The organism is Mesorhizobium sp. B2-6-2 (genome assembly GCF_006440615.1).
Classification (GTDB): domain Bacteria; phylum Pseudomonadota; class Alphaproteobacteria; order Rhizobiales; family Rhizobiaceae; genus Mesorhizobium.
In genome coordinates this window covers 1-113882 of sequence record NZ_VFUG01000006.1, presented here as the reverse complement: position 1 = coordinate 113882, position 113882 = coordinate 1, and the positions used below count along the sequence as shown (strand labels likewise).

108 protein-coding genes (1 of these 108 running past the window's edge) are annotated in these 113882 nt (G+C 64.1%); 58 read left to right on the top strand and 50 right to left on the bottom strand.

Annotation, left to right across the window (positions count from 1 at the left end; all coding sequences use genetic code 11):
• A protein-coding gene (locus tag FJ419_RS14975) for a glycoside hydrolase family 25 protein (protein WP_140694076.1) crosses the window boundary here: on the top strand, positions 1-347 show its 3' portion. 817 nt of this gene lie to the left of the window's left edge; only the last 347 of its 1164 coding nucleotides appear in the window; the start codon falls outside the window, past its left edge; its stop codon occupies positions 345-347.
• A gap of 39 nt (positions 348-386) precedes the next feature.
• Here the strand turns inward: FJ419_RS14975 and FJ419_RS14970 are convergent, their stop codons facing one another.
• Entirely contained in the window at positions 387-1424 is a 1038-nt protein-coding gene (locus FJ419_RS14970; protein WP_348642816.1) for an AraC family transcriptional regulator, read from the bottom strand.
• A gap of 51 nt (positions 1425-1475) precedes the next feature.
• On the opposite strand from FJ419_RS14970, the gene FJ419_RS14965 reads away from it, so the two are divergent.
• From FJ419_RS14965 to FJ419_RS14940, 6 genes are all read left to right on the top strand, one after another.
• Positions 1476-2942 carry an alpha-glucosidase/alpha-galactosidase gene (locus FJ419_RS14965; RefSeq protein WP_140694073.1) on the top strand — a complete coding sequence of 489 codons (1467 nt, stop codon included), beginning with the start codon at positions 1476-1478 and terminating at the stop codon, positions 2940-2942.
• 105 nt (positions 2943-3047) lie between these two features.
• A complete protein-coding gene (locus tag FJ419_RS14960; RefSeq protein WP_140694070.1) occupies positions 3048-5129 on the top strand; it encodes an ABC transporter substrate-binding protein in 2082 nt (693 codons plus the stop codon).
• A 111-nt stretch (positions 5130-5240) separates the two neighbouring features.
• Positions 5241-6248 carry an ABC transporter permease gene (locus tag FJ419_RS14955; RefSeq protein WP_140694067.1) on the top strand — a complete coding sequence of 336 codons (1008 nt, stop codon included), beginning with the start codon at positions 5241-5243 and terminating at the stop codon, positions 6246-6248.
• Complete coding sequence (locus FJ419_RS14950; protein ID WP_140694064.1) at positions 6249-7403, top strand: ABC transporter permease; 1155 nt, start codon at positions 6249-6251, stop codon at positions 7401-7403. It abuts the gene before it with no gap.
• A 9-nt stretch (positions 7404-7412) separates the two neighbouring features.
• Positions 7413-9083: an ABC transporter ATP-binding protein gene (locus FJ419_RS14945; RefSeq protein ID WP_140694061.1), complete on the top strand. Its 1671-nt coding sequence runs from the start codon at positions 7413-7415 to the stop codon at positions 9081-9083.
• A 20-nt stretch (positions 9084-9103) separates the two neighbouring features.
• The gene (locus FJ419_RS14940) at positions 9104-10474 is read left to right on the top strand and encodes an alpha-glucosidase/alpha-galactosidase (RefSeq protein WP_140694058.1); all 1371 of its coding nucleotides are present in this window, start codon (positions 9104-9106) and stop codon (positions 10472-10474) included.
• Positions 10475-10483: 9 nt separating this feature from the next.
• Here FJ419_RS14940 and purD read toward each other — a convergent pair whose 3' ends face one another.
• Both purD and FJ419_RS14930 read right to left on the bottom strand, forming a co-directional pair.
• Complete coding sequence (gene purD, locus FJ419_RS14935; RefSeq protein WP_140694055.1) at positions 10484-11764, bottom strand: phosphoribosylamine--glycine ligase; 1281 nt, start codon at positions 11762-11764, stop codon at positions 10484-10486.
• 469 nt (positions 11765-12233) lie between these two features.
• Positions 12234-13028, bottom strand: a complete 795-nt coding sequence (locus FJ419_RS14930; protein WP_140694052.1) for a phytanoyl-CoA dioxygenase family protein — start codon at positions 13026-13028, stop codon at positions 12234-12236.
• A 91-nt stretch (positions 13029-13119) separates the two neighbouring features.
• Between FJ419_RS14930 and FJ419_RS14925 the strand changes: the two genes are divergently transcribed.
• Positions 13120-14031, top strand: coding sequence for a LysR family transcriptional regulator (locus tag FJ419_RS14925; RefSeq protein WP_140694049.1), 912 nt, complete (start codon positions 13120-13122; stop codon positions 14029-14031).
• Between the two features lie 66 nt (positions 14032-14097).
• Positions 14098-15081, top strand: a complete 984-nt coding sequence (gene ubiA / locus FJ419_RS14920) for a 4-hydroxybenzoate octaprenyltransferase (protein WP_140694814.1) — start codon at positions 14098-14100, stop codon at positions 15079-15081.
• A 202-nt stretch (positions 15082-15283) separates the two neighbouring features.
• On the opposite strand, the gene FJ419_RS14915 is transcribed toward ubiA, so the two are convergent.
• The 3 genes from FJ419_RS14915 to FJ419_RS14905 all read right to left on the bottom strand — a co-directional run bounded on the left by FJ419_RS14915 (position 15284) and on the right by FJ419_RS14905 (position 18450).
• Positions 15284-15850, bottom strand: coding sequence for a DUF6101 family protein (locus tag FJ419_RS14915; RefSeq protein WP_140694046.1), 567 nt, complete (start codon positions 15848-15850; stop codon positions 15284-15286).
• A 184-nt stretch (positions 15851-16034) separates the two neighbouring features.
• Entirely contained in the window at positions 16035-17468 is a 1434-nt protein-coding gene (locus tag FJ419_RS14910; RefSeq protein ID WP_140694043.1) for an FAD-binding oxidoreductase, read from the bottom strand.
• 19 nt (positions 17469-17487) lie between these two features.
• Positions 17488-18450 carry an L-threonylcarbamoyladenylate synthase gene (locus FJ419_RS14905; protein ID WP_181170701.1) on the bottom strand — a complete coding sequence of 321 codons (963 nt, stop codon included), beginning with the start codon at positions 18448-18450 and terminating at the stop codon, positions 17488-17490.
• A gap of 174 nt (positions 18451-18624) precedes the next feature.
• Here FJ419_RS14905 and FJ419_RS14900 point away from each other — a divergent pair, with 174 nt between their 5' ends.
• Together FJ419_RS14900 and FJ419_RS14895 are read left to right on the top strand one after the other, a co-directional pair.
• Positions 18625-19101, top strand: a complete 477-nt coding sequence (locus FJ419_RS14900; protein ID WP_181170700.1) for a hypothetical protein — start codon at positions 18625-18627, stop codon at positions 19099-19101.
• 182 nt (positions 19102-19283) lie between these two features.
• Entirely contained in the window at positions 19284-19673 is a 390-nt protein-coding gene (locus FJ419_RS14895; protein WP_140694040.1) for a hypothetical protein, read from the top strand.
• Positions 19674-19767: 94 nt separating this feature from the next.
• Here the strand turns inward: FJ419_RS14895 and FJ419_RS30775 are convergent, their stop codons facing one another.
• Complete coding sequence (locus FJ419_RS30775) at positions 19768-20118, bottom strand: ATPase (RefSeq protein WP_181170699.1); 351 nt, start codon at positions 20116-20118, stop codon at positions 19768-19770.
• Positions 20119-20384: 266 nt separating this feature from the next.
• Positions 20385-22703, bottom strand: coding sequence for a glycine--tRNA ligase subunit beta (gene glyS, locus FJ419_RS14885; protein ID WP_140694037.1), 2319 nt, complete (start codon positions 22701-22703; stop codon positions 20385-20387).
• A 252-nt stretch (positions 22704-22955) separates the two neighbouring features.
• Here glyS and FJ419_RS14880 point away from each other — a divergent pair, with 252 nt between their 5' ends.
• Positions 22956-23138, top strand: a complete 183-nt coding sequence (locus FJ419_RS14880) for a hypothetical protein (protein ID WP_140545531.1) — start codon at positions 22956-22958, stop codon at positions 23136-23138.
• Here the strand turns inward: FJ419_RS14880 and FJ419_RS14875 are convergent.
• Complete coding sequence (locus FJ419_RS14875; protein WP_181170716.1) at positions 23135-24058, bottom strand: glycine--tRNA ligase subunit alpha; 924 nt, start codon at positions 24056-24058, stop codon at positions 23135-23137. The two genes, FJ419_RS14880 and FJ419_RS14875, sit on opposite strands and share 4 nt — an antisense overlap.
• Before the next feature lie 194 nt (positions 24059-24252).
• Between FJ419_RS14875 and FJ419_RS14870 the strand changes: the two genes are divergently transcribed.
• Positions 24253-24714 (top strand): GNAT family N-acetyltransferase, encoded by a 462-nt coding sequence (locus tag FJ419_RS14870; protein ID WP_140694029.1) that lies wholly within the window; start codon positions 24253-24255, stop codon positions 24712-24714.
• 586 nt (positions 24715-25300) lie between these two features.
• Here FJ419_RS14870 and FJ419_RS14865 read toward each other — a convergent pair.
• The 5 genes from FJ419_RS14865 to FJ419_RS14845 form a co-directional block, all read right to left on the bottom strand.
• Positions 25301-27076, bottom strand: coding sequence for a tetratricopeptide repeat protein (locus FJ419_RS14865; RefSeq protein WP_140694026.1), 1776 nt, complete (start codon positions 27074-27076; stop codon positions 25301-25303).
• 204 nt (positions 27077-27280) lie between these two features.
• On the bottom strand, positions 27281-27697 hold the full coding sequence (locus tag FJ419_RS14860; RefSeq protein WP_140694023.1) for a DUF1284 domain-containing protein: 417 nt from the start codon (positions 27695-27697) through the stop codon (positions 27281-27283).
• Positions 27694-28302 carry a biotin transporter BioY gene (locus tag FJ419_RS14855; protein WP_140694020.1) on the bottom strand — a complete coding sequence of 203 codons (609 nt, stop codon included), beginning with the start codon at positions 28300-28302 and terminating at the stop codon, positions 27694-27696. The genes FJ419_RS14860 and FJ419_RS14855 overlap by 4 nt, the downstream gene beginning before the upstream one ends.
• A 384-nt stretch (positions 28303-28686) precedes the next feature.
• Positions 28687-29352 (bottom strand): GntR family transcriptional regulator, encoded by a 666-nt coding sequence (locus FJ419_RS14850; RefSeq protein ID WP_140694015.1) that lies wholly within the window; start codon positions 29350-29352, stop codon positions 28687-28689.
• A gap of 100 nt (positions 29353-29452) precedes the next feature.
• Entirely contained in the window at positions 29453-30466 is a 1014-nt protein-coding gene (locus tag FJ419_RS14845) for a polyprenyl synthetase family protein (protein WP_140694011.1), read from the bottom strand.
• A 154-nt stretch (positions 30467-30620) separates the two neighbouring features.
• Here FJ419_RS14845 and FJ419_RS14840 point away from each other — a divergent pair, with 154 nt between their 5' ends.
• The 6 genes from FJ419_RS14840 to moaB all read left to right on the top strand — a co-directional run bounded on the left by FJ419_RS14840 (position 30621) and on the right by moaB (position 34475).
• On the top strand, positions 30621-30845 hold the full coding sequence (locus FJ419_RS14840) for a DUF2007 domain-containing protein (RefSeq protein WP_027164594.1): 225 nt from the start codon (positions 30621-30623) through the stop codon (positions 30843-30845).
• Positions 30845-31642, top strand: coding sequence for a methyltransferase (locus FJ419_RS14835; protein WP_181170698.1), 798 nt, complete (start codon positions 30845-30847; stop codon positions 31640-31642). The genes FJ419_RS14840 and FJ419_RS14835 overlap by 1 nt, the downstream gene beginning before the upstream one ends.
• A gap of 242 nt (positions 31643-31884) precedes the next feature.
• Positions 31885-32742, top strand: a complete 858-nt coding sequence (locus tag FJ419_RS14830) for a S49 family peptidase (RefSeq protein ID WP_140694006.1) — start codon at positions 31885-31887, stop codon at positions 32740-32742.
• An 84-nt stretch (positions 32743-32826) separates the two neighbouring features.
• Entirely contained in the window at positions 32827-33012 is a 186-nt protein-coding gene (locus tag FJ419_RS14825; protein WP_095768715.1) for a hypothetical protein, read from the top strand.
• A gap of 25 nt (positions 33013-33037) precedes the next feature.
• A complete protein-coding gene (locus FJ419_RS14820; protein WP_140694002.1) occupies positions 33038-33931 on the top strand; it encodes a 4-(cytidine 5'-diphospho)-2-C-methyl-D-erythritol kinase in 894 nt (297 codons plus the stop codon).
• Positions 33918-34475 carry a molybdenum cofactor biosynthesis protein B gene (gene moaB / locus FJ419_RS14815; protein WP_140693998.1) on the top strand — a complete coding sequence of 186 codons (558 nt, stop codon included), beginning with the start codon at positions 33918-33920 and terminating at the stop codon, positions 34473-34475. Before FJ419_RS14820 ends, moaB begins: the two co-directional genes overlap by 14 nt.
• Positions 34476-34511: 36 nt before the next feature.
• On the opposite strand, the gene FJ419_RS14810 is transcribed toward moaB, so the two are convergent.
• Positions 34512-35015, bottom strand: a complete 504-nt coding sequence (locus tag FJ419_RS14810) for a glycosyltransferase (RefSeq protein ID WP_140693993.1) — start codon at positions 35013-35015, stop codon at positions 34512-34514.
• Between the two features lie 148 nt (positions 35016-35163).
• Here FJ419_RS14810 and FJ419_RS14805 point away from each other — a divergent pair, with 148 nt between their 5' ends.
• Both FJ419_RS14805 and FJ419_RS14800 read left to right on the top strand, forming a co-directional pair.
• Positions 35164-36318, top strand: a complete 1155-nt coding sequence (locus FJ419_RS14805; RefSeq protein ID WP_140693989.1) for a PA0069 family radical SAM protein — start codon at positions 35164-35166, stop codon at positions 36316-36318.
• A gap of 294 nt (positions 36319-36612) precedes the next feature.
• Positions 36613-37311, top strand: coding sequence for a ribonuclease HII (locus tag FJ419_RS14800; RefSeq protein WP_140693985.1), 699 nt, complete (start codon positions 36613-36615; stop codon positions 37309-37311).
• A gap of 276 nt (positions 37312-37587) precedes the next feature.
• Here FJ419_RS14800 and FJ419_RS14795 read toward each other — a convergent pair whose 3' ends face one another.
• From FJ419_RS14795 to FJ419_RS14765, 7 genes are all read right to left on the bottom strand, one after another.
• Positions 37588-38079 carry a F0F1 ATP synthase subunit B gene (locus FJ419_RS14795; RefSeq protein WP_140546306.1) on the bottom strand — a complete coding sequence of 164 codons (492 nt, stop codon included), beginning with the start codon at positions 38077-38079 and terminating at the stop codon, positions 37588-37590.
• A gap of 11 nt (positions 38080-38090) precedes the next feature.
• On the bottom strand, positions 38091-38672 hold the full coding sequence (locus FJ419_RS14790) for a F0F1 ATP synthase subunit B (protein ID WP_140693981.1): 582 nt from the start codon (positions 38670-38672) through the stop codon (positions 38091-38093).
• 60 nt (positions 38673-38732) lie between these two features.
• The gene (locus FJ419_RS14785; RefSeq protein ID WP_027164582.1) at positions 38733-38957 is read right to left on the bottom strand and encodes a F0F1 ATP synthase subunit C; all 225 of its coding nucleotides are present in this window, start codon (positions 38955-38957) and stop codon (positions 38733-38735) included.
• A 75-nt stretch (positions 38958-39032) separates the two neighbouring features.
• Complete coding sequence (locus FJ419_RS14780) at positions 39033-39791, bottom strand: F0F1 ATP synthase subunit A (RefSeq protein WP_095768723.1); 759 nt, start codon at positions 39789-39791, stop codon at positions 39033-39035.
• Between the two features lie 65 nt (positions 39792-39856).
• Positions 39857-40249, bottom strand: a complete 393-nt coding sequence (locus FJ419_RS14775) for an AtpZ/AtpI family protein (RefSeq protein WP_140693977.1) — start codon at positions 40247-40249, stop codon at positions 39857-39859.
• Positions 40250-40639: 390 nt separating this feature from the next.
• Positions 40640-41821, bottom strand: coding sequence for a cell wall hydrolase (locus FJ419_RS14770; RefSeq protein ID WP_140693973.1), 1182 nt, complete (start codon positions 41819-41821; stop codon positions 40640-40642).
• Positions 41822-41986: 165 nt separating this feature from the next.
• Complete coding sequence (locus FJ419_RS14765; RefSeq protein ID WP_140693968.1) at positions 41987-43255, bottom strand: MFS transporter; 1269 nt, start codon at positions 43253-43255, stop codon at positions 41987-41989.
• Between the two features lie 116 nt (positions 43256-43371).
• Between FJ419_RS14765 and FJ419_RS14760 the strand changes: the two genes are divergently transcribed.
• Positions 43372-44292 carry a LysR substrate-binding domain-containing protein gene (locus FJ419_RS14760; RefSeq protein ID WP_140693963.1) on the top strand — a complete coding sequence of 307 codons (921 nt, stop codon included), beginning with the start codon at positions 43372-43374 and terminating at the stop codon, positions 44290-44292.
• Between the two features lie 277 nt (positions 44293-44569).
• Here FJ419_RS14760 and der read toward each other — a convergent pair whose 3' ends face one another.
• Together der and FJ419_RS14750 are read right to left on the bottom strand one after the other, a co-directional pair.
• Positions 44570-46000 (bottom strand): ribosome biogenesis GTPase Der, encoded by a 1431-nt coding sequence (gene der / locus FJ419_RS14755; protein WP_140693958.1) that lies wholly within the window; start codon positions 45998-46000, stop codon positions 44570-44572.
• A gap of 6 nt (positions 46001-46006) precedes the next feature.
• Positions 46007-46672, bottom strand: a complete 666-nt coding sequence (locus tag FJ419_RS14750) for a tetratricopeptide repeat protein (protein ID WP_140693953.1) — start codon at positions 46670-46672, stop codon at positions 46007-46009.
• A 202-nt stretch (positions 46673-46874) separates the two neighbouring features.
• Between FJ419_RS14750 and FJ419_RS14745 the strand changes: the two genes are divergently transcribed.
• Positions 46875-47885, top strand: a complete 1011-nt coding sequence (locus tag FJ419_RS14745) for a polysaccharide deacetylase family protein (RefSeq protein ID WP_140693948.1) — start codon at positions 46875-46877, stop codon at positions 47883-47885.
• A 22-nt stretch (positions 47886-47907) separates the two neighbouring features.
• On the opposite strand, the gene sbmA is transcribed toward FJ419_RS14745, so the two are convergent.
• The 3 genes from sbmA to FJ419_RS14730 all read right to left on the bottom strand — a co-directional run bounded on the left by sbmA (position 47908) and on the right by FJ419_RS14730 (position 51009).
• Positions 47908-49170: a peptide antibiotic transporter SbmA gene (gene sbmA / locus FJ419_RS14740; RefSeq protein ID WP_140693944.1), complete on the bottom strand. Its 1263-nt coding sequence runs from the start codon at positions 49168-49170 to the stop codon at positions 47908-47910.
• A 122-nt stretch (positions 49171-49292) separates the two neighbouring features.
• Entirely contained in the window at positions 49293-50450 is a 1158-nt protein-coding gene (locus tag FJ419_RS14735; protein ID WP_246679210.1) for a YbfB/YjiJ family MFS transporter, read from the bottom strand.
• Positions 50451-50817: 367 nt separating this feature from the next.
• Complete coding sequence (locus tag FJ419_RS14730; protein ID WP_140693940.1) at positions 50818-51009, bottom strand: hypothetical protein; 192 nt, start codon at positions 51007-51009, stop codon at positions 50818-50820.
• A 98-nt stretch (positions 51010-51107) separates the two neighbouring features.
• Here FJ419_RS14730 and FJ419_RS14725 point away from each other — a divergent pair, with 98 nt between their 5' ends.
• The 3 genes from FJ419_RS14725 to FJ419_RS14715 all read left to right on the top strand — a co-directional run bounded on the left by FJ419_RS14725 (position 51108) and on the right by FJ419_RS14715 (position 53854).
• The gene (locus FJ419_RS14725; RefSeq protein WP_140693935.1) at positions 51108-52022 is read left to right on the top strand and encodes a LysR substrate-binding domain-containing protein; all 915 of its coding nucleotides are present in this window, start codon (positions 51108-51110) and stop codon (positions 52020-52022) included.
• A 126-nt stretch (positions 52023-52148) separates the two neighbouring features.
• A complete protein-coding gene (locus FJ419_RS14720) occupies positions 52149-53405 on the top strand; it encodes an aminopeptidase (protein WP_140693930.1) in 1257 nt (418 codons plus the stop codon).
• Between the two features lie 98 nt (positions 53406-53503).
• The gene (locus tag FJ419_RS14715; protein ID WP_140693926.1) at positions 53504-53854 is read left to right on the top strand and encodes a DUF488 domain-containing protein; all 351 of its coding nucleotides are present in this window, start codon (positions 53504-53506) and stop codon (positions 53852-53854) included.
• A gap of 203 nt (positions 53855-54057) precedes the next feature.
• Here the strand turns inward: FJ419_RS14715 and FJ419_RS14705 are convergent, their stop codons facing one another.
• A complete protein-coding gene (locus FJ419_RS14705; RefSeq protein WP_140693921.1) occupies positions 54058-54411 on the bottom strand; it encodes an ArsC family reductase in 354 nt (117 codons plus the stop codon).
• A gap of 167 nt (positions 54412-54578) precedes the next feature.
• Between FJ419_RS14705 and FJ419_RS14700 the strand changes: the two genes are divergently transcribed.
• From FJ419_RS14700 to FJ419_RS14690, 3 genes are read left to right on the top strand one after another with little or no spacing between them, the layout of a single operon-like run.
• Positions 54579-55154, top strand: coding sequence for a dihydrofolate reductase family protein (locus FJ419_RS14700; protein WP_140693916.1), 576 nt, complete (start codon positions 54579-54581; stop codon positions 55152-55154).
• 2 nt (positions 55155-55156) lie between these two features.
• On the top strand, positions 55157-55510 hold the full coding sequence (locus FJ419_RS14695) for a metalloregulator ArsR/SmtB family transcription factor (protein WP_140693911.1): 354 nt from the start codon (positions 55157-55159) through the stop codon (positions 55508-55510).
• Entirely contained in the window at positions 55507-55986 is a 480-nt protein-coding gene (locus FJ419_RS14690; protein WP_140693906.1) for an SRPBCC family protein, read from the top strand. Before FJ419_RS14695 ends, FJ419_RS14690 begins: the two co-directional genes overlap by 4 nt.
• Positions 55987-56081: 95 nt before the next feature.
• Here the strand turns inward: FJ419_RS14690 and FJ419_RS14685 are convergent, their stop codons facing one another.
• The 5 genes from FJ419_RS14685 to ggt form a co-directional block, all read right to left on the bottom strand.
• A complete protein-coding gene (locus FJ419_RS14685) occupies positions 56082-56435 on the bottom strand; it encodes a nuclear transport factor 2 family protein (RefSeq protein WP_140546912.1) in 354 nt (117 codons plus the stop codon).
• Between the two features lie 107 nt (positions 56436-56542).
• Entirely contained in the window at positions 56543-57151 is a 609-nt protein-coding gene (locus tag FJ419_RS14680; RefSeq protein ID WP_140693902.1) for a 2'-5' RNA ligase, read from the bottom strand.
• Positions 57152-57245: 94 nt separating this feature from the next.
• Positions 57246-58223, bottom strand: a complete 978-nt coding sequence (locus tag FJ419_RS14675) for a 2-dehydropantoate 2-reductase (RefSeq protein ID WP_140693897.1) — start codon at positions 58221-58223, stop codon at positions 57246-57248.
• Positions 58223-59752 carry an acyl--CoA ligase gene (locus tag FJ419_RS14670; RefSeq protein ID WP_140693894.1) on the bottom strand — a complete coding sequence of 510 codons (1530 nt, stop codon included), beginning with the start codon at positions 59750-59752 and terminating at the stop codon, positions 58223-58225. Before FJ419_RS14670 ends, FJ419_RS14675 begins: the two co-directional genes overlap by 1 nt.
• Before the next feature lie 45 nt (positions 59753-59797).
• Positions 59798-61384 carry a gamma-glutamyltransferase gene (gene ggt / locus FJ419_RS14665; protein ID WP_140693889.1) on the bottom strand — a complete coding sequence of 529 codons (1587 nt, stop codon included), beginning with the start codon at positions 61382-61384 and terminating at the stop codon, positions 59798-59800.
• A 267-nt stretch (positions 61385-61651) separates the two neighbouring features.
• On the opposite strand from ggt, the gene FJ419_RS14660 reads away from it, so the two are divergent.
• A complete protein-coding gene (locus FJ419_RS14660) occupies positions 61652-62353 on the top strand; it encodes a GntR family transcriptional regulator (protein ID WP_181170697.1) in 702 nt (233 codons plus the stop codon).
• A gap of 13 nt (positions 62354-62366) precedes the next feature.
• Here FJ419_RS14660 and FJ419_RS14655 read toward each other — a convergent pair whose 3' ends face one another.
• From FJ419_RS14655 to FJ419_RS14630, 6 genes are all read right to left on the bottom strand, one after another.
• Complete coding sequence (locus tag FJ419_RS14655; RefSeq protein ID WP_246679209.1) at positions 62367-63437, bottom strand: ABC transporter ATP-binding protein; 1071 nt, start codon at positions 63435-63437, stop codon at positions 62367-62369.
• 61 nt (positions 63438-63498) lie between these two features.
• Positions 63499-64107 carry a cupin domain-containing protein gene (locus FJ419_RS14650; RefSeq protein ID WP_140693874.1) on the bottom strand — a complete coding sequence of 203 codons (609 nt, stop codon included), beginning with the start codon at positions 64105-64107 and terminating at the stop codon, positions 63499-63501.
• Between the two features lie 258 nt (positions 64108-64365).
• The gene (locus FJ419_RS14645; protein ID WP_140693870.1) at positions 64366-65436 is read right to left on the bottom strand and encodes an ABC transporter substrate-binding protein; all 1071 of its coding nucleotides are present in this window, start codon (positions 65434-65436) and stop codon (positions 64366-64368) included.
• Between the two features lie 28 nt (positions 65437-65464).
• The gene (locus tag FJ419_RS14640) at positions 65465-66283 is read right to left on the bottom strand and encodes an ABC transporter permease (RefSeq protein ID WP_140693866.1); all 819 of its coding nucleotides are present in this window, start codon (positions 66281-66283) and stop codon (positions 65465-65467) included.
• Positions 66280-67167 carry an ABC transporter permease gene (locus tag FJ419_RS14635; RefSeq protein WP_140693861.1) on the bottom strand — a complete coding sequence of 296 codons (888 nt, stop codon included), beginning with the start codon at positions 67165-67167 and terminating at the stop codon, positions 66280-66282. Before FJ419_RS14635 ends, FJ419_RS14640 begins: the two co-directional genes overlap by 4 nt.
• A gap of 103 nt (positions 67168-67270) precedes the next feature.
• Positions 67271-68554, bottom strand: coding sequence for an FAD-dependent oxidoreductase (locus FJ419_RS14630; RefSeq protein WP_140693856.1), 1284 nt, complete (start codon positions 68552-68554; stop codon positions 67271-67273).
• Between the two features lie 197 nt (positions 68555-68751).
• Between FJ419_RS14630 and FJ419_RS14625 the strand changes: the two genes are divergently transcribed.
• The 5 genes from FJ419_RS14625 to FJ419_RS14605 all read left to right on the top strand — a co-directional run bounded on the left by FJ419_RS14625 (position 68752) and on the right by FJ419_RS14605 (position 74111).
• The gene (locus FJ419_RS14625; protein WP_140693852.1) at positions 68752-69909 is read left to right on the top strand and encodes a fumarylacetoacetate hydrolase family protein; all 1158 of its coding nucleotides are present in this window, start codon (positions 68752-68754) and stop codon (positions 69907-69909) included.
• 269 nt (positions 69910-70178) lie between these two features.
• Positions 70179-71111, top strand: coding sequence for a substrate-binding domain-containing protein (locus FJ419_RS14620; protein WP_140693847.1), 933 nt, complete (start codon positions 70179-70181; stop codon positions 71109-71111).
• A gap of 107 nt (positions 71112-71218) precedes the next feature.
• Entirely contained in the window at positions 71219-72205 is a 987-nt protein-coding gene (locus FJ419_RS14615; RefSeq protein ID WP_140634641.1) for an ABC transporter permease, read from the top strand.
• Positions 72206-72209: 4 nt separating this feature from the next.
• Complete coding sequence (locus tag FJ419_RS14610) at positions 72210-73001, top strand: ATP-binding cassette domain-containing protein (RefSeq protein ID WP_140693842.1); 792 nt, start codon at positions 72210-72212, stop codon at positions 72999-73001.
• An 87-nt stretch (positions 73002-73088) separates the two neighbouring features.
• Positions 73089-74111 carry a LacI family DNA-binding transcriptional regulator gene (locus tag FJ419_RS14605; protein WP_140693836.1) on the top strand — a complete coding sequence of 341 codons (1023 nt, stop codon included), beginning with the start codon at positions 73089-73091 and terminating at the stop codon, positions 74109-74111.
• A 24-nt stretch (positions 74112-74135) separates the two neighbouring features.
• Here FJ419_RS14605 and FJ419_RS14600 read toward each other — a convergent pair whose 3' ends face one another.
• The 3 genes from FJ419_RS14600 to FJ419_RS14590 form a co-directional block, all read right to left on the bottom strand.
• Positions 74136-74666: a hypothetical protein gene (locus tag FJ419_RS14600; protein WP_140693831.1), complete on the bottom strand. Its 531-nt coding sequence runs from the start codon at positions 74664-74666 to the stop codon at positions 74136-74138.
• Entirely contained in the window at positions 74653-75129 is a 477-nt protein-coding gene (locus FJ419_RS14595) for a hypothetical protein (protein ID WP_140693826.1), read from the bottom strand. Before FJ419_RS14595 ends, FJ419_RS14600 begins: the two co-directional genes overlap by 14 nt.
• A gap of 544 nt (positions 75130-75673) precedes the next feature.
• The gene (locus FJ419_RS14590; protein WP_140544202.1) at positions 75674-76255 is read right to left on the bottom strand and encodes a TetR/AcrR family transcriptional regulator; all 582 of its coding nucleotides are present in this window, start codon (positions 76253-76255) and stop codon (positions 75674-75676) included.
• A gap of 251 nt (positions 76256-76506) precedes the next feature.
• On the opposite strand from FJ419_RS14590, the gene FJ419_RS14585 reads away from it, so the two are divergent.
• The 5 genes from FJ419_RS14585 (at position 76507) to FJ419_RS14565 (ending at position 82936) form a co-directional block, all read left to right on the top strand.
• Positions 76507-76743 carry a hypothetical protein gene (locus FJ419_RS14585; protein WP_140693821.1) on the top strand — a complete coding sequence of 79 codons (237 nt, stop codon included), beginning with the start codon at positions 76507-76509 and terminating at the stop codon, positions 76741-76743.
• Positions 76737-79934 carry a multidrug efflux RND transporter permease subunit gene (locus FJ419_RS14580; RefSeq protein ID WP_140693817.1) on the top strand — a complete coding sequence of 1066 codons (3198 nt, stop codon included), beginning with the start codon at positions 76737-76739 and terminating at the stop codon, positions 79932-79934. The genes FJ419_RS14585 and FJ419_RS14580 overlap by 7 nt, the downstream gene beginning before the upstream one ends.
• Before the next feature lie 36 nt (positions 79935-79970).
• Positions 79971-81119 (top strand): efflux RND transporter periplasmic adaptor subunit, encoded by a 1149-nt coding sequence (locus FJ419_RS14575; RefSeq protein ID WP_140693811.1) that lies wholly within the window; start codon positions 79971-79973, stop codon positions 81117-81119.
• Between the two features lie 181 nt (positions 81120-81300).
• Entirely contained in the window at positions 81301-81669 is a 369-nt protein-coding gene (locus tag FJ419_RS14570) for a hypothetical protein (protein ID WP_140693806.1), read from the top strand.
• Positions 81670-81832: 163 nt separating this feature from the next.
• Entirely contained in the window at positions 81833-82936 is a 1104-nt protein-coding gene (locus tag FJ419_RS14565) for a mandelate racemase/muconate lactonizing enzyme family protein (protein WP_140693801.1), read from the top strand.
• A 46-nt stretch (positions 82937-82982) separates the two neighbouring features.
• Here FJ419_RS14565 and FJ419_RS14560 read toward each other — a convergent pair whose 3' ends face one another.
• Entirely contained in the window at positions 82983-84341 is a 1359-nt protein-coding gene (locus FJ419_RS14560; protein ID WP_140693796.1) for an NAD(P)/FAD-dependent oxidoreductase, read from the bottom strand.
• A gap of 313 nt (positions 84342-84654) precedes the next feature.
• Between FJ419_RS14560 and FJ419_RS14555 the strand changes: the two genes are divergently transcribed.
• On the top strand, positions 84655-85377 hold the full coding sequence (locus tag FJ419_RS14555; protein ID WP_140693791.1) for an XRE family transcriptional regulator: 723 nt from the start codon (positions 84655-84657) through the stop codon (positions 85375-85377).
• Between the two features lie 200 nt (positions 85378-85577).
• On the opposite strand, the gene FJ419_RS14545 is transcribed toward FJ419_RS14555, so the two are convergent.
• From FJ419_RS14545 to FJ419_RS14530, 4 genes are read right to left on the bottom strand one after another with little or no spacing between them, the layout of a single operon-like run.
• Positions 85578-86618 (bottom strand): DUF3445 domain-containing protein, encoded by a 1041-nt coding sequence (locus FJ419_RS14545; protein WP_140693781.1) that lies wholly within the window; start codon positions 86616-86618, stop codon positions 85578-85580.
• A gap of 9 nt (positions 86619-86627) precedes the next feature.
• Positions 86628-87593, bottom strand: coding sequence for a PDR/VanB family oxidoreductase (locus FJ419_RS14540; protein ID WP_140693777.1), 966 nt, complete (start codon positions 87591-87593; stop codon positions 86628-86630).
• On the bottom strand, positions 87590-88186 hold the full coding sequence (locus FJ419_RS14535) for a dimethylamine monooxygenase subunit DmmA family protein (protein ID WP_140693772.1): 597 nt from the start codon (positions 88184-88186) through the stop codon (positions 87590-87592). Before FJ419_RS14535 ends, FJ419_RS14540 begins: the two co-directional genes overlap by 4 nt.
• Before the next feature lie 40 nt (positions 88187-88226).
• Positions 88227-89360, bottom strand: coding sequence for an aminomethyltransferase family protein (locus FJ419_RS14530; protein ID WP_140693768.1), 1134 nt, complete (start codon positions 89358-89360; stop codon positions 88227-88229).
• A gap of 285 nt (positions 89361-89645) precedes the next feature.
• Between FJ419_RS14530 and FJ419_RS14525 the strand changes: the two genes are divergently transcribed.
• The 16 genes from FJ419_RS14525 (at position 89646) to FJ419_RS14450 (ending at position 107417) form a co-directional block, all read left to right on the top strand.
• Positions 89646-89933, top strand: coding sequence for a hypothetical protein (locus FJ419_RS14525; protein WP_095768768.1), 288 nt, complete (start codon positions 89646-89648; stop codon positions 89931-89933).
• An 11-nt stretch (positions 89934-89944) separates the two neighbouring features.
• Positions 89945-90322, top strand: a complete 378-nt coding sequence (locus FJ419_RS14520) for a hypothetical protein (RefSeq protein ID WP_095768769.1) — start codon at positions 89945-89947, stop codon at positions 90320-90322.
• Between the two features lie 49 nt (positions 90323-90371).
• Positions 90372-90533 (top strand): hypothetical protein, encoded by a 162-nt coding sequence (locus FJ419_RS14515; protein ID WP_095768770.1) that lies wholly within the window; start codon positions 90372-90374, stop codon positions 90531-90533.
• Positions 90534-90545: 12 nt separating this feature from the next.
• Positions 90546-91952, top strand: a complete 1407-nt coding sequence (locus FJ419_RS14510) for an APC family permease (protein ID WP_140693763.1) — start codon at positions 90546-90548, stop codon at positions 91950-91952.
• Positions 91953-91998: 46 nt separating this feature from the next.
• Positions 91999-92688, top strand: coding sequence for a hypothetical protein (locus tag FJ419_RS14505; protein ID WP_181170696.1), 690 nt, complete (start codon positions 91999-92001; stop codon positions 92686-92688).
• Positions 92685-93014, top strand: a complete 330-nt coding sequence (locus tag FJ419_RS14500) for a hypothetical protein (RefSeq protein WP_140693758.1) — start codon at positions 92685-92687, stop codon at positions 93012-93014. The genes FJ419_RS14505 and FJ419_RS14500 overlap by 4 nt, the downstream gene beginning before the upstream one ends.
• 85 nt (positions 93015-93099) lie before the next feature.
• Positions 93100-93996, top strand: coding sequence for a glutamine amidotransferase family protein (locus FJ419_RS14495; RefSeq protein ID WP_140634665.1), 897 nt, complete (start codon positions 93100-93102; stop codon positions 93994-93996).
• A 4-nt stretch (positions 93997-94000) separates the two neighbouring features.
• Positions 94001-94747 (top strand): GXGXG domain-containing protein, encoded by a 747-nt coding sequence (locus FJ419_RS14490; protein WP_140693755.1) that lies wholly within the window; start codon positions 94001-94003, stop codon positions 94745-94747.
• 6 nt (positions 94748-94753) lie between these two features.
• Positions 94754-96082 (top strand): FMN-binding glutamate synthase family protein, encoded by a 1329-nt coding sequence (locus FJ419_RS14485; protein WP_140693750.1) that lies wholly within the window; start codon positions 94754-94756, stop codon positions 96080-96082.
• Positions 96083-96119: 37 nt separating this feature from the next.
• On the top strand, positions 96120-97427 hold the full coding sequence (gene glnT / locus FJ419_RS14480) for a type III glutamate--ammonia ligase (RefSeq protein ID WP_140544192.1): 1308 nt from the start codon (positions 96120-96122) through the stop codon (positions 97425-97427).
• 92 nt (positions 97428-97519) lie between these two features.
• The gene (locus FJ419_RS14475) at positions 97520-98773 is read left to right on the top strand and encodes a sarcosine oxidase subunit beta family protein (RefSeq protein WP_140693746.1); all 1254 of its coding nucleotides are present in this window, start codon (positions 97520-97522) and stop codon (positions 98771-98773) included.
• Positions 98774-98840: 67 nt separating this feature from the next.
• Positions 98841-99116 (top strand): sarcosine oxidase subunit delta, encoded by a 276-nt coding sequence (locus FJ419_RS14470; RefSeq protein WP_140693742.1) that lies wholly within the window; start codon positions 98841-98843, stop codon positions 99114-99116.
• Positions 99116-102097 (top strand): sarcosine oxidase subunit alpha, encoded by a 2982-nt coding sequence (locus tag FJ419_RS14465; RefSeq protein ID WP_140693737.1) that lies wholly within the window; start codon positions 99116-99118, stop codon positions 102095-102097. Before FJ419_RS14470 ends, FJ419_RS14465 begins: the two co-directional genes overlap by 1 nt.
• On the top strand, positions 102090-102713 hold the full coding sequence (locus tag FJ419_RS14460) for a sarcosine oxidase subunit gamma family protein (protein WP_140693733.1): 624 nt from the start codon (positions 102090-102092) through the stop codon (positions 102711-102713). The genes FJ419_RS14465 and FJ419_RS14460 overlap by 8 nt, the downstream gene beginning before the upstream one ends.
• Before the next feature lie 258 nt (positions 102714-102971).
• Positions 102972-105341, top strand: a complete 2370-nt coding sequence (locus FJ419_RS14455; RefSeq protein ID WP_140693728.1) for an aminomethyltransferase family protein — start codon at positions 102972-102974, stop codon at positions 105339-105341.
• 366 nt (positions 105342-105707) lie between these two features.
• Positions 105708-107417 carry an APC family permease gene (locus FJ419_RS14450; RefSeq protein WP_140693723.1) on the top strand — a complete coding sequence of 570 codons (1710 nt, stop codon included), beginning with the start codon at positions 105708-105710 and terminating at the stop codon, positions 107415-107417.
• Between the two features lie 288 nt (positions 107418-107705).
• Here FJ419_RS14450 and FJ419_RS14445 read toward each other — a convergent pair whose 3' ends face one another.
• The 3 genes from FJ419_RS14445 to FJ419_RS14435 all read right to left on the bottom strand — a co-directional run bounded on the left by FJ419_RS14445 (position 107706) and on the right by FJ419_RS14435 (position 112998).
• Positions 107706-110858: an efflux RND transporter permease subunit gene (locus tag FJ419_RS14445; protein WP_140693718.1), complete on the bottom strand. Its 3153-nt coding sequence runs from the start codon at positions 110856-110858 to the stop codon at positions 107706-107708.
• A gap of 314 nt (positions 110859-111172) precedes the next feature.
• On the bottom strand, positions 111173-112336 hold the full coding sequence (locus FJ419_RS14440) for an efflux RND transporter periplasmic adaptor subunit (RefSeq protein ID WP_140693713.1): 1164 nt from the start codon (positions 112334-112336) through the stop codon (positions 111173-111175).
• A 56-nt stretch (positions 112337-112392) separates the two neighbouring features.
• Positions 112393-112998, bottom strand: a complete 606-nt coding sequence (locus FJ419_RS14435; protein WP_140693708.1) for a TetR family transcriptional regulator — start codon at positions 112996-112998, stop codon at positions 112393-112395.
• Between the two features lie 414 nt (positions 112999-113412).
• On the opposite strand from FJ419_RS14435, the gene FJ419_RS14430 reads away from it, so the two are divergent.
• Positions 113413-113882: DUF4372 domain-containing protein (locus tag FJ419_RS14430; RefSeq protein ID WP_140693703.1), on the top strand; the 470-nt coding region annotated here is incomplete at its 3' end.

Genomic DNA, 113882 nt, shown 5'->3' with positions numbered 1-113882 from the left:
GCGGCCTGCTCGACGTGCCGGCCGACTACCTCGCCTCGATCCCGGTGCCGGTTTCGCGCGAAAGAGCCCTCGCGGGCAAGGTCACCATCACCTATGCCGATGTTGCGACGCCGCCGACCGTCGAGGAGATGGTCGCCGTGCTCGGCGCGCGCTGGGAGAAATTCCGCGACGGGTTCCGGATGCCGGTGGTGAAGACGGTGCCGCGACGTGCCGGCTTCGGCATCGCGCAATATGTCGCCTGGAAACGCTCCGGACAGCGCACGCCCGAGCAGATAGACGCGGCCTTCGCCGCTGCCGCCGATCCGGTCAGCACCGCCTCGACGGCGCTCGACAGCGCCAAGCGCTGACTTCTTCCAAGAGCCGACTTCTTCCAGGAGCCGAGGACATCAACGATGGTTGCCCAGGCTGGCATACATGCCGGTGGTGCGAAACTGCGTCGGATTGATGCCGTAACAGCGGCGAAAGACCTTGGAGAAGTAGTTCGCGTCCTCGAAGCCGCACAGCACCGCGACTTCCTTGACCGGGAGGAAATCGGCCTTGGTCAGGAGTTTCGCCGCCCGCTGCAGACGCTGCTGCAGCACGAATTCGGCCGGCGGCAATCCTTCGCTCTCGGCGAAGCAGCGCGAGAAATGGGCGCGGCTGAGGCCGCTGATTCCGACCAGCTCCGCCACCGGCAGCGGCTTGTCGAGATTGGCGTTGATGTGGTCGATGACCGGCTGCATTGCGCTCTGTTTCTCGGTGAAGGCGTGCGAGCCGAAGACGTCGTCATAAAGCGCCATTGCCGCCTCATAGGCGATCGCCGAGGCCGCACCTGGCGAAGCGGCGCCCTTGATCAGCCGCAGGCTGCAATCGGCAAGGTGATCGATGGTCGCCGGCTGCAGCCGCAACACCGGGCCCGAGACGCTGAGGATGGATTTGTGGATGCGCAGCGCCTCCTCGCCATTCATCGAGATCCAGAAATATTCCCAGCGGTCGCTCTTGGCCAACCAGTAGCGATGATTGTGCGGCACCAGAACCAGCAGCGTGTCGTTCGCCTGCAGGCGGTAATTGCGGCTCTCGTAGCGCAATTGACCGGTGCCGCTGATCGTATGCTGGAGCACGGTGAACGGGGTCTGGCCGCGCTTCCTGCCGTCCCAGTCATATGCCTCGTCCTCGCGCAGTTCATAGCCCGTGCTGGTCGGCATGGCATGCAGGCGCTGGCGGCCGCGCGGCAGCGAGATCGTCCGCATCAGCTTTCCGTTGGCGATCAGGTCCCGCAGCACAAAATTACCCTCGAAAGCATAATCCTTCTCTGGCCCCGTCGGCGAATAAGCGCATAATCCGGCTCTCAAGAACGCGAGAGACCCGCGGTCGAGGAGCGGGCGGGAGGAGAAAGAGCCGGATTTCCGGCTTTGGATGGCATGCGCGCTGCTGCGCGCGGCCATGTTCTCTCCTTTGCTCCTTGCCTAGCATTCGATTGGATCGAGGTGAAGGTGATGAGTTTCAAAATCGCTATTATCGGCGCCGGCAGCGTCGGATTCACCAAGAAGCTGTTCACCGACATTCTGTGCGTGCCGGAGTTCAAGGATATCGAATTCGCGCTGACAGATGTCAGCGAGCACAATCTGGCGATGATCAAGGCGATCCTCGACAGGATCGTCGAGGCGAACAAGTTGCCGACCAAGGTGACGGCGACCACCAACCGCCGCGAGGCGCTGGAGGGCGCGCGCTACATCATCAGCTGCGTGCGCGTCGGCGGGCTCGAAGCCTATGCCGACGACATCCGCATCCCGCTGAAATACGGCATCGATCAATGCGTCGGCGACACGATCTGCGCCGGCGGCATTCTCTACGGCCAACGCAACATTCCGGTGATCCTCGACTTCTGCAAGGATATAAGGGAGGTCGCCGCCACCGGTGCCAAGTTCCTCAACTACGCCAACCCGATGGCGATGAACACCTGGGCCGCGATCGAATACGGCAAGGTCGACACGGTCGGCCTCTGCCACGGCGTTCAGCATGGCGCCGAGCAGATTGCCCAGGTGCTCGGCGCGAAGTCGCCCAAGGAGCTCGACTATGTCTGTTCCGGCATCAACCACCAGACCTGGTTCATCGAGCTCAGGCTGAACGGCCGGCCGATCGGCAAGGACGAATTGATCTCCGCCTTCGAGGCGCATCCGGTCTATTCGAAGCAGGAAAAGCTTCGCATCGACGTGCTGAAGCGTTTTGGGGTCTATTCGACCGAAAGCAACGGCCATCTGTCGGAATATCTGCCCTGGTATCGCAAGCGTCCCGACGAGATCGCGCGCTGGATCGACATGTCCGACTGGATCCATGGCGAGACGGGCGGCTACCTGCGCTACTCGACCGAAACCCGCAACTGGTTCGAGACGGAATATCCGCAATTCCTCGAAGCGGCCTCGAAGCCGATCGACCTGGCAAAACGCTCGAACGAACACGCCAGCCACATCCTCGAGGCGCTCGAGACCAACCGCGTCTATCGCGGCCATTTCAACGTCAAGAACAACGGCGTGATCACCAACCTGCCGCAGGACGCCATCATCGAATCGCCCGGCTTCGTCGACCGTTTCGGCATCAACATGGCCGCCGGCATCACCTTGCCGGAAGCCTGCGCGGCCACCTGCATGGCTTCGATCAACGTCCAGCGCATGTCGGTGCATGCCGCGATCGCCGGCGACATCGACCTGTTGAAGCTCGCCGTGCTGCACGATCCGCTGGTGGGAGCCGTGTCGACGCCGGAAGAGGTCTGGCAGATGGTGGACGAGATGGTCGTCGCGCAGGCTCAATGGCTGCCGCAATATGCGCATGCCGTTCCGGCGGCAAAGGAGCGGCTTTCGAAATCCAAGGTCAAGACGCGTGAATGGGCGGGCGCGGCGCGGCGCAGCGTGCGCTCGATCGAGGAATTGCGCGCCGAGAAGGCGGCGCTGAAACAGGCCGGCTGAGACCGGGACAAGCAGCCGGACCTGCAGGAGGCAGGTCCCGTCGGAATGAGCCGTCCCGAACAAGAGGCGGGCAACAGCAGACATCCAAACATCTGGGAGGAGACTATGAGGAACCTGCATAGAATTGGCATCGCCGCCGGGCTGATGCTCAGCGTTTCAGTCCACGCACTCAACGCTTTCGCGTCCGAACCGACAGTGCCGCCGCAGCCGGCGACATTCCCGGCCGAAGGCAAGATCCACTATGTGGCGCGCGACTCCATCCTGGAGTTCAAGGCGCTGCCCGAATATCACGAGCCGGACTGGGTGACGGAGAAATACGTCAAGACCGGCAAGCTGCCGCCCGTCAAGGACAGGCTGCCCAAGGAGCCGCTGGTCTTCAAGACCGGCAACATGCCCGACGGCATTGGCGTCTATGGCGACACGATGCGCCACGTCATCGGCGGCAGGCCGGAAGGCTGGAACTACGGCGCCGGCCAGACGCAAGGCTGGGGCGGCATCGATATCGGCCTGTCCGAATGCCTGACGCGCACGGCGCCGCTGTTCCAGGTCGAGGCCAAGGATACCGAGCCGCTGCCGAACCTCGCCAAGAGCTGGGACTGGTCTAGCGACGGCCACAAGCTCACCATGCATCTGATCGAAGGCGCCAAATGGTCCGATGGCGCGCCCTTCAACGCCGACGACGTCATGTTCTACTGGGATGACGAGGTCGTCGATCCCAACGTCTCGCCGCTGAACGGCGCCACGCCAGAGACTTTTGGGGTCGGCACGACGCTGAAGAAGGTCGACGACTACACCGTCGAGTGGACTTTCAAGGAGGCGTTCCCGCGACAATATCTCTATGCGATGGCCTACGGCACCTTCTGTCCCGGCCCTTCGCATATCCTGAAGCCGCAGCATGCGAAATATTCGAAGAACACCTACGATCAGTTCAAGAATGCCTTCCCGCCGGACTATATGAACATGCCGGTGATGGGCGCCTGGGTGCCGGTCGAATACCGGCCGGACGATATCATCGTCTTGCGGCGCAATCCCTACTATTGGAAGGTCGACGAAAAGGGCAACCAGCTGCCCTATCTCAACGAGCTGCAATACAAGCTTTCGACCTGGGCCGACCGCGACGTCCAGGCGGTGGCGGGCTCGGGCGACTTCTCGAACCTTGAGCAGCCCGAGAATTTCGTCGCCTCGCTGAAGCGCGCGGCCGACTCGAACGCGCCGGCCCGGCTTGCCTTCGGCCCGCGTCTCATCGGCTACAATCTGCGCATGAATTTCTCCGCCAATGGCTGGGGCAACCCGGACGAGCGCGGCCAGGCGGTGCGTGAATTGAACCGCAACGAGGACTTCCGCAAGGCGGTGACCATGGCGCTCGACCGCAAGGCGCTGGGCGACTCGCTGGTCAAGGGTCCGTTTACCGCCATCTATCCGGGCGGCTTCTCGTCGGGCACCAGCTTCTATGACCGCAAGTCGACGGTCTACTATCCGTTCGATCTCAAAGGCGCCAAGGCCGAGCTTGCCAAGGCCGGGCTGAAGGACACCGACGGCGACGGCATCGTGAACTTCCCGGCCGGCACCGCCGGCGGCAAGAACGTCGAGATTGTGATGCTGGTCAACAACGACTACACCACCGACAAGAGCCTTGCCGAAGGCGTGGTCGCGCAGATGGAAAAGCTCGGGCTGAGGGTCGTGCTCAACGGGGTCAACGGAACGCAGCGCGACGCCATCCAATATTCCGGCCGTTTCGACTGGCTGATCCGGCGCAACGAGACCGAGCTGACCTCGGTGGTGCAAAACACCGAGCAGCTTGCTCCCGTCGGCCCGAAGACCAGCTGGAATCACCGCGCGCCGGAAAGCGGCGAGGTCGACCTGATGCCCTTCGAGAAGGACCTCGTGGACATCGTCAACAAGTTCGTGACGACGCAGGACAACGACCAGCGTGCCGACCTGATGCGAAAGTTCCAGAAGATATCGACCGAGCATGTCTACAATGTCGGGCTGACCGAGTATCCGGGCGCGCTCATCATCAACAAGCGCTTCTCCAACATCCCGCAAGGCACGCCGATCTACATGTTCAACTGGGCCGAGGATTCGATCGTCCGCGAACGTGTCTTCGTCGCCGCCGACAAGCAGGCGAAGCACGAATTGTATCCGGAGGAGCTTCCCGGCAAACCGGGTGACAAGGGTCCGATGTAAGGTTTACCTCCCCTGACGAAAAGACGTCCGGCCGCGCCGCGGCGCGGCCGGACAACGAAACCTCCGAACGCACCCCAGGGAGCGACCGGCCAGAAAGGAAGCTGACCGCCCATGCTGCGATTCCTGCTTATGCGCATAGCGTCGGCGCTTCCCGTCCTCGCCATCTTGAGCCTCGTCACCTTCGCCATCATCCAGGCGCCGCCCGGCGACTATGCGGATTACATCCGCTCGCAGCTGATCAACCAGGGCGGCGCTTCCTACGCCGAGGCTGAAGCGCAAGCCCAGGCCTACCGCGTCGAGCATGGCCTCGATAAGCCGCTGCCCGTCCAGTACCTCAACTGGATCGGCGGCATCGTCACCCGCGGCGATTTCGGCTACAGCCTCTACTACAACAAGCCCGTGGCCGATGTGGTGGGCGAGCGCCTGCCGCGCACCTTGCTTCTGGCGCTGGTCTGCCATCTGCTCGCCTCGGTGCTCGGCATCAGCTTCGGCATATGGGCGGCGACGCGGCAGTATTCCTGGATCGACTCGACACTTTCGGCGATCTCGTTCCTCGGCATGACGGTGCCGCGCTTCCTGATGGCGCTGATCATCGTCTATCTCTTGGTCTTCCAGTTCAACGTCTCCGAGATCGGCTCGTTCTTCTCGCCGCAATATGGCGGCGCGCCCTGGTCGTGGGCGAAGCTCGTCGACCTCATCAAGCATGTCTGGCCGGTTGTGGCGATCGCGACCTTCGGCGGCCTCGCCTACAATATGCGCGTCATGCGCGGCAATCTGCTCGACACGCTCAACGCACAATATGTCGAGACGGCCAAGGCCAAGGGCCTGACCGGTGGCGCCGTGGTCATGCGGCACGCCGTGCCCAACGCGCTGCATCCGCTGGTGATGTATCAGGGCGTGGTGCTGCCCTATATGCTCACCGGCGAGATCGAGACGGCGATCATCTTCGCGCTGCCGACCGTCGGCCCGGCTATCGTCGGCTCGATGGCGGTGGGCGACGTCTATGTCACGGCGACCTTCATGATGGTGCTGTCGGCGACGCTGATCGTCGGCAACATCATCGCCGACATGTTGCTGGTCCTGCTCGACCCGCGCATCCGCCAGTTCGGGGAGCGCTAGATGCTGGCCCGCGATCCCTTACCCCCGCCCCCATCCCTTACGCCCTTGCCGGCCGAAAGCGTCCCGGTGGCCGAAGCCGCGCATGGCAATGAGAGCTACATCGCGCTCGTCTGGCGCCGGCTGAAGCGTTCGTGGACCGGCATGGCCGGGCTTTGCCTGGTCGCGCTCTTGCTTGTCATGGCGGTGTTCGCCGAATTCCTGGCGCCGATGGATCCCAAGGCGACCGACGTCGCCTTCGCGCCGCCGCAACTGCCCGCCTTCCACGACAAGGACGGCAATCTTGTCGCGCGGCCGCGGGTCTATGCGCTGGCCGATTCGGCCGATCTCGATCCGGTCACCTTCCAGCCGATCGTCGGCCCCGACTACGACCATCCAAGGCTACTCGGCTTCTTCGTCGAAGGCGCGCCCTACAGGCTTCTCGGTCTCGTCCCGGCGAACCGGCATTTCTTCGCCTCGATGGACGGCCAGCCGGTGCATTTCCTCGGCACCGACAAGTTCGGCCGCGACGTGCTGTCGCGCGCCATATACGGCTCGCGCGTGTCGCTGGTGATCGCGCTGACGGTGGTCTTCATCATCACGGTCATCGGCACCAGCGTCGGCATGATCTCCGGCTATTTCGGCGGCAAGTTCGATGTCTGGATGCAGCGCTTCGTGGAACTTGTGCTCGCCTTCCCGCAATTGCCGCTTTATCTGGCGCTGACGACGCTGATCCCGGTCACCGCGCCGACCAATGTCTTCCTCGCCTTCGTCATCATCGTCATGTCGGCGCTGGGCTGGGCGCAGATGTCGCGCGAGGTGCGCGGCAAGACGCTGGCGCTGGCGCGGATCGACTATGTGCGCGCCGCCATGGCGGTCGGTGCCACCGACCGGCGCATCATCATGCAGCACATCTTCCCCAATGTGATGAGCCATGTGATCGTCGCCGTGACGCTGGCGATCCCGACGGTGGTGCTGCTCGAATCCTTCCTCGGCTTCCTCGGTTTCGCGGTGAAGCCGCCGCTGATCTCCTGGGGCCTGATGCTGCAGGACACGGCGACCTATTCGGTCATCGGCACCTATCCCTGGATCCTGTCGCCGGTCGGCTTCGTGCTGATCACCGTCTTTGCCTTCAACGCGCTGGGCGACGGCCTGCGCGATGCCATCGATCCTTATTGAGGTGGCCGGATGACGACGATCGCGCTCGCAGACTCCCTCGCGCCGGCCGTCCGGCTCGACCATGGCGGACGCCATGACCAACCCGTCATCGACGCCCGCAACATCGAGGTCGCGTTCAAGGTCGAGCACGGCACCGTCGAGGCGGTCAAGGACGTCTCCTTCCAGATCTATAGCGGCGAGACTATCGCGATCGTGGGCGAATCCGGCTCCGGCAAGTCGGTGACGGCGCGCACCGTCATGGGGCTGCTGTCCAGGCGGGCAACCGTCTCGCCGCGATCGAGCGTCGAATATCTCGGGCAGAACATCCTGAAATTCCCCGAGAGCGCCCGGCGCAAGCTGCGCGGCAACCGCATCTCGATGATCTTCCAGGAGCCGATGAGCTCGCTCAACCCGATCTATACGGTCGGCAGCCAGATCGTCGAGGCGATCCGGGTGCATCGCAAAGTCGGCCGCAGACAAGCCTGGGCGCGCGCGCTCGAGCTTCTACGGCATGTCCAGATCCCCGAGCCGGAGGCAAGGCTCAAGCAGTATCCGCATCAGCTGTCGGGCGGTCAGCGGCAGCGGGTGATGATCGCCATGGCCTTGGCCAACGAACCCGACGTGCTGATTGCCGACGAGCCGACCACGGCGCTCGACGTCACGGTGCAGGCGCAGATCCTGAACCTGATCCGCAACCTGCAGAAGGAACTGAGGATGGCGGTGATCCTGATCACCCACGATCTCACCGTGGTGCGCAAGTTCTCCGACTACGTCTATGTCATGCAGCATGGCGAAATGCGCGAGCACAACGTCACCGAGCGGCTGTTCGCCGATCCGCGGCACCCTTACACGCAGCGGCTGCTCGCCTCCGAGCCGCGCGGCCGCCCGCAGCCGCTGCCGGAGGGCAGCGGCACCATCCTCGAGGCGAACGGCGTGCGCGTCTGCTTCATGCTGCGCCACGGCTCGTTCCTCAAGCCGGACTGGCGCGAGCTGGTCGCGGTCGACGACCTCGACCTGAAGCTTTGCCGTCACGAGACGCTGGGACTGGTCGGCGAATCCGGCTCCGGCAAGACCAGCTTCGGCCAGGCGCTGATCAGGCTGGCCGACGCCAAGCGCGGCGAGATCCGCTTCGACGGCCAGCCGATCCAGAACTTCTCGCGCACCGAGATGCGGCCGCTGCGCTCGCGCATGCAGGTCGTCTTCCAGGATCCGTTCTCCTCGCTCAACCCGCGCATGACGATCGGCCAGATCATCGAGGAAGGCCTGGTCGTCAACAGGCTGGGCGCGACGCGGCGCGAGCGGAACGAGCGGGTGCGCGAGGCGCTGGTCAGCGCCGGCATGCCCGGTAACATCCTGTCGCGCTTCCCGCACGAGTTCTCCGGCGGCCAGCGACAGCGCATCGCGATCGCGCGCGCCATCGCGCTGGAGCCCGAATTCATCCTGCTCGACGAGCCGACTTCGGCGCTCGACCTTTCGGTGCAGGCGCAGATCATCGACCTGTTGCGCAAGCTGCAGGACGAGCGCGGCCTGAGCTATCTGTTCATCTCGCACGACCTCAAGGTGGTGCGGGCGCTCTGCCACCGCGTCATCGTCATGCAACACGGCAAGATCGTCGAGCAGGGGCCCGTCGACGAGGTCCTTTCCAATCCCAAGACCGCCTACACCGAACGGCTCGTCAGGGCCGCTTTCGACGTGGCTTAGAAGTGCCGGAGGTTTTTACAGTGGCAAAGAATCCCAGGATCACGTTCATCGGCGCCGGCTCGACGGTGTTCATGAAGAACATCGTCGGCGACGTGCTGCAGCGGCCAGCGCTGTCGGGCGCCACCATCGCATTGATGGACATCAACCCGCAGCGGCTGGAAGAAAGCGCCGTCGTCGTCAACAAGCTGATCGCGACGCTCGGCGTCAAGGCGAAGGCCGAGACCTATTCCGACCAGCGCAAGGCGCTGAAGGGCGCCGACTTCGTCGTCGTCGCCTTCCAGATCGGCGGCTACGAGCCCTGCACCGTCACCGATTTCGAGGTGCCGAAGAAATACGGCTTGCGCCAGACGATCGCCGACACGCTCGGCGTCGGCGGCATCATGCGGGGCCTTAGGACCGTGCCGCATCTATGGAATATCTGCGAGGACATGCTCGCGGTCTGCCCGGAAGCGATCATGCTGCAATATGTCAACCCGATGGCGATCAACACCTGGGCGATCGCCGAGAAATATCCCACGATCAAGCAGGTCGGGCTCTGCCACTCGGTGCAGGGCACGGCGATGGAACTGGCGCACGATCTCGACCTTCCCTATGAGGAGATCCGCTACCGCTCGGCCGGCATCAACCACATGGCGTTTTATCTCAAGTTCGAGCATCGCCAGCCGGACGGCACCTACCGCGACCTTTATCCCGACCTTGTGCGCGCCTACCGCGAGGGTCGTGCGCCAAAACCCGGCTGGAACCCGCGCTGCCCGAACAAGGTGCGCTACGAGATGCTGACCCGGCTCGGCTATTTCGTTACCGAAAGCTCGGAGCATTTCGCCGAATACACGCCCTATTTCATCAAGGACGGCCGACCCGACCTGATCGAGAAATACGGCATTCCGCTCGACGAATATCCGAAACGCTGCATCGAGCAGATCGAGCGCTGGAAAGGCCAGGCGGAGGCCTACCGCTCGGCCGAGCGGATCGAGGTCGAGCAATCCAAGGAATATGCATCCTCGATCATGAATTCGGTCTGGACTGGCGAGCCGTCGGTGATCTACGGCAATGTGCGCAACAATGGCTGCATCACCTCGCTGCCTTTCGACTGCGCGGCGGAAGTGCCGTGCCTTGTCGATGCCTCCGGCATCCAGCCCACTTACATCGGCGAATTGCCGCCGCAGCTGACGGCGCTGATCCGCACCAACATCAATGTGCAGGAGCTGACGGTGCGGGCGCTGATGAGCGAGAACCGCGAGCACATCTACCACGCGGCGATGATGGACCCGCACACGGCGGCCGAGCTCGACCTCGATCAGATCTGGTCCTTGGTCGACGACCTGCTTGCCGCTCACGGCGACTGGCTGCCGGCCTGGGCGCGAGGCCGGCGCAAGAGCGCGGCCGCCTGAATTCCGGGACTACGCGCCGGCCTTCTCGCGCTCGACGGCGCGCCAGCCGATGTCGTGGCGGTAAAAGCCTTGCGGCCAGTCGATCTGGTCGATCGCCGCATAGGCCTTGGCCTGCGCCTCGCCGACGGCCTTGCCGAGCGCGGTGACGTTGAGCACACGGCCGCCATTGGCGACCAGCGCGCCGCCATTGATGGCGGTGCCGGCATGGAAGACCTGGACGCCCTCGCCTTCCGCCTTGTCGAGACCACGGATGACGGAGCCCTTTTCCGGCGTGCCGGGATAGCCCCTGGCCGCCATCACGACGGTCAACGCCGTCTCGTCGCTCCAGCGGACCGACATATGCGCGAGCTGGCCGTCGACGGCGGCGTTGAGCAGGACGAGCAGGTCGTCCTTCAGCCGCATCATGAGCACCTGGCATTCGGGATCGCCGAAGCGGGTGTTGTACTCGATCAGCTTGGGGCCCTGGTCGGTGATCATCAGGCCGGCGAAGAGGATGCCGGCGAAGGGCGCGCCGAGATTGGCCATGCCGCGCATGGTCGGCTCGACGATCTCGCGCATGGTGCGCTCGGTCATCTCCGGCGTCATCACCGGTGCCGGCGAATAGGCGCCCATGCCGCCGGTGTTCGGCCCGGTATCGCCGTCGCCGACGCGCTTGTGGTCCTGCGCGGTGCCGAAGGGGAGCGCGGTAGCGCCGTCGCACAGGCAGAAGAAGCTTGCCTCCTCGCCGGTCAGATATTCCTCGACCACGACCTCGGCGCCGGCCGCGCCGAAGGCGCCGTCGAAGCAGGCTTCGAGCGCGGCGATCGCCTCGTCCAGCGTCATGGCGATGGTGACGCCCTTGCCGGCGGCGAGCCCGTCGGCCTTGATGACGATCGGCGCGCCGGTCTTCTCTACATAAGCCTTTGCGGAGGCGAGATCGCTGAAGCGGCCATAGGCGGCGGTCGGGATGTTGAACTTGGCGCAAAGATCCTTGGTGAATCCCTTCGAGCCCTCGAGCCGCGCCGCCGCCTTGGAGGGACCGAAGACGCGGATGCCCCAGGCGCGCAGATCGTCGGCGATGCCGGCGACCAGCGGGCCTTCCGGGCCGACCACGACGAGGTCGATCTTCTTCTCCTGGCAGAAGAAGGCGACGGTGGAATGGTCGGCGACGTCGAGCTTGACCTGTTCGGCGATGCGGCCGATGCCCGGGTTGCCGGGCGAGGCGTAGAGCTTCGTCAGCAGCGGCGAGGCGGACATCTTCCAGGCGAGCGCATGTTCGCGGCCGCCCGAGCCGAGAAGAAGAACGTTCATGGCCACCTCTTGCTGATCGTCTCCCTAAACCCGCTATTGGTCCGCGGGCGACGGGTCAAGGAGTCTTGGCATTTTGGCGGCAATTGCGCACGGGAACGTGGGCCTCATCAAGGCTGATGAGACAGGTCCCGCATTCGGCTAGCCTAGAGCAATTCCAGGGAGATTAGCTGAAGCCTCCTCAACCTCGTCATTCTAGGGCGGAGCGACGCGAAGCGACGCGCAGACCCTAGAATCCATGCCGTTGCCTTAGCCGAAGGATGCAAACGGCGCAGAATTCTGCAACCCTGCAACGCTTCAAGGTCACGGCATGGATCCTCGGGTCTGCGCGCGTCGCTTCGCTCCTTGCTCCGCCCGTGGATGACGAAGTGACGTTTCGGCCAATCCCCAAGGCATGGACTGCCGGCGCAAATATAGCCGACCAATCAAAAATTCCTGTACCAGGGGAAACACACCAGCTCTGGAAAACGCCTCAGCTCTGGAAAATGACAGGAAACCAATCCTCGCGCAGTTTCTGGCCGGGCTTCATGTCGTGCCCCGGATAGGGCGGCGAGGTGCGGCCGGGACGCTCGACATAATGCGCGTCGTCGCCGACCCAGCGCAGCGACAGCGCCCGGCGCCGCGCCGCCGTCATGTTGCCGCGCGCGCCATGCGCGGTGCGGAAATCGAACAGGATGGCGTCGCCCGGCTCCATCTCCCATTCGAGCACCTTCATCGAGGCGTCGTTGTCGGGGTCGGGCACCGGCCGGTAGTCGCCCTCGCCGGCATAAAAGTTGTCGTCGTTCAGCCAGCGCACCGGCAGCACCATCTTTTCCCATCTGTGCGAGCCGGCGATCAGCCTCAGCGTCGCTTCCTTCACGGGATCGATCGGGATCCAGAAGCTCACCGTCTGGCTGCCGTCGACGAAGTAATAGGGGATATCCTGGTGCCACGGCGTCGGCTTCTGCGTGCCGGGCTCCTTGACCAGGACGTGGTCGTGGAAGAACTGGGCGCTGCGCGACTGCATGACCGCGGCCGCGAGCTCGGCGGCCGGCGACTCGCGCACGATCCTGACGAATTCCGGGATGCGCTCCCAGTTGCAGTAATCGTCGAAGAAGCTGCCCTGGCCGCCGGCGATGTCGGAAGCCGTGGCGCTACGGTTGCGCATATTACGCTCGATGCCGTCGGCGATGACGTTGACCCAGTCCTTGAAGGCACCGCGGATGCAGACCGCGCCATCGCGCTGGTAATCGGCAATCGTCGAAGCATCGATCTTTGGGCTGGCCATGGCGTACTCTCCTTGGGTTGGCAAGCGACTATCGCAAGCGTCCGACATCGCGTAAAATAATAACTTGCCATCTGGTTTATAGTTTTTGCCTATGAAACTGACCCTCGCGCAATTGCGCTATGTCGTTGCCGTCGCCCGCTATGGCAGCGTCACCGCGGCAGCCCAAGTGTTGAACGTGTCGCAGCCGTCGATCTCGGTGGCGATCGACAATGTCGAGGACGCGCTTGGCCAGAAACTGTTCGTGCGCCAGCGCGGCAGCGGAGTTGCGCTGACGTCCTTCGGCCGCAGGGCCGTCGCCAAGGCAAGGCAGGTGCTGGGCGAGGCCGACGAGCTGGCGGCGCTCGGATCGCGCGACGCCGATGTCGGCGGCGAGCTGGTGCTGGGCTGTTTCGAGGATCTGGCGCCCTATTTCGCGCCGGCGCTGATGCGCGCCTTTGCCGAGCGCTGCCCGGCTGTCACCGTCGTCATAACAGACGCAACCTTCGACACGCTGGGACGGCGCCTGGCCGACAGCGCCGTCGATCTCGGCCTCACTTACGATCTCGGCCTTCCAGGCCATTTCAAGCGCATTCTGCTGCATGAATTGCGGCCGCACGCGCTTTTGCCGGCCGGCCATGTGCTGGCGGACAAGCACGCCGTCAGCCTTGCCGAGCTCGCGCAGCATCCGTTGATCACCACCGACCAGCCGCACAGCTGGCAGCACATGCTGGACCTTTTCCTCAGCCGCGGCCTCTCGCCGGTCGCCCGAGCGACGACCAGCTCGTTCGAGCTGCAGCGCTCCATGGTGGCCAACAGCTTCGGCGTCGCGGTCAGCTATACGAGGCCCTATGGCGACCGCAGCTATGACGGCCTGCCGCTGGTCTGCAAGCCGCTCTCCGATCCGCTCCCCATGCAGCGCATCATCCTGACCCACGACACGCGCCAGCGCCTGTCGAAGGCAGCGGTCGCCTTCATCGAGGTCGCCAAGGCATGGTTTGCCGCTCACGATGTTTTCACCGCCTAGGTTTTCAGCGGTTGAGCGACAACGCGGCCGCTTGACGGCGCTGCTTGCTGCTGCCACTCCAGCGTGATGGAAACCGTCCAGTCGAAAGCGATCCAGGGCCGTGTCGCCGACGCGCCGAGCGGCCATTGGGTCTACCGCGTGCTGCCGCGCTGGCTCTGGCCCTATGCGCAGCTCGCGCGCTGGGACCGGCCGATCGGCTGGCAGCTGCTTTTATGGCCCTGCTGGTGGTCGGCAGCACTTGCCGCGGGCGCCTATCCGCGCCCGACCGACCCGCTGCTGACGCTGCTGCCGACGCCTTGGTATCTATTGCTGTTCTTCATCGGCGCTGTCGCCATGCGCGGCGCCGGCTGCACCTATAACGATCTCGCCGACGAGGACATCGACAACCAGGTCGAGCGCACGCGCTCGCGGCCGCTGCCCGCCGGCAAGGTGACACGCCGCCAGGCCTGGGCTTTCGTCATCATCCAGGCGCTGGTGGGCTTGGCCGTGCTGTTGCAGTTCAACAGCTTCGCCATTCCGCTCGGCATCGCCTCGCTGGCGATCGTTGCCGTCTATCCCTTCATGAAGCGCATCACCAACTGGCCGCAATTGGTGCTTGGGCTGGCCTTCTCCTGGGGCGCGCTGATGGGCTGGGCGGTCGAGTTCGGCGACATCGATGATCCGGCGATCATGCTCTATATCGGCTCGATCCTGTGGGTGATCGGCTACGATACGATCTACGCGCATCAGGACAAGGAAGACGACGCCATCGTCGGCGTGCGCTCGACGGCGCGGCTGTTCGGCGACAACACCAAGATCTGGCTGGCCGGACTCTATGGCGGCGCGCTGGTCTGCTTCGCCATCGCCTTCGCCTCGGCCCAGGTGCCGATCGTGGCGCTGGCCGGGCTGATCGCCGCCGGCGCGCATATGGCGCGTCAGATCATCCGGCTCGACATCAACAATCCGGACCAGTGTCTGAAACTGTTCAAATCGAACAACCAGGTCGGCTGGCTGATCTTCCTGGGCCTGATCGGCGGTTCGGTGTGGATTTGGCTGAAGCCGCTGGTGTAGTTCTTCCTTCTCCCCGTTCCACGGGGAGAAGGTGGCGGCAGCCGGATGAGGGGCGGCGCCGACCCTGGAGGTAAGGCGAAAGGCACAGCGGCGATATAGCGTGTGTTGGCTCAAATTTTGAGGCGGCTAAACGCCCAGGTCGGCGCTGCTCCTCATCGCCCTGCCGGGCACTTCTCCCCGTATAGTGACGGGGAGAAGAAACCTACTCCCTTGCGATAATCTCCTGGCCGTCGATGACCAGCCTCAAGCCCAGATTGCCGGCCTTGCGGCGGGCGAGGAAGCGCGGGCGGCGCGTGGTGGAGACGCGGCCCTTGCGGCGCTCCTGCGGCGGCAGCGCCTTGATGGCAGCGCCGAGCGATTCTTCCAGGGTGCGGGCAATGCCGTCGGCCTCGATCAGCAGCATCGGCAGGCGATAGGCGTCGGCCCAGGCGCGCCAGTCGGCGGCGACATCGTCGAGGTCGTCGGCGACCAGAAGCGGCACCGACAGCATCGGATCATTGTGCAGAAGCTCGAGCGTCACGGTGACATTGCCGTTCGGATCCTCCATGGCGCGCGCGGCGACGCCGCGGAACGCCTTGGCGGGCAACGCGATGATCGCCGGCACGCCGCTCATCTCCAGCACACGGCGGATGACGGCGCCGCGCTGGTCGATGGTGAAGGTGACATCGCCATAGTCGTCGCGGGTGGCATAGCTCACCATCTGCGGCAGGCGAAACGGGTCGAGACGCATGTTGCGCCCGGCCCAGACTGGCTTCAGTCCAGTGTTCATCGATGTCTTCCCTGTTAGTCCTGAGGGCCGTTTTCCGGTTCTCTCAGGGCCGGTTTTTCCGGCCTCGTTATGGGAAGAAACATTAGCGCTCGCTTCTTACCGGCGCGCTTAAGAAAGTCGGTTAAATTTTGCTGATCTGAGCCGATGGTTATCGGAATGCGACCGGCGCCCGATGTGGTGAGGATCAGATAACCTTACCGGGATTCATGATGCCGGCCGGATCGAAGGCCGCCTTCACCCGACGCATCAGGTCGATCGCCATCGGCGGGGCCGTGGCGATCAGCTCGTCGCGCTTCAATTGGCCGATGCCGTGCTCTGCCGAGATCGAGCCGTGCAAGGACCGCACGACATCGTGCACGGCCTTGTTCATGGGGTGGTAGAGGTCGAGGAATGCTTCATCCTGCCAATCCACGGGACGCGAGATGTTGTAGTGGAGATTGCCGTCGCCCATGTGGCCGAAGCAGACGACGCGCGCGCCGGGGCAGACCCCCTCCACCGCGCCGGCCGCCTTTGCGATGAACTCGGGGATCGAAGCGATCGGCACGGAGATGTCGTGCTTGATCGAAGCGCCCTCCGGCTTCTGGGATTCGGGCAACGTCTCGCGGAAATTCCAGAAAGCGTCGCTCTGGGCAAGACTTGCCGACACCACCGCGTCGCCAACGATGCCCTGCTCGAGAGCCTCTGCCAGGATCTCTTCTATCAACGCTTTGCCGTCCTCTTCGGAGCGGCCGGACGAAATCTGCATCAGCACATACCACGGCCAGTCGCCGGCCAGAGGACGGGCGATGCCTTGCCCGTGCCTGAGCGTGAAATCGTATGGCCTTTTGCCGATCAGCTCGAAAGCGGTCAGCGATGCGCCGGCGCGGTCCATCGCCAGGGTGAACAGCGAAAGCGCGTCTTTCGGCGACGACGGCAGGCAGGCAAAGGCGACCTCCCTGCCCTTCGGCTTCGGGAACAATTTCAGCACCGCGGCGGTGATGATGCCGAGCGTGCCTTCGGCGCCAACGAAGAGGTTCTTCAGATCGTAGCCGGTGTTGTCCTTCTTCAATTTGCGCAGGTCGTCGAACACCTCGCCGGTCGGCAGCACCACCTCGACGCCGAGGCAGAGCTCGCGCGCATTGCCATAGGCAAGCACGCCGGTGCCGCCGGCATTGGAGGAGAGATTGCCGCCGATTTGGCAGGAGCCTTGCGCGCCGAGCGAGAGCGGAAACAGCCGGTCGGCGGCGTCGGCCGCTTCCTGCAGCGTCTGCAGGATGACGCCGGCCTCTGCCGTCACCGTATTCGACAGGACATCGAGCTCGCGGATGCGGTTCAGCCTGGACAGCGACAGCACGATGTCGCGGCCGGATCTGTCCGGTACCTGGGCGCCGACCAGCCCGGTGTTGCCGCTTTGCGGCACGATCGGCGTTCCGGTCTCGGTCGCCAGCCGCATGATGCGGCTCACTTCCTCGACGCTGCCGGGGCGCAGCACCAGCGATGTCCGGCCGTGCCAAAGGCCGCGCCGCTCGGTGATGTAAGGCGCGATGTCGGTCTGGTCGCGCAACGCATATTCGTCGCCGACGATCGCCGCGAAGCGGTCGATGAGGGCGGGATCGAGGTCCAAGGGCTGATCGTTCATGAGACTGAACCTATGGCGCTCAGCCGGTCTTGTCACGCGGCGCGGCGGCACGGGCAAGCCGGTCGTTGATCGCCTCCCCCAGCCCCTCGAATGGGATCGGCTCAACGGCGATGGTCGCGGCGCCGACGCGGTCGAGCGCCTGCATGAAGGCGAAGAGATTGCTGGCCGCCTCGCGCAGATCGCCCGCTTCGGACAGATTGCGCAGCGCAGCGGCCTGCTGCCAGCCCTCGGCGCGGTTGCGGCCGAACGCAAGCAACGCCTCACCCTCGACTATATCTTGGACATTGAGCCGCATCGCGGCGCCCGGGGCGTAATGCGAGGCAAGCATGCCCGGCGCCTCGATGCCGCTGGCGCCGCGCGACAGCTTCGCGCCGGCCACCGCCTCGATCTCCTCGGCGCCGATGCCGCCGGGCCGCAGCAGCCGCAATTTGCTGTTCTCGACCTTGAGAATGGTCGATTCCAGGCCGACAGGCGTCGCGCCGCCATCGACGACCAGCCTGATCCTGTCGCCGAGATCGGCGGCGACCGCTTGCGCTGTCGTGCCGCTGATTTTCCCGGAAGAATTGGCGCTAGGGGCGGCGAGCGGCCGGCCGAGCCGCGCGATCAGCTCGCCGCCGAACCCGCGCGGCATGCGCAGCGCGATGGTGTCCAGCCCCGCGGTGACAAGCGGGTGGATGCCGTTGCCGGCACGCTGCGGCAGCACCAGGGTCAGCGGGCCGGGCCAGAAGGCTTCGGCCAGTTTTGCCGAGAGCGGATCGAAGCCGGCGATACGGTCCGCCATCGCGCGATCGGCGACATGGGCGATCAGCGGGTTGAAGCGCGGCCGGCCCTTGGCCTCGAAGATACGCGCCACGGCAACGCCATTGGTGGCATCGCCGGCCAGGCCGTAAACCGTCTCGGTCGGAATGGCGACGACGTCGCCGCCTTCAAGCAGCGCCAGAGCCTGCTCCATGGCCTCGCCGACCGCCAGTATCTCAGCCAAATTTGCCACCAGTCCTGAACATGCCGGTCCCGTAATACGGCCGCTTGCATCGGGCAAGTGCGGGCATTGGCGATTTATCAATCCCTAAAATGTTAAGTTTCCGCGCAAGCCGGCTTCAATGTGCCGGCGCTATGGTGCGGGTTTGATGCGGTTGCGGGCTTGGGAGTATTTGTGATGCGTTTGCTTGGAGCGTTCGGGATCAGCCTTTTGGCGATGCACGGCGCGGCACATGCCTCGTCGATCGTCGTGGTCGGACCCTCTACGTCGGCGCCGTCGATCGTCAAGCTGAATGCGATCGAACCGACCAAGCTGTCCGCGGCCTCGACGTCATCGATGATAGCGCTTGGCGATCCCATGCCCGCCGTCACCAACGAGAAGGTCGCGGCAATCCCCGAGAAGTCCGGGCACCAGCAGGCCCCGATGATCATTCGCGGCGGCATTGTCGGCGGCGCTTTCGAAACGCCCGCGGCGGCCAAGCCCACAGCACCGGCAACAACAACCGCCGCCGCGCCGGCAAACGGTACCACGCCGGCAACGCCCGCGAACGGCAACAGCGGAACCGGCGGACAGCCGGCCGCGACTGCCAATGCGTCGGGCGGCGCGCAGCCGCAAGGCGCCCCGTCGGTGCCGCGCGTCGGCAAGGCGATGTAGATCACACTGGACCGGGACTTGGTATGCTAGCCGCTGTTTGTCGAGAAGCAATTCCGGACTGATGCTACGGCGAAGTCGCCGAGCCTGACCGCTTCACATTTTTGCTGGGATTGATCTTGCCTTGTCCGATCCCCGTCATCGGGATCGGGCATGATTGCGCCGGTGTTGCAAAAGGGGGTTTCATGACTGTTTCGAAAGCAATGGCCGTTGCCGCACTGTTGGCGGCGACAACACTGGGCGGGGGTACGGCACGGGCCGACGACATGCTCGGCTCTTACACGGCGCGGATTTCCGACCGCGATCACCGCGCCAGCGACGGCTACCCGCTCGGCAGCGCGGCGCAGATGGTGCGGCAGGACCGCGCCAACTGGCATAAATTCCACCGGCGCGACAGCGACGACCAGGGCGATGCCTGGTTCCGCAGCGACGGCTCGCGCGCCGACCTGCAGCGCATGCTGGAACGCGGCGGCGCCATGAGCAGCACCACAAGGCGCGCCATCGTCAATGGCGAGCCATTGGTCGAGGTCGACGTCTATCCGGACAGCGTGCGGGTCAGCATAGTGGAGGATTGACGGGTCAATCTTCCTGGAAGACCGACAAGAGCCGCACCGACGAAAAAGGGCGACGCGCCGCGCCGCCCTCATACTTCAGACCAGAGGAGACGGCTCAGGCCGCTTCTTCCTTGTCGTCATCGTCGGACTCATCCGCGTCGGCGTCGTCTTCATCATCGTCGCCATCTTCATCCTCGTCATCGGACTCATCGTCGCCCGAGGCTTTGGCATCTTCGTCGGCGTCAGCGTCATCGTCATCGTCGTCGTCGCCATCTTCATCGTCCGACTCGTCGTCGGCCGAGGCAGTGGTTTCCTCGTTGCCGTCTTCCTCGTCGTCCTCGGACGGATCGGCGGCTTCGACCGCCGCTGCGGCGGCGTGGTCGAGGAGGTTTTCGGAAGCGGATTCGGTGGCCTCGGCGGCGGCCGGGGTCTCTTCAATCAGGTCGATATCGTCAACGGAATTCATGGCATGCCTCCGTGTGTGGGGAATGTCTTACGGCGCGCCCCGCGAAACGATTTCGGGCAACGCGCCTTAAGTCTTTGGTTGATGCATGTCGTTGCCCCAAAACCGCTCAGCGCTTCTGGACGACATGCATCTTTGTCCCATGCGGAGGTCATCGTCATATGACTGTAAGCCGGCTCCGGCGCATTAAATTTCGGGCGCCGGATTGTTCAAGCCTGCCCGCATCGTAGCGGATGCAGACAGGCTCGAATGTGCGGTTTTCCGAGCCGTCAGCCGACGATTTTTGAAAAATCCGCGACCTGATCGGTGGCGGCGCGGATGCGGGCGAGCAGCGCCAGACGATTGGCGCGCACGGCCTGGTCCTCATCATTCACGAGAACACGCTCAAAGAATGAATCAACCGGTTCGCGCAACACGCTAAGCGCCAGCATGGCGGCAGAAAAATCTTCGTTTTGAATTGCTTGGCCGGCTTCCTTCTCGGCCTGATTCACAGCGGCATAGAGCTTCTTTTCCGCGTCCTCGCGGAACAGCGCCGGCTCAACGGTGTCGGCGATTGCCGTTTTCTTCTTCTCCTCGGCGGCGAGGATATTGGCGGCGCGCTTGGTGCCGGCAAGCAGGTTCTTGCCCTCCTCGGTGTCGAGCAAGGAGCCCAGCGCCTCGACGCGGCGCACGATCTGCAGCAGGTCGTCGTTCGGCGATTGGCCGATCTCCCCCCTTGTGGGGGAGATGCCCGGCAGGGCAGAGGGGGGCGCGACAGAATCAGAGGTCGGCAGGACAGCGCCCCCCTCTGTCGGCTGCGCCGACATCTGCCCCACAAGGGGGGAGATTGGGCGCGAGCCCGCCGACAGCACGGCATCGATCAAGTCATGCCGTGCACCGCTTTCACGCAGATAGACTTTCAGACGGTCGTGGAAGAAGGCGAGGAGGTCGGACGACTGATCCGCGCCGCCTTTGAAGCTTGCAAAGGCCCTGACGAAAACAGACGTCAGCGCCAGACGAATACGGTTCTCGACGAGTATCCTGACCACGCCAAGAGCCGCACGTCGCAGCGCGAACGGATCCTTGCTGCCCGTGGGCTTTTCATCGATCGCCCAGAAGCCGGTGAGCGTGTCGAGCTTGTCGGCGAGCGCGACGGCAACCGAGACCGGGTCGGTCGGCACGCGGTCGGATGGGCCTTGCGGTTTGTAGTGCTCCTCGGCGGCCGCGGCGACGGACGGATGCTCGCCCTGCAGCAGCGCGTATTTGCGGCCCATGGCGCCTTGCAATTCGGGGAACTCGCCGACCACCTCGGTCTGCAGATCGGCTTTGGCGAGCACCGACGCGCGGGCGACCAAAGCGCTATCGGCTCCGACGACAGGTGCCAGTTCCTCAGCCAACCGCTTGATACGCTCAACGCGCGCGCCTTGCGTACCCAGCTTGGCGTGGAAGGTGACGTTGAGGTGGTCGAGCCGCGCCATGCGCTGATCGAGCGGCTTCTTCAAATCCAGGTCGAACCTCGTCGCCGACTCCGCCAGCTGGTCGAGATCGGGCAGGTCGCCCTGATCGGTCCGCCAAAAATAGAGCGCGTCGGACAAGCGCGCGCGCACCACCTTGCCGTTGCCGTAGGCGATCTCCTTGCCGCTGTCGCTCGCCTCGATGTTGGCAACCAGCACGAAGCGGTTCGAAAGCGGCGATTGGCCAATCTCCCCCCTTGAGGGGGAGATCGGGCGCGACGTCACGAAACACTTCTGGTTGGCGCGGATGGTGAGGCGGATGACCTCGCCCGGAATGGTGAGGAAATCCTGCTCGAACTCGCCCATCAGCACGACCGGCCATTCCACCAGGCCGGAGACTTCCTCCAGCAGGCCCTCGTCCTCGACCAGGTCGAGGCCGTTGGCGAAGGCGATGTTGCGGGCATCGGCCAGGATGATCTCCTTGCGCCGGTCGGCATCGAGCACGACCTTGGCCGCCTCGAGCTTCGCCACATAGTCATCGAAGCGGCGCACGGTGATCGCGCCCGGCGCGTGGAAGCGATGGCCATAGGTGATATTGCCGGCGCGGATGCCGTCGATCTCGAAATCGACGACCACCGGCTCCTCGGTCTCCGGCCCGAAGGTGCAGACGATCGACTGCAGCGGCCGCACCCAGCGCAGCGAGCCCGGCTTGGCCGAGGCCGGCCCCCAGCGCATCGATTTCGGCCAAGGGAAGGCGCGGATGATGCCCGGCACCAGCTCGGCGATGATCTCTTCGGCCGCCCTGCCCGGCTTCGCGATGTGGGCGACGTAGAAGTCGCCCTTCTTGGGGTCGGAATGGACATGCGCCTCGGCGATCGACGACAGGCCGGCCTTGCGCAGGAAGCCCTGCACCGCCTGCTCGGGCGCCGTGGTCGAAGGACCCTTGATCTCCTCGCGGATGTCCTTCGAGCGCGCTGTCAGGCCACGGATGTCGAGGGCCAGGCGCCGCGGCGTCCAATATTCGCGCGCCGCCTCATAGGTCAGGCCCGCCTCGACCAGACCGTCGGTCAGCATCTTCCTGAGGTCGCCGGCCGCCTTGCGCTGCATGCGGGCGGGAATCTCTTCCGAGCGGAGTTCCAAGAGCAGGTCGGGCATAGTTAAGCTCCCCACCCTCCCCGTGATGGAGAGGGTCGGCGCGAGGCGCCGTAACGAATGGGCGGGAAATAGCAACTCGGCCGGCCGCTGTCACCCCGCAAGCAGATCGCCTCTTCAAGCGATTTCACGGAATTTTTCGACCCACTGTCGGGTTGGCGCCAGGCTGCCCGTCCTTGGAGCAGAACTTCCCATGAACCGAACGCTGCGCTGAAGCGACAAACGCTCAGGTAGAGACCTATTGGCTGAACGGCGATGAAGACGGCATCGAGAACCCTGCAGATCCTGGCGCTCAGCGCCTGCTTCGCCGCCCAGGCGCACGGCACGATCACGATGCCGGGGATCAGGCAGGCCATGCGCACGATCGACGGCGCAGCGGCGCAGATCGTGTTGCCGGCCGGCGCCGCCACCGAGACTGCGAAAGCCGTATCGGCTTAAGCCGCCGCCAACCCGCCTGCCCGCGTCTTGAGGAACGCCTCGCCGCAAGCCTTGGCCAGATTGCGCACGCGCAGGATATAGCTCTGGCGCTCGGTGACGGAGATGACACCGCGCGCGTCGAGCAGGTTGAAGACATGGCTTGCCTTGATGCACTGGTCATAGGCCGGGAAAACCATGCGATGCATCGCCAGATTGTCGCTTGGCTTGGGCGTGCCGGCATCGAGCAGCGCCTTGCACTCGGCCTCGGCGTCCTCGAAATGTCTCAGCAGCATCGCTGTGTTGGCGAATTCGAAATTGTGGCGCGAATATTCCTGCTCGGCCTGCAGGAAGACGTCGCCGTAAGTGACCGTCTCGGCGCCCTCGCGGCCGTTGAAGTTCAGGTCGTAGACATTGTCGACGCCCTGAACATACATGGCGAGCCGCTCCAGGCCGTAAGTCAGCTCGCCCGCCACCGGCGCGCATTCGATGCCGCAGACCTGCTGGAAATAGGTGAACTGCGAGACTTCCATGCCGTCGCACCAGCACTCCCAGCCGAGCCCCCAGGCGCCCAGCGTCGGGCTTTCCCAGTCGTCCTCGACGAAGCGTATGTCGTGCAGCAGCGGGTCGATGCCGATCGCTTCCAGCGAGCCGAGATAGAGCTCCTGCAGGTTCGGCGGATTGGGCTTCAGGATCACCTGGTATTGGTAATAATGCTGCAGGCGGTTCGGGTTTTCGCCGTAGCGGCCGTCCTTCGGCCGGCGCGAGGGCTGGACATAGGCCGCGTTCCAGCGCAGCGGACCCAGCGCGCGCAAGGTGGTGGCCGGATGGAAGGTGCCGGCGCCGACTTCCATGTCGTAGGGCTGCAGGATGAGGCACCCATAGGCCGCCCAGTAATTGTGCAAGGTCAGGATCAGCCCCTGGAAGGAGCGGCTGGGATGCATATGGGCAGGAATCTCGATGGTCACGGCGGCCTCGGAAAGCGCGGGATGCCGCTTCCCTAGTTGCCGGGCCGGCAAGCGTCAAGGCGGTGGCTCGCGTCCGGCGAGGTTGAACGCTTTGCGGCCGGCTGGCCCATTGCCGGCGGGCGGCGGCAATCCTTTGCTCCAGCCCCATCTCCAACAAAGAAGGTTCAGCCATGTCCGGTCAACCCACCATACGACCCGTCACAAGGCAGGATTACGAGCAATGGCTGCCGCTCTGGGACGGCTACAACGCGTTTTACGGACGCTCCGGGCCGACGGCGCTTGCCGGCGAGATCACGCAGATGACATGGTCGCGTTTCTTCGACGCCTATGAGCCGATGCATGCGCTGGTGGCCGAGCGCGAAGGCAAGCTTCTCGGCCTCGTCCACTATCTCTATCATCGCTCGACCACATCGATCGCGCCGAGCTGCTATCTGCAGGACCTCTTCACCAGCGAGGCCGCGCGCGGCCAGGGCGTCGGCCGGGCGCTGATCGAAGGCGTCTACGAACGCGCCAGGCAAGCGGGCGCGAACCGCGTCTACTGGCTGACACATGAGACGAACCATGCGGCCATGCAGCTCTACGACAAGGTCGGCGAGAAGTCCGGGTTCGTCGTCTACAGAAAGATGTTCTAGTTTCCTCGGATTTTGAAGTCGCCCTTGTCGACAGGCAAGAATTTCGCTGGTCATTTCCGTGAGATCGGCCCAACCGCTGGCGATTGGCTGAAGCCGCCCGAACTTCGTCATTCCAGGGCGGAGCAGCCGCGAAGCGGCGTCGCGGAGACCCTGGAATCCATTCCGTGACCCTGATCAAGGAATGCAGCGGAGCAGAATTCTGCGCCGCAGCAACGCTCAGAAGTCACGGGATGGTCATTTCCGTGAAATCGGCACAAACGCTGAAATTGGCTGAAGCCGCCCGAACCTCGTCATTCCAGGGCGGAGCAGCCGCGAAGCGGCGTCGCGGAGACCCTGGAATCCATTCCGTGACCCTGCTCAAAGAGTGCAGCGGAGCAGAATTCTGCACCGCAGCAGCGCTCAGAAGTCACGGAATGGATCCTCGGGTCTGCGCGCGTCGCTGCGCTCCTTGCTCCGCCCGTGGATGACGACAGAGTGGCCGTTTCGGCCAATCTCCACCTGCCAACACCCGAGCTCGGCAGACGCCGAGCCGAAACGAAAACGGGGCTCGATGAGCCCCGCATTCTTCAATGTTGACGAAAAGCGCTCAGCCTTTCGGCGCGGGAGTCGGGTCCGGCTTCACCTTGGGCGTTTCCTGCGCGGTGTTGGATTCGATCGGCGGCAGGCCCTTGAGCAACTTCTGCTGCAAAGTGGCGAGCACATCCGGATCCGGCTTCAGGTCGCGTGCCTGCGTCCACTGGTAGGTTGCCTCGAGCTTGCGGCCGACGCGCCAGTAGGCATCGCCGAGATGGTCGTTGAGGACCGGATCCTCCGGCTTCAGCGAGACGGCGCGCTCCATCTCGCGCACGGCGTCGTCGAAGCGGCCCATGCGGTAATAGGCCCAGCCCAGCGAATCGACGATGTAGCCGTCGTTCGGCCGCAGATCCACGGCCTTCTGGATCATCGCCAGGCCTTCCTTGAGGTTCATGTTCATGTCGACCCAGGAATAGCCGAGATAGTTCATGACCTGCGGCTGGTCGGGCTGCAGCTCCAGCGCCTTACGGAAATTGGGTTCCGCCTTCGGCCATTCCTTCAGCCGCTCATAGGCGATGCCGCGCTGGTAGAAGATGTTCCAGTTGGCGGCGGTCGGCGTCTTCAGCTGCTCGACAGCCTTGTCGTAGAGACTGGCGGCCGAGCGGAAATCTTCCTTCGAGCCATAGACGCCGCCAAGCGCCAGATAGGCGCGCATGTCGTCCGGGTGCCTTTCGAGATAGGCCTTGAGATGCGAAATCGCCTCGTCATGCTTGTCGAGATCGGCAAGGTTGAGGCCGATCTGCAGGTCGGAGAGCTCCTTCAGCGGCGAGGACGCCGGAATGCGGCGGTAGAGCGCGACGGCGCCTTCGCCGTCCTTGAGCTGCTCGGCCACGGCGGCAAGCTGCACAAGGGCTGCGTCGCTGTCCGGCTTCAGCGCCAGCGCATATTGCAGATAGAGCCGCACGAAGGGCTCGCCGCCGCCGCGGTTGAGCGCGGTGGCAAGGTCAAGCAGGATTTCGGACGCGCCGTCGGCCGGACCGGCGACGAGCGGCTCGATCTTGTCGCCCTTGCTGATGCGGTCGCGCAGCGTGGTGATTTCGAGCTTGCCCGGCGCGAAGGCTTCGGCCTGGTTCAACACCGCCAGCGCCTTCGACTTGTCGCCCTTGCGGACCAGGAACGAGGCATAGGCCTGGGCGTTGCGCATCCAGGTTTCGGGCGCGGAGCCGCCGGCCGCGGTATCGGCCATGGTGGCGGCGTAGAGTTCCTCGGCCTTGTCGTTCAGGCCGGCGGCATCGGCGATCAGCGCGCGGTGGAACGATTTGAACAGGCCGAACCAGTCCGGGCCCTTGAGCTTGTCGATGGAGTCCATGGCCTCGGACGCGTTGCCGGCACCTTCCTTGGCCCAGCCGTCCATGACGCCCGAGAGCAGCCGGTCGAGATCGGATTCCAGCGAGAGCTTCAGCCAGTACTGGGCCTTGGCGTAGTCCTTCTTGTGGAAGGAATCGATGGCCAGAGCCAGGCGCGAGAAGCGCTCGACGTCCGGCACTTCCTTCAGCTTGTCGGCATAGACGAGCGATTCCTCGAAGCGGCCTTGCGCGACCAGAGCCAGCATCAGGCTCTGCTGCAATTCCTTGTCATTCGGCGCAAAGGCCAGCGCCTGCTTGTAATAGGCGATCGCATCGTTGAGATCGTTGTCGCTTTCGGCGATATGAGCCGCGAGATAGGCGCCCGAGAAAGACGTGATCTGGAGCGGTCGGGCCTCTTCCTTGGCCTGGACCGGCAGCACCCAAAGCGCCACACCGGTCAAAAATGCCAGCTTCGTCAGCCAGCGCGCACGTCCTTGCCGCATCGTATCCCTTTCAGCCAGATGCGATCCCGCCCTTGGCGGACCGCCCATAGACTCGCTCTTTTCCGGTCAAAGCATGGCCTTTTTGGGGTCAGGCTTCAATTGCCGAGCGAATCACAATGCAATCATCCGGCTTAAAAAACGATGCCGCGCCAGCGAAAAATCCCGCGCCGACGCCCGGGACGCCCATATGCGGCATCGGATTGCCTACAGATAGGTATCGCTGAATCCGCTGGCGGCAACCGCGTCGCACAGGCCGGACCATTCGCAGCCGGAGCACGCCTGGCGCGTCAGGCCGGCGGAAAAGGCCTTGCGCATCCCGGCCAGGCCGGAGGCGTCCAGCACGAACCGGTCTCCAGCCTGGATCGGCCGCCCGAGGAGAGCGCCGACATCGCGCGCCGCTATCCGGTCCCGCTCGGCGGCGCTCTCGCGCAGGCAATGCGGTTCCGGCTCGCCGAGCAGCGGGGCGCAGACGTCGTCCGGACCGGAAACGATCGCCACCGCCTCGCCCTCGCCCAGCCGCTTCACCACCTTGTCGTAATTGGCGGTGAAGGCCGGCGAGTAGCCCTTGCCGACATAGGTCAGCAGGCAGAGCAGATGATGGGCGCGCAGCCTGACGGTCATCGCGTCCCGGACGAGCGGTCGCCTTGCTCCGCACGATAGGTGGAAAAGAGCTTCAGCGTCGCCGCGCCCAGCGCCGACTTGAGCAGGCCGCCGATGATGAAGGGCACGAAGCCGAAGGTGATGGCCTTTTCAGTGCCGATCATGACGGCAAGCCAGGCGGTGCCGAGAACCAGGCAAAGCAGGTTGCCGATGAGCATGGCAGCGAAGGCAAGCATGACGCGATTGCCGTTCCAGCCGCGTTCGGCCAGCCAGCCGACAACGGCGCCGACGACCGGAAAGGCGAAGAGATAGCCGCCGGTCGGGCCAACGAAATGCTGTATGCCGGCGGCGCCGCCTGCAAGAACCGGGAAGCCGGCGGCGCCCTCGACGAGCCAGGCGGCGATGGTCAGCGCACCGAAGCGCCAGCCATAAAGCACGCCGACCAGCGTGACGGCGAAGGTCTGCATGGTGACCGGAACCGGCACCATCGGCACCTCGATATAGGACGACAGCGCCAGGAACAGCGAACCGAGGATCACGGCGCCGATCTGCCAGGCGAGCGAACGGCTGTGCAGCCGCAATGGGCTGAAGGAGGGGTTTTGGGTCGAAATGGCTGCGTTGGTCACGGTGTCTTCCTTGGCTCGTGTGAATTATAGATAATTTTTCGACTTCATCTATTATCGAATCCATATTTTCGCGGAGATGGCAAGTCCGGGGTTCGTCATTCCAGGGCGAAGCAGGAGCGAAGCTCCGTCGCCGAGACCCTGGAATCCATGCCGTGATCTGGCGGCAACGCTCCAGCGGTCGCGAATGGCTGGCTCCGAGCGGCGGGTGCCAAATCAGCGTAACATCTTGATCCGTTTTGTTTTTCGATCGGCGTCACGGAATGGATTCCAGGGTCTGCGCGCGTCGCTTCGCTCCTTGCTCCGCCCTGGAATGACGAAGCCGGGCGACTCGGCCAAGCGCTGTCCTCGAAGACAAAGCCGAAGGCCTTGCCCCAATCGCCAAACCTACCCCACGATGGCGAAGGCCTCGCGGGTCTTGCCGGAAGCGGTCTTGACCGGCTTCTGGCCGATCCATTGCACGTGCCGCCCGAGTGTCGCGGCCGCCGATTCGATGTTGCCTTGTCTCAGCGCGCTCAGGATCGCCCGATGATCCTGGTCGGTGCGGGTTTCCCATTCCGAGCGCCAGGCCGCGAACAGGAAGCGCGCGCTTGCCGCATGCAGGTCGTCGATGGTGGAAAGCAGGCGCGGCATGTTGCAGGGCGCCAGGATCAGCCGATGGAAGGTGCGATTGGCCTCTTCCCAGGAGCGCACGTCGCGGGATTTGTCGCCGGCCTTGGTCGCCTCCTCGGCCTGATCGAGGATCGACGCCGTCAGATGCGGCGCGGCATGGCGCAGCGCCAGCACTTCGAGTGCCGCCCGCATCTCGGCCACCTCCCTGACCTCGCCGAGATCGAAAGAGGCGACGCGCACGCCGCGGCGCGGCTCTCCGATCGCCAATCCTTGAGCCTCCAGGCGCCGGAAAGCCTCGCGCACCGGGACATGACTGGTGTTGAATTCCTCGGCGACATGGTCCTGGCGCAGCCGCGAACCCGGTTCGATGGCGCCCGAAATGATGCGGTCCGCCAGCTCCTTGCTGATGCGGACGGCGATCGTGTCTTCTTTGCTGGCCATATTTTATAGATAATTTGCCGGACCGCCGTTTGTCGAGACGGCCGGCGCGGGATTCACAGGCGCCCTTCCCGGCGGACGCAAATGAGCCGGACCCGCAGGCTCAGTTGACGCGGCTGATGCAGAAATCGATGACGTCGATCAAAGCCGACTTCTGCGGCGTCGCCTCCAGCGGCGCCAGCGCGTCGCGGGCGATCTCGCCGAAATGGCGCGCGCGGCCGATCGTGTCGGCGATGGCGCCGTGGCGGGCCATCAGGCCGATCGCCTTTTCAAGCCCGGCATCGTCGGCGACGTTGTCCTCGATGGCGCGCTTCCAGAAGGTGCGCTCGGCCTTGGTGCCGCGCCGGTAGGCGAGGATCACCGGCAGCGTCACCTTGCCCTCGCGGAAATCGTCGCCGACATTCTTGCCGAGCTCCTTGCTCGAGCCGCCATAGTCCAGCGCGTCGTCGATGAGCTGGAAAGCAAGGCCGAGATTCATGCCGTAGGAGCGAAGCGCCGCGCGGTCGGTGCGCGAGGCCTGGGCGATGACCGGCCCGACTTCGGCGGCGGCCGAGAACAGCGCCGCCGTCTTGGCCTTGATGACGGCGAAATGCTCGTCCTCGGTGGTCTCCAGGTTCTTGGCGGCGGCAAGCTGCATCACCTCGCCCTCGGCGATGATGGAGGCCGCGGCCGACAGGATGTCCAAGGCTTCCAGCGAACCGACCTCGACCATCATGCGGAAAGCCTGGCCAAGCAGGAAATCGCCGACGAGCACGCTCGCCTGGTTGCCCCAGATCATGCGCGCCGTCTTCTTGCCGCGGCGCAGCGCGCTCTCGTCGACCACGTCGTCATGCAGAAGCGTCGCCGTGTGCATGAACTCGACCGCCGTGGCGAGCTTGACATGGCCTTCGCCGGAATAGCCGAACATCTGCGCGGCGGCGAGGGTGAGCATGGGCCTGAGCCGCTTGCCGCCGGAGGAGATCAGGTGATTGGCGATCTCCGGGATCATTTCGACGTCGGAGCCGGCCTTGGACAGGATCAGCTCGTTGACCCGCCCCATATCGGCGGCTGTCAGATCGATCAAATCCTTGATGGAAGCGGGTTCCCGCTTGCCTTCGATGTTGAGAACGACACCCACCACGACAACTCCCGTCAATCTGACGCACCCTTGGTCCCGCGCCGACTCTAGGGCGGCGCAACCGGGCACGGCAAGAGGCGAATTAGCGCGGCTCCGCCGACGGTGTGTCCACCCGCACGTTTACACGAACGCCACAACCTGCGATTTTCGTTTCATGATCGAGCTTGTCCGCACCAACGACGCCGTCGTCATCTCCTTTGTCGAATCGCTGATGCGCGATGCCGGCATCGCCTGTTTCGTCGCCGACCAGAATATGAGCGTGCTCGACGGTTCGCTCGGCATCCTGCCGCGGCGCGTGATGGTCGATGCCGAGAAGGTCGATGCCGCGCGCCGCATCCTCAAGGATGCCGGCATCGAGAACGAGATCCGCAAAAAATAATGGCAGCCAGCACCGCCCCCGTCCCGGATACGCCGGCGCACACGGTCGATGCGTTCCATCGCGGGCGCTTCTGGGTGGTGCAGCCGAGCCGAGGCGGTCATCGCGCCGGCATGGACGCCATGACGCTGGCGGCCGCCGTACCGTCCGGCTTTTCCGGCCGGCTCGCCGACTTCGGCGCCGGCGCCGGCGCCGCCGCCCTTGCCGTGCTGTCGCGCTGTCCGGCGGCGCAGGCCGTGCTTGTCGAGCGCTCCGCCGAAATGGCCGGGTTCGCCACTGCCACGCTTTCGCATCCCGGCAATGGCCATCTCGGCGACCGCGCCTCGGTGTTGAGAGCCGACGTGACGCTGACCGGTCGAGCGCGGGCCGAGGCCGGGCTTGCCGACAACTCTTTCGATTTCGTCATCATGAACCCGCCGTTCAACGCGGCGCAAGACCGCTCGACGCTCGACGCGTTGCGCAGAGAGGCGCATGTGGCGGAGGATGGGCTGTTCGAGCGCTGGATCCGAAGCGCCGCCGCCGTCGCCAGGCCGCGCGGCGGGCTGGCGGTCATCGCGCGCCCCGAGCAGTTGGTTGCCATCCTGGACGCGATCGAGGGACGCTTCGGCGATGCCGAGTTGCTGTGCGTGCATCCGCGGCCGGATGCGGCGGCGATCCGCATCGTCGTCAGGGCGGTGCTCGGCGCGCGCGGAAAACTGTCGATCCGCCAGCCGCTCATCTTGCACGGGCCGTCCGGCAACGGGCCGGCGGAGCGGACGGAAATGATCAATAACGGCCTGGCATCGCTGTTCGGCGATTGATCCTTGAAGCGCGTCGCGTTGAAATGGATTCTAGCGACGCGCTTCAAGTTTTTGTTTTATGCATGTTTTTTTCGCAAAACCGCTGCACACTTTTGCGCGACATGCACTGGCCGGCGATGCGGCATTGCCGTTGGCCGGCGAGTTCCTTACATGCCCAAGCAGGATGATGCCGCGCCCGTGAAACAGACCAACCGACCTGATCGCATCTTGCTCCTTTGCCTTTTGTCCGGAGACAATCGTTCGTGAAACGCCTCTTCAACCGCCTGCTGCCGAAATCCTGGCGCTCGACAGTCGTCACCATTCCGGTCATCCGGCTGCAAGGCCCCATCATGGCCGGCGGAGGCCAGTTCCGGCCGAGCCTGTCGCTCGCCTCGACGGCCGGCCTGATCGAAAAGGCGTTCGGCTTCGACGCGCCGGCGGTCGCCATCTCGATCAATTCGCCGGGCGGCTCAGCGGTGCAGTCGCGGCTGATCTTCAAGCGCATCCGCGACCTGGCGGCGGAAAAGAACAAGAAGGTGCTGGTCTTCGTCGAGGACGTGGCGGCCTCCGGCGGCTACATGATCGCGGTCGCCGGCGACGAGATCTTCGCCGACCCGTCCTCGATCGTCGGCTCGATCGGCGTGGTCTCGGCCTCGTTCGGTTTCCCGGAACTGATGAAGAAGATCGGCGTCGAGCGGCGCGTCCACACCGCCGGCCAGAACAAGGCCGTGCTCGATCCGTTCAAGCCCGAGAAGAAGGAGGACATCGAGCGGCTGAAGGCGCTGCAGCTCGAAGTGCACGAAACCTTCATCGACCTCGTCAAGGAACGGCGCGGCAGCAAGCTCAAGGACGACCCGGACCTGTTCACCGGCCTGTTCTGGACCGCCAAGCGCGGCCTCGAGCTCGGCCTTGTCGATGCGCTGGGCGATATGCGCAGCGTGCTCAAGACCCGTTTCGGCGAGAAGACGCAGCTCAAGCTGATCACCGCGCCGCGCGGTCTGTTCGGCCGTTTCGGCCTGTTCGGCTCGCGCGTTTCGGCGCCGGATATCGCGGCGGCCGCCGCCAGCGGGGTCCTCGATGCGGCGGAAGAGCGCGCGCTATGGGCGCGCTTCGGGCTTTGAAAAAGCCATGAATGCGGCTAGCATGGCTGCTTGACCGACCCATTCGGCCGGCCTTGCCGCGAGGACGCGGGAGGAGTTTTAGAGATGCCGCAGATCATTTTCTTCGCCGTTGTCGGCGCCGCCGCTTACTTTGGCTACCGCGCTTTCGTGCGCGAGGCCGAACGCGTGACGGCCAAGATCCGGCGCACCGAAAGACAGGCGGCGAACGGCACGACGGGCACGCTGGTCAAGGACCCCAAGACCGGCGAATATCGTCTCGCCAAGGACTGATCCCATCTCGCCAGCAGCCGACATCCTGGAGCCCGGCACAGAGGTCCGGACGTGGCTTGCGCCTGCCAAGATCAACCTGGCGCTGCATGTCACCGGACAGCGCGCCGACGGCTACCATCTCATCGACAGCCTTGCCGTCTTCACCCGCTTCGGCGACCGGCTCGAGATCGAGCCGGCGGAGCAGGATGAATTCTCGGTATCCGGCCGTTATGCCGCCGGGCTGCCGCTCGACGGCGACAATCTGGTGGTGAAGGCGCGCGATGCCTTGCGCCGGGAAGCCGGCATGCAACAGGGATCGCCGGTCGCCATCCGGCTGGAGAAGAACCTGCCCGTCGCCTCCGGCGTCGGCGGCGGCTCGAGCGACGCGGCGGCCGCGCTCAACGGCCTGGCGCGGCTCTGGAAGCTTGATATCGACGACAATTCGCTGGCCCGGATCGGGCTTTCGCTCGGCGCCGACCTGCCGATGTGCCTCAAATCAAAGCCGCTGATCGCACGCGGTATCGGCGATGAAGTGTCGCCGCTATCCGCCTTTCCGGCGCTTGGCCTGGTGCTGGTCAATCCGGACGTCGCGATCTCGACGCCGGACGTGTTCAAGGCGCTCTCCAGCCGCGACAACGAGGCGCTGCCGCCGCTGCCGAAGCGCCTCGACTTCCACACGATCCGCAACTGGCTGGAGACGACGCGCAACGATCTCGAGCCTGCCGCGCGTTCGATTCAACCGGCTATCGGCGAGGCGCTCAAGGCGCTCAAGCGTGCCGACGCCGCGTTCGCGCGCATGTCCGGCTCGGGCGCCACCTGTTTCGGCCTGTTCGAGACCGGCAATGTCGCAAAGCGCGCGGCGATCGAGATCCGCGCCCGCCACCCCGACTGGTTCGTTGCCGCGACGCGCAGCATGGAGGTGGGCGATGGCGAAGCTTGACGAAAGCCGGCCCTTCATTCCGGTGCGCATCGCGGTGCTGACCGTCTCCGACACGCGCAGCCTTGCCGACGACAAATCCGGACAGACGCTAGCGGATCGCATCGCGGAAGCCGGCCACAGCCTTGCCGCGCGCGATATCGTCACCGACGACCGCGAAAAGATCCGCGACAAGGTGCTCGGCTGGTCGAAGGACGAAAACATCGATGTCGTCATCACCACCGGCGGCACCGGCTTCACCGGCCGCGACGTGACGCCGGAGGCGCTGGAGCCGATCTTCGAAAAGCGCATGGACGGCTTTTCGGAAGTCTTCCACCGCATCTCCTACGACAAGATCGGCACGTCGACGATCCAGAGCCGGGCGACCGGCGGCGTTGTCAACGCCACCTTCGTCTTCGTGCTGCCGGGCTCGCCCGGCGCCTGCAAGGACGCCTGGGACGGCATCATCAAGGCGCAGCTCGACTACCGGCACATGCCCTGCAATTTCGTCGAGATCATGCCGCGGCTGGACGAGCATCTCAGGCGCGGCGGCAAGCCAACTTCGTAAAGCTCAGTTAAGGGGCCCGGCCGGCACGGCGGGGCATCATTTCGGCGGCGCGATCCAGATTTCGGCGTTCAGCCTTCTGGTCGCCAGGCCGCGCGCCAGGGCTTCGGCGCTGCGCGCGCTCTTTGCCAGAGCCGAGGCCTGACGCTTGCTGATGACAAGCCCCTCGGCCAGCGCACGATTGCTCGAGAACACCCTGGCCAGGAAAGGCGCACGGTTGGCGCGGGCGCGTGAAAAGCGCGCCGGCATGGTCTGTTTCGCCGTGTGCGCCACGACTTCGTCGATCCAGCCCTCGGCGAGCCGCGCGCCCGGCTCGAGCAGGAGCAGCCAGTCGCCCTTGGCCTGGCCGATAGCCAAGGCGATCCCGCCGGTCGCATAATGGCAGCCGGCATGCTCGGCCACCCGATGCGTCTGATCGGTCGAGCCTTGATCGCAGACGATCACGTCGCGCACGACGCCTTCGACCGCGCCGCCGACCAGCGAGGCGAGCGTACGGGCAAGCCCCTCTTCGTCGTTGCGGGTTTCGATAAGGACGCTGAGCATTTTAGCCGAATAGCGGAAAGTGCGGCGGTGCGCCAGTTGTGCGCTTTAGGCGAAAAAGTTCTTGCTTTGTTCTCTTCGGCGAAATAGGAATAGTTTCATGAACAGAGCGATTCGACAGCCTGCCGACAGTCCTTGGGAGAGGGCGAAAATGGAACAGATCGTGCGCGCCGACATTGCCGCTTTCGGAGCAGGCCGAGCCGAGATGGCGAATGCCATGATCGAGCAGAGCGGCATGCGCGTGCGGCCCGACCGCAATCGCGGCCGCTCGGCCGGCATCAACCCGTCCGGCCGGTTCGAGCCGATCAGCCGGCATGTGTTCGACGACGGCTGGAACTCGCTGGAGGACCTGCCGCCGTTCAAGACGGAAGTGCAGGTCGAGAAGCCGCGCACCATCATCACCCGCAACGAGTCGCCCGACATTTCCTTCGACCGTTCGATCAATCCCTATCGCGGCTGCGAGCATGGCTGCGTCTACTGCTTCGCCAGGCCGACGCATGCCTTCATGGGACTGTCGCCGGGGCTCGATTTCGAATCGAAGCTGTTCGCCAAGCCGGATGCCGCGCGCATGCTGGACAGGGAATTGTCGAAACCGGGCTACCAGCCGCGCACGATCGCCATCGGCACCAACACCGATCCCTACCAGCCGATCGAGAAGCAATACCGCATCATGCGCGAGATCCTGGAAGTGCTGGAAGCGCGCGGCCATCCGGTCGGCATCGTCACCAAGTCGGCGCTGGTGACGCGCGACATCGACATCCTGTCGCGCATGGCCGAGCGCGGCCTTGCCAAGGTGGCGCTGTCGGTGACGACGCTCGACCGCATGCTGGCGAGAACGATGGAGCCTCGCGCCTCGACGCCGACGAAGCGGCTGGAGGCGATCCGCCAACTTTCGGATGCCGGCATCCCGGCGTCGGTGATGGTGGCGCCGATTATTCCTGGGCTTACCGATCCGGAGATGGAGCGCATCCTCGATTCGGCTAGAGCCGCCGGCGCACGGGAGGCCGGCTATGTCATCCTGCGCCTGCCGCTCGAAGTGGCGCCGATCTTCAAGGACTGGCTGTTGCGCCATTATCCCGACCGCTACCGGCATGTGATGTCGCTTATCCGCTCGATGCGCGACGGCAAGGATTACGATTCCGAATGGGGCAAGCGCATGAAGGGCGCCGGTCCCTATGCCTGGCAGATCGGCCGGCGCTTCGAGATCGCCGCCAAGCGGCTCGGCCTCAATGTCGAGCGGCGGCAGCTTCGCACCGACCAATTCGTCGCAGGCGCCAGTGCCGGCGAGCAGCTGATGCTGCTTTGACCATGACCCCGAAAAGTGGGAACCGGTTTTCGGAGAAGATCATACTCCAACAAAAGGTTGGATCAGGATGACGATGCAACCAATGTCATCCTGATCCAGCGCCAGCACCGGCCATGACGGCCGGCGCTAAGCACTTCCAGGCAAAGCGATTTTCCGTCTGGAATTGCCATTTGTTTCGAAAATTCCGTCCGGCCATTGTCCCCCGGCCGTGAGACGGTGCCTTCCCGGTCCGACGCCCCATCCGACCCGGAAGGACTTGCGGAGAATCGGAGCCGATGCGAACCTCGCCGCACCATGGCTCGCGCGCGTTCCGATTCTCCGCTTCTCTTTGAAATGGTCGAGAAGCCCGACTTCTCGATCGAGACGAAAGCGATAGCCGATGGGCTGTGGCCGGTCGCCGGCATGGACGAGGCCGGTCGCGGTCCGCTCGCCGGTCCGGTGGTGGCCGCCGCGGTGGTGCTCAACCCCGCCAATATTCCCGAAGGCCTCGACGATTCCAAGCGCCTCACCCATTTGCAACGCGAGGCGCTGTTTCTCAAGATTCTTGGCTCGGCGCTCAGCATCTCGATGGCTTCGATCAGCGCCGAAGGCATCGACAACAGCAATATCCTGAAAGCCAGCCTGGAAGCGATGCGCCGTGCTGCCGCCGGCCTATCCTTGCGGCCGAAGCTCGCCCTGGCCGACGGCCGCGACATACCGCCAGGTCTCGCCTGCGAAGGCCGCGCGCTCATCAAGGGCGACCAGCGCTCGCAGTCGATCGCCGCCGCCTCGATCGTCGCCAAGGTGATGCGCGACCGCATGATGTGCGGCTGCGGCGGACATCACGAGCATTACGGCTTCGAAGTGCATATGGGTTACGCGACGGTCCGGCACCGCACCGCGATCGAGGCGCATGGGCCGGTGGCACGGCTCCACCGGGCGTCGTTCGCGCCGTTCCGGTTGGGTGGGGCTGAGATAGCAGAAGAGGAAGAGAGCCTCGCCGGGCTGGAGTGATAGCTGATCTCCCCCCTTGTGGGGGAGATGTCCGGCAGGACAGAGGGGGGCGCTGTCCCGCCAGCCTTTCAGCCAGTTGCCCGAACTTCTCGCACAGTTTGCACTCGACCCATCGCACAGAATGGGACGCCGCGATCCTTCGCGCCCCCCCTCTGCCCTGCCGGGCATCTCCCCCACGAGGGGGGAGATTGGCGGCTTCGGCGTCCCGCTTCCCCTATCAAGCAAAAAAGCCGCCGGGTTTGCCCAGCGGCTTTCTCATTCGTAACTGCAATCAGCTCAGTTCAGCTTGGCCTTGACGTCATCCAGCGCCGACTTGAACAGATCCGCGCCGGCCTTGACGTCGACCTTGGCGGCAAGCAGCGCGCGGGCGGCCTCTACAGCGATGTCGACGGCGGTGGCGCGCACTTCGCTGACCGCCTCGCGCTCGGCCTGGCTGATCTTCTGCTCGGCAAGCGCGGTGCGCCGGGCGACATAGTCCTCGGTCTTCTTGGCCGCCTCGGAGGCAAGCAAGTCAGCCTCGCGTTTGGCGGCAGCGACGATGTCGGCGGCCTCCTTCTCGGCTTCCTTACGCTTCTGCTGATACTGGCGCAGCAGCTGCTGGGCCTCCTCGCGCAGGCGCCGTGCCTCCTCGAGCTCGCTGCTGATCTTGGCCGCGCGGGCGTCGAGCGACTTGGCAAGCATGCCCGGCACCCTCAGATAGATGACGGCGCCGAGGAAGATGATCAGGGCGATGGTGGCCCAGAGCGTGGCGAGTGATGTGGCGTCCATGATCCCGCTCCTCACTGGCTCGCGGATTTGACCGCGGCCGCGATCTCGGCCTTGTCGGTCTTGCCGCCGACAAGCGCCTCGACGATGGCCGAGGTCGTGTCCTCGGCGATGGTGCCGACTTCCTTCATCGCCTTGGCCTTGATCGAGGCGATACTCGCCTCGGCCTCGCCAAGCTTCTTCTCAAGCTCGGCCTCGAGCTTCTTGCGCGTGCCCTCGGCTTGCGCCTTGGCGGCGTCGTTCGCCTGCTGGCCGATCTTGTTGGCGTTGACCTTGGCTTCCGCCAGTTCCTGCTCATAGGCAGCAACCGCGGCGTCCGCCTCGCCCTTCAGCCTTGCGGCATGATCGAGGTCCTGGGTGATGCGGTCGTTGCGGACATTGATGATGCCGCCAAGACGCGGCATCACAACCCGCTTCAGGAACAGGTAGAAGAGCCCGAAGGTGATGACCAGCCACAGGATCTGCGACGGGAAGGTCTTGGCATCGAACGGCGGGAACGCTTCATGCTCCGCGGCAGGCACGGCAGTGCCGGCATGCGTATCGCCCTCGGCCGCGGCCGGCGCTGCTTCTTGCGCATAGGCAGATGTCACGAACATCTCATTCCCCTGTCCCTAGAACGGGCCGCACCATGCGGCCCCTTTCGTCAGCTCCGGCTCTTACTTGAAGACCAGGAGCAGAGCGATCAGGAGCGAGAAGATGCCCAGAGCTTCGGTCACGGCGAAGCCGAAGATCAGGCGGCCGAACTGGCCGTCGGCAGCCGACGGGTTGCGGAGCGCACCCGAGAGATAGCTGCCGAAGATGTTGCCGAGGCCGATGCCCGCGCCGCCCATGCCGATGCAGGCGATACCAGCGCCGATAGCAGCTGCTGCAGTTGCGTCCATTTCAAAACTCCTGTGGTTTCTCTGTTCGTTGCAGTTGGTACGTTGGGTAAGCTGGCGCCGGGGCGCCGGTGAAAATCAGTGGCTCGGGTGCAGCGCGTCGTTCAGATACATGCAGGTCAGCACCGCGAACACATAGGCCTGGAGGAAAGCCACCAGCAGCTCTAGCGCGGAGAGCGCGACCGCCATGGCAAGCGGCAGCACCGAGCCGGCGATACCGACGGCGCCAAACGCGCTCAGGCTGACGACGAAGCCCGAGAACACTTTCAGCGTGATGTGGCCGGCGAGCATGTTGGCGAAAAGACGAACCGAGAGGCTGACGGGCCGCGAGACGAAGGAGATGATTTCGATCGCCACCACCAGCGGCAGAAGGTAGCCCGGCACGCCATGCGGCACGAACAGCTTGAGGAAGCCGAAGCCGTGCTTGGCGAAGCCGTAGACGAGGACCGTGCCGATGACCAGGATCGCCAGCGTGAAGGTGACGATGATGTGGCTGGTGACGGTGAAGAAATAAGGGAACAGGCCGATCAGGTTGGCGACCAGCACGAACATGAACAGCGAGAACACCAGCGGGAAGAACTGCATGCCCTGCTTGCCCGCGGCATCGCGCAGCATGTTGCCGACGAATTCGTAGGCCATTTCGGACACCGACTGCAGGCGACCGGGAATCAAGGCCCGGCTGGCGGTGCTCATGTAGAGGAAGGCGGACGCCAGGACGATCGTCACGACCATGAACAAAGAGGAGTTGGTGAAAGATACGTCGTAGCCGCCGATATGCAGCGGGATGATCGGATGGATCTGGAACTGGTGGATCGGATCGACCTTGTCAGCAGCCACTTTAAATCCCCGTCAAAGCCACAATCGGCTTTTTAATTCACTTTAGCGCCCTGCGGCGCCTCACTTCATTCTCTCGGCTCGCGCGGCTTGCCGCCCTGGCCGAATTCCGATGCCAGTCCCGCCGAACGCAGGACGTTGAGTATGCCTGCGCCAAAGCCCAGCAACAGGCCGACGATCAGACCCCAGGGCGCTATTCCCGCCACACGGTCGATGATCCAGCCCAAGCCGACACCGACCACCACTCCGGCGATGAACTCGCTGGACAGCTTCAGCGCCTGACCGTAACCGGTCGCAGCTTTCGCTTCGTCTTTCCCCTCGGACCGGTCCGTGCGCCTCGTCGCAAGCGATGCTTCGAGATCGCGCCGGCGGCGCTCAAGTTCGTCGTCGCGGATGGTGGCTTCTGGCTGCCTGCCGCGGCCGGTTTCTCCGGTTCCGTCTGGCCCGGTTTTGTCGGCCATCGCAACCCCCCTGCCCGGGCAGACGATTGCCGTCCGTCCGCTTCTAAAGTCGCCGGCAACATAGTTAGAGGGTCCGCCCCCGTCAAGCCACGGGCCGAACTTCCGAGCGATGTATTTTTAACAGTCAAATCAATGGTTTATAGAGGTGCGACATCGTGCCCTTCACGCCCGCGTGAGGCGACGGCGCGAATCCGCGCGACAAGGCGCGTCCGCCGAGGCATTGCCGGGCGTCGGAGGAAGGATAGCCGGGGCGGTATTTAAGCGGCTCAGCTCGAGCCGCCTAAAGCGCGTCGCGATCTTTCAGATTCGCTCCATGCGCTTCAAGTTTTGATTTCGCGCATGTCTTTTCCCGAGACCGCTTACCACTCTCGGGAGACATGCCTTAACGGCTCAGCTCCAGCCGCCGCCATAGGTGCGGTAGAAGATATGCAGGCCGATCCTGGTCATCTTGTGCATGGCCCGCGCCCAGCCCGGATGGACGTAATTGGCGTAGTAATGCGTCGATGAGCCGACCTCGGGAATGAATATCTTGCCGGCGGTCACCGCCATGGCAACCTCCTGGGCGGTCTTGTAGGAGGCCAGGTCGGTGATTGTCTTCTTCCTGCCGTCGCAGGCAAAGGAGAACTGGCAGCGGTTGAACCAGTTGTCGTTCTGATAGACGACGCCGCAGATCGTCTTCGGATAGGTCGGATTGCGGACGCGGTTGAGGATCACCTGCGCAACCGCCGCCTGGCCGCGGACAGGCTCGCTGCGCGCCTCGAAATAGATGCCCTTGGCAAGGCAGGCCTGCTCGGGCTTGGAAAAGACACTCGCCGGCAGGGGCGTCTGCAGCCAGGCATGGTCGCCCTTGCCCATCGGCGGGATGAAGCGGCCATCGTTCGGATCGTCCTGCAGCAGCGCCTCGAAGGGCGAAGCCTTGGCGTAGTCGGGCGCGGACTGGGCATAGGCCGTGGCAAGAATGTCCGGCTTGTCGTTGTTGACGAGGGCGACAAGTGCCGCCGGCAGCGCCGGATCCGGCCTCTTGTCCTCGCGAAGATGGAAGGCCTGGGCAATCTGGACTTCCTTGCCCATGATGCCGGGCTTGGCGAAGGTCAGCTTCAGGCCGCTGTCCATCGCGGGACGCAGCAGCGAGGAGGTGCGCTCGAAAATCGAGCCGGCGCTGAAATTCTTGGGCGGCGCGACCGGCGAGACCTTGACGATACGTCCCTTCTTGTCGGCGCGCATGACGCGGTCTTCATCGGGCGTCACGCCCACGGCGCTGCCCTTGCCGCGGAAGGCGACGGTGCCCACCCCCGGCAAATTCACGCCGGAACCGGAGAGCGAGCCGGTGGTGACGGAATCGACAAACGGCATTTCGGCGGCATGCACCGAGCCGGCGGCGGATTTCTCGATATAGGCGTTCCAGCGGGTGTCGGACGATTCCAGGCCGGAGATCAGGCTGGCCATATCCTGATAGGCGACGGCCGACGGAAAGCCGATCCAAATACCGAACCCAAGCACCAAAGGAGGAAGAAAGGAACGTTTTTTCGCAACGGCGGCGGCGGCAAGCCGCAATGAAACGCGTCGATGCACGGAACTCTCCAGAACGCTACTGACCCCGGAGAGTCAAAATGAAGCATTAACCTTGATGCGGGGTTAACGTCATCGATCGTGTTCTTTTCATGTTTGAGGCAAGCCGGCTTGCCGTTTCTGCGGCAAGCCGGCGAAGAATCTGGCCTGGGTAAGGCGTGGGGTCAATCAGGCGGGGCGCAGGAAGATCGGCCAGGCGAGCGCCGCGCAGATGGCGGCCGCGAGCCACACGCCCGGCCATGCGAAGACCACCAGCAGCCACGGAATGGCGATCGGCACCAGGCAGAAGCCGATGAACACAAAACTATTGGCCAGGCTGAGCGCGGTGCCGACATGGCCGGCCCCGGCAAGCGTGGCAAGCTCGGTATAGGCGACGCCGTGCCAGGCGGAGACGGATATGCCGGCAACGACGACCATCAGCGGAAGCAACGGCAGCAGCGACGGCGCGCCGGCAGCGCCGATCACCAGCAGCCACAGCGCCAGGAATGCTAAGGCGCTCAGCGCGCTGCAGAGTTTCAGGAACGGGCGACGGTTGCCGTGGCGGTCGGTGAAGCGCCCGCTCCAGACACGCATCGCCATCGCGCCGGCCTGCACCGCGGCGAGGCTGGCGCTGGTCACAAAGGTGCCCATGCCGGCGAAGTCATGCAGGAAGACCGAGGCGAAGGTCAGCACCGCGACTTGCGGGAAGCAGAGCAGGCCGATAGCGGTCGAGATGCGCCATACCTCGATGTTGCGCAACGGCGCTGGGCCAAGTGTCGCCGTGGCGGCGTGAGCGCCGCTTTCCACTGGCGGCTCGTGCAGCCAGCGCCAGGCAAACCAGGCCGAGAGCGCGGAGACGACCGCAAGCAGGCCGAAGACCGCCGTGAATCCCAAACTCAACGCCAGCGACGGCAGGACAAGCGCGCCCAGCCCGCCGCCGAGCGGCACCGCCGTCTGCCTGATGCTCATGGCGAAGCCGCGCACGCCCTCGCCGAACCAGCCCATGATGGCGCGGCCGCTGGAACCATTGACGCTGCCGCCGAGCAGGCCGACGACGAGCAGGCTTGCCGACAACAGCACGACGCCGGGAATGGCTGTCTTCGTCGGCACGACGAGCATCGCCATGATGAAGAGCCATGCCGCCGTCGCGCCGAGCCCGGTCAGGAGCACGCGGCGGTCGCCCCAGCGGTCCGTGAGCAGTCCCCAGGGCAGCTCGCTCAGCGCCACGCCGAGACCGAGTAGACCCAATACCAAACCCAGCGAGGCATTGTCGAGGTGGTAGCCCTGGCGCATCGCCACCGCGGTCGCTGGAATGCCGGAGAAGGTGGCGGAGAAGCCGGCATTGGCGGCGACCCCGATGCCCAGCACCTTCCAGCGATGGTTAGGGCCGAAGGCGCGGCGGGCGGCAATGTCTCCCGCGGGCGGCCGGCAGACGTTTCGTGTGACGATGGCGGACATGGCTTCATTCCCGTGACGGCCGGCTGACGGCTTGACGGACAGGATGTAGCGCCATAGCTTCATCCATAAAATCAGGAAGTTTTTTATCAACAATCCTGAAAATCAGGATGATTCCGATGCGCCGCGTCACCTTCGACCTCGATGTTCTCAGAACCTTCGTCACCGGCATGGAGCTCGGAAGCTTCGCCAAGGCCGCCGAACGGCTTGGCCGCTCGACGTCCGCGGTCAGCGCGCAACTGAAGAAGCTGGAGGAGCAGGCTGCGACGCCGGTCTTCCGCAAGGCGGGACGCGGCCTGGCGCTCACCGAAGCCGGCGAGACGATGCTCGGCTATGCGCGGCGGCTGATTGAGCTCAACGACGAAGCGGCCTCCGCCATCCGCGACGTCGAGCTTGAAGGCTGGGTGCGGCTCGGCCTGCAGGAGGATTTCGGCGAGGCCGTGCTGCCCGACGTGCTCGGCCGCTTCGCCCGCGCCCATCCCAAGGTGCGGATCGAGGCGCGGATCGGCCGCAGCCACGACCTTGCCGAGCGTGTCCTGTCAGGCAATCTCGACATCGCGCTCGCCTGGCATGACGGCACGGCCCTGCCCTATAGCCGCCATGTCGCCGACGTGCCGGCGCGCTGGATCGGCCCGGCCAAGCCGATCGAGGCTGGTCCGCGCAATGGCGAGCCGCTGCCGCTGGTGGTGTTCGAGGCGCCGTGCCTGCTCAGAACCGTGGCGACCGAGACACTCGATCGCGCGGGCATGCCCTGGCGCATGGCCTTCTCGAGTCCTTCCCTCGGCGGCATCTGGGCGGCGGTGGCGGCGGGCCTCGGCCTGACGATCCGCACCGATATCGGCCTGCCTGCCAATGTCAGGGCGATCGCGCCGGGAGTCCTCGGGCTTCCTGCCCTGCCGACGATGGCGCTGCACCTGCACCGTAAGGACGCCGAGCTCGATCCGGTGGCGGCGCGGCTGGCGGAGATCCTGCTGCAGGCGGCGCTGGAGACGCTGCCGGAGGGGGCGCTAGCCAAGGAGAGTTTGCTAGAGGTCGCCTAAGCTTTGAAGCGCTGGCGGGACAGCTCCCCCCTCTGTCCTGCCGGACATCTCCCCCACTTGGGGGGAGATTGGCTGTCACGCCGGCTTTCGCCAATCGCCAATGTTGCAAGAGGAGCGAGGCGCTAAAGCTGCTGATCTCTCCCCTTGTGGGGGAGATGTCCGGCAGGACAGAGGGGGGCGCGAAGGATCACAACTTACCCCACTCTGCGTGGCCGCATTCCTCAAACGGGCCGCCCGTGGATGACGAGGGACCGGCGTTGGCGTCACTCCCCGCGGATCACCGCTTCTTCGCCCTGCCCGCAAACGGATTGTCCGAGGTGCGCAGCACCATGCGGATCGGCACGCCGGGCATGTCGAAGGCCTCGCGCAGGCTGTTGATCAAATAGCGGACGTAGGATTGCGGCATCGCGTCCGGCCGCGAGCACGAGACGACGAAGCCCGGCGGGCGGGTCTTGGCCTGCGTGACGTATTTGATCTTCAGCCGGCGGCCGGCGACGGCGGGCGGCGGGTGATGCGCGAGGATGCCTTCCAGCCAGCGGTTGAGCTTGCCGGTGGAGACGCGGCTGTTCCAGACCTTGTGCGTCTTGATGACGCTTTCCATCAGCTTGTCGAGACCGCGTCCGGTCTCGGCCGAGACCGTCACCGCCTGGATGCCGCGCACCTGCGGCAGGAGCCGCTCGGTCTTCTCGCGCAGCTCGGCCAGCAGCTCTTGCGGATTGTCGATCAGGTCCCATTTGTTGAAGGCGATCACCGGCGCCCTGCCCTCGCGGATGATGAGGTCGGCGATCTGCAGATCCTGCTTCTCGAACGGGATGGTGGCGTCGAGCATGATGATGACGATCTCGGCGAAGCGGATGGCGCGCAGGCCATCCTGCACCGATAGCACTTCCAGCTTTTCATGGATCCTGGATTTGCGGCGCATGCCGGCCGTGTCGAACAGCTTTATCCTGCGGCCACGCCAGTCCCAGTCGACCGAGATCGAATCGCGCGTGATGCCGGCTTCCGGACCGGTCAGCAGCCGCTCCTCGCCGATCAGCGCATTGATCAGCGTCGACTTGCCGGCGTTCGGGCGGCCGACGACGGCGATGCGCAGCGGCTTGGTGTCGTCATAGGACGCTTCAGCGTCCGGGTCGGCGATGTCCTCGCCGATCAGAACCTCGCTGGCGGCGATCTCGCCGGCTTCGTCTTCCTCGTCCTCGCCGAAAGCCCGTTCCTGCCCGAGCGCTTCAATCACCGCGTCGCGCAGATCCGGCATGCCCTGGCCGTGCTCGGCCGAGATCGGGATCGGCTCGCCGAGGCCGAGCTCCCAAGCTTCCAGCATGCCCCCTTGAGCGCCACGCGCCTCTGCCTTGTTGGCCACAAGCACGACCGGCTTGCCGGATTTGCGCACCACCTCGGCGAAGGTGCGGTCGTCGGGCATCAGGCCCGACTTGGCATCGACCGTGAAGAAGATGAGGTCGGCTTCGCGAATGGCGATCTCGGTCTGCTGGCGCATGCGGCCGGGCAGCGTCGAAGCCGCCGCGTCCTCGAAGCCGGCGGTGTCGATGACATCAAAATGAAGATCGTAGAGTTTTGCCGCGTGGACGCGGCGGTCGCGCGTCACCCCCGGCGTGTCGTCGACAAGCGCCAGCTTCTTTCCGACCAGCCGATTGAAAAGAGTCGATTTGCCGACGTTAGGCCGGCCGATGATGGCGACTTTGAAGCCCATCCAGGATCACGACACGTTGCCCGACCCGCGGATCAGCTCGGACATCAGCTGCGCGCGCTGGCGCACATTGCGCGGGGCGGCTTCATCCGAAGAGATCTGGTCGAACAGTTTGAGCGCGTCCGCCGACTTGCCGTCCTTCCAGGCGGCAAGGCCGAGCGCTTCGCGCGCCGAATGGCGCAGCGGATTGGTGTCGGCGGTGAGCGCCTCGATGCGGCTGGAGACATCGGCGTAAGAGCCGTGGTCGACGAGCAGGAGCGCCGCCCTCAGCCGCGCGATATCGCGAATGCCGGCGGGAATGGCGTTGTCGGCGGCGACCTCGTCGAAATCCTTGACCGCGCCATCGATGTCGCCCTTGTTGGCCTTGACGGTCGCGGCGCGCATGCGGGCGAGCAGCGGATAGGCGCCGTAGCCGTCCTTCTCCAGCTGGTCGAGCGCGGCGATCGCCTCGTCGTTCTTGCCGTCATTGGCGAGCTTGAGGGCCGCCGAGAAGGCGTCGCCGGAGCGATTGGCGCGGGTTTCGTCCCAATAGCGGTAGCCGACGACAGCGGCGGTGCCGAGCACGATCAGGATGGCGATGCCGAGAATGGCCGGGCCGAAACGGTCCCATAGCTTCTGCGCCTGCTCGCGACGCATCTCTTCGTTGACTTCGCGGATAAAACTGTCGTCCGACATCAATCAAAACCATTGCGGCCCCAGGAGGAGGCGCTTCTTGAGCCCGCGTTTTAGCGAAATTTCGTCGGCATGGAAGGGGGCGGACCGGAAAATCGGCTGAGAATGCCGGGCACCCACAGTCCATGCCTGAACGCAACCGCGCCACATTTGCGCGATAGCCGGCTTCCGATCGGCCGGAGACGTCCCCGCCAGAAGGTTGTCAATGCTTCGTTCGTACCGCGTTCTTGCGATCAGTCTCGCCTCGCTCGCCTCAGCCAACGCCGCCTTCGCCGATCCGCCGAAATCGCCAACCGTTTCGCCGGCCAAGCAGGTCGTGCTGATCTCTTTCGATGCCGCCCGCGATATCTCGCAATGGCAGCGCAGCCGGGCGCTGGCAAAGCGCACGGGCGCGCATTTCACCTATTTCCTGTCCTGCGTCTTCCTGCTCACTCCCGAGACGCGGCTGCACTATGCCGGCCCCGGCAAGGCCGCCGGCAAATCGAATATCGGCTTCGGCGCCTCGAAGCAGGATGTCGCCGACCGGCTTGAGCAGGTCCGGCTGGCCGCGGCCGAGGGCCACGACATCGGCAGCCATGCCTGCGGCCATTTCGACGGCAAGGCCTGGAGCAAGGCCGACTGGCTGGCCGAATTCGCCTCCGCGCGGCTCATTTTCGAGAACGCCTATGCGATCAACGGCATTTCTCCCGAGCCGCCCGGCTGGCGCGATTTCGCCCGCCATACCGTAACCGGTTTTCGCGCGCCCTATCTGTCCACCGATAAGGCGCTTTACGAAGCGCTGCCCGAGGCCGGCTTTGAATACGACGCGAGCGGCGTCTCGAGCGGCCCGGCCATGCCGCCGACCCTGAATGGCACAACCCGTTTTGCCCTGCCGCTTGTCCCGGAGGGACCGAAGGGGAAGCCGGTCGTCGCCATGGATTACAATCTTTATGTCCGCCACTCGGGCGGCACCGAAAAGCCGGCCATGGCGGACGCGTTCACCGAGCGCGCCTATCAGGCGTTCCGCGCCGCTTTCGAGGCTCAGTACAATGGCAAGCGCCTGCCGCTGGAGCTCGGCTTCCACTTCACGCTGATGAACAACGGCGCCTACTGGAACGCGCTGGAGCGCTTCGCGGACGAGGTCTGCGTGATGCCGCAAGTCGAGTGCATCAGTTTGCGCGACTATGTCGCGCGCCAGCGCGCCGGCCAGTCGTCACAGGCGAGTGTGGGCGGCTGAGCCGCCCACCTTGCAAGCCGACTTAGGCCGGATCCGGCTCCTGTGCTTGGCGTTCGATGAAACGGCGATCGATATCTGGTAGCGGCTCGCCATGGATCGTCGCCTCGAAGGCACGAAGGCGTTTATATATGGAAATCAACTCGACAATAGTTGGCCAGGAATTGACCAGATATTGGAACGACGAACGCACCTGATCAAAAGAGTTTAGAATCTGATTTAGAGCACCAAGCTTTATCTTGCCAGCGACCATTGTGGGTACGAGAACAATATATGGGAATATATTATCGATTTGTAGATAGAAAATCCTAGCAACGTTAAAATATAGATAGTGGAAATACTTTTTGAAATAGTTATTTCTGACGTTTCGAAAAAGTTCAGCGACAGTTGGCGGCTGCGCACGACCTATGTCGTCCTCGCCGTAGACAAGCTCTTTGCGGAAAGCCGCCTCGACGCGCTGTGTGCGGAACTCAAGCCCTGGAAGCTTGATGCCAACCAGCGCCAAGAAAGTGGTTCCGAAAATGGACCAGACTATAGCCACAGCGACGAGTGAATAAGGCACCGTGCCGACAATCGGCAATTCCGTAACGTTCTGCGAAAGATGCAGCAGCACGGGAAGAAACGCGATCAGGGTCATGACCGACCCAACCAAGCTGACGCCCAGATCCTCCATCGTGGTGGAAAAACGCATCGTGTCTTCCTGGACACGCTGCGATGCGCCTTCGATACGTCTCAACCTATCCCAGTTGGCCATATAGTAGTCGTTCATGGCGGTGCGCCAACGAAAGATCCAGTGGCTTACGAAGAACCGATTGAGAGAGCCAACAGTAACAGCCAGAAGCGCGATCCACATGATGGTCAGCAGCTGGCTGTAAAAATCCCATGGCGTCGTAGAATACGGTGTCCCCAACGCCTTTTGAATAAGATCGTAAAAAGGGCCGTACCAATCGTTGAAAGCAACGTTGACCTGCACCTGGTAATAGATCACGAAGAGGATGAGCGAAGTTCCAAGAACTGACCAATTCAACCATGGATGGGGTCGATACCAAGCCCAAAAACCGTAGAAAATGAAAACGACCGCGGCGAAATATATGTAGAACCACAGAAAGGGCTTCGACCAAAAGAGCTCGACGCCAATGATCTTGGCGACACCCTCTGCTACCGGAGGCAATCCGAACATCGCGCCCAGCTGCTCGCCGCCGAAGAACCAGAACAGGATCGCGGCAAGGCTCCAGACGGCGGCCGAGGTGAAGAAGAGCTTCGGCTGCGGGAAGAAAGATACGAACACTGTGGCGGGTTTCCTCGGTCTGACCGCAAATCAGCGGCGTTGCAGTTCGGCGGGCATAAAGTCACACATTAGGGGGAAAGAAAATGCCCGTGCCCGACGCCCGGCATCGAACAAACCGCAAATCATGGCGATTTTGGCGCAGCCGACCAGGCAATGACGCCAGAGGCGAGCAGCGCCGCCGCTGCCATGATCGAGGCGAGCACGTAATTGCCCGAAGCCTGGGCGAGCAGGCCGGCGGCGATCGGGCCGACGATCTGGCCAAGGCCGAAGGCCGCGGTCATCACCGCGAAGATGCGGCGCGGCGCCCGCGGCGCGAGCTGCCTGCCCATCTGTAGGCCCAGCGCCGTGATGGCGATGAAGGTGCCGCCGAGCAGGACGCCGGCGATCAACGGTCCGGCAGCGCCCTTGACGACGACGCTGGCGGTGACGCCGACCACCTCGACCAGGCAGCTCGCGGCATAAGCGGCATAGAGCCCGATGCGGCCGGCGAGCTTCTGCCACGCCCAAGTCGAGGGAAAGCCGGCAAGGCCGGCGACCATCCAGACAGTCGCCTCGAAGACGCGCCCGCCGCCGCCCTGGCGGACGATGGCGACCAGGAAAGTGGCCGTCACCACATAGCCGAAGCCGAACAGCCCGTAGGCGACGATCATCCTCATCAGGGATCCGTCCTTCGGCAGCGCCGGCTCGCGCCCGTCGGCGACATTGGCCGGGGTGGTCGAGCCGGCGAGCAGCACGACGATGAGCAGGCCAACCGCCGAAAGCGCTCCGGACCAGAGCCAGCCGGCGGCCCAGCCCGCGTGTTCGGAGACGAGGATCGCCAGCAGCGCCGAGGACGCGGCAATGCCCAGGCCGACGCCGCCGAAATGCAGCGCCTGCAAATCGATGCGGCCAGCCTCAGCCAGGTGGCCGAAGACGATTGAGGCCATGAACACCATGACGAAGGCGCTGGCGAGGCCGGCGAGGAATCGGATGACGAGGAAGGCGGTCATCGTCTCGTTGAGCCCCATGAGGGCCGCGAGCACGGCGCTGGCGGCGAGGCCGGCGAACATCAGCATGCGCTCGCGGCCATGCGCCCAGCCACCGGCCGCGGCAAGCGCGCCGATGAGGTAGCCGACATAATTGGCGGAAGCGATCCAACCGGCATCGGCCGGCGTCAGGCCAAGTCCCTCCATCATGCCCGGCAGGATCGGCGTGTAGACGAAGCGGCCGATGCCCATGGCGACGGCAAGCGCGACCATGCCGGCGAGAGCAAGCCGCAAGGGAGATGGCGAGGCGTTCATTGCGGCGCACAGTAATTGCGTGTGCAGGTGAAACAATGCGCTTGCGTTGGGCCAGTGTCACGATCGTAGAAAGGACCGATCGCATCGGATTGGTGCGAAACTTTCTGCGTCAGCGCTGCCCCTCATCCGCCCTTCGGGCACCTTCTCCCCGTATAGTGACGGGGAGAAGGAAACCGGCCGCAACGCTGGCGATTATCCTACAGCGTTGAAAATTAGCGAAAGCGGCGATGACAGCGTCTTTCTCCCCGTCTCTATACGGGGAGAAATGCCCGGCAGGGCAATGAGGGGCAGCGCTGACGCCGGCAACGCTATGCACAATGGTCACATTAGTTTGTCTTTTGGTTTCCGCCGCTGCGGCAACGTGACTTCAACGGCAGCCGGTCTCGTAAGCCGTGCGGCGGGCCGTCAGCCGGAACGGCATGTCGCCGAGCTCGCGTTCCGACATGGTGTCGAGCACCGGATGCGACAGCGGATCGGTGATCCAGCGCGCGATCTCGCCGTCGTCGCGCGGCCTCGCCTCGGCGCCGGAAAGCCCTTTCAGCAAAGATAAAATCTTCATCGGGCCACCTCATGGCTCAAGGTTGTTGCAGGTAAATTCTGCCCTATCCTGTCGGGGTTCAATTGAGATTTCGGTCCGTTCACTTTAGAAAAAACTGGATGGCTATGCTGAACCGCGTCCATCTCAACGGCCTGCGCGCCGTGGAAACCGTCGCCCGGCTGGGATCGCTGGCGGGCGCGGCGGCGGAGTTGAATGTCTCGGTCAGCGCCGTCAGCCAGCAGGTCAAGCGCACGGAAAAGCAACTGGGCCAGGCGCTGTTCGAACGCACGCCAAGCGGGCTCGTGCCGACCGAATTCGGCGCGGTCTTCACGGCGCGGCTCAGCGCCGGCTTCCGCGAGCTTGCGCAAGCCGTGGCGCTGGCCGACGAGGCCAACGAGTGCACGCTGGTCGTCTCGGTGGCGCCGGCTTTCGCCTCGAAATGGCTGTTGCCCAGGCTGTCGCGGCATTTCGCGCGACACCCGAATGTGCTTTTACGCATCGACGCCTCCGCCAGGATCGCCGATCTCGACCGCTCCGATGTCGATATCGCCATCCGGCTTGGCGACGGCAAATGGCCGGGCGGGCGCGCCGAGCTTCTGCTTGCCCAGGAAGTGTTTCCGGTCTGCGCGCCCTCGATCGCAACCAGGCTGAAGTCGATCGGCGATCTGGCGCAGACCTGCGCCATCACCGACGAGCGGGCGATGTTCAGCTGGGACGGCTGGTTCGAAGCGGCCGGCGTCGAGCCGGTCACCTTCCAGAAAGGGGCGCGCTTCACCGATCCGATGCTTTGCCTGGAATCGGCGATCGCCGGCCATGGCGTGATGCTCGCCTGGCAGTTGCTGACCGCCGATGCGCTGGCCGACGGCCGGCTGGTCGCGCCTTTCGGGATCAGGGCCGAGAGCGGGCTGGGTTACTGGCTGGTGACCTCGGCCACCAAGAGCGAAAGCCGCAAGGTGCGCGACTTCAAGGCCTGGATCCGCGACGAGATCGAGGCGACCGTGGCGCAGTTCCGGGCGTTGGACAGCGCCGCATAACCGCTGCGCACTTTCCAATAACGCGGTCCGTCATGCTTGAGAGCAGGCCCAGTCGATCGCGGTGGAAAGGTCAATCGCAGCGGTCTATGTAAGGATGACAACCCCAACATAACGGCAGGCAGGATCATGACCACACATTCGCGCGGCGTTTCGGCAAGCATCGACCCGGTGAAGCTCGACAGGCTGGCGGAAGTCGCCGTCAAGGTCGGGCTGCAGCTGCAGCCCGGACAGGACCTGGTGCTGACCTCCTCGATCGCGGCACTGCCGCTGACCCGCCGCATCGTCGAGCACGCCTATAAGGCGGGCGCCGGGCTGGTGACGCCTATCTTCAACGACGACGAGATCACGCTGGCGCGCTTCCGCTATGGCGCCGACGCCGGCTTCGACCGCGCCGCCGGTTGGCTCTACGAAGGCATGGCGAAGGCGTTCTCGAACAATGCGGCGCGGCTTGCGGTGCGCGGCGAGGATCCGTCGCTGCTGTCGTCGCAAGACCCGGCCAAGGTGGCGCGCGCCAACAAGGCCAACTCGATGGCCTACCAGCCGGCGCTGGAGAAGATCACCGGCTTCGACATCAACTGGAACATCGTCGCCTATCCCGACCTTGCCTGGGCGAAGCAGGTGTTTCCGGGTGAGCCGGACGACGTCGCGGTGGTGAAGCTTGCCGACGCCATCTTCTCGGCCTCGCGGGTCGACGTCGAGGACCCGATCGGCAATTGGAAGGCGCACAACGCGGCGCTCGCCGAGCGCACGAAATGGCTGAACGAGCACAGCTTCCACGCGCTGCATTTCACCGGACCAGGCACCGACCTGACCGTCGGGCTGGCGGATGGCCATGAATGGATGGGCGGCGCTTCGACGGCGAAGAACGGCATCACTTGCAACCCCAATATCCCGACCGAGGAGGTCTTCACCACGCCGCATGCAAGGCGCGTCGAGGGCCACGTCTCTTCGACCAAGCCGCTCTCCTACCAGGGCACGCTGATCGACGACATCTCGGTGCGCTTCGAAGGCGGCCGGATCGTCGAGGCCAAGGCGTCGAAGGGCGAGGACGTGCTGCAGAAGGTGCTCGACACCGATGAAGGCGCGCGGCGTCTCGGCGAGGTGGCGCTGGTGCCGCATTCCTCGCCGATCGCGCGGAGTGGCCTGTTGTTCTTCAACACGCTGTTCGACGAGAACGCCGCCTGCCACATCGCGCTCGGGCAGTGCTATTCGAAATGCTTCGTCAACGGCGCGTCACTCAGCCAGGACGAGATCGCGGAGCGCGGCGGCAACAAGAGCTTCATCCACATCGACTGGATGATCGGCTCGGACAGGATCGACATTGACGGCGTGGCCAAGGATGGCGGCCGCGTGCCGGTGATGCGCAAGGGCGAGTGGGCGTAACGGTACTTTGTTGGCGCAATTTTGAACAGACGGCTACGGCGAAGTCGCCGAGCCCAACCGCTGCACACTTTTCCTGGGGCTTGGCAAAGGAGGCGTAAGTGGCCTTCGACATTGCGGTGAAGCGTGTCTATGAGCCGCCGACGAAGGCCGACGGCCGGCGGGTGCTGGTCGACCGGATCTGGCCGCGCGGCGTCAGCAAGAAGGACGCCGAACTGACGCTATGGCTGAAGGAGATCGCGCCGAGCGACGCGCTGCGCAAATGGTTCGGGCACCAGCCGGAGCGCTGGCCGGAGTTTCAGAAGCGGTATCGGGCCGAGCTCGACGCCAACAAGGAAGCGGTGGCGCAGCTGCGTGGCCTGTTGCGCGAAGGCAAGGCGACGCTGCTCTACGGCGCGCATGACGAAGCGCACAACAATGCGGTGGCGCTGGCGGCATACCTAAAGGCGTAAACGTTGAAATGCTGGCGGGACAGCGCCCCCCTCTGTCCTGCCGGACATCTCCCCCTCTTGGGGTGAGATTGGCAGCTCCGGCGCTCCGCTAATTCCTGCAAGGTTGATTGGCGAAGGCCGGCGTGACGGCTGATCTCCCTTGAGGGGGAGATGTCCGGCAGGACAGAGAGGGGGCGAAGGAACTCGACGTAAGTGGTCGAGCTCTATTCCCCGCCCACCGCCTGCTCGTAAACCTCCGGCTTGAAGCCAACGATAACGCCATCCCCCACCTCCAGCACCGGCCGCTTGATCATCGTCGGCTTGGCGAGCATCAGCTGCTTCGCCTTGTTCTCGTCCAGCCCGACCTTGTCCTTCTCCGGCAGCTCGCGAAAGGTCGTGCTGCCTTTGTTGAGCAGCTTTTCCCAGCCGACCTTGCCGATCCAACCGCTGAGCCTGTCGGCCTCGATCCCCTCTGCCCGGTAGTCATGAAAGCGATACGGCACGTCATGGCTCTCCAGCCAGACGCGCGCCTTCTTGATCGTGTCGCAAGTGGTGATGCCGTACATAGTGATGGTCAAGGCGGGCCTCTGTTGGATGAGATTTTCGAATCCGGCAGAAGCCTAGGCCGGCCCTATAGGCTTTGCCAGCGCTTTGCGCCTGTGCGATTTTGGCTCTTGCCAATACTAAGGTTTTTTCCTAAGTAATATACCAGTTTGAAATCGAGCGATGCGCGAAAGGAAAAGTCATGAGCAGGCTTGTCGTTGCCGAACTGGTGTCGATCGACGGGGTGAGCGAGGCGCCAGGCGGCGAGCCGGGTTACCGGCACACCAACTGGGTGGGCAAGCGTCACGAAGCCAAGCAGATCGAGCACAAGTTCCAGGAAGTGCTCGACCACGAGGCGCTGCTGATCGGCAGGGTCACTTATGAGAGCTTCGCCAGCGGGTGGCCAACTTATGAGGGCCCGTTCGCCGACCGCATGAACGGCATGCCGAAATATGTCGTCTCCTCGACGCTCAAGAACCCGGCATGGAACAACACGACCGTGCTGCAAGGCGAGCCGATGGCTGCTGTCGCCAGGCTCAAGCAAAGCCTCAAGGGCGATATTCTCGTCGGCGGCAGCCGGACATTGGTCAACGCGCTTCGCCGGCACGATCTCGTCGACGAATACCGGCTGATGGTCTTCCCCGTCATCTTGGGCAGCGGCGCGCGGTTCTTCGACCAGACGGAGGACGCGACGAATCTGAGGCTCACCGCAACGCATTCCTTCGCCAATGGCGCGGTCGAGCTCACCTATCAGGTGCTGCGCGGCGGGGAGGTCTGACGATGAGCCTGCAGACCGCCAGCCAGAACCCGCCGCCGATCGACGGCATTTTTCGCGCGCTCGCCGATCCGACGCGACGGCGCGTGGTGGAGCGGCTGAACAGAAGTCCCGCCTCGGTCAGCGAGTTGGCGGAGCCGTTCGGCATGGCGCTCCCCTCCTTCGTCGAGCATCTGAAGGTGCTGGAAGGTTGCGGGCTGGTGCAGTCGCAAAAGGCCGGCCGGGTCAGGACCTACAGCCTTTCGCCCGAGCCGCTGAAGCTTGCGGAAAACTGGCTCGCCGAACAGCGCGCGCTGTGGGAGCGCCGCCTCGACCAGTTCGACGCCTATGTGACGAGCCTCAAGGAGAGTGAAAAGTGACCTATCCGTTCAAGCCGAATCCGAAACTGGACCTGACGCTGGAGCGTTTTCTCGACGCGCCGCGCGAACTCCTGTGGCGCGCCTGGACGAAGCCGGAGCATGTCAAGCAATGGTTCACGCCGAAGCCGTGGGTCATCACCGACTGCGAGATCGACCTCCAGCCCGGCGGCCTGTTTCGCACGCGCATGCAATCGCCCGACGGCAAGGAGGTCAACGACCGCCATTGCTGCTATCTCGAGATCGTGCCGAATGAGCGGCTGGTGTGGACCGACGCGCTGCTGCCGGGCTACCGGCCGTCCGGCGAGCCCTTCATCACCGCGGTCATCGCGCTGATGCCCGAGGGCAAGGGCACACGCTATACCGCCACCGCCATCCATCGCGACGAGGCGACGCGCAACAGCCACGAGGAGATGGGTTTCTTCGACGGCTGGGGCACGGTGGCCGACCAGCTTGCGGATTACGTGAAGTCGATTTGAGAAGCAGAAATGGCGACCGGAACACCAGCCCGGTCGCCATCTCTGATTTCAAATTTACGTCGCGAAAGAAGCGAGACGCCTCAGGCCGGTCGGCTTCAGTAATAGAAACGCTCTTCGCTGATCTTGCCGTTCTTGACGGTGTAGAGGCCAACCTCATCCATCTTGACGCGCTCGCCGGTCGATTTGGGCGTTATGTCGAAGCTGAAGCGCAAGGCGAATTGGTCGCCATTGACATATGGCCCTTCGATCGAGCCGCCATGAACCTCGTGGTTGGCTTCCCACCAGGCGCCCTTTTCCTTGACGGCCTCCTTGCCGTTGCAGACGGCCATCGGCCCTTCCATCGCCTCGTAGCTGACGATGTCGTCGGCATTGTATTTCGCGGCAGCGCCGTGGTTGTCGCCTCGCTTGAGGAGCTCGGTGAAATCCTTGGCGATTTCGGCAGTGGTCATGATTTCCTCCCGGTTTGGACAAGACATCAAGTAGGTGTCTTGTGTTCGCCTGCCACTGACGGCCGCCTCCACAGGTGACAAATCGTGTCAGGATGGTGGCGCCTGGGCTATGGCGCGGCCACCAGCGGCCAGCGGTTCAGATCTTTGTAGATCGTCAGCCCGCGCAGGCTATGAACGAGGACGAGCTCCCTTGCTACAAAACTGATCGGATCGATGGGCTGCCTGGGAATGAATGAATTGTCATAGGCAAGCGTCATATGCGGAACGAAATGATCTGCCGATTTGAGACCGTTCGCCTTCATCGCAACGCCAATCAACCGGCTGAGTTCGCAGACCGGTCCATCGTCTGCCAGAAGCACGAACGGACGCCATGGCGGCCTGCCTTTTGCCGCCGGGCGCCCGGGAAAACTTACGGCATAGCTGAACGTGACTTCAAACGCCGGCATTTCGACCAACTGGCCGGCTCGCTTTGCCGCGAATTCGATTTTCGATCTAAGTCTTTTGTAATCACCGACATGTCGTTGACTGACATGAAATCGCTCTTTCAACAGCAGCGACCCGGTTATCCCGTTGAGATCGCACAGATGTTTCTGCAACGACCAAAACGCGGCACGATCCTTGGCCTGCAAAAACAGCGCGAAGAACACCCGGTCCGGCCGCCTCGGCTGCAGTGGAGGAATCGGAATGCCGAAATCAAACTCTTGCTGCCGAGACATCCGTACTCGTTCGGCTGAGAACGCTCCTGTTAAGCTCTCGATTAGAACAAAACAGGAACATTGGCAAGAGTCAAGAGCGGACGATCTTCGCGTCTCAATAACACCCGCGCTCGATCGCAAGCCGCCGCACCAGCGCCAGCACGGTGTCGATGGTCGGCGTCGGTTGGCCTGTCAAGCGGCCGAGCTCTTGCACGGCGGTGACCAGCGCGTCGATCTCCATCGGACGGCCGCGCTCGAGGTCCTGCAGCATCGAGGTCTTGTGCTCGCCGACATCGCCGGCGCCCTTGATGCGGCGATCGACGGGTATGAGGAAGCGCACGCCGAGGCGCTCACCGATCGCCTGTGCCTCCAGCATCATGGCGCGGGCGACGGCGCGTGTGGCTTCGTCGGCGACGATGGCCGCAAGCGTGCTGCCGGTCAGCGCCGAGATCGGATTGAAGGAGAGGTTGCCCCAAAGCTTCACCCAGATCTCCGAGCGGATGTCCTCGCGCACCGGCGCCTGCAGTCCGGTCTTGACCATTTCGCGCGCTAGCGCGGTGGCTCGCTCGCTTTTCTCGCCCGAAGGCTCGCCCAGCGAAAAGCGCGTGCCTTCGACATGGCGGATAAGGCCCGGCGCATCGACCTCGACGGCGGGATAGACGACGGAGCCGATGACACGCTCGGGCCCGATGCGCTGCCAGATGGCGCCACCGGGATCGACCGCATCAAGCCGCGTGCCTTCGAGGGCGCCGCCTGCCTTGTAGAAGTACCACCAGGGCACGCCGTTCTGCATGGTGACGACGGCTGTCCCCTCGCCCAACAGCGGCGCGATCTGATCAAGCGCCGGCGCCAGCGAATGCGCCTTCAGCGCCAGCACGACATAGTCCTGCAAGCCGAGTTCCTCGGCGCGTGCCGCCGCTTTCACCTGCGCCACCGTTTCCTTGCCGTCCTCGATCAGGCGAAGGCCGCCGGCCTTGATGGCTTCCAGATGCGCGCCGCGCGCCAAGATGGACAGATCGACCGAGCCGGCAATCGCCAGCTTCGCGGCGAGGTAGCCGCCGATCGCGCCGGCGCCGAAGACAGTGATGCGCATCAGCCGAGCCCGAGCTTGGCCGCCAGCCCGATGCGCTGCAGCTTGCCCGTCGCGCCTTTCGGGATCTCGTCGAGGATCACCACCTTGCGCGGCACCTTGAAATCGGCGAGCCGGGTCGATGCAAAGCCACGGATATCGGCCTCGCTGGCGCTCTGGCCTTCGCGCAACACGACGGCGGCGGCCACCTCCTCGCCCAGCTTGTCATGCGGCATGGCGAAGGTGACGACCTGCGCCACCGCCGGATGATCCATCAAAACGCCGTCGACCTCGAGCGGCGAGATCTTCTCGCCGCCGCGGTTGATGATCTCCTTCAGCCGGCCGGTGACGCGCAGATAACTATCCTCGTCGAGCACGCCCTGGTCGCCGGTGTGGAACCAGCCATGGGCGAAGGCGCTGGCATTGGCATCCGGGTTCTTCTCGTAGCCTGCCGTGACGTTCGGTCCGCGAATGACGATCTCGCCGACCTCTCCGGGCTTGAGCAATCGCCCGTCCGGCGCCATGACGGCAACCTCCGGTCCGGCCGACGCGCCGACGCTGCCGGGCTTGCGCAGGCCGGGCGGCAAACGGTTGGACGCCATCTGGTGCGCGGCCTCGGTCATGCCGTAGGCCTCGATCACCGGGCAGCCGAAGGTCTTCTCCAACTCGGCCATCACTTGCGCCGGCAGCGAAGCGGACGACGAGCGGACGAAGCGCAGCTTCGCCTCGGCAAGCTGCTCGGGATTGCGGGCGGCGCGCGGCAGGATCGCCTGATGCATGGTGGGCACGGCCGTGTACCAGCTGGGCTTGGCTTCGGAGAGCCACTGGAAGAAGCGCAGCGCGTTGAAGCCCGGCGTGCAGAAGACGCTGCCGCCGGCGGCGAGCGAGGACAGCACCGCTGCGATCAGCCCATGGATGTGGAACAGCGGCATGATGTTGAGGCAGCGGTCGGCCGGCGTCAGGCCGAGCGTCGCGCCGATATGTGCCGCCGACGCCGCAAGGTTGGCGTGGCTGAGCGGGACCAGTTTCGGACGCGACGTCGTGCCGGAGGTGTGGAGCAGCAGCGCGACATCGTCATCGGCGGCCGAGCCCGAGGCGACCGGCGGCCCCGCGGGATCGCCTTCGATCGCGAACACCCCAGACGGCGCGCCCTCCGGCACGACCAGCCGCAGCACCGGGATGCCGAGGCGCCCGGCGACTTCGACCGAGGGGCCTGCCTCCTCCTTGCCGACGAGGATCGCCTTGACGCCGATATCGCTGAGATAAAAATCGAGCTCGTCGGCGCGGTAGGCCGGATTGAGTGGAGCGGTGGACGCGGCCGCCGCCACGGCGATGAAGGCCGTGGCCATCTCCGGGCCGTTCGGCAGCACGATGGCGACGCGGTCGCCCCGGCCGATGCCCAGCGCGTTCAAGCGCGCCACGGTATCGCGGATCAGGCGGCGCAGCCCGCCATGCGAGAGTGCCGTCCGTTCGGGCGCGGCGATGGCCGGCGCGTCGTCGGCGCCGGGGGCAAGGCGATGGGCGAGATCGGTGGCGTTTTCGCTGTTTGTCATGGTTCCAGACTATGTTTCGAACGATCGGCTTATGTCCAGCGCCGCTCAATATCCGAGCGCCAGGCCGTCCTTGCGCGGATCGGACGCGCCGGTCAGCGTGCCCTTTTCCCAGTCGATCAGCACCGCCTGCCCGCCGCCCAGCGGATGGTCGGGCTCCACAATACGATGTCCACGCCTGCGCAGGCCTTCGATGGCTTCGGGATGCACGCTTCGCTCGGCCTCGACGACATCGTGGTTATAGAAGACGCGGGCCGCATCGATCGCCTGCTGCGGGTCCATGCCGAAGTCGATCATGTTGGCCAAAAGATGCACATGGCCGAAGGGCTGATAGCCGCCACCCATCACGCCGAAAGGCATGAGGGCGCGGCCATCCTTTGTCATCATGCCCGGCATGATCGTGTGCATCGGCCGCTTGCCTGGCGCTATCGCATTCGGATGCTTCGGGTCGAGGCGGAAGCTGGAGCCACGGTTCTGCAGCACGACCCCGGTCTTCGGGCCGACCACGCCGCTGCCGAAGGAATAATAGGTCGAGTTGATGAAACTCACCGCGTTGCGGTCGCGGTCGACGACGCTGATATAGACCGTGTCGCTGCCGGGAAGATCGAGGCGCGGCAGATCGGCCATGGCGCGCTCGGGATCGATCGCGGCGCGCAAGCTGTCGGCATAGGCGCCGGAAAGCAGCGCCTGGACCGGGACATCGACATGATCCTGGTCGGCGAAAAACGTATCGCGATCCTGATAGGCGAGCCGGCCGGCCTCAATCTCGAGGTGCAGCCGCGCGGCGCCGTCCGGATCGAACTTGCCCAGATCAAAGCCCGACAGCAGGTTCAGCATCAGAAGCGCGGTCAGGCCCTGGTTGTTGGGCGGCATCTGGTGGATGTCGTAGCCGCGATAGGAGGTGCTGATCGCGGTCCGGTAATCGCCCTTGGTGGCGGCGAAATCGTCGAGCGTATGCAGACCGCCGAGCGCGCGAAGCCGTCCGACCAGATCGTCCGCGACCGCGCCTTCATAGAAACCGGCGCGGCCTTTCCTGGCGATGATGCGCAGCGTCTCCGCCAGCTCCGGCTGGCGATGAATGTCGCCGGCCTTCGGCGGCTTGCCGCCCGGCAGGAAGATGCATGTTGCCACCTCATCGGCCGACAGGTCGGTCTCGGGGTCCTCCCAGTCGAAGGCGACGCGGTCGTGCACGACATAGCCTTCTTCCGCATAGCGGATCGCCGGGGCGAGCGCGTCTTCTATGCTCTTGTGGCCATGATCCTCCAGCAGCCGGCACCAGGCGTCGACGGCGCCTGGGATTGTGACGGCGTGCGGACCCTGCTTCGGAAGCTCGCTAAATCCTTTGTCCAGATACCAGTCGACCGTCGCGGCCTTTGGCGCACGGCCCGAGCCGTTGAAGGCAAGCACGTTCGCGTCGCCCTTGGGGCAGTAGAGGACAAAGCAGTCGCCGCCGATGCCGGTCGACTGCGGCTCGACCACGGCCTGCACCGCCGCCGCGCAGACGGCCGCGTCCATGGCGTTGCCGCCGGAGCGCAACATGTCGATGGCGGCTAAAGTGGCGAGCGGATGCGAGGTCGCGGCCATCGCCTCGGTGGCGCGGACCGGCGAGCGGCCGGGAAACTGGAAATCACGCATGCTGTTCAAGGTATCCCGGTATCAACGCCCGCGGCCGAAAAGCTGGGCAGCGGACAACAAGATGATCGATAGCACGATCAGGCACGTCGCAATGGCGGCGATCGTCGGATCGATCTGCTCGCGCAGCTCTCTTCGTCATTTTCGCTTCTCCAACCGGTGTCCTGCTGTCGTTGATTTGGTATGGGAATTTGTATACAATTTTGAGTGTAGTTCGGCGAAAGCCGATGTCAACGTCGGACGTGCGGTTGACCGTTGGAGGCGGGACGCTTGAGCAAGGAGAGAAAGAACACGTTGCGCGATTCGGTGTTCGAGGCGCTGAAGGCTCTGATCATCACCGGCCAAATCCCGCCGGGCGGCCGCGTGACGGAAAACGAAATCGCCGAGCGCCTGAAGGTGAGCCGCACGCCGGTGCGCGAGGCCTTCAACCGTCTGGAGCGCGACGGCCTGGTGATCGGACGCCCGCGCCAGGGCTATGTGGTGACCGAATTCAACCTGACCATGTTCCGCGAGGCTTTCGACATCCGCGAATTGCTCGACGGGCGCGCGACCGAGCTGGCGGCGGCAAACGCGACCGCCGCCGACAAGGCGCGGCTGCGCGAGATGCTCGCCGAATGCGAGCGGCTGGCCGCGATCCCCGACCGCAGCACCAGGGAGAAATTCGAGGAGCTCCAGGTCGGCATCGACCTGCACCGGGCGATCGCCGAAATCAGCGGCAACGAGATGCTCTACGGCATGCTCTGCGGCATCCTCGACAAATGCCAGCAATATGTCTGGACGGAGCTGTTATGGCTGGACGAGTGGAAGCTCACCCGTGAGGAACATGCCGGCATCGTCGACGCGATCTGCGCCGGCGATGTCGCTTTGGCCGGCGAGCGCGCCCGCGCGCATGTGCGCGGCTCGCGCGAGAACATCCTGCGCCTGCTGCAGGCCAAGTCCGACTATCAGGGATTCTTCGCCAAGGCGTCTTGAAGCGCCTATCGCATCAGCTGGAAAGCATGGGGCAGTTGGCGCCGCGCCGCAGGCTGACATAGGCTACGTCGCCGACGCTGAATTGAGTACCGTCGGCGCGGCGCGGGGCGTCAATGACGATCGCAGTCCCCTGCCCTAGCTCGGCATGGAGGCGCAGCGTGCGGCCGTGGAAGACGACGCCGCTGACGCGCGCCGGCGCGGTGCCTTCGCCGGCTTCACCGACAATCAGGAGATCTTCCGGCCGCACGCCGATGGTTCGCGTGTCTCCGGCGGCCGGCGTATCGCCGCTGTCTGAGATCGCCTCCAGCGGCAGGTCGCCGGCGGCAAAGCGCAGGCGCTCGCCGTCGCGGCCGAGAAAGCGCGAGGGCAACAGGTTCATGGTGCCGATGAAGGAGGCGACGAAGCGTGTCGCGGGCCGGTCGTAAAGCGTGGCCGGCGGCGCGATCTGCTCGATGCGGCCCTTGTTCATGACGACGATGCGGTCGGAGATCGACAGCGCCTCGGTCTGATCGTGCGTGACCATGACGAAGGTGGTGCCCAGCCGCGACTGCAGCCGCTTCAATTCGACCTGCATCTGCTCGCGCAGATGCGCATCCAGCGCCGACAGCGGCTCGTCGAGCAGAAGCACGCGCGGCTCGCAGACGATGGCGCGGGCTAAGGCGACGCGCTGGCGCTGGCCGCCGGAGAGTTCGGAGATGCGAGCGCGCAGCTTATCGGCGAGGCCCACCATGTCGAGCGCCTCGCGGACCCGTTTGGCCTGCTCGGCGCGGGTGAGCTTGCGCAGCGACAGACCGAAGCCGACATTGGCCGCGACGTCCATATGCGGAAACAGCGCATAGTCCTGGAAGACGGTGTTCACCGGCCGGTCGAATGGCCGCAGCCCGGTGATGTCGCGGCCGTCGAGCAGCACATTGCCGCTGGTCGGGCTCTCGAAGCCGGCGATGACGCGCAGGCTCGTCGTCTTGCCGCAACCGGAAGGGCCGAGAAGGGTCAGGAACTCGCCCGGCGCGATGTCGAGGTTGACACTATCAAGCCCGACAATGCCGCCAGGAAAAACCTTCGAAACCTCCTGCAGCCGAACCAATGCATCCCGCAATTCCGGACGGAAAACCGCTTCGCACCTTTCCTGGAATTGCTCTGTCGCGTCAGGCGCCATCGCGCACCTCGGACGGTCTTGTCGTGTTGACCCAAAGGATCTGGCAACGCTCGGCGCCGGGATTGCGGAAGGCATGCAGCAGCGTGCTCTTGAAGGCGAAGCTGTCGCCGGCCTTGAGCACATAGGTGCTGGCGTCCACCACCAGCTCGACCTCGCCCGTCACCACGAAGCCAAATTCGTGGCCGGCATGGGCGTAGGCTTCCGCCGTGCCGCCGCCGGCCTCGACCGTGACCAGCATGCCGGTAAGCGTGGCGGCGGGCGGCGACAACAACGCCTTGGCGATGCCTTCGGATTTCACCGGAATCTGCCGTCGCTTGTCGGCGCGCACGCAATAGAGATCGTTGACCGCTTCGTTGCCGTCGGCGATCAGCGCCGACGGCTCGATGTCGAGCGCCGCGGCCAGCGGCCAGATCACCTTGACGCGCAGCGAGGACATGCCGCGCTCGATCTGGCTGAGCGCGCCGATGGAGATGCCGGCCTTGGCCGCAAGCTCGGCCAGCGAGAGCTTGCGCTCCAGGCGCAATGCCCGCACGCGCCGGCCGACGCGGATATCGGCATCGTCTTTCGACCTCTCGGCGGCTTCGTCAAAGACATCCATGCAATGGTCCTCGTTATCTTTCCCTTCTCCCCTTGTGGGAGAAGGTGGATCGGCGCGATAGCGCCGAGACGGATGAGGGGTGCTCCAGCGAAATGAGACGCTGGTTTTCCCTGGAGCACCCCTCATCCGGCCGCTTCGCGGCCACCGCCCGGCCCTTCGCAGGCTCAGGGCGTTCGAAGCTCGAAAAGCCAAGCAATTGGCTTTCCGTCCGCTCACGCGGACCGCTTCTCACCCCACAAGGGGAGAAGGTAAGAGCGCTCAGCCCCCCGCCTTCACCTTCTCGAACATCTTCGCCATATCGTCATTCTGCTTCATCGGGCCGGTGAAGATGGTGCTCTTCAGCATCACATCCGGATCCGCAGGCAGCTGCAGTTTCTCCAGCTCCTCCTTCGACACGCCGGCAAATGCGGTCGAGAGCGAGCTGCCATAGCCATAGGACTGGATCAGGAATTTCCCCGAGTCGGCATCGAGCCGGCTGTTGATGAAGTCATAGGCGAGGTCGACGTTCTTGGCGTCCTTCAGCATGACGAAGCCGCAGGCCCAGGTCAGCATGCCTTCCTTCGGCTTCATGAACTCGACCGGGACGCCCTGCTTCTTGAGCGAGGTGGCGGACGCATTCCAGGTCATGGCGGCGACCAATTGGCCGCTGGCCAGCGCCTGCTCGACCGAGGTCATGTCGGTGGTGTAGCTCGACATGAGCGGCCGCTGCTCGCGCAGCTTTTCGGCCACCTTGTCCATCTGGTCCGGCGTCATGTCGAAGGGGTTCACACCCGCCAGGAGGGCCGCGACGATCGGCGTGTCGTGCACGGCGTCGATGGTCGCCATGCGGCCGGCATATTGCTTGTCCCACAGAAGGTTCCAGCTCGCCTCGGGGTTTTTCACCAGGTCGGTGCGGTAGAGGATCGAGGTGTTGCCCCAATCCCACGGCACCATCCACACCTTGCCGTCGCCGGCCTGCAGGTCGGGTAGGTTCTTGAACACCGGAAAGATCGAATCCCAGTTCTTGATGCGCTTGGTGTCGATCGGCTGCAGCAGGCCTTCCTTGTTCCAGCGCGCCACCTTGTCGTAGCAGGGATGCGCGATGTCCGGGCGGAAGCCGGCCTTGACCTTGGTGAAGGCGTCGTCGTCATCGCCGAAGATCGTCGCCTCGACGCCATCGGGATGCGCGGCAAGGAAGCTCTTGTTGAAGTCGGGCAATTCGTAGCCCGACCAGGTGAAATATTGCAGCTTGTCGGCGGCAAGAGCGACCGTCGACGACAGCGCGAGCGCCAGCGCGGCAAGGCCGGCCCGGGCCTTGTGTCCGGTGAGCGATTTCAGGTGGAATGTCATTTTTCGTTCTCCTCTTCTTTGTTGTGGTTCAGGCTGGATTGCGGCGCGCGGCGCCGAGGCCGCGGTGGCGAAGGATTTCGGCGGTGCCGGCGATGACGAAGGAGACAGTGAGGATCACGGTGCCGAGCGCCATCACGGTCGGCAGCGAGCGCGGGAAGCGCAGTTGGCTCCAGATGTAGAGCGGCAGCGTAGGCTCGGTGCCGGCGAGGAAAAAGACGACGATGAACTCGTCGAAGGAAATCAGGAAAGAGAGCATGAAGGCCGACAGCACGGCGGGCGCACTCAGCGGCAGCATCACGCGCCGGAACGTCGTCCAGTCGGAAGCACCAAGATCGAGTGCCGCCTCGCGGATCGTCTTGGAGATGGCGGCGAAGCGGCTGCGCATCACCACGACCGTCGTCGGCAGCGCGACGAGGATGTGGCCGAGCACGATGGAAACGCGCGATGGGCCGAGGCCGATCAGATTGACCAGGATCAAAAGCGAAATGCCGACGATGACGCCGGGGATCAGGATCGGCAGCCGGGCGATGGCGCTGATGGTGGCAGCGATCGGCGAGCGGCCGTAAAGGTCCATATAGGACACCGTGATGCCGCAGAGCGTCGCGCCGAAGGCGGCGATGACACCGATGACCAGGCTGTTGGCCAAGGCGCCGGACAGTGCTGGGTTGCCGTAAAGCGTGCGGTACCATTCGAGCGTGAAGCCTTGCAGCGGAAACGCCGCCTGGATCGAGTTGTTGAAGGAAAACAGCGGGATCAAAAGCGCCGGCAGATAGAGGAAGACGAGATAGCCAAGCACATAGAGGCCGAGCCAGCGGCCGTCGCTTTTGGTGTCTGCCCAGGCGCTCATGTGCGGCTGCCAAACCGGCGGTCGGCGCCGCGCGCGACCAGCACCACGCACAGGATGACCAGCATGACGCAGACCGAGAGCGCGGCGCCGAACGGCCAGTCATTGGCCTTGCCGAATTGCGACTGGATCAGCGTGCCGATCATGGTGCTGGCCGGACCGCCGACCATGGCCGGCGTGACATAGTCGCCGACGGTCGGCACGAAGACGACGAGCGCCGCCGCCAGAACGCCCGGCATCGAATTGGGCAGCACGACGCGGCGGAAGCTGGTGAAGGGCCGCGCGCCGAGATCGGAGGCGGCTTCGAGCAGCGATTTGGGGATCGTGTCCAGCGCCACATAGATCGGCAGAATGGCGAAGGGCGCGTAGGCGTGGGCGAGTGTCACCACGACCGCGGCCGGCGTGTTGAGGAAGGCGAGCGTCGGCTCCTTCCAAAGGCCGGTCTCGACGAAGGCGGAATTCAGCACGCCATTATAGGCAAGCACGATCTTCCAGGCGAAGACGCGCAAAAGGTAGCTGGTCCAGAACGGCAGCGTGACCAGGAAGAGCAGCAGGTTGCGGCGGCGGCCGGCATGAAAGGCGAGGTAATAAGCGACCGGATAGGCGGTGATCACGGTGGCGAGCGTCACCAGGCCGGCAATGACCAGCGAGCGCAGCGTCACCGTCCAATAGAGCGGATCGGTGACGACGGTGACGAAATTTTCGACCGTCAGGCCAACCCCGAGCAGCGAGCCGTCATTGCCCCTGAAGGCGAGGAAGACCACCAGGCCGAGCGCGAACAGGATGAGGAAGAAGGTGACCAGCCCACCCGGCAGCAGCATGGCGAAGCGGAAGACCGGCGAGATGCGGTTTTCCGGCAAGGGCCGTGTTGCGGCGATGGTCGACATCGAAGTGCCTGTTGGCTCCATCGGATTTTTGAAATCACCTGATGCTTTTTCATATTCATGAAACTGTCAAGCAGATTCGCTTGTGCGCTGCACCGATTCGGCGTCAGCGTTCGAACGCATCGAGCATGCGGTACCAGGTGATTGCCGCGGCAACCCCGACCTGACGGAAGGCGTGGAATGGGATCGGCTTGATCGGCGACAGCGGAAACGGCAACTGCCGCACGTCGCCGCTTGCAAGGTAGTTGGCCATGCGCTTGCCCAGCGCGCTCATCAGGCCGACGCCCCTGCCCTGGCAGCCGACGACCGCGAGCAGGCCTTTTTCCGGTTCATGCAGATGCGGCAGGTGGTCCGGCGTCAGCGCCACGCGGCCGAACCAGCGCTTTTCGATGGCGATGTCGGCAAGCGCCGGATAGAGGCGGATGAGCGCGCGTTCGCAATGCGCCCAATCGGCGGCGCTTGAAGGCAGCGCCATGCGGCCGCGACCGCCCAGCACCATCCGGCCATCGGGACTCCGGCGGTAATAGACAAGGATACGACGAGAATCGGAAACGGCCTGCCCGCCCGGCAGGATGCTTGCGGCAAGCTCCGGCGGCAGCGGCGCGGTGGTGATCTGGAAGGAATGCAGCGGCACGATCGTCTGAGCAAGGCCCGGCAGCAGGCCGTCCGTGTAGGCGTTGGTGGCGAGCACGACGGCCTTGGCGCGCAATTCGGCGCCGCCTTGCGTCGAAACCCGCCAGGCGCTGGCATCCTTGGAGAGCTTCACCACCCGCTGCTGCTCGGCGATGCTGGCGCCAGCGGCCGACGCGACGCGGGCGAGCTCGAGCGTGTAGGACAGCGGATCGATGACGCCGGCGCGGCGGTCGAGCCAGCCGCCGAGATAACCCCGGGCGCCGGTCATTGCCGCGATCTGGGCCCGGTCGAGCAGCTCGACGTCGGCGCCGCGCGAGCGCCATTGGCGATCCCGGTTCGCCGCTGCCTTCAGCGCGGTCTCGGTGTGGGCCGCCTGGATCCAGCCGTTGCGCGTGAACGGCACCGCCAGCCTCTCGTCGCGGATCACATCGAACACGGCATCGGCCGTCGCGGCGGCGAACGCGACCAGGGCTTCGCCGCGCTCCTTGCCGAAGCGCTCGATCAGCCACTCCGGATCGTATTTAAGGCCGGGAATGACCTGGCCGCCATTGAGGCCCGAAGCGCCCTGCCCGATCGCGCCGGCGTCCAGCACCTGAACGGAAAGGCCCGCGCGGGCTGCATGGAGCGCGGTCGACAGCCCCATTATGCCGCCGCCGACGATGACCGCGTCCAGCGTGGCACCGGCCGAAAGCTCCGACTGGAACGCCGTGGCCGCCTGGGGCTTTTGCCAGATCGGATCGGAGAAGGCTGCGGCCAAGAAGGTCACCTATACGCTGGAGCTTCGTGAAAATCCTATCGCCGATTTCATAAATTTGAAAGAACGCTTCGATGGGCCAGTTCGGCCGTGGCTGTGTGACAGCACATGCATGGTCATAAATGTTGCGGCTGGCGGGATAGACGTTTCCGCGAAATCGGGGAAAAGTGCCGCGCGCGAAAAATTGAGAGGATGATGCCATGACCGATCCGACCCGCCTGCCCGCCGATGGAATTTTCGTCGGCCGCGCCAAGACCAGCGCCGCTTCCCATCCGCTGGTGGTGACGGTGCGGGACGGCGAGGTGATCGACATCACCTCGAGCGCTGCGGCTACGGTGCGCGATCTTTGCGAGTTGAAGGATCCGGCTGATTATCTGCGCTCGGCCAAGGGCAAGGCGATCGGCGCGCTGGAAGAGATTGCGGCGAACAGCTTCGAGGCCGAACGTGATGCCGGGAAGCCCATCCTGCTGTCGCCCGTCGACCTGCAGGCGGTGAAGGCCTCCGGCGTCACCTTCGTCGTCAGCCTGCTCGAGCGCGTCATCGAGGAGCAGGCGCGCGGTTCGGCCGAAAAGGCCGACGCCATCCGCGCCGACATCGCCGGACTGATCGGCCACGATCTGTCGAAGCTAAAGCCCGGCTCGCCGGAAGCGATGGAGATCAAGGCCAAGCTGATCTCGCGCGGGGCATGGTCGCAATATCTCGAAGTGGGCATCGGCCCGGACGCCGAGATCTTCACCAAATGCCAGCCGATGGCTTCCGTCGGCTTCGGCGCCGATGTCGGGCTGCATCCCGTCTCCACCTGGAACAATCCGGAGCCCGAGATCGCCATGATCGCCGACAGCTCGGGTCGCATCGTCGGCGCCACGCTCGGCAACGACGTCAATCTGCGCGATGTCGAGGGACGCTCGGCGCTGCTCCTCGGCAAGGCCAAGGACAACAATGCTTCCGCCTCGCTCGGGCCGTTCATCCGCCTCTTCGACGAAACCTTCTCCATCGCCGACGTGAAGCGCGCCACGGTGCGGCTCAGCGTCGAGGGCGAGGACGGCTTCTCGCTGGAGGGCGCGAGCTCGATGGCCGAAATCAGCCGTTCGCCGGAGGAACTGGTCAAGGCGGCGATGGGCCCGCACCACCAGTATCCGGACGGGCTGGCGCTCTATCTCGGCACCATGTTCGTGCCCTCGAAGGACCGCGGCGAGAAGGGCAAGGGCTTTACCCACAAGGTCGGCGACATCGTCACCATCTCGTCGGAAAAGCTCGGCGCGCTCACCAACCGCGTACGGCTGTCGCCGGACTGCCCGCACTGGACCTATGGCGCCAGCCATCTGATGCGCGACCTGGCCAAGGCGGGTCTGATCTAACGCCGCACCAGAAGGCGGTTGCCTGGAGGCCAATCCGCGCAGCGGATGGTCGATGGTGTTGTTTGTCCCAACGAATATCACTGCTGCTGATGCAATCTGATGGGATTGCTGATGGCGCGCGCGCCTGTGCCAACATCCATTGGCGATGGAGGCTTGCCACTGCCTGAAAAAGAGAATGCTCTAGACGTTCCGGTCGGCGCGGGCAGGAGATGCGGCCACGGCCGCATCGCGTCGATCCAGGAGGAGAGTTCAACATGGGAGGAAATCGAATGCTTTCGCGGCTAAGACTGCTCGTGCTTGGCTTGATCGCGGCTATCGCCATTCCGGCGATGGCCGAGGCCAAGACGTTCTACTGGATTTCGCATGGCGGCCCGGCCGATCCGGTCTGGACCTACTTCCTGGCCGGCGCCAAGCAATGGGCGAGCGACACCGGCAACAAGGTGAACACCTCATTCCACAATGGCGATGTGGCCTCGCAGCAGGAGGCCGTCCGCGCCGCCATCTCGGCCCAGGCCGACGGCATCGTCACCACCAGCCCGGATCCGGGCAGCCTTGTCGAGATCGTCAAGGAAGCGCGCGCAGCCAATATCCCGATCATCAACTTCAACACGCCCGATCCAAAGGCCAACTTCAACGCCTATGTCGGCGGCGACAACGTCACCTTCGGCAAGCACTGGGCGCAATATCTGGTCGACAAAGGCCTGGTGAAGAAGGGCGATTTCGTCTGGATGCCGGTCGAGGTCCCCGGTGCCACCTATGGCGTGCAGGAAGAGGAAGGCATCAAGAGCGTGTTCGGACCGGCCGGCATCACCTATGAGGTGACCGAAGCGACGCTCGACCAGGCCGAAGTGATCAACCGCATGGTCGACTATCTCACCGCCCACAAAGGCAAGGTGAAGGCGATCATCGGCCTCGGCGACCTCGTCACCGGCTCGATCAAGCGCGTCTTCGACCAAGCCGGCGTCAAGCCGGGCGAAATCCCGGTCGTCGGCTGGGGCAACTCGCTCGACACCACGCAGGAAGTGCTGAACGGCTATGTCAATGCCGGGCAGTGGCAGGACCCGCAGGCGACCAGCTATGTGGCGCTTTCGCTGGCCAACATGGCCGCCAGCGGCATTCCTCCGGGCTTCAACGTCATCACCGGCGCGCTCTATGAGAAGGACACCGCCGGCGTCTACGACAAGATCCTGTCCGGCAAATAGTCCCTGACATCTACGGTCGCGGCTTTCGGGCCGCGGCCGCTTTCCTGTACCGTCGAGCCCTGCCTGATCGGAGTGGGCTTTAGCCAATCATTCACGCCGCGGGCTCAATGGAAAACCGTTCCTTCATTCAAAGTTTCATCGCGCGGGCGGAATTCGGCCCGCTGGTGCTGCTTATCGTCGAGCTCGTCGTCTTCTGGGGCATCAATCCCGACTTCCTGTCGCCGCAGAACATCTCCAACATCCTGGCTTTCACCGTCGAGCTCGGCCTGATCGCGCTGGCGATGACCTTGCTGATGACATCCGGAGAATTCGACCTCTCGGTCGGCTCGCTGTTCGGCTTCTCGCCGGTGCTGATGTGGACGCTCTTCAACAGCGGCGTCACTTCGCTGGAAATGGGCCTGCTGATCGCGCTGATCGTCGCTGCCCTGATCGGGCTGGTGAATGGCTGGTTCGTGACGCAGCTCAAGATCCCGTCCTTCCTGGTGACGCTCGGCATGCTGCTGGTCGTGCGCGGCTCGGCGCTGTTCATCACCGACGGTTTCCCGCAGCGCACCTGGAGCGCGGAAGGCAGCTGGCTGGCGAACATCCTGGTCGGCGACTTCTATGTCGGACCGTTCCGCATCTACGCCTCGCTGTTCTGGTTCATCGGCGCCGCGATCGTGCTGGGCTATGTGCTGACTCAGAGCCGGACCGGCAACTGGATCCAGGCCGCCGGCGGCAATCCAAACGCGGCCCGCGCGCGCGGCGTCAACGTCAGCCGCGTCAAGGTCGGCCTGTTCATCCTGTCGGCGGTGATGGCCTCGCTCGCCGGCGTCATCTCGTCGCTGCGCACCTCGGCCGCGAACCCCAACAGCGGCACCGGCTACGAGCTCGAGGTCATCGCCATGGTGGTGATCGGCGGCACGGCGCTGACCGGCGGGCGCGGCACCATCATCGGCACGGTGCTTGGCATCCTGATCCTGCGCGTCATGCGCAACGGCATCGTGCTGATCGGCGTGCCGGGGCTCGCCTACAATATCTTCATCGGCGCGATCATCCTCGGCATGATGGCGCTGCATTCATGGCTCGAACGCCGGCACCAGGCGGGAACTTAGGACGATGGCCGAACCGCTCATCCGCATGGAAAATATTCGCAAGTCCTACGGGCGCGTGCAGGCGCTGGTGGACGCCAATTTCCACGTCAATGAAAAGGAGATCGTCGGCCTGCTGGGGGACAACGGCGCGGGCAAGTCGACGCTGATCAAGGTGTTGTCGGGCGCCGTGCCGCTGACCAGCGGCGACATCTACATCCGCGGCAAGAAGGTCACGCTGCGCAGCACCAGCGACGCCATCGCCCACGGCGTCGAGACGATCTACCAGGATTCGGCGCTGGTCACACAGCTGTCGATCGCGCGCAACCTGTTCCTCGGGCGCGAGCCGATCAAGCCGCCGCGCTTCCTGAACCGCATGGACCAGGACGCGATGAACACGGTGGCGCGCGACCTGCTCAAGCAGGTCGGCATCACCAAGAACATCCCGCCGACGACACCGATCGGCTCGCTGTCGGGCGGCGAGCGGCAGGCCGTGGCGATCGCCCGCGCCATGCATTTCGACAGCGATCTCATCATCCTCGACGAACCGACCAACAATCTCGGCGTCGCCGAGACTCAAGGGGTCTTGAGCTTCGTGCGCAGCGCCCGCGATTCAGGGCATTCCTGCATCTTCATCGCGCATAACATCCATCATGTCTTCCAAGTGGTCGACCGCATCGTGGTGATGCGCCGGGGCAAGGTGGTGGCCGACGACATCGATCCGAAAAAGACAACGGTCGCCGAGGTCGAGCGCGTCATCACCGGCATGTCGGACAAGGAAATCCGCGACGCCATCGCAGACGGTCCGCAGCATGGCTGAGGGCTGACCGGCAGGCGGATCGGCGGCCGGCAGCCGCTTCACGCCCGCCGCTGGCACAGGATTGCATCAGCGCCTATGACTGGACCCATGAAAGCCACCGTAGCCGACATCGCCCGGAGCTGCGGCCTGTCGACCGCGACCGTCGACCGGGTGCTCAACAATCGCCCTGGTGCAAGCGCTGCCAACCGGCAGCGCGTGCTGGAGGCGGCCAAGCAGCTCGGCTACCTGCCGACGCTCGATCAGGTCGTGCTGCCGTCGAAGCCGGCGCACCTCGAATTCTTCCTGCCGATCGGATCCAACGCCTTCATGGCCGATCTCGCCCATCACATCGAGGACTATGCGGCGCGCCTTCCGCTGGTCGCCTCCTGCCGCATCCATAACCTTGCCGGCATTTCGCCAGGCGCGCTGCAGAGCGCTGTGGAGAACCTGTCGCTCAAGGCCAATGGCGTCGGCGTGATCGCCGTCGACCATCCACGCACGCGCAACATCCTGCGCGAGCTGGTCGATGCCGGGATCAGGCTGGTCACGCTGATCTCGGATGTGCCGGCGGCACCCCGCTCGGCCTATGTCGGCATCGACAACCGGGTGGCGGGCCGCACGGCGGCGCTGCTGATGGGCCGCTTCCTCGGCGGCCGTAGGGGACATCTGGCGATGGTGGTCGGCTCGCGCTCCTATCGCGGCCACGAGGAGCGCGAGATGGGCTTTCGTTCGGTGCTCGCCGAAGAATTTCCCGACCTCACGGTCTCAAGCGCGGCCGAAAGCAACGACGACCCGGACGCCAGCTACCGCGCCACCGTCAAGGCGCTGCACGACGAAACGGATCTGCTCGGCATCTATTGCGTCGGCGCCGGACGCTCCGGCGTGGCCAAGGCGTTGCTGGAAGCCAAGCCGCGCAGGAAGCCGGTCTTCATCTGCCACGACCTGACCAAGGAAACGCGCCGCTACCTCGTCGACGATCTCGCCGACGTCGTCATCGACCAGAATGCGCGGCTGATCGCAGAGCAGTCGGTAATCCGCCTGCTCGGCTCCATCGCCTCATCGGCGCCATACCTGACGAAGAAATTCATCGAGCCGCGGCTGATCTTCAAGGAAAACGTCCCGGTGCAATGAAAAATATCCAAATTTCGCTGGGCTCTAGGCTGGCTGCGCTATTACGACTGCGTTCGCAAGCCGAAAATAGTCGACAAGCATAGGAGCGATTATGGAGAATGCATTCGTCTGCTTGGATAGCCCATCCATTTGACCAGCAAGCTGACGAGTTTTCATCGAGAATCCTCGATATAAATCTTTCATAGATTTTGAATTTTCGACCAAAGAATACGATTCCGTTCCAGGAACAAGCTGCGACTTTACTCGTGCCACTTGCTCGTCGGATAATGGAGTATCCGGGAATTCGCCCTCCAGAAGCTTATCCATTTTGTCCGCAGCATCGGCAAATGCATTGGCCGCCGCCGAGAAATCCTCGGCGCCGTCGCCCGCTCTGAGTTCGCGCACCTGGATGCCCCGGATTAACCGCGCAATACCCTCCAAAGCGGCAGCGCTTGCGACACTCGAAGCCTGTCGCGCCTCCGAACTCCCAAAAATATTTCCGAATTCGGACGCACTAGCACCACCGGCGGCCATCAGCCCGGCCGTGACAATGGCAAAAACGCTATTTCTTAGCACACCAATCCTCCCTCATTTTGGTATGTTCGGTGCTTACACTTTTGTCGGCGAGCATCGTTTTCCATTCCGTATCGACTTGGGCCAACCTAACGAAACCGCAAAAATCGCGCTTGTAAGACTCCCGGAATTCGTCGCCTATCCCACCCGCCTTTGATTGACGATAGACCGACAGGTAGAAATTAAACATCTTCCAAAGGTCAAATCTGGCCTTCTCTTGGTCCTCTGGCTTGAGCTTGCCGTCGACAAGGTTACGAACGAAGCCGTTCTCTTGGATAGTATCGAGCAATTCACGGCCATCTTTTTGGATGGTGTAAGCATTCGAGGCCTGGAGCGTTACATTAGCGCTCCTCAGCTGGCTGTATGTTACTCCAAAGCCAATTATCGCAACAAGGACACCGGCTAATGCACCTAGTCCTTGAGATTCGTCTGTATTGGCTTTTAACCAGCTCCAGAAGCACTTCATGCTGAAGCCCCCGTCGTCCAATATCCGCTCAGCAATTAACTAATATCAGTTGAACTTTAAAAATACCAACAGATCCTTGCGACCTGCACAGGGCATCGATCTCGACGTGATGGGTGTTGGGACGGTCTTGCGCGTCTACGGCGGCATTGGCAGATTTGTCTGACGATTGATCCCGCAATTCTGCACAGCAGCTATGCAGGTTTCGCAATTGCCGAATCGTTAGGCACCTCGTATTTATCTGGGTGTCGGCCGTCTCCTCCTCCCAGATGTGATGCCGACGCTGAGTGCGGTACACCTCCTCCCGTGCCGTATTCGAAATCGAGCCCGCTGCCACCTCCTCCCGGCAGCGGGCTTTTTCTTTGCCCGCAAAGAGACGGAGCGCGAGGAATCCCCCCTCACCCGGATTGCCAAACCGAATTGCAAAGCAATTCGGGCAATCCGACCTCTCCCCTAGGGGAGAGGAGATCGTCAGCGCCGGCGCCAACCTCTTCTCCCCTCGGGGAGAAGGTGGCCGCGAAGCGGCCGGATGAGGGGGAGTCGTCCTTCAGCGCGCCCGGAACGAAGCAATCAGGCTTTCGGCCATGCGCACGAATTGCGCGCTCGGACCTTCGGCGCCGACGCTCTGCATCGAGACGCGCGCGCCTTCGAGCAGCAGCGACAGCGTGTCGGCGAGAAGCTCGGCCTGGCCGATGCCGGCATCGCGGCAAAGGGCGACCAGCTTTTCGCGCTGGGCCTCCTTCAGTTCCTTGATGACGCGCCTTGCCGGGTGATCGGTCTCGGTGAGCTCGACGGCGGCATTGGCCATATCGCAGCCGCGGCTGTCGGCGCTCAGCAGCTCCGAAGCCTTTTGGACCCAAGCATGCAACTGGGCGAGCTTATCGCCGGGATGCTTGGCCTCGAACTCGTCCCAGATCCTCGAAGCCTTCGCCGCCGTTGCGCGCAGGCATTCGACGATCAATTCGTCCTTGGACTCGAAGTGACGGTAAAGCGTCATCTTGTTGGTGCCGGCAGCCTCGGTGATGGCGTCGACGCCCACACCCTTGATGCCGTGCTTGTGGAACATGTCCTGCGCCGTCTCCAGGATTCGATCCCGGGGACGGGAACGCTCCGCAACGCCGTCAGTCATCATGCTCTCCTTTCGTCGTTTCCAAAAAAACCGTCGCCACCTCTTGACTAGGGTGTTACCGGTCTGTAACTTCCAGCATGTTACTTACTGGTAACACCTATATCACTCGCCGTCAAACGACAAGGCCCTCCGATAGCCCTGCCAGAGTGAGATGGGACGCAAAACCTGCCTGTCATGCGGCTTTGGCCGGTGAAGAACGAGAAAAAGCGGTCCGTGATCGAGCGATGCGGACCGAGCAAGGAGCCACTCCTATGCAAAAGCGCAAAGACCTGACGATCGACGAAGCCATCCGGGATCCGATGATCCGGCTGGTGATGAAGGCGGACGGGATCGACCCCAAAGCCTTCGAACGGATGCTGCGCCAGCGCGCGGCCGACCAGGCGCCGGGCAACATCCCGCCATCCTTCCTGCGGGATTCCGGCTCCGGCCGGGCCCGGCGCCTGCGCCATTTCGCAAACCCGTTCGGCGAGGCGTCCGCATCATGGTGAACTTCTTCATCCACCGCCCGATCTTCGCGTCGGCGATCGCCATCATCATGGTGCTCGCCGGTGCGATCGCCTATTTCCTCTTGCCCGTCTCGCAGTTCCCCGACATCACGCCGCCGCAGGTCGTGGTCAGCGCGCATTATCCCGGCGCCAGCGCCCAGGTCGTGGCCGATACGGTCACCACCCCGCTCGAGCAGCAGATCAACGGCGTGCAAGGCATGACCTACATGTCGTCGACAAGCTCGAATGACGGCTCGTCCACCATCACCATCACCTTCGACGTCGGCTATCCGCTGAGCACGGCGGCCGTCGACGTGCAGAACCGCGTCAGCCAAGCGGCATCCTCCCTGCCGGCCATCGTCAACCAGGGCGGCGTGACGATCAAGAAGCAGAACCCCAATTTCGTGCTGATCGTCGACCTGACCTCGCCGGACGGCTCGGTCGATCCGGTGGCGCTGAGCAACCTCGCCTATCTGCAGGTGGTCGATCCGCTGAAGCGCCTGCCGGGCGTCGGCGACGTGCAGATCTTCGGCGAGCGCCGTTATTCGATGCGCGTCTGGCTCGATCCGGACAAGCTTGCCAATCTCGGCATCACCGCTGTCGACGTGCAGAACGCCATCGCCGAACAGAACGTGCAGGTGGCGGCCGGCAAGATCGGCCAGTCGCCGGCGCCCGCCGGCACCGCCTTCGAGATGCAGGTCAATGCGGTGGGCCGCCTGAGCGACCCGAAGGAATTCGGCGACATCGTCGTGCGCGCCAATTCGCAGAACGGGTCGCTTGTGCGGCTGCGCGACGTCGCCCGCATCGAGCTCGGCGCGCTGCAATATTCTTCCTCCGCCTTCTTCGGCAAGGACCCGACCGTGGTTTTGGCCGTCTACCAGATGCCCGGCTCCAACGCGCTCGACCTGCAGCAGCGGGTCAAGGACAAGATGCAGGAGCTGTCGCAGCGTTTCCCGAAGGGCGTCAGCTACGCCATGCATTACGACACGACGCGCTTCGTGTCGGCCTCGATGCATGACGTGCTGATCACGCTCGGCGAAGCGCTGGTGCTGGTCGTGGCGGTGGTGTTCATCTTCCTGCAGAGCTGGCGCACCACCATCATCCCGACCATCGCCATTCCCGTTTCGCTGATCGCGACGCTGGCGGTGATGTACATGCTGGGCTTCTCGCTCAACATGCTCTCGCTGCTCGGCATGGTGCTGGCGATCGGCCTTGTCGTCGACGACGCGATCGTCGTGGTCGAAAATGTCGAGCGACAGCTGGAAGCCGGGCTCAAGCCGCTTGCCGCGACGCGCGCGGCGATGGCCGAGGTGACCGGGCCGATCATCGCCACCACGGCGGTGCTGATGGCGGTGTTCGTTCCCGTCGCCTTCATCCCGGGCGTCTCCGGCCGGCTCTACAACCAGTTCGCGCTGACCGTCGCGATCTCCGTCGGCATCTCCGCCTTCAACTCGCTGACGCTCTCGCCGGCGCTGAGCGCGGCATTCCTGCGCCATCGCGGCGAGACCCAGTTCGTGCTGTTCCGCTGGTTCAACGCCGGCTTCGACTGGCTGTCGCATGCCTATGCGCATGGCGTGCGCCTCCTGATCAAGCTGCGCTGGGCCATGCTCGTCCTGTTCGCGGCCGGCCTCGTCGCCACCTATTTCGTCTGGCAGAAACTGCCTTCGACCTTCCTTCCCGTGGAAGACCAGGGCTATTTCTTCGTCGTCATCCAGCTGCCGGACGGCGCTTCCTTGGAGCGTACCGACGCGGTGGCGCAAAGGGCGCGCGATATCCTGCAGAACACGCCCGGCGTCGACATCGTCGGCTCGATCAGCGGGCTGAACTTCCTGACCAGCGCCGCCCAGTCGAATTCCGCGGTGGAGTTCGCGATCCTGAAGCCATGGGACGAACGCGGTCCTGACCAGAGCGCCTCGAAACTGGTCGAGCAGGTGCGCGGCAAGCTTCTGCAGATGCCGGATGCCTTCGCGCTCTCCTTCGATCCGCCTTCGATCCCGGGCATCGGCACCACCGGCGGCTTCGAGTTCCAGGTCGAGGATTTGTCCGGGCGCGGCAGTGCGGCGCTGAACGACGTCACGCAGGCGCTGCTCGCCGAGGCGCGCAAGCAGCCGGAGCTCAACCCGCAGCAGCTGTTCTCATCCTTCTCGACCTCGACGCCGCAGTTCAACTACGACCTCGACCGCAGCAAGGCGAAGCTGCTCGGCCTCAACCTGCCGGACGTCTTCAACACGCTGCAGATCTATCTCGGCTCGCTCTACGTCAACGACTTCAACCTGTTCGGCCGCACCTTCCGCGTGACCATCCAGGCCGACAAGGACGCGCGCGCCGACGCCACCGACATCTCGCGGCTCTATGTGCGCAACGCGTCGGGCGGCATGGTGCCGCTGAGCACGCTGGGCAGACTGGTGCCGATCGTCGGGCCGGAGACCGTGCCGCATTACAACAACAACGCCTCGGCCCTGATCAATGGCGGCGCTGCCCCCGGCTTCTCGTCCGGACAGGCGGTGGCAGCCATGGAGCGGGCGGCGGCGAATGTGCTGCCGCGCGACTTCGGCTACGAATGGACTGGCATCACTTTCCAGGAGCTCAAGGCCGGATCGATCGCCTCGGTCGTGTTCGGGCTGGCGATCGTCTTCGTCTTCCTGATCCTGGCGGCGCAGTATGAAAGCTGGGCGATGCCTTTCATGGTGCTGCTGGCCGTGCCGCTCGCTTTGTTCGGCGCCTTCGTGGTGCTGATGCTGCGCGGCATGCAGATCGACGTCTACTCGCAGATCGGCTTCGTCATGCTGATCGGCCTGGCGGCGAAGAACGCGATCCTGATTGTCGAGTTCGCCAGACGCCGGCGCGAGGAGGGTCTCACCATCGTCGAAGCGGCGATGGAAGCGGCAAGGCTCAGACTGCGGCCGATCCTGATGACCGCCTTCGCCTTCATCCTCGGCGTGCTGCCGCTGATGTTCGCGACGGGCGCCGGTGCAGCCAGCCGGCAATCGATCGGCACCACCGTCTTCGGCGGCATGGTGGCGGCGACGATCCTGTCGCTGGTCTTCGTGCCTGTCTTCTACGCCGTGATCGAGCAGTTGCGCGAACGTGGCGAAAGCGAACCTGCCAAGGCGCACGACGATGCGCCTCGGCAAGACGAAATTGAACCGACCGCCGAGCCGGCGCCTCAGCCGCTCGCCCAGGCGGCTGAATAGGTCGCCCAGGCGGCCGAATAAGATTGGAGATCAATTATGCGTAGATGGAAAATCGCCTTGGGAACGGCCGTCGCGCTCGGCGCGATCTCGGTGGCCAGCGTGCACTTTCTCGACATGGGCAATTTGAGCGGCGGCGCAGCGGGTGCCGCGCCGGCGCCGGCGGCCTTCGTCATGCCGGTGCCGGTGGTGAATGTCGTGAAGAAGACGCTGCCGATCTATCTCGACTACGCCGCGCGGGTGGAGTCGATCCGCAGCATCACGCTGCAGGCGCGCGTGCCGGGCTATCTGCAGGAGCAGACGGCTGCCGACGGCAGCGACGTCAAGCAGGGCGACCTGCTCTATCGTATCGCGCCCGACGACTATCAGGCCGCGCTGGAGCAGGCGAAGGCGCAGGTGCAGCGCGATAGCGCGACGCTCGACTATGCAAAATCCAACCTCGGCCGCGGCACCGACCTTGCCAAGGCCGGCTATCTCGACAAGGACAGCTTCGACCAGCGCACCAGCAATCTGCGCGCGGCCCAGGCCGCCCTTGCCGTCGACCAGGCGGCGGTGCGGACGGCCGAGCTCAATCTCGGCTATGCCGAGATCAAGGCGCCCTTCTCGGGCCGCATCGGCCGCAACCAGGCTTCGGTCGGCACGCTGGTCAGCGTCGCCGGCACGGTGCTCAACACGCTGGTGCAGCTCGATCCGATCTATGTGACCTTCAATCCGAGCGAGAGCGATCTCGTGCAGATTGGGCAGGCGAAGGCCGCCGGTCCGATCGCCGTCGACGTGCTGTTGCCCGGCGAGACCCAGCCCAGCCAGAAGGGCGAGCTGACCTTCATCGACAACACGATCGATCATTCGACCGGCACGATCACGGCGCGCGCCACCATCGGCAACGCCAAGTTCACGCTGCTGCCCGGACAATATGTGCGGGTGCGGCTGCATGTGAAGGAACAGCCCAACACGCTGATGGTGCCGCAGGTGGCGCTGGGTTCCAGCCAGCTTGGCAAATACCTCTATGTCATCGGCAAGGGCAACACCGTCGACCAGAAGCTGGTCTCGCTCGGCCCGACCGACGGCGACCTGATTTCCGTGACCTCCGGCATCTCGGAGACCGACCAGGTGATCACGGGCAATTTGCAGAAGATCGGACCCGGAATGCCGGTTTCTCCCTTGCCGCAACCGAAACCGGCCAGCTGATAACCCCCATCAGTTTCCGGCCCGACGGCGCCCTCGATACCCACGTCGAGGGCGCCGTTTCGTTGGGCAGCACTGAGTCCGCAATACCAACCGGCAACAGCGCCCTAGCTTGCGCGGTATTCACAGCGGTAAGGTCGTCGAGGCAACACGTCAGTATCGGCATCCTAACGGAAGACACCTCATGTCAGCAAACACCATGGCTTTGTATATCGATTGCACGGGCCTGACCGTCTATATGACACGCGACGCTTTGCAAAAATTGGCCACTGAGTTGTCAAGGATAAGCGAGGCTCCGCCTCAAGAATGTTTTGAGATACATGTGCGCAGCGCATTTTCGCACTTTGATGAGAATGACAATCATTCAAGTCCTGCATTCAAGTCTCGCAACGGCCTGGCTGCCATGATTGAAGGAATGCATGCCGCAGTCGTCAAAGATGCAATCCAAAGAGGCGAAGAATCGGCGGATGCTCTGCCGTCTCCCTTCGAGCTGACTTTCATGCATGTCAGCCCAGAGGTGGTCGAGAAAGTAGCAACACAGCCTGACGACTGAGCGGCGCGGCGGTATCTCAAGAAGCGCGCCCGAGCCTTGTAATTGTCGGGCCGCGACCACCGGAGTCAGAATCCGCAGCTAGCTCCCTTGTTGGATTGTCGACAACCTGATTGTCTTGCAGCCGGTTCACCGGAATATGACCTGACCTGCAACGGACACAAACGTGAAGATCAAGAGCATCAAGGCCTATCATGTCGTGCAGCCCTTCGTGGACGGACCCTACCGCATGTCCAAGGGGCGGATCGCCGACTGCTTCGACGCGGTGATCGTCGCCATCACGTCGGACAGCGGCATTACCGGCTGGGGCGAGATGGCGCCGCTCGGCAATTTCTACTCGGCCGCGTTTCCCGCGGGCACACGCGCGGGCGTGCCGGAGATCGCGCCGCATCTCATCGGCCAGGATCCACGCGGCCTTGCCGGCATCGGCCGGCTGATGGACACGGCATTCAAGGGCCATCCCTATATCAAGTCAGCGCTCGACATGGCGTGCTGGGATCTCACTGCCCGCGCCGCCGGCGTGCCGCTGGTCACCATGCTCGGCGGCCGCGAGAGCGACATGGCGGAGACCTACCGGGTCGTAACCCACGGCACGCTCGATCAGATGGCCGCACTTGCCAAAAGGATCATCGCTGAAGGCTGCCGGCGCCTGCAGGTCAAGATCGGCGGCAATGTGCGCGACGATATCGAGCGGGTTACGGCGGTGGCCGCCGCCGTGCCGAAGGGCACGGTGATCTTCTGCGACGCCAATGCCGGCTGGACGCCTTACCAGGCGCGCCAGTTCGCCGACGCCACGCGCGGCATCGACTACACGTTCGAGCAGCCATGCACGACGATCGAGGAGAACATGTCGGTGCGCCGCATGCTCAACAAGCCGATGGTGCTCGACGAATCCGTCACCTCGCTGGGCGAGATGCTGGAAATCCACCGCCGCGGCGCCGCCGACGGGCTGACGCTGAAGATCTCGCGGCTGGGCGGCGTCACGCAGACCCGCCTGATCCGCGACGTCGCAGTCGATCTCGGCTTTATGGTCACGGTGGAGGACACCGGCGGCGCCGAGATCGACACCGCGGCCATGGCGCATCTGTCGCTGTCGACGCCGCAGGAGCGCCGGCTGCACGCCATCGCCTTCCACGAATGGGTGACGGTTCGTACGGCCAGGAACGCACCGCCGGTGACCGGCAGCCATATCGGCGTTCCCGACGGCCCCGGCCTTGGCATCGATGTGGACCCTGGCCTGCTCGGCAAACCCTTCTTCGAGATCGGCTGAAGATCAGGCGGGTCGAGTCTGAGAACGTTGGCGCCAGCGCGCCGTGCTACTCGGCCGCCACGCCCTTCACCTCGAGATAACTTTCCATGGAATCGTCCAGCGCCTGCAGCCAGGGCGTATGGTGGACCGGCGCCATGGTGCCTGTCATCAGCGAGCGGTAGGCATTGTCTCGGAAGGTCATGATGTCTTCCATCTTGTGGTGCTCCCACTCCATGAAGGTGCGGTTGACCGCCTCGACGTCGAAGCCCGGATAGTCGGTCTGGTCCATCAGTTCCTTGGTGTAGTCGCCCTGGAACCAGATCATCTGCTCGGCGTCCTCCAGCGTCTCCTCGCGCGCCCGCCACTTGGCGCCGTGCTCGGCCATCGCTTCGGAGGATGGCAGCTTTATGCGGCCCATGATGACGTCGCGCGCATACCAGGCCTGCGCGTCGAACATGTTGAAGGTGTAGAACTGGTCCTGCATGCCGATATAGAAAAGCTTAGGGTTCTTTTCCCAGACGACGCCTTCATAGAGATCGAGCGGCCACATCCGGTTGGCAGTCTTGAGCTTGAGGTCGTCGGTGAGGAACGGGAAGGAATGCAGGTAGCCGGTGCACAGGATGATAGCATCGACATCCTTGGTCGTGCCGTCCTTGAAATGCGCGGTCTTGCCGACGATCTTCTGCAGCAGCGGCACCTCCTTCCAGTTCTCCGGCCATTTGAAGCCCATCGGCTTGGAACGGTAGCTGGAGGTGATCGATTTGGCGCCGTATTTATAGCATTGCGAACCGATATCCTCGGCCGAATAGGAGCGGCCGATGATCAAGATGTCCTTGCCCTTGAATTCCATGGCGTCGCGGAAATCGTGGCTGTGCAGGATGCGGCCGTTGAAGGTGGGGAAACCGTCGAAGAAGGGCACATTGGGCACCGAGAAATGGCCTGAAGCGACCACGACGTTGTCGAATTCCTCCGAGTAGGTCACGTCGTTGGTGCGATCATGCGCGGTGACGGTGAACTTCTCGGTCTCGTCGGAATAGGTCACCATGCGCACCGGGCTGTTGAAGCGCACCCATTCGCGCAGGCCGGATTTCTCGACGCGGCCCTTGATGTAGTCCCACAACACGGCACGCGGCGGATAAGAAGCGATCGGCCGGCCGAAATGTTCCTCGAAGGTGTAGTCGGCGAATTCGAGGCATTCCTTCGGGCCGTTCGACCACAGATAGCGGTACATCGAGCCGTGCACCGGATCGCCATGCTCGTCGAGGCCGGTGCGCCAAGTGTAATTCCACAGGCCGCCCCAGTCGCTCTGCTTTTCGAAGCAGACGATTTCCGGGATCTCGGCGCCCTTGTCGGCGGCCGACTTGAAGGCCCTTAGCTGGGCCAGGCCCGACGGTCCGGCTCCGATGACGGCGACACGAGATTTCATTGCGGGCCTCCTCCTTTTTTGATTCGACTTTTTTCTTGACGCAATTCCGGGTGGAAAACCGTTCGACATTTTTCCTGGAATTGCTCCTACGAAACAAATTTCACTCCCAGTGACAGTAATTGGGTCTTTGGTGCTGTCAACAAACATCTGCGACGGCATTTGCGTGAAACGGTTTTTGCGCGCAAAGGCGGCGGCGTCACGTTGAAGCAGGCGCGTCCTGCAATCCAGCGGCTTGCCGTCGCGGTTGCGCTCTTGTATCGCCACCGAATATGTTCACCTTGAGTGAAATAAATCCGCGAGAGTCGGGGGCGACATGGCGAACAAGAATTCCGGCACCAGGACCACCGATGCGGCAGCGAAGGGCAAGGCGCCGCTAAAGCGCGTTTCGGCCGCTGGGCGCACGATACGCGCGCCGTTGACGCAAAACCCGCACGCCATCCGCGACACGCGCGAGAAAGTGCTGGAAGTGGCGATCGGCCATGAGGTGCGCGCGTTCCGCAAGAAGCTCGGCATCACCGTCGCCGATCTCGCCACCGCCACCGACATTTCGCTCGGCATGCTGTCGAAGATCGAAAACGGTATCACCTCGCCGTCGCTGACGACATTGCAGGCGCTGTCGCGGGCGCTGGGCGTTCCGGTGACCGCGTTCTTCCGGCGTTTCGAGGAAGAGCACAGCGCCGTCTTCGTCAAGGCCGGCGAAGGCGTCGATGTCGAGCGGCGCGGCACCCGCGCCGGCCACCAGTACAACCTGCTCGGACATATCGGCGCCAACACCAGCGGCGTTGTCGTCGAGCCCTATCTCATCACATTGACCGAGAATTCGGACGTGTTCCCGACCTTCCAGCATGCGGGCATGGAATTCCTCTACATGCTCGAGGGCGAGGTCGTTTACCGGCACGGCAACAACCTCTATCCGATGAAACCGGGCGACAGCCTGTTCTTCGACGCCGACGCGCCGCACGGCCCGGAAGAGCTGACGCGGCTGCCGATGCGGTATCTGTCGATCATTTGCTATCCGCAAAACAGCGCCGGGTGATTGGCTGATCTCGCCCCTCGTGGGGAGATGGCCGGCAGGCCAGAGGGGGGCGCTGTCCCGCCGACCCATCAATCGTCGCAGTCGCGACCTTCGGGTCGTCGTTGTTGGTGTTTCGCCCGAGGCAGGCACGGCTGGCGTTCCTTCGCGCCCCCCTCTGCCCTGCCGGGCATCTCCCCCACAAGGGGGGAGATTGGCAGCTTCTAATCCGGCCCAAACCCTGGACTCGTCGGGCTGCCGTCGTCGAGCTTCGACAGCCATTCCACCAGCGTCGGCCTATATCGTGTCAGGCCCTTATAGGTGGCGAGCTCTTCCGGCAGGTCGCGGATGACGCGGTGCAGGCGGCGCGCCCATTTCGGCTGCGTGACCAGCTCGTCCATCTTGATTAGGTAGCAGCGGATCGGGAAGACGATGCTGTTGGAGCGCGGCAGCCGCCAGAAGCTTTGCAATTCGACGCGCAGATGCACCTTGTCGCCGACATTCTCCGGCGTGACGGTGGCGCGGTCCGGACCCCATTTGTGATAGTTCTCGGGGCTGGTGTCGAGGCGCGGATTGATGGTCATCGTCCAGTTGAGGCGCCTCGCCGGCTTGCCCTGCTGGATATTGGTGAGGAATTTCAGCGCGCGGGTGAAGATGCCCTTCTCATGCGCCAGCGGCACCGGCGCGTGCCATTCGAAGAAGTTCATGCCGATGTCGAAGTCGAGCGACCAGTCGGCCTGGGTGGTGACCATGCCGGCGTCCATCCACAGATTGCCGTCGCGCTGGTCGAGGATACAGAAATCGCCCTGGCTCTGGCGGGTGATGTACTCCATCGGCCCGTAGGGCAGCGTCGAGGTGTCGCCGAAGGTGAAGGTGTCGTCGATGCCGAGCGGCCGGTTGATCCAGCGCCAGCGATCGCCGTTTCGCTCCAGCGTGAAATGCTCGGGATAGCCGAGCGCCTGCTGCTCCATCAGAAGCTCGAGCAGGTCCCAGCCGGCCAAAGTCATGTGCGGTAGCGACTGGCAGCGCAGCGGATCCTCGGCCAGCACCAGCGCGCGGTCTTGCATCTCGGCGACATAATGCTCGTCGACGTCGATAAGGTTCTCGAGCACGCTGCCCTTGGGCCCGACGACATGCGGCTCGATGTTGACCGCATACATGTAGGCATCTTCGTTGAACGGGAAGGGAAAGCGCCTGATGTGCTCCGGACTGTTCTTGAAGGTGAAATCGTCGCGAAACGTTTCCTTGCGAAAGGTGATGCCCATTGACGCCTCCTATCTTTCCAGGACCAGCGACTTGCCCTCGAAGCGCGAGACGCAAGGCATGATCTTGCAGCCGGAACGGTGATCTTCCTCGCTCAGCCAGTGATCGTTGTGGATGAATTTGCCGTCGAAGGAGATCACATTGGTCTCGCACTGGCCGCAAACGCCGCCGCGGCAGAGATAAGGTGGGTCGACGCCGGCGGCTTCGATCGCCTCAAGCAGGCTCTGCTGCTCGCCGACGCGAATCGTCTTGCCGCTGACGGCCAAGGTCACGTCGAACGGCGCGCCGGGCTGCGGGGCCGCGAAATGTTCGAAATGCACGGTCTCCGGCGGCCATCCGAGGCTAGCCGCGCGATCGCGCACCCAGTTGATCATGCCGGCCGGGCCGCAGACATAGAGATGCGTGCCGAGCGGCTGCGAGGACAAGAGCCGCTCGAGGTCGATGCGCTCCTCGCGGTCGTCGTGGTAGAGCCTGACTCGGTTGCCGTAGCGCTGCTGCAGGACATCGGCATAGGTCCCCAGCGAAGCCGTGCGGCAGGTGTAGTGCAATTCGAAATTGCCGCCGGTGCCTGCCAGCTGCGACGTCTGCGCCATGAACGGCGTGATGCCGATGCCGCCGGCCAGCATCAGGTGCTTCTTCGCCCGGAGATCCAGCGAGAACAGATTGACCGGATAGCTGATCACCATCTCCAGCCCGGGCTTGACCTGCCGGTGCATGAACAGCGAGCCGCCGCGGCCGACATCGTCGCGCCGGATGGAAATCGTGTATTCGCGCGTGTCGAGCGGCGAGCCCATCAGCGAATAGGGATTGAGCCTGGTGCGGTCGCCGTCGCGCATCTCGACGACGACGTGGGCGCCGCCGGAAAAGGTCGGCAGCAGCTCGCCGTCGCGACGGCGGAAATGGAAGCGGGTCACGAGATCGTTGACGGGAACGACGTCGCTGACAACGACGTCGAGCTTGGTGGTGCCGGTGCTCATCGGAAGGCCTCCTCGATCGGAGGACTCTCGGAGCGATCCTCGGCGTTGATGCACACGCCCTGGAAGGCCGCGAGGCGCCGCGAATAGTGATCGCGCACCAGAAGCAGCAAGCCGCAATGCGAGCAGGTGGCAGGCTGCGTCGTCACATTCTCGGTGATGCCCTTGCAGTGTACGCATTGCATGCGCCGCGCCAGCGAGCCGCGATGCTCGGTCTCAATCGAGGTATGGTCGATGCCGGCTTCGAGCGCTACTTGCATCGCTTGGCCGATCAGGCCTTCGGTTCCGGCAAGATAGAGACGCAGGCCCATATGAGCGTTGGTCAGCGTCTGCTTGAGCCGCGGCAAGAGACTGGCGAAGGAAGGCGCAATATGGAATTGCGCGGGCTTCAGCGCTTCGAGAGCCGCCACGTGCTTGCCCTGATGCCCCGGAATGAAGACGATTTCCGCGCCGTCGAAAAAGTCGGGCGGCGCCTTGCCGGCCATGTCGGCAATCGCCAGCGCGCCTTCCGCGTCGGCGATGAAGAGATGATGCTTGCCGGGCTGCGGCGACAGCGTTCCGTAAACGGGCCGGCTGATGATCGTCTTGGCTGTCATTCTTTCCTTCGTACCTCGAGCCCCCTCCCGCGATGATGCCTCAACCCTTGGCGGTGCGCTTGGTCTTTTTGGGATCGTCGAACGGCAGCGGTTGCGCCGTCGCCTTGATCGAGCCGCTCCGGTTGCGAATCTCGAGCTTGGTGTCCTTGACCGCGCAGTCGACATCGAGGCGCGCGATGCCCATCGATTTCTCGACCAGCGGCGAATACATGGCGCAGGTCACCACGCCGACTTGTCTGCCGTCGCGGTAGACGGGCGCGCCCTCGTCCGCCGGCTGCTTGCCATCGAGCAGCACGCCATAGATCTTGAAGCGCTCTTTGCCCTTCAGCCGATAATGCTCCTCGGCGCCGCGGAAGCCGGTCTTGCCGGGGCTGACGGTGAAGTCGAGGCCGAGCTCCCACAGCGTGTCGCCGGGGCCTTCGTTCTCGAACGGATACTTTTGGGAATTGTCGTAAGGGTAGAAGAGCAGATAGCTCTCGACGCGCAGCATGTCGAGCGTGGTGAAGCGGCAGGGAATGATGCCGGCGCTCTTGCCCTCCTCGAGGATCCTGTCCCAGATCGTGCCGGCATCCTGGCCGCGACAGAAGATCTCGTAGCCGCGCTCGCCGGTGTAGCCGGTGCGCGAGATCATCACCGGAAAGCCGAAGAGCTGCGTCTGCATATGATGAAAATAGTTGAGGTCGCGGATGCCCGGCACATGCTTGGCCAGATAGTCAACCGCGGTCGGGCCTTGCAGCGACAGGTCGTGCAGATTGTCATCGAAGCGCAGCGAGACATCGCGGCCCATCGCCGCCCGCTGCAGCTCCTCATGGCCGGTGCCGGAGCCGTGCACGACCATCCACGAGTTCGGGCTGATGCGGTAGAGGATGCAGTCGTCGGTGAATTTGCCGGCCTCGTTCAGCATGCAGGCGTAGGCCGACTTGCCGGGATAGATCTTTTCCACGTCGCGCGTCGTGGCGAGGTCGATCAGATGCGAGGCATGCGGCCCGGTGATGTGGACCTTCTTCAGGCCGGAGACGTCCATCAGCCCGGCCTTGGTGCGGATGGCGATATATTCCTCGTCGGCGTCCTTGTCGTAGGTCCAGGCGGTGCCCATGCCGCTCCAGTCCTCGAGTTTCGAGCCGAGCGCGCGATGGCGATCCGCCAGGGTCGAGAATCTCCAGGATGCCGTCATCCGATCGTCCTCCGTGCGATTTAAGTCGTTGCTGTTCCCTGCTCCTGCTTGGTGGCGGAGCTTGGTCGAATATTGACCGCAAACGGCGAAGCCCTGCAATCCCCTTGAAGCAAATAATTTCATTGTCAGGCAAATTTCTTGCCCGATGACAAACGGTTTACGATGCGTAAATCCGGCTTGACAATTTCGGGAATCGAGCGGAATTTATGAAAAAAATTTCACTCTGTTGAAAGAGTGGACGCCCGGTCGGTTGTGTGGCCGGACGTCGCCAGAAGGGGAAAACCGATGTCCGACATGCAGCAGCGCATCGAAGCGCTGTACCGTTCCGACGTGCGTGGGTCCGTGCTCCTGATCGTATGCCTGTGGGCAACGATCCTCTTCGTCCTCCTGATGACGTGGCCATACATTCCGCATAGCGGCATCAAGCTCGTGGTGGCGGTTGCAGCCGCCGCGGTGCTGATCTTCAACACCGCCGCGATCCTCGCCATGCTCAACCACTACAAGGAAGACAAGGACTTCATCTACGGGCTCGACATCAAGAACGCCGACGCCGCCCGCAACCGCCAATCGTGAAGGGAGAAACCATGGCTCGCTATACCCCGCCGGAGCAGAGCAAGGCCGGACAGATCCTCGACATCGCGGTCGTGGTGGTCGCAATCTTCGTGGCGCTCTGGTTGCCGCTGAAACTCGGCTTTGCCGGGGCGGCGAAGTCGATCGACCCGCTCGATGCCAAGACGTGGGACGCACTCGGCCAGAACGCGACCATGGCGTCGATCTGGGAGAAGCTGGGCTACACGCCGGAGACGGCGCACGACATCATCCAGAACCGCTTCCATTACATCATCGACTGGCCGACGCTGATCATCATGGCGATCGTGCTGATCGCCTATTTCGTCTTCCTGTTCCGCGCCTCCGACAAGGAATATCGTGAGGTCATCAACGAGAAGTTCGACGACAAATAAACTTCGACGACAAAGAGACTTCGACGACAAAGAGACCGGGGAAGACATCATGTGGATGGGACTGTCTTACGTTTGCTGGGGCATCTCGGTCGTGCTTGCGGCGTGGATGCTCTACGACTGGTTCAAGGTCGATACGACCTATTCCGAGGAGACTTTGACGTCTTCCCGTGAAGGCGAGCTTGAAGCCGTTTCCGAAAAACACCGGATCTGAGTGGGGACTGACATGACGGCTGCGGTTGAAACGGCACAAACGACGACAATCCACGGCGACAGGGTCTCGCTGCTTCGGGTGCTCGGCCCGGCGCATGTGTGGGCGCTGGGCGTCGGCATCGTGCTGGTCGGCGAGTTCACCGGCTGGAATTTCTCCGCCGACAAGGGCGGCGCGCTCGCCGCGCTGATCGTCTGCTGGGTCGTCGGACTGCTCTACACCTCGGTCGCCATGATCGATTCGGAGGTGACGTCCACCGTCGCCGCCGCCGGCGGCCAATATGCGCAAGCCAAGCATATCGTCGGGCCGCTGATGGCCTTCAACGTGGCGCTGTTCCTGGTGTTCGCCTACACCATGCTGGAAGTGTCGGACGCGATCCTGCTCGGCGACACGATCGTCGCCAAGGCCGGCGTCGAGGGGCTGACGCACAACTCCTTCATCGCCGCCACCATCGTCGTGCTCGCCTGGCTCAACTATCGCGGCGTGCTGATGACGCTCAACGTCAACTTCGTCATCACCGCGATCGCCTATGTCTCGATCGTCATCCTGTTCTTCTCCGTCAGCCCGTGGACGCAAGGCGCGGTGCTGAAGCTCAACGAGCTGGTCACCCCCGCCAATGCGCTGCCCTATGGCTGGATCGGCGTCATTGCCGCCTTCCAGTTCGGCATCTGGTATTATCTCGGCATCGAGGGCACGACCCAGGCCGCCGAGGAAGTACGCTCGCCGGCGCGCTCGCTGCCTTACGGCACCATGGCCGGCATGATCACGCTTTTGATCGCCGCGGCGATGACCTGGTATGTCTGCGCCTCGCTGATGCCCTGGGAATATCTCGGCATCACCTACTATCCGCTGTGGGACGCCGGCAAGCTGACGGGCAGCCCGCTTCTGGAGAACCTGCTCTTCATCGCGACGCTGCTGGCAGCGCTCGCGTCGGCCAATGGCTGCATCAACGACGCGGCGCGCGCCTGGTTCTCGCTCGGCCGCGACCGCTATCTGCCGAGCTGGTTCTCGGCGGTGCATCCGAAGTATCGCACGCCCTATCGCTCGATCCTGTTCCTGCTGCCGATCGCGCTGGCCTTCGCCTTCATCGCCGATCTCAACCAGGCGATCACCTTCTCGATCCTGTCGGGCGTGCTGCAATACACCTTCATGAGCATCAACATCATGATGTTCCGCAAGAAGTGGCCGCTGGGTTCGATCCGCCGCGGCTACACGCACCCCTTCCACCCATTGCCGGCGATCGTGCTGTTCTGCCTGTGCATGGTGACTTTCTTCGCCATCTTCCTCGGCTTCGGCTCGCAGCTGATCGCGATGACCGTCTTCTATTTCCTGATCTCGCTATGGTTCCACTTCTACCGCTACAAGTTCGTGCGGCGCGGCGACCAGTTCTCCATGCCGTGGCCGAAGCCGCAGGGTTATTGAGTGGAGTAAGGGCCCGCCGTTCGATGGCGGGCCGTGGCGTATCGAAATGTCCGAGCTGACGTCAGTATTGCTTACCGGAGCGATCGCATTGGCCGTCGCCGCCCACATTGCCTGGCTGGCGCGTGCCGGCCGCAACAGGGCGAAGGCGGCCCTGGCCGCCGATATGGCGAGCGTCCGCAGCGTCGTTGCGGACGCCTCCGACATTTCCGACGGCACGGCCGGCGTCGTTACCTGGGCCGGTTCATGGAAGGGTCAGCGCGTCCAGGTGCGGACCATCGTCGACACGCTGGCGACGCGAAAGCTGCCGACGCGCTGGCTCAGCGTTTCGATCACCGAGCCGGTCGCGGTGCCGGGCACGTTCGACATGATGATGCGGCCGAATTCGGCGACGACATTCTCCAATTTCGACCATCTGCCGCACACGCTGCCGAAGGTGCTCGGCCTTCCCGCCGACGCGGTGCTCAGGACGGACCGCAGAGGTGTCGCCTTCCCGCAGGATCTGATCGCCGCGCATACAGACATCTTTGCCGAAAGCCGCGCCAAGGAATTGCTGATCACGCCGAAGGGCGTGCGCATCGTCTGGCTGCTGGCCGAGGCCGAGCGCGCTCGCTACGGTGTGTTCCGGCAGGCGGCGTTCGGCGATGCCGGGATCGATCCGGCCTTGATCGGACGGCTGCTCGAGGCAGCCTCGACGCTTCGTCAAGCCATCAACCGGCGCGAAAGGCGGGCCGCATGAGCGACGAAACCGCCACCCCTGCTCCCGCGAATCCCTATCTCGTGCTCGGCGCCGCGATCGTCTTGCCGGCAAGCGGCCATGTCATGCTCGGCGTGCCGGCGCGCGGACTGCAATTCCTGTTCTTCATGGCGATCCTTGGCTGGATAACCACCAAGCTGGCGCCGGTCGACGCCGGCTTCATCGGCCGCCACGCCGGCGGCTTCCTGATCTATGCCCTCTCGATCCTCGACGCCTATAGGATCGCGCGCATCCGCCATGCGATCCGGGTTCACAAGGCGCGTCCGGGCGGCGATAGTGCCGAAGGGGATGCACCGCCGAATATATAACGACAGGAAAATTTCTTTCATACCATTGAATTCGGCTTACTCATTGGGTACATCATCTGAGAGCCAAAAAACGTCGGAGGCTGGCATGTGCGGAATCGTCGGACTTTTCTTGAAGGACAAGGCGCTGGAGCCGAAGCTCGGCGCCATGCTGTCGGAGATGCTGGTGTCGCTCAGCGACCGCGGCCCGGACAGTGCCGGCATCGCCATCTATGGCGCGGCCACCGGCAATGAAGCCAAGATCACCGTGCAGTCGCCGAAGCCTGATCGCGATTTCCGCGGCCTCGACGTCGAGCTCGCCAAGGCAATCGGCGCGCCGGTCAGCGTCGCCGTGAAATCGACGCATGCGGTGATCCGGACCACGCCGGACAAGGTCGACGCCGCGCGCGAGGCACTGCAGACGCTCCGGCCCGACATCCGCATCATGGGCGCCGGCGAGGCGGTGGAGATCTACAAGGAAGTCGGCCTGCCCGAAGCCGTCGTCGACCGCTTCGGCGTTCGCGCGATGACCGGCACGCATGGGATCGGCCACACCCGCATGGCGACGGAATCGGCGGTGACGACGATGGGCGCGCATCCTTTCTCGACCGGCGCCGACCAGTGCCTGGTGCACAACGGCTCGCTCTCCAACCACAACAATGTACGGCGCGAGCTGATCCGCGACGGCATGACCTTCGAGACCGAGAACGACACCGAGGTGGCGGCTGCCTATCTCTCCAACCGGATGGCGCATGGCAAGAATCTCGGCGAGGCGCTGGAAGGCACGCTTTCCGACCTCGACGGCTTCTTCACCTTCGTCGTCGGCACCAAGAACGGCTTCGGCGTGGTGCGCGATCCGATCGCCTGCAAGCCGGCCGTGATGGCCGAGACCGACCAGTATGTCGCCTTCGGCTCCGAATATCGCGCGCTGACCAAGCTTCCCGGCATCGATAATGCGCGGGTCTGGGAGCCCGAGCCCGCAACCGTTTATTTCTGGGAGCATTGAGCTGATGCCGGCAACCCCAATGTCGAAGGCCGAGCGCGAGCAAGGCCATGCCCACAGTCAGGCATCACGCGTCTTTGACCTGTCCGTGCATTCGCTGCGCGAATTGAACCAGGCGCTGCACAAGCTCACGCCCGGCTCGAACGAGACCGCCTGGGAAGTGCTCAACCCCAAGGGCAGCCATTCGGTGGCGGTCGGCGTCGATCAGCCGGTCAGTATCGATGTGCGCGGCAGCGTCGGCTATTACTGCGCCGGCATGAATGACGGCGCGGCCGTCACCGTGCACGGCTCGGCCGGCCCCGGCGTCGGCGAGAACATGATGTCGGGCTCGATCGTCATCAAGGGCGACGCGAGCCAGTATGCCGGCGCCACCGGCCGCGGCGGCTTGCTGGTCATCGAGGGCAATGCCTCGTCGCGCTGCGGCATTTCGATGAAAGGCATCGACATCGTCGTGCACGGCAATATCGGCCACATGTCGGCCTTTATGGCGCAGTCCGGCAACCTCGTGGTGCTGGGCGACGCCGGCGACGCGCTGGGCGATTCCATCTATGAGGCGCGGCTTTTCGTGCGCGGCAAGGTGGAAAGCCTCGGCGCCGACTGCATTGCCAAGGAGATGCGGCCCGAGCACGTCGAATTGCTGCAGGCCCTGCTCGACAAGGCCGGCGTCACCGACGTCAAGGCGTCGGAGTTCAAGCGCTACGGCTCGGCCCGCACACTCTACAATTTCAATATCGACAACGCCGACGCGTATTGAGGCAAGATGACCTACCGTAACCCGCCGACGACGCCGCGCAAATCCGCAACCTTCGACGACTACACGCTTTCCGAAATCCGCCGCGCGGCTGCGACCGGCATCTATGACATCCGCGGCGCCGGCGCCAAGCGCAAGCTGCCGCATTTCGACGACTTGCTTTTCCTCGGCGCTTCGATCTCGCGCTATCCGCTCGAAGGCTATCGCGAGCGCTGCGACACCTCGGTGGTGCTCGGCTCGCGCCACGCCAGGAAGCCGATCGAGCTGAAGATCCCGATCACCATCGCCGGCATGAGTTTTGGATCGCTCTCCGGGCCGGCCAAGGAAGCCTTGGGGCGCGGCGCCACGCTTTCCGGCACCTCGACCACCACCGGTGACGGCGGCATGACCGAGGAAGAACGCGGGCATTCCAAGGCGCTGGTCTACCAGTACCTGCCCTCGCGCTACGGCATGAATCCGCGCGACCTACGGCGCGCCGACGCCATCGAAGTGGTCGTCGGCCAAGGCGCCAAGCCGGGCGGCGGCGGCATGCTGCTTGGCCAGAAGATCTCCGACCGCGTCGCCGAGATGCGCACGCTGCCCAAGGGCATCGACCAGCGCTCGGCCTCGCGCCATCCCGACTGGACGGGGCCGGACGATCTCGAGATCAAGATCCTCGAGCTGCGCGAGATCACCGACTGGGAAAAGCCTATCTACGTCAAGGTCGGCGGGGCGCGGCCCTATTACGACACCGCGCTCGCGGTGAAGGCCGGCGCCGATGTCGTGGTGGTCGACGGCATGCAGGGCGGCACGGCCGCCACGCAGGAAGTGTTCATCGAGAATGTCGGCCAGCCGACGCTTGCCTGCATCCGGCCGGCGGTGCAGGCGCTGCAGGACCTCGGCATGCACCGCAAGGTGCAGCTCATCGTCTCGGGCGGCATCCGCAACGGCGCCGATGTCGCCAAGGCGCTGGCGCTGGGCGTCGACGCGGTCTCGATCGGCACGGCGGCACTGGTCGCGCTGGGCGACAACGATCCCCGCTGGGAGGCGGAGTACAGTGCGCTCGGCACAACGGCCGGCGCCTATGACGACTGGCACGAGGGCCGCGACCCCGCCGGCATCACCACGCAGGACCCCGAGCTGATGAAGCGGGTCGACCCGATCGCGGCCGGGCGGCGGCTCGCGAACTACCTCAAGGTGATGACGCTGGAAGCCCAGACCATCGCACGCGCCTGCGGCAAGAACAGCCTGCATAATCTCGAGCCCGAGGATCTCGTCGCGCTCTCGATCGAAGCCGCCGCCATGGCCGGCGTGCCTTTGGCCGGCACCAACTGGATACCGGGAAAGAACGGCTTCTAGGACAAACTTCCAAGACACATAAGCGAGGAACTACATAATGGGGAACGATCTCGCCGCATTCGCCAAGGAGAACGGCGTCAAATATTTCATGATCTCCTACACCGACCTGTTCAGCGGGCAGCGTGCCAAGCTGGTGCCGGCGCAGGCGATCGCCGACATGCAGAAGGACGGTGCAGGATTTGCCGGCTTCGCGACATGGCTCGACCTGACGCCGGCGCATCCCGACATGCTGGCGGTGCCGGATCCGGCTTCGGTCATCCAACTGCCATGGAAGAAGGACGTCGCCTGGGTAGCCGCCAACTGCATCATGGAGGACAAGGAGGTTAACCAGGCGCCGCGCAACACGCTGAAGCGGCTGATCGACGAAGCCGCCCGCGACGGCATGCATGTCAAGACGGGCGTCGAGGCCGAGTTCTTCCTGATCTCGCCCGATGGCAAGGCGATCTCCGACGAATACGATACAGCCTCGAAACCCTGCTACGACCAGCAGGCGGTGATGCGGCGCTACGACGTCATCGCCGAGATCTGCGACCACATGCTGGCGTTGGGCTGGGGCCCGTACCAGAACGACCACGAGGACGCTAACGGCCAGTTCGAGATGAACTGGACGTTCGATCACGCGCTGGCGACCGCCGACAAGCACTCCTTCTTCAAGTTCATGGTCAAGTCGATCGCCGAGAAGCACGGCCTGCGCGCGACGTTCATGCCCAAGCCCTTCCAAGGCCTGACCGGCAATGGCTGCCATGCGCATATCTCGGTGTGGGACGAGACAGGCAAGACCAACGTCTTTGCCGACAATTCGGAAGAACTCGGCCTGTCCGCCAAGGGCAGGAACTTCCTCGGCGGCATCATGAAGCATGCCTCGGCGCTTGCCGCGATCACCAATCCGACGGTCAATTCCTACAAGCGCATCAACGCGCCGCGCACCATTTCGGGCGCCACCTGGGCGCCAAACACGGTCACCTGGACCGGCAACAACCGCACGCACATGGTGCGCGTGCCGGGACCCGGCCGCTTCGAATTGCGCCTGCCGGACGGCGCCGCCAATCCCTACCTCCTGCAGGCCGTCATCATCGCTGCCGGCCTCGACGGCATCCGCTCGAAGGCCGACCCCGGCAAGCGCTACGACATCGACATGTACCAGCTCGGGCATACCGTGACGGATGCGCCGAAACTGCCGCTCAACCTGCTCGACGCGCTGCGCGAGTTCGACAAGGACAAATCGCTCAAGGCGGCGCTGGGTGAGGAATTCTCGTCGGCATATCTAAAGCTGAAGCAGCAGGAATGGAATTCCTATGCTTCGCACTTCACGCAGTGGGAGCGCGACCACACGCTGGATATCTGACCGTCCTGTAATGGAGCATGATGTCGTCCGAAAACCGCTTCACACTTTTCGGCATCATGCTCTAGCGGTGCGAGCGACCTCGGAATGAACTGATGAAATATTCGATCTTCTCGCTCGCCCGCGCCGCCCTTTCCGGCCACAAGAACTGGCAGCCGACCTGGCGCGACGCAGCGCCCAAGGACCGCTATGACGTGATCATCATCGGCGGCGGCGGCCACGGACTCGCCACCGCCTGGTTCCTGGCCAGCGAGTTCGGCATCCGCAATGTCGCGGTGCTGGAAAAGGGCTGGATCGGCTCCGGCAATGCCGGCCGCAACACCACCATCATCCGCTCCAACTACGGCCTGCCCGGCAACACCGGTTTCTACGAATTGTCGATGAAGCTGTGGGAGCGGATGGAGCAGGACCTCAACTACAACGCGATGGTCAGCCAGCGCGGCGTGCTCAACCTCTATCACTCCGACGCGCAGCGCGATGCTTTCGCCCGGCGCGGTAACACCATGCGCATCAACGGCATCGATGCGGAACTGCTCGACCAGACGGCGCTCAGGAAAATGCTGCCGTTCCTGAATTTCGACAATGCGCGCTTCCCCGTGCAAGGCGGACTGCTGCAACGCCGCGGCGGCACGGCGCGGCATGATGCCGTGGTGTGGGGTTATGCCCATGCGGCGAGCGAGCTCGGCGTCGACATCATCCAGAATTGCGAGGTTACCGGCTTCACGCGCGACGCCAACGGCAAGGTGACCAGCGTCGAGACATCGCGCGGCAAGATCGGCGCCGGCAAGGTCGGCATGGCGGTGGCGGGCTCCTCGTCACGCGTGGCGGCCATGGCGGGGCTGCGCCTGCCGATCGAAAGCCATGTGTTGCAGGCCTTCGTCTCCGAAGCGATCAAGCCGCTGATCCCCGGGGTCATGACCTTCGGCGCCGGACATTTCTATGTCAGCCAGTCGGACAAGGGCGGGCTGGTCTTCGGCGGCGATATCGACGGCTACAATTCCTATGCCCAGCGCGGCAATCTGCCGGTCGTGGAGGATGTCTGCGAGGGCGGCATGGCGCTGATCCCGATGATCGGCCGCGTGCGGCTCTTACGCCAGTGGGGCGGCATCATGGACATGTCGATGGACGGCTCGCCGATCATCGACAAGAGCCCGGTGGACGGCCTCTACATCAATGCCGGCTGGTGCTATGGCGGCTTCAAGGCGACGCCCGGCTCCGGCTTCGTCTTCGCCCATCTCATCGCCCGCGATCAATCGCACAAGGAAGCAGCATTCTTCCGCCTCGACCGCTTCCAGCGCGGCGCCATGATCGACGAGAAGGGCCAGGGCGCCCAACCGAACCTGCATTAGGGATAGAGCATGATGTTATCCAAAAACCGCTTCACACTTTTTGGCATCATGCATTGAAGACCCAGCCATGCGCATAGTCTGTCCCTTCTGCGGCGAACGCGAACTCGGCGAGTTCACCTATCTCGGCGACGCCAAGCCGCAACGGCCGGCGGGTGATGCCGGCGAAGACGCGGTCTACGACTACGTCTATCTACGCGACAACATCGCCGGCCCGATGAGCGAGCACTGGTACCATGGCGGCGGCTGCCGGGCCTGGCTGAAGGTCACGCGCAACACGCTGACGCATGAGATTTCGGCCGTCGAGCCGGCGGCGGGCGCAGGCGGCGCCAAGGTTGGTGTGTGATGCGCGGCGATCAGGCAAACCGGCTGAACAATGGCGGTCTCATCGACCGCTCGACCGCGCTCAACTTCCGCTTCGACGGCAAGATCTTCTCCGGCTTCAAGGGCGACACGCTGGCTTCCGCGCTGGTCGCCAATGGCGTCAAGCTCGTCGGCCGCTCGTTCAAATATCATCGTCCTCGCGGTATCCTGACGGCTGGCTCCGAAGAGCCCAACGCGCTGGTCGAGCTGCGCAGCGGCGCAAGGCGCGAGCCGAACACCAAGGCGACGACCGCCGAGCTCTATGAAGGGCTCGAAGCCGCCAGCCAGAACCGCTGGCCGTCGCTCGGTTTCGACGTCATGTCGGTCAACCAGCTGTTCGCACCGATCTTCGTCGCCGGCTTCTACTACAAGACCTTCATGTGGCCGGCGAAGTTCTGGGAAGCAGTCTATGAGCCGGCGATCCGGCGCGCCGCGGGCCTTGGCCGCGCCGCCCAGGTTTCCGATCCCGACCATTATGACAAGGCCTGGGCACATTGCGATGTGGTGATCGCGGGCTCTGGGCCGGCCGGCTTGGCGGCGGCCCTTGCTGCCGCGCGCTCCGGCGCGCGCGTTATCCTGTGCGAGGAGGATTTCGTCCTCGGCGGGCGCCTGCTTGCCGATAGCGGCATGATCGACGGATTGCCGGCCGCCGAATGGGTTGCGCGCGCGGTCGCCGAGCTTTCGGCGATGCCGGATGTGCGCATCATGACGCGCACGACTTTGTTCGGTGTCTATGACGGCGGCACCTATGGCGCGATCGAGCGTGTCAACGACCATCTGCCGGTGCCGCCCGAGCATCAGGTGCGCCAGCGGCTATGGCGGATCGTGGCCAAGCGCTGCGTCGTCGCGGCCGGCGCGATCGAACGCCCGATCGTCTTTGCCAGCAACGACACGCCGGGCGTGATGATGGCATCGGCCATGCGCAGCTACATCAACCGCTACGCAGCCACGCCGTCCAAGCGCATTGCGCTGTTCACCAACAATGAGGACGGCTGGCGCACCGCCGAAACGGCGATCGCGGCCGGACTGCAGGTTGCGGCGGTGATCGACGCGCGGCCGGACGTTTCGCCGGCCCTCCGCTCGCTTGCAAGCAAAGGCGGCTTTCCGGTGCTGCACGGCGCCGTCGCTGGCGTCGACGGCGGCAAGGGTGGGGTGCGCAAGATTTCCGTCTCGCTGACCGGCGGCGCGCGCGCCGAGGTCGAGGCGGACGGGCTCGCCGTCTCTGGCGGCTGGAACCCCGCGGTCGGCCTCACCTCTTACCACCGCGGCAGGCCGAAATGGCGCGACGACATTGCCGCCTTCGTGCCGGATGGCGCGCCGCCCGGCATGGTGGCGGCCGGCGCGGCCAACGGCGCCTTCGGGCTTGGCGCCTGTCTGCGCGAGGGGTTTGAAGCCGGCGCTGCCGCGGCCCGCGATGCCGGCCGCAGCGGCAACATCGGATCGATGCCGGTCGCCGACGACGAGGCGTTTTCGATCACTCCGCTCTGGCACGTCGCCGGCAAGGGCAAGGCCTTTGTCGACCAGCAGCACGACGTCACCGCTTCCGATGTCGAGCTGGCGCAGCGCGAGGGTTTTCAATCGGTCGAGCACCTGAAGCGCTACACCACGCTCGGCATGGCGACCGACCAGGGCAAGACGTCGAATGTCGCCGGCCTCGCCATCATGGCGGCGGTCAGTGGCAAGTCGATCCCGGAGACCGGCACGACGATCTACCGGCCGCCTTACGTGCCGGTCGCCATCGGCGCCTTTGCCGGCCACCATCGCGACGAGAATTTCCATGCGACGCGGCTGACGCCCTCGCATCACTGGGCGGCCGAACAGGGCGCCGTCTTCGTCGACACCGGGCTGTGGAAGCGCGCGCAATGGTATCCACGCGCGGGCGAGAAGGACTGGCTGGAATCGGTGACCCGCGAGGTCAAGGCGGTGCGCGGCGGCGTCGGCTTCTGCGACGTCTCGACGCTCGGCAAGATCGACGTGCACGGGCCCGACGCAGGCGCCTTCCTCGACCGCGTCTACATCAACGCCTTCTCCAGCCTCGCCATCGGCAAGGCGCGCTACGGGCTGATGCTGCGCGAGGACGGCATCGTCTATGACGACGGCACGACCTCGCGGCTCGCCGACGACCATTATTTCCTCACCACCACGACGGCGAAGGCCGGACTGGTGATGCAGCACCTGGAATTCTGCCGCCAGGTTCTGTTCCCCGAGCTCGACGTGCAGCTGACCTCGGTCTCCGACCAATGGGCGCAGTTCTCGATCGCCGGTCCGAGGACCCGCGATCTCTTGAAGGAGGTCGTCGATCCGGCCGAGGATCTGTCGAACGAAGGCTTTCCGTTTATGGGCGCGCGCGAGGTCAAGCTGCGCGGCGGCCTGAAGGCTAGGCTGTTCCGCATCTCCTTCTCCGGCGAGATGGCGTTCGAGATTTCCGTGCCGGCGCGCTATGGCGAGGCCATGGCGCGCAATCTGATGATTGCGGGAAAACCGTTCGGGGTGACGCCTTACGGCACCGAGGCGCTGGGCGTGATGCGCATCGAAAAAGGCCATGTCGCCGGGCCGGAACTCAACGGCACCACCACGGCGAGCGATCTCGGCCTCGGCAAGATGATGTCGACCAAGAAGGATTTCATCGGCCGCGTCATGGCCGGCCGCGAGGCGCTCGTCGCGCCGAACCGGCAGGTGGTCGTCGGCATCAAGCCGACCGACAAGGCGCGCCGCCTGCGTTCCGGCGCGCACATCATTCCAAAGGGCGAGACCCCAGGCCCCGACAACGACCAGGGCTATGTCACCTCGGTCTGTTTCTCGCCGGTGCTCGACCAGTGGATCGGGCTGGGCCTCGTCGAGCGCGGCCGCGAGCGCATCGGCGAGATCGTGCGCGCACACGACCCGCTGCGCGGCGAGGACTACGATGTCGAGCTCTGTAATTCCGTCTTCTACGATCCGGATGGAGGGCGCCAGCGTGGCTGATTTTTCCTGGGAGGTTCGCAGCCCGCTCGACCGCGCGCTGGTCGCCGGCTCTTATGGCGCGCAAGGCGACGCCGGCGTGTCGCTGACCGATATCCACAATTTCGATCTCGTCCAGGTGATGGCGCGGCGCGGCAAGGCCGGCGAGATGGCGAAGGCCGCGCAGGCACGCTTCGGCATCGCCGCGCCGGAAACGCCCAAGGCGGTCGATACTGCCGACGCGACGCTGATCTGGTCGGGACCGGACCAATTCCTGGTGCTGTCCAAAGGCGGCAAGCATACGATCGAAGCGCTTGCGCCGGTCTTCGTGGGTTCGGCCTCGCTTTCCGAACAGTCGCATGCGCGAGCGCTGATCGGCATATCCGGAGAGAAGGCGCGCGCGATGCTTGCGAAGCTGTCGTCGATCGACCTGCATCCCGATGTTTTCGGCGTGGGCGCGGCGGCCGCGACGTCGATGGATCACACCAGTGTCACGCTGTGGCGAGGTGGTGATCACGATGACCAAGCTGTGTTCAATCTCCTGGTGTTTGCAACCTTCGCCGAGAGCCTCTGGCACACCATCCTCGACTCCGCCGCCGAGTACGGCGTGACGATCGGCCATTCGGAAGACGTGGCATAGCGATGCGCGACTCCCCTTCTCCCCTTGTGGGAGAAGGTGGATCGGCGCGATAGCGCCGAGACGGATGAGGGGTGTTCCAGCGGAGTGAGACGCTGGCTTTCCCTGGAGCACCCCTCATCCGGCCGCTTCGCGGCCACCTTCTCCCACAAGGGGAGAAGGGAAGCCGGTGCTTGCCAAACGTATTCCCCCTGCTATTCTCTCAGCGAAAATAATTTTACACACAGGCAAACTTGTTTCTCGCTCGGAGGAGGGTTTTAGATGAGCCAGTCGCCCTACCCCGCCGTCCTGTCCGGACCGCCCAAGCCGAGCCTGATCCTTAGGCCCGGCCAGATCAGCCTGCCGCCGGGGATGGAGCGGTATACCGTCCAGGGCAATGGCGCCGCGCTGATCGATGTCGAGGCCGGCGACAGCGTCAGCGTGAGCAATGTCGAAGGCGGCCAGCCTTGCGAGCTGCTGGCCTGGGACAAATCAGGCGCGACGGATCCCGGCATTTTCAGCGAGCGGTCGAACAGCAACGCCGCCGGCATCAAGGCGCTGCTTGCCGAGGGCGACGACAGCCTGTCAGCGCTGCGTCTCAGCCTTGAGCGCCGCAACGTGCAGCTCGATCAGCCGAAGGCCGTGCGTGTGTTCGGCGGCGCCACGCCCGCCGGCACGGAGCAGAGCTTTGCCATCCAGCGCGGGGGCGCGCTGCTGATCGCGGCGCCTGGCGGGCCGATGCTGGTCGACGGCCACAACACCGCGACGCCGCTGACCGTCCTGGTGCGGCGCGCCACGATCCGTCTGAAGAACAGGTCGCAGCTTCCCGATCCGCTTGCCGATCCCGTACTTGATCTTCGGGTGAGGTCGGCGACCGCCGAGGCCTATTTCGTCAAGGCCGGCGACTATCTGCAGATCATCGATGTCGATGGCCGGCAATGCACCGACTTCCAGTGTTTTTCCGCGCGCAAGCTGGACAAGGGGCGCGACCTGCCGCTCGACGTGACGACGACCCGCACGCTGATGGGTTCGGCCTATCCGATGCCCGGCTTGCATTCGAAATATTACGACCAGGACATGGAGCCGCTGGTCGAGGTGGTGCAGGACACTTGCGGCCGGCACGACGCCTTCGCACTCGCCTGCGCCGCCAAATATTACGACGACATCGGCTATCCCGGACACACAAATTGCTCGGAGAATTTCAACAAGGCGCTCTCGGACAAGGGTGTGACGCCCCGCCCCGGCTGGATGGCGATCAACTTCTTCTTCAACACGGCGATCGACGCGCATGGCGTGATGGTGTCGGACGAGCCGTGGTCGCGGCCGGGCGACTATGTGCTCCTGCGCGCCCTGACCGACATCGTCTGCGTCTCCTCGGCCTGCCCGGACGACACCACGCCCGCCAATGGCTGGGATCTCACCGATATCCATGTGCGCGCCTATTCAGGCCAGCACAAATTCTCGCGAGCGATCGCCAGACGCATGAAGCCCGACTCGGAACCGAAAATGACCCGCGAGACAGCCTTTCATTCGAGCTTTGCCAAGCACACGCGCGACTTCGTCGAATATCGCGGCTATTGGCTCGCCAATTCCTTCGCCAAGGAAGGCCCCATCGCCGAATACTGGGCCTGCCGGCAGGCCGCGGTGATCATGGACCTGTCGCCGCTGCGCAAATTCGAGGTCACCGGTCCGGATGCCGAAGCGCTGCTGCAATACACGCTGACCCGCGATGTCAAGAAGCTCGGGGTCGGCCAGGTCGTCTACACGGCGATGTGCTATGAGCATGGCGGAATGATCGACGACGGGACGTTGCTCAGGCTCGGCAAGGACAATTTCCGCTGGGTCGGCGGCGACGATCTTTCCGGCGAGTGGCTGCGCGAGACCGCAAAGAAGATCGGCCTCAACGTGCTCGTGCGCTCCTCGACCGACCAGATGCACAACATCGCCGTGCAGGGCCCGAAGAGTCGCGACATCTTGAACGAAGTCGTCTGGACCTCGCCGGTGCAGCCCTCGATCGGCGAGCTCGAATGGTTTCGCTTCGCCGTCGCGCGCATCGGCGGCGGCAATGGCGTGCCGGTCGTGGTCTCGCGCACCGGCTATACGGGCGAGCTCGGTTACGAGATCTGGTGCCATCCGCGCGACGCCGAAAAAGTGTTCGACACCGTCTGGGAGGCCGGCCAGCCGCACGGGCTGAAGCCGATGGGCCTGCAGGCGCTCGACATGGTGCGCATCGAGGCGGGACTGATCTTCGCCGGCTACGAATTCTCCGACCAGACCGATCCGTTCGAGGCCGGCATCGGCTTCACCGTGCCGCTCAAGACCAAGGCCGACGACTTCATCGGCCGCGACGCGCTGATCCGGCGCAAGGAGCATCCGCAACACAAGCTCGTCGGCCTCGACATCGATGCCAATGTCGCCGTCGGTCACGGCGACTGCGTCCATGTCGGCCGCGCCCAGATCGGCGTCGTCACCTCCGGCATGCGCTCGCCGGTGCTCGGCAAGAATATCGCGCTGGCACGGCTCGACGTCGCTCACGCCGAGACCGGAACGGAGGTCGAGATCGGCAAGCTCGACGGCCACGCCAAGCGGCTGCCGGCGCGGGTCGTCGCCTTCGCCCATTACGATCCGCAGAAAACCAAGCCACGTTCCTGATAGCGGCAACCCTTGTATCCTTCCGTTGTGGGAGTAGGTGGCCGAGCGAAGTTCGGTCGGATGAGGGGTGTTCCAGAAGACACCAGCCGCTCACTTCGCTGGAACACCCCTCATCCGTCTCGGCGCTACGCGCCGATCCACCTTCTCCCACAAAGGGGAGAAGGGAAGAGCATGTTTCGCAAGTGCGATGTGCATGACATCCACAAAACGCTTGACGCGAAAGCGCGCCGGATCAATCTTCACTCTTAAGAAAAAAATACGACTGAGTGGAAACACGACAGGCCGACGCCGATTTGCCGGGGAGCAAGCTTCGCAAGAGCCGAAGCATCGCTGGCGGGGAACAACAAAAAGGGGAAGACACAAGATATGAGCACGATAAGCACGGCCCTCGAGCAGCCTGTCGAAAGCAAGCTGCTCAGGCATATCGACTGGCGCGGCGCCTTCTGGGTGGCAAGCGGCGTTCCAGCGCTGGTCCTGTTCTCGATCGGCGGCATTGCCGGCACGACCGGAACACTGGCCTTCCTGATCTGGACGGCGTCCATGATCATGGGTTTCCTGCAATCCTTCACCTATGCCGAGATCGCCGGCCTGTTCCCGAACAAATCCGGCGGTGCCTCGATCTACGGCGCCACGGCATGGCTGCGCTATTCCAAGTTCATCGCGCCGCTATCGGTTTGGTGCAACTGGTTCGCCTGGTCGCCGGTGCTGTCGCTAGGCTGCTCGATCGCCGCCGCCTATATCCTCAACGCGCTGGCGCCGATCCCGGCCTTCACCGAGACATCGCCGGAAGTCGTCGCCTACATCGCCGCGCATGCCGGAACGGCGCCTGCCGACGCCATCGCCGCGGTGGCGGCTGCCGCCACGCCCGCGATCCGCACATGGTCGCTGTTCAGCCATACGCTGGGTCCAGTGTCCTTCACCTTCAACGCCACCTTCTTCATCGGCGCGGTGCTGATGCTGATCATCTTCGCGATCCAGCATCGCGGCATCCTCGGCACGGCCAATGTGCAGAAATACATCGGCCTTCTGGTCATCATCCCGATGCTGATCGTCGGAGTCGTGCCGATCTTCACCGGCCAGATCGACTGGGCGAACTTCTCGCCGCTGGTGCCGTTGGCGGCCGCCTACGCGCCCGACCCGGGTTCGTGGAACATCGCCGGCTGGACGCTGGTGCTGGGCGGCATGTTCATCGCGGCATGGTCGACCTACGGCTTCGAGACGGCCGTCTGCTACACGTCGGAGTTCAAGAACCCCGGCACCGACACGTTCAAGGCGATCTTCTATTCCGGCCTGCTCTGCATGCTGCTGTTCATCCTGGTGCCCTTCACCTTCCAGGGCGTGCTCGGCCTGAATGGCATGCTGGCGACGCCGATCGTCGACGGCTCGGGCGTCGCCGACGCGCTGGCCGGCATGGTCGGCGGCGGCAAGATCATCCACAGCCTGCTGGTCATGCTGATGATCCTGGCCCTGGTGCTCTGCATCATGACGGCGATGGCCGGCTCCTCGCGCACCCTCTACCAGGGTTCGGTCGATGGCTGGCTGCCGCGCTATCTCAGCCACGTCAACGAGCATGGCGCGCCGACGCGGGCGATGTGGACCGACCTCTGCTTCAACCTAATCGTGCTGGCGATCGCCTCGGCCGACGCGACGAGCTTCTTCTTCATCCTCGCCGTGTCGAATTGCGGCTACATCATCTTCAACTTCCTCAACCTCAACGCGGGCTGGATCCATCGCATCGACAACGGCCATATAAACCGTCCCTGGAAGGCGCCGACCTGGCTGCTCGGCATCGGCGCGATCTTCGCCTATGTGAACGCCATCTTCATGGGCGCCGGCGCCAAGGTGTGGAACCCGATGGCGCTGTGGGCCGGCCTGATCACCGCTGCCTTGATCATCCCGGTGTTCTGCTTCCGCCACTACATCCAGGACAAGGGCAAGTTCCCCGAACATATGCTGGCAGACCTCGGCATGGCGGGAGCCGACCTCTCGGTCAAGAAGGCGGGCATGCTGCCTTACCTGACGCTGATCGCCGGCGTGGCGGTGATGCTGATCGCCAACTGGGTGTTCGTCATCTGACACGGCAGCCTGAAAACGAACGGGCGCGCCTCGGCGCGCCCGTTCTTTTTTTGCCGATCGTCTCGATCGCGGCATCAAACCGGCCTTTCGGACAGCCTCGCTTGCAAAGAGCCGATCTTCTGGACGCTTCGGGCCGAGATTCTCGCGCAGCGTCGAACCTTCATCCGCGTTGCTGAAAAGCAATTCTGTTTTGCCGAAATCTTGCCGCAGCCCCGCGGATCTTTGATGTGGATCATCCGCCACCGACTTTCGCCGATGGCGGATGATCCTAGGTTGCCACCTCTATTTCTATTCCGCAGCCAAGGCCAGCTGCGGTCTTTCGATGCCTTCGACCTTCTCCGGCTCGGGCGCCTGCTCGTCGGTCTTGACCGTCTTGGGCGCGCGGCCGAAGAACAGGGCGTAGCCGGCCGGCAGCACCAGGATGGTGAGCACGGTGGCAACGAGGATGCCGCCCATCATGGCGTAGGCCAGCGGCCCCCAGAAGACGCCGCGCGAGATCGGGATCAGCGCCAGGACAGCGGTCAGCGCCGTCAGCATGATCGGCCGGAAGCGGCGCACGGCTGCACCCACGATTGCTTCCGATCGCTCCATGCCGGCAGCGATATCCTGGTCTATCTGATCGACCAGGATGATCGAGTTGCGCATGATGATGCCGAGCAGCGCGATGACGCCGAGGATGGCGACGAAGCCGAACGGCGCGCCGCTGATCAGCAGCGCCGCTGCGGCGCCGATGATGCCGAGCGGGCCGGTGGCCAGCACCAGCATCGACTTGCCGAAATGCTGCAGCTGGACCATCAGCAGCACGACGATGACGGCGAGCATGATCGGCGCCTTGGCGGCGATCGAGGCCTGGCTTTCGGCCGAGTCCTCGGCACCGCCCTGGATCTCGACCTTGTAGCCGGGAGCGAGGCCGGCGCGCAGGTCCTTCATGTCGTTGTACATCTTGGTGACGACGTCGTTCGACTGCACCCCATCCGGCAGCGTGGCGCGCACGCTGATCGTCGGCAGGCGGTCGCGCCGCCATTCGACGCCCTGCTCCATCACCGGCACGACCTTGGCCACTTGCGACAGCGGCACCGAGCCGCCGAAGTCGGTCGGGATATAGACCGAGTCGACCGAAGAGAGCAGGTGACGGGTCGCCTCCGGCTCGCGGGCGACGATCGAGACCGTCTCCTCGCCGTCGCGGAAGTCGTCGAGCGGCGCGCCGGACATGGTGGCCTGCAGCATCTGGCGGATGCGCTGCGAGGTGACCCCGAGGGCTCGGGCGCGATCCTGGTCGATCACCAGCTTCATCGCCGGCACCGGTTCCAGCCAGTCGTCGTGGATGGCGCCGAGCAGCGGATTGGCCTGGAATCTCGCTTTCACCTCGTCGGCGATACGGCGCACCTCCTTGCGGTCCGGGCCCATGACGCGCATCTGCACCGGCCAGCCGGTCGGCGGACCGAGGAAGAGGCGGTCGACCTTGGCGCGAATCGAGGGGAAGTCCTGCGCCAGGATCTTGCGCATCTTGACGATCAGCCGCTCGCGCGCCGGCTCATCCTTGGCCATCACCAGCAGCTGGGCGAAATTCGGGTTACGGAGCTGCTGGTCGAGCGGCAGGAAGAAGCGTGGTGCGCCTTCGCCGATATAGGTGGCGATGAAGCGCTTGTCCGGATCGTCCGCCATCTTGCCCTCAAACGACCTGGCCTGGTTTTCGACATCCTTGATCGAGGTGCCTTCCGGCAGCCACAGGTCGACCAGGATTTCCGGGCGCGAGGATTGCGGGAAGAAATTCTGCGGGATGAACTGAAAGGCCCACAGGCTGGTGGCGAAGGTAACCAGCGTCATCACCAGAACGATGATGCGGTGGCGCACGGCCCAGGTGACAGTGGCGCGCAGGCGGCGGTAGAAGCCGGTATCGAAGACATCGTGATGAGTGCCGGCATGCTTGCGCTGCTTAAGGATCATGTAGCCCAGCCACGGCGTGAAATAGACCGCGACGAACCACGACACGACCAGCGCGATGCCGACGACATAGAACAGCGTGCGCACATATTCGCCGGCGGTGGAGGCGGCGAAGCCGACCGGGATGAAGCCGGCCGTGGTGATCAGCGTGCCGGTCAGCATCGGGAAGGCGGTCGAGGTGTAGGCGAAGCTTGCTGCCTCGATCTTGACCAGCCCCTCCTCCAGCTTTCGCTCCATCATCTCGACGACGATCATGGCGTCGTCGACCAAAAGACCGAGCGCAATGATGAGCGCGCCGAGCGAGATGCGCTGCAGGTCGATGCCGATCTCGTACATGATGGCGAAGGTGGCGGCCAGGACGAGCGGAATGGCGATGGCGATCACCAGGCCCGAGCGCCAACCGATCGACAGCAGCGAGACTGCAAGGACGATCAGCAACGCCTCGCCGAGCGCCTCCATGAATTCGCTCACCGCGTCTTTGACGACCTGGGGCTGGTCGGAGATCTGATCGACCGACACGCCGTAGGGCAGCCCTGCCTCGAAGCGCTGATAGGTCGCCTCGACATCCGTGCCGACGTCCCTGACGTTAAAACCCTTGGCCATGACGACGCCGAGCTGGACGCTCTGATGGCCGTTGAAGAGGTATTTGTTGTCGTAAGGATCCTGGAGGCCGGAAGAGACCGTGGCGATGTCGCCGAGGCGCGTCACCTGGTTGCCCGAGCGCAGCCTCAGCTCGCGGATATCCGCGGCCTTGGTGACATCGCCCTCGACCGAGATGCGCACCGAGCGCAAGCCTGTGTCGACCGAGCCCGCCGGATCCACGGCGTTCTGCCCTTTCACGGCGTTCTGCAGGTCAAGGATGGTCAGGCCGCGCTCGGCCAGCGCCTTTGACGAGACGTCGATATAGATCTTCTCCGGCTGGTCGCCGATGATGACGGCCTTCTCGACGCCCGGCGTCGTCAACAGCATGTCGCGTGCCTGGATGGCGAACTTCTTCAGCTCCGGATAGGTGAAGCCGTCGCCGCTGATCGAATGCAGCGTGATGAAGGTGTCGCCGAACTCGTCGTTGAAATAGGGGCCGAGCAGGCCCTGGGGCAATTCATTGGAGATATCGCCGACCTTCTTGCGCACCTGATAGAAGGCGTCCTTCACTTCCTCCGTGTTGGTGTCGCCCTTGACCTGCAAGGTGATGATGGCGCTGCCGGCGCGGGTATAGGAACGGACGAAATCGAGATGCGGCGTTTCCTGCAGCTTGCGCTCGATCTTGTTGACGACCTGATCCTCCATGTCCTGGATCGAGGCGCCGGGCCAGATCGCCTGCACCACCATGACGCGGAAGGTGAAGTCCGGGTCTTCCTTCTGGCCCATGCGCATCAGGCCGAGCGCGCCGGCAAGGATGATCAGCCCGAACAGGAAGCGCGCGATGCTTGGATGTCCGATCGCCCAACGCGAAAGATTGAAGGGCCGCTTTTCAGTGCTGCTGTCGCTGGTGGTCATGGCACACTTCCAGTCCAATTGATCGGCAAGGCACGCCCGCTTGGCATGCCGCTTCCAGTTCGGTGGGCTTCCGGGCGGCGAGACCCCTCAAGCGGAGAGAGACTCGCAAAATCGCGCTTGACGCGGCACTGCTGCGGGGGAGCCAACATGCCGGCATCTCACGATCGGGGCGTTCGCCGCCCGGAACCCATGCTTTCCCCGGCTCGCGGCGCAAGCAGCGAGAGCGGGAAAGGCGTTCGTTACGCCTGACTTCAGTTTTTAGTCCGATGCATGTCGTTGTCCCAAAACCGCTTCGCACTTTTGGGCGACAAGCATCAGTGCAGGCTGCTGGTGGTCGCGACGTCGTCCTCCGCCGAGGCGGATTGCTGGACGTCGCTTGCAAGCTTGACCTTCAGGTTCTCGGTCATGAACTGTGTGCCGGCCGCCACCACGACGTCGCCCTGTTTGAGGCCGTCCGCCACGGCGACACCGTCGGCGGTGAAGTTGGCGACCTTGATCGGGCGCGGATGGACTGTGTCGGAGGCGCGGTCGACCGTCCAGACGATCTGCTTGCCGTCCTTCTCGGTCATCGCGGTCAGCGGGATCGACACGAGCTGCGCCTTGCTGCCGACGGTTGCCTCGACATTGGCCGTCATGCCGAGCAGCACGCGCGGATCGTTGGGCAGCGAAACCCGGACGGCGAAGGTACGCGACTGCGGATCGGCGCTGCCGGCGACCTCGCGGACCTTGCCGTCAAGCGTCAGCCCTTCGTCCGACCAGAAGCTCGCCTTGACTTCCTTGCCGGGCTTGAACCCTGCAATATCCATCTCCGGCACCGCGATCGAAACTTCCTTCTCGCCGTCTACCGCGACCGTCATGACCGGCGTGCCGGCGCCGACCACCTGGCCGACATCGGCGGAGATGGCGGTGACGATGCCGGCCTGGCTGGCCTTGAGATCGGTGTAGTGGACCTGGTTCTGCGCCTGGGCCAGCGTCGAGCGGGCGGCATCGCGCGTCGCCACGGCCTGGTCGTAGGCCAGCCGCGCCTGATCGAGCTGCGACTTCGGCGCGAAGTTCTTGGCATAGAGCTGCTCGGCGCGCTTCCTGGCGAGATCGACGGTTTCGACCTGGCGTTCGGCGGCGTCGAGGCTGGCCTGGGCGCTCTTCACCGACAGCTCGTAGTCGGACGGGTCGACGCGGGCGAGCACGTCGCCTTCATTCACATGCTGGCCGATATCGGCCAGACGCTCGGTGATCTTGCCGGCGATGCGAAAGCCGAGATTCATCTCGGTGCGGGCGCGCACCGAACCGGAATAGTCGAGTTGGCGAGTGGTCCGCGCCTCGCCGATCTCGACGACCTTGACCGGCCGGACGACTTCCTGAACGACCTCGGCCTTTTCCTGGCTGCAGCCGGCAAGGGCAAGCGCGGCGACGACGATGCCGATGGCGGGGAGGCCGGCGGCCGGCAGCCTGCGGAGGATGGAACTGGGCAAAGACACTTTATTAGCACTCCCGAACTGGAGATGATCTGTCGACCGCACGCGGCGGACGGCTTCTATTTCAAGGCTCTGATGGCGTAGTCGATAAGTTCGTCGGGCATTGCCCGGTTGGTCTTGGCAAGGCACTGCGCCACCATCTGCGGGTGGCACAGAATGACGGTGGCGGCGCCGAAGCAGCGCGCGGCGGTTTCAGGATTCTGCTGCCTGAACTCGCCTGCCTCGATGCCCTCGCGGATCACCTCGGCGAACAGGTCGTGGATACTGTTGACATGCTTGTCGATGACGGACCAGTCGCGCTCCAGCGCAACGATGACCATCTCATGCACCTTCTGCTCGTCCAGCATGGTCTCGAGCGTCATCTTGTACTGGGCATGAATATAGCGGCTCAGTCGCTCCTCGGCGCTGATCGGGAGGTGCATGATCTCATAGGCCATGTTGTAGCTGGCGCCGAGCATGCGGCCGCAGACGGCCTGGTGGATTTCGACCTTGGAGGCAAAGAAGCGGTAGATGTTGGCGGGCGACATGCCGAGCTCGCGAGCGATATCGGCAACATTGGTCTTACCGTAGCCATAGTGGCGGAACAGGCGCTCGGCGCAGTCGAGAATGCGGGTCACATTCTCCTGTCTGGCGGGGTCTGCCACGATGTTGGCGGCTTCTGACATAGCGCTTTCGTTTTGATGAGTGACGAATTTCAATTTTCATCAGTCGTAAAACGAAAGCGGCGGGGAGTCAACGCGAAATCGACGTACGCGTATAATTTGGTGACAGATGGTGACAGGAGGGAGGGCCAGCGGGGGTGACGAGGATGCTACTCTCTAACGTAGCGATCCTTCGCGCCCCCCTCTGTCCTGCCGGACATCTCCCCCACGAGGGGGGAGATTGGCAGCTTTGCCGACGGCGCCATTCCTGCAACGTCGGCGATTGGCGAAGGCGGACGCGACATCTGATCTCCCCCCTCGTGGGCAGGGCTGTCCGGGGAAAGTGTTGGGTGAATCGAAATGCCGCATGTGCATGCCCCGTAAGACGGGGATTTTCCGTCTACCTTCTGGTTGTCGAGACTCAGAAAGGGACGGGGCATGCGCTTTACGCCTAGCATTCTTGGCAAGCTGGTTGAACCGATCAATCGCCGCCGCTTCCAGGCGACTGTGGATAGCCATGACGGCGACGCCTACGACAAATCGTTCCACAGCTGGGACCATCTGATGGTGCTGATCTACGCGCAGTTGAGCGGCGCCGAGGGCTTGCGCGGCCTGGAGGCCGGCTGGAACGCCAACTGCCAGCATCACTATCACCTGGGCAGCGACGTTTTGCGCCGCTCGACGCTGTCGGATGCCAACCGGCGCCGCCCAGTCGGCGTGTTTGCCGAGACCTTCGAGACCATCGCCAGCCAGCTCGACCGCCACACGCGCCGTGAAGGCGCTGCCATGCTGCGGCTGATCGATTCCACGCCTATCCCGCTCGGCAAGACCTGCGCCTGGGCCAAGTCGAACGGCCGCATCCGCGGCATGAAGATGCACGTCGTCTATGACCCCGACACCGACTGTCC

What these genes read in the sequence shown, in the direction of transcription:
- FJ419_RS14970 (WP_348642816.1), bottom strand. Translation starts at nt 1,424, where the DNA reads ATGGCCGCGCGCAGCAGCGCGCATGCCATCCAAAGCCGGAAATCCGGC.
- FJ419_RS14965 (WP_140694073.1), top strand. Translation starts at nt 1,476, where the DNA reads ATGAGTTTCAAAATCGCTATTATCGGCGCCGGCAGCGTCGGATTCACC.
- FJ419_RS14960 (WP_140694070.1), top strand. Translation starts at nt 3,048, where the DNA reads ATGAGGAACCTGCATAGAATTGGCATCGCCGCCGGGCTGATGCTCAGC.
- FJ419_RS14955 (WP_140694067.1), top strand. Translation starts at nt 5,241, where the DNA reads ATGCTGCGATTCCTGCTTATGCGCATAGCGTCGGCGCTTCCCGTCCTC.
- FJ419_RS14950 (WP_140694064.1), top strand. Translation starts at nt 6,249, where the DNA reads ATGCTGGCCCGCGATCCCTTACCCCCGCCCCCATCCCTTACGCCCTTG.
- FJ419_RS14945 (WP_140694061.1), top strand. Translation starts at nt 7,413, where the DNA reads ATGACGACGATCGCGCTCGCAGACTCCCTCGCGCCGGCCGTCCGGCTC.
- purD (WP_140694055.1), bottom strand. Translation starts at nt 11,764, where the DNA reads ATGAACGTTCTTCTTCTCGGCTCGGGCGGCCGCGAACATGCGCTCGCC.
- FJ419_RS14930 (WP_140694052.1), bottom strand. Translation starts at nt 13,028, where the DNA reads ATGGCCAGCCCAAAGATCGATGCTTCGACGATTGCCGATTACCAGCGC.
- FJ419_RS14925 (WP_140694049.1), top strand. Translation starts at nt 13,120, where the DNA reads ATGAAACTGACCCTCGCGCAATTGCGCTATGTCGTTGCCGTCGCCCGC.
- ubiA (WP_140694814.1), top strand. Translation starts at nt 14,098, where the DNA reads ATGGAAACCGTCCAGTCGAAAGCGATCCAGGGCCGTGTCGCCGACGCG.
- FJ419_RS14915 (WP_140694046.1), bottom strand. Translation starts at nt 15,850, where the DNA reads ATGAACACTGGACTGAAGCCAGTCTGGGCCGGGCGCAACATGCGTCTC.
- FJ419_RS14910 (WP_140694043.1), bottom strand. Translation starts at nt 17,468, where the DNA reads ATGAACGATCAGCCCTTGGACCTCGATCCCGCCCTCATCGACCGCTTC.
- FJ419_RS14900 (WP_181170700.1), top strand. Translation starts at nt 18,625, where the DNA reads ATGCGTTTGCTTGGAGCGTTCGGGATCAGCCTTTTGGCGATGCACGGC.
- FJ419_RS14895 (WP_140694040.1), top strand. Translation starts at nt 19,284, where the DNA reads ATGACTGTTTCGAAAGCAATGGCCGTTGCCGCACTGTTGGCGGCGACA.
- FJ419_RS30775 (WP_181170699.1), bottom strand. Translation starts at nt 20,118, where the DNA reads ATGAATTCCGTTGACGATATCGACCTGATTGAAGAGACCCCGGCCGCC.
- glyS (WP_140694037.1), bottom strand. Translation starts at nt 22,703, where the DNA reads ATGCCCGACCTGCTCTTGGAACTCCGCTCGGAAGAGATTCCCGCCCGC.
- FJ419_RS14880 (WP_140545531.1), top strand. Translation starts at nt 22,956, where the DNA reads ATGAAGACGGCATCGAGAACCCTGCAGATCCTGGCGCTCAGCGCCTGC.
- FJ419_RS14875 (WP_181170716.1), bottom strand. Translation starts at nt 24,058, where the DNA reads ATGCATCCCAGCCGCTCCTTCCAGGGGCTGATCCTGACCTTGCACAAT.
- FJ419_RS14870 (WP_140694029.1), top strand. Translation starts at nt 24,253, where the DNA reads ATGTCCGGTCAACCCACCATACGACCCGTCACAAGGCAGGATTACGAG.
- FJ419_RS14865 (WP_140694026.1), bottom strand. Translation starts at nt 27,076, where the DNA reads ATGCGGCAAGGACGTGCGCGCTGGCTGACGAAGCTGGCATTTTTGACC.
- FJ419_RS14860 (WP_140694023.1), bottom strand. Translation starts at nt 27,697, where the DNA reads ATGACCGTCAGGCTGCGCGCCCATCATCTGCTCTGCCTGCTGACCTAT.
- FJ419_RS14850 (WP_140694015.1), bottom strand. Translation starts at nt 29,352, where the DNA reads ATGGCCAGCAAAGAAGACACGATCGCCGTCCGCATCAGCAAGGAGCTG.
- FJ419_RS14840 (WP_027164594.1), top strand. Translation starts at nt 30,621, where the DNA reads ATGATCGAGCTTGTCCGCACCAACGACGCCGTCGTCATCTCCTTTGTC.
- FJ419_RS14835 (WP_181170698.1), top strand. Translation starts at nt 30,845, where the DNA reads ATGGCAGCCAGCACCGCCCCCGTCCCGGATACGCCGGCGCACACGGTC.
- FJ419_RS14825 (WP_095768715.1), top strand. Translation starts at nt 32,827, where the DNA reads ATGCCGCAGATCATTTTCTTCGCCGTTGTCGGCGCCGCCGCTTACTTT.
- moaB (WP_140693998.1), top strand. Translation starts at nt 33,918, where the DNA reads ATGGCGAAGCTTGACGAAAGCCGGCCCTTCATTCCGGTGCGCATCGCG.
- FJ419_RS14810 (WP_140693993.1), bottom strand. Translation starts at nt 35,015, where the DNA reads ATGCTCAGCGTCCTTATCGAAACCCGCAACGACGAAGAGGGGCTTGCC.
- FJ419_RS14805 (WP_140693989.1), top strand. Translation starts at nt 35,164, where the DNA reads ATGGAACAGATCGTGCGCGCCGACATTGCCGCTTTCGGAGCAGGCCGA.
- FJ419_RS14800 (WP_140693985.1), top strand. Translation starts at nt 36,613, where the DNA reads ATGGCTCGCGCGCGTTCCGATTCTCCGCTTCTCTTTGAAATGGTCGAG.
- FJ419_RS14795 (WP_140546306.1), bottom strand. Translation starts at nt 38,079, where the DNA reads ATGGACGCCACATCACTCGCCACGCTCTGGGCCACCATCGCCCTGATC.
- FJ419_RS14790 (WP_140693981.1), bottom strand. Translation starts at nt 38,672, where the DNA reads ATGTTCGTGACATCTGCCTATGCGCAAGAAGCAGCGCCGGCCGCGGCC.
- FJ419_RS14785 (WP_027164582.1), bottom strand. Translation starts at nt 38,957, where the DNA reads ATGGACGCAACTGCAGCAGCTGCTATCGGCGCTGGTATCGCCTGCATC.
- FJ419_RS14775 (WP_140693977.1), bottom strand. Translation starts at nt 40,249, where the DNA reads ATGGCCGACAAAACCGGGCCAGACGGAACCGGAGAAACCGGCCGCGGC.
- FJ419_RS14765 (WP_140693968.1), bottom strand. Translation starts at nt 43,255, where the DNA reads ATGTCCGCCATCGTCACACGAAACGTCTGCCGGCCGCCCGCGGGAGAC.
- FJ419_RS14760 (WP_140693963.1), top strand. Translation starts at nt 43,372, where the DNA reads ATGCGCCGCGTCACCTTCGACCTCGATGTTCTCAGAACCTTCGTCACC.
- der (WP_140693958.1), bottom strand. Translation starts at nt 46,000, where the DNA reads ATGGGCTTCAAAGTCGCCATCATCGGCCGGCCTAACGTCGGCAAATCG.
- FJ419_RS14750 (WP_140693953.1), bottom strand. Translation starts at nt 46,672, where the DNA reads ATGTCGGACGACAGTTTTATCCGCGAAGTCAACGAAGAGATGCGTCGC.
- FJ419_RS14745 (WP_140693948.1), top strand. Translation starts at nt 46,875, where the DNA reads ATGCTTCGTTCGTACCGCGTTCTTGCGATCAGTCTCGCCTCGCTCGCC.
- FJ419_RS14735 (WP_246679210.1), bottom strand. Translation starts at nt 50,450, where the DNA reads ATGAACGCCTCGCCATCTCCCTTGCGGCTTGCTCTCGCCGGCATGGTC.
- FJ419_RS14730 (WP_140693940.1), bottom strand. Translation starts at nt 51,009, where the DNA reads ATGAAGATTTTATCTTTGCTGAAAGGGCTTTCCGGCGCCGAGGCGAGG.
- FJ419_RS14725 (WP_140693935.1), top strand. Translation starts at nt 51,108, where the DNA reads ATGGCTATGCTGAACCGCGTCCATCTCAACGGCCTGCGCGCCGTGGAA.
- FJ419_RS14720 (WP_140693930.1), top strand. Translation starts at nt 52,149, where the DNA reads ATGACCACACATTCGCGCGGCGTTTCGGCAAGCATCGACCCGGTGAAG.
- FJ419_RS14700 (WP_140693916.1), top strand. Translation starts at nt 54,579, where the DNA reads ATGAGCAGGCTTGTCGTTGCCGAACTGGTGTCGATCGACGGGGTGAGC.
- FJ419_RS14695 (WP_140693911.1), top strand. Translation starts at nt 55,157, where the DNA reads ATGAGCCTGCAGACCGCCAGCCAGAACCCGCCGCCGATCGACGGCATT.
- FJ419_RS14685 (WP_140546912.1), bottom strand. Translation starts at nt 56,435, where the DNA reads ATGACCACTGCCGAAATCGCCAAGGATTTCACCGAGCTCCTCAAGCGA.
- FJ419_RS14680 (WP_140693902.1), bottom strand. Translation starts at nt 57,151, where the DNA reads ATGTCTCGGCAGCAAGAGTTTGATTTCGGCATTCCGATTCCTCCACTG.
- FJ419_RS14675 (WP_140693897.1), bottom strand. Translation starts at nt 58,223, where the DNA reads ATGCGCATCACTGTCTTCGGCGCCGGCGCGATCGGCGGCTACCTCGCC.
- FJ419_RS14670 (WP_140693894.1), bottom strand. Translation starts at nt 59,752, where the DNA reads ATGACAAACAGCGAAAACGCCACCGATCTCGCCCATCGCCTTGCCCCC.
- ggt (WP_140693889.1), bottom strand. Translation starts at nt 61,384, where the DNA reads ATGCGTGATTTCCAGTTTCCCGGCCGCTCGCCGGTCCGCGCCACCGAG.
- FJ419_RS14650 (WP_140693874.1), bottom strand. Translation starts at nt 64,107, where the DNA reads ATGGATGTCTTTGACGAAGCCGCCGAGAGGTCGAAAGACGATGCCGAT.
- FJ419_RS14645 (WP_140693870.1), bottom strand. Translation starts at nt 65,436, where the DNA reads ATGACATTCCACCTGAAATCGCTCACCGGACACAAGGCCCGGGCCGGC.
- FJ419_RS14640 (WP_140693866.1), bottom strand. Translation starts at nt 66,283, where the DNA reads ATGAGCGCCTGGGCAGACACCAAAAGCGACGGCCGCTGGCTCGGCCTC.
- FJ419_RS14635 (WP_140693861.1), bottom strand. Translation starts at nt 67,167, where the DNA reads ATGTCGACCATCGCCGCAACACGGCCCTTGCCGGAAAACCGCATCTCG.
- FJ419_RS14625 (WP_140693852.1), top strand. Translation starts at nt 68,752, where the DNA reads ATGACCGATCCGACCCGCCTGCCCGCCGATGGAATTTTCGTCGGCCGC.
- FJ419_RS14620 (WP_140693847.1), top strand. Translation starts at nt 70,179, where the DNA reads ATGCTTTCGCGGCTAAGACTGCTCGTGCTTGGCTTGATCGCGGCTATC.
- FJ419_RS14615 (WP_140634641.1), top strand. Translation starts at nt 71,219, where the DNA reads ATGGAAAACCGTTCCTTCATTCAAAGTTTCATCGCGCGGGCGGAATTC.
- FJ419_RS14610 (WP_140693842.1), top strand. Translation starts at nt 72,210, where the DNA reads ATGGCCGAACCGCTCATCCGCATGGAAAATATTCGCAAGTCCTACGGG.
- FJ419_RS14605 (WP_140693836.1), top strand. Translation starts at nt 73,089, where the DNA reads ATGAAAGCCACCGTAGCCGACATCGCCCGGAGCTGCGGCCTGTCGACC.
- FJ419_RS14595 (WP_140693826.1), bottom strand. Translation starts at nt 75,129, where the DNA reads ATGAAGTGCTTCTGGAGCTGGTTAAAAGCCAATACAGACGAATCTCAA.
- FJ419_RS14590 (WP_140544202.1), bottom strand. Translation starts at nt 76,255, where the DNA reads ATGACTGACGGCGTTGCGGAGCGTTCCCGTCCCCGGGATCGAATCCTG.
- FJ419_RS14585 (WP_140693821.1), top strand. Translation starts at nt 76,507, where the DNA reads ATGCAAAAGCGCAAAGACCTGACGATCGACGAAGCCATCCGGGATCCG.
- FJ419_RS14580 (WP_140693817.1), top strand. Translation starts at nt 76,737, where the DNA reads ATGGTGAACTTCTTCATCCACCGCCCGATCTTCGCGTCGGCGATCGCC.
- FJ419_RS14575 (WP_140693811.1), top strand. Translation starts at nt 79,971, where the DNA reads ATGCGTAGATGGAAAATCGCCTTGGGAACGGCCGTCGCGCTCGGCGCG.
- FJ419_RS14570 (WP_140693806.1), top strand. Translation starts at nt 81,301, where the DNA reads ATGTCAGCAAACACCATGGCTTTGTATATCGATTGCACGGGCCTGACC.
- FJ419_RS14560 (WP_140693796.1), bottom strand. Translation starts at nt 84,341, where the DNA reads ATGAAATCTCGTGTCGCCGTCATCGGAGCCGGACCGTCGGGCCTGGCC.
- FJ419_RS14555 (WP_140693791.1), top strand. Translation starts at nt 84,655, where the DNA reads ATGGCGAACAAGAATTCCGGCACCAGGACCACCGATGCGGCAGCGAAG.
- FJ419_RS14545 (WP_140693781.1), bottom strand. Translation starts at nt 86,618, where the DNA reads ATGGGCATCACCTTTCGCAAGGAAACGTTTCGCGACGATTTCACCTTC.
- FJ419_RS14540 (WP_140693777.1), bottom strand. Translation starts at nt 87,593, where the DNA reads ATGAGCACCGGCACCACCAAGCTCGACGTCGTTGTCAGCGACGTCGTT.
- FJ419_RS14535 (WP_140693772.1), bottom strand. Translation starts at nt 88,186, where the DNA reads ATGACAGCCAAGACGATCATCAGCCGGCCCGTTTACGGAACGCTGTCG.
- FJ419_RS14530 (WP_140693768.1), bottom strand. Translation starts at nt 89,360, where the DNA reads ATGACGGCATCCTGGAGATTCTCGACCCTGGCGGATCGCCATCGCGCG.
- FJ419_RS14525 (WP_095768768.1), top strand. Translation starts at nt 89,646, where the DNA reads ATGTCCGACATGCAGCAGCGCATCGAAGCGCTGTACCGTTCCGACGTG.
- FJ419_RS14520 (WP_095768769.1), top strand. Translation starts at nt 89,945, where the DNA reads ATGGCTCGCTATACCCCGCCGGAGCAGAGCAAGGCCGGACAGATCCTC.
- FJ419_RS14515 (WP_095768770.1), top strand. Translation starts at nt 90,372, where the DNA reads ATGTGGATGGGACTGTCTTACGTTTGCTGGGGCATCTCGGTCGTGCTT.
- FJ419_RS14510 (WP_140693763.1), top strand. Translation starts at nt 90,546, where the DNA reads ATGACGGCTGCGGTTGAAACGGCACAAACGACGACAATCCACGGCGAC.
- FJ419_RS14505 (WP_181170696.1), top strand. Translation starts at nt 91,999, where the DNA reads ATGTCCGAGCTGACGTCAGTATTGCTTACCGGAGCGATCGCATTGGCC.
- FJ419_RS14500 (WP_140693758.1), top strand. Translation starts at nt 92,685, where the DNA reads ATGAGCGACGAAACCGCCACCCCTGCTCCCGCGAATCCCTATCTCGTG.
- FJ419_RS14495 (WP_140634665.1), top strand. Translation starts at nt 93,100, where the DNA reads ATGTGCGGAATCGTCGGACTTTTCTTGAAGGACAAGGCGCTGGAGCCG.
- FJ419_RS14490 (WP_140693755.1), top strand. Translation starts at nt 94,001, where the DNA reads ATGCCGGCAACCCCAATGTCGAAGGCCGAGCGCGAGCAAGGCCATGCC.
- FJ419_RS14485 (WP_140693750.1), top strand. Translation starts at nt 94,754, where the DNA reads ATGACCTACCGTAACCCGCCGACGACGCCGCGCAAATCCGCAACCTTC.
- glnT (WP_140544192.1), top strand. Translation starts at nt 96,120, where the DNA reads ATGGGGAACGATCTCGCCGCATTCGCCAAGGAGAACGGCGTCAAATAT.
- FJ419_RS14475 (WP_140693746.1), top strand. Translation starts at nt 97,520, where the DNA reads ATGAAATATTCGATCTTCTCGCTCGCCCGCGCCGCCCTTTCCGGCCAC.
- FJ419_RS14470 (WP_140693742.1), top strand. Translation starts at nt 98,841, where the DNA reads ATGCGCATAGTCTGTCCCTTCTGCGGCGAACGCGAACTCGGCGAGTTC.
- FJ419_RS14465 (WP_140693737.1), top strand. Translation starts at nt 99,116, where the DNA reads ATGCGCGGCGATCAGGCAAACCGGCTGAACAATGGCGGTCTCATCGAC.
- FJ419_RS14455 (WP_140693728.1), top strand. Translation starts at nt 102,972, where the DNA reads ATGAGCCAGTCGCCCTACCCCGCCGTCCTGTCCGGACCGCCCAAGCCG.
- FJ419_RS14450 (WP_140693723.1), top strand. Translation starts at nt 105,708, where the DNA reads ATGAGCACGATAAGCACGGCCCTCGAGCAGCCTGTCGAAAGCAAGCTG.
- FJ419_RS14445 (WP_140693718.1), bottom strand. Translation starts at nt 110,858, where the DNA reads ATGACCACCAGCGACAGCAGCACTGAAAAGCGGCCCTTCAATCTTTCG.
- FJ419_RS14435 (WP_140693708.1), bottom strand. Translation starts at nt 112,998, where the DNA reads ATGTCAGAAGCCGCCAACATCGTGGCAGACCCCGCCAGACAGGAGAAT.